The sequence below is a fragment of the Paenibacillus amylolyticus genome (assembly GCF_003719335.1).
Classification (GTDB): domain Bacteria; phylum Bacillota; class Bacilli; order Paenibacillales; family Paenibacillaceae; genus Paenibacillus; species Paenibacillus amylolyticus_D.
Window position 1 is genome coordinate 1 of the sequence record NZ_RIAS01000001.1, and the last position, 115343, is coordinate 115343.

The following is a 115343-nucleotide window of genomic DNA, read 5'->3' on the forward strand; positions in this document are numbered from 1 at the left end:
CCCCAGTTTCACCCGTTGCTCCCGTTACACCGGTGGCTCCTGTTGCGCCCGTAATGCTTACACCGGTGGCTCCCGTCACTCCGGCTGTACCTGTTGCTCCTGTCACCCCAGTTTCGCCAGTCGCTCCTATTGCACCCGTGGCTCCAGTGACTCCAGCTGATCCGGTCGCACCCGTTATTCCTGTTTCCCCAGTTCCCCCTGTCGCACCTGCACTTGCTAATAACGTATAATCCGGCGAGGTGCCCGGCGTGCCCGTTGGGGAAGCCACATTGGTGATATACGTACTACCGTTGAACGTAACAACCTGACCGGTTGGATACGTTGGGGCTACTGCTGGATCAAATGCTACAATACCGCTTAATCCTACACCCGTGGCTCCCGTAATGCTTTCACCGGTTGCTCCTGTTACTCCGGTCACTCCGACTACGCCTGTTGGTCCTGTCACCCCAGTTTCGCCAGTCGCTCCTATCGAACCCGTGGCTCCAGTGACTCCAGCTGATCCGGTCGCACCCGTTATTCCTGTTTCCCCAGTTACCCCTGTCACACCTGCACTTGCTAATAACGTATAATCCGGCGAGGTGCCCGGCGTACCCGTTGGGGAAGCCACATTCGTGATATAGGTACTACCGTTGAACGTCACCACTTGACCAGCTGGATACGTTGGGGCTACTGCTGGGTCAAACGCAACGATACCGCTTAATCCTACACCCGTCGCCCCCGTGGTTCCTGTTGTCCCCGTACTACCAGTTACACCTGCACCAGTTGCACCTGTTCCTCCTGTGACTCCTGCACTTGCTAATAACGTATAATCTGGGGAGGTGCCCGGCGTACCCGTTGGGGAAGCCACATTCGTGACATACGTGCTACCATTGAACGTGACCACTTGACCGGCTGGATACGTTGGAGCTACTGCTGGGTCAAACGCAACGATACCGCTTAGTCCTACACCCGTCGCTCCCGTTGTACCCGTAACTCCTGTAGATCCTGATGGCCCTGCTCCAGCAAGTAATGTATAATCTGGTGAGCTTCCTGGTATACCCGTTGGGGAAGCCACATTGGTGATATACGTACTTCCATTGAACGTGACCACTTGGCCTGGTGAATACGTTGGCGCAACAGCAGGATCAAATGGTACGACTCCTTGTAAACCTATACCTGTTGCTCCGGTTGCTCCAGTTGAGCCTGCTCCAGCAAGCAATGAATAGTCTGGTGAACTTCCTGGTGTACCCGTTGGCGCGGCGACATTCGTAATATATGTGCTGCCATTAGACGTTACAATCTGACCTGCTGGATATGTTGGCGCTTGAGCAGGATCGAATGGTACAATCCCTGTGAGCCCGAAGCCTGTAGCGCCGGTGGCCCCCGTCGGTCCTGCACCAGCGATTAATGTATAATCAGGCGAACTTCCAGGCGTGCCTGTCGGTGAAGCCACATTGGTAATATACGTACTACCATTGAACGTCACCACTTGGCCTGCTAAATATGTTGGCGTTTGAGCTGGGTCAAAGGTGATCGCGCCGTTAAGCCCTACCCCAGTAGCTCCTGTCATCCCTGATGCTGCAATCAATGTATAGTCCGAAGAAGTACCAGGTGTACCTGTCGGACCTGCCACACTCGCAATATACGTACTGCCATTATAAGTAACGACTTGACCTGCAGGATATCCAGGTGCAAGAGCAGCATCAAAGGCAATAGCTCCAGAAAGTCCTACACCCGTAGCCCCAGTTGCACCTGTAGAACCGGCGGCAAGCAAGAGCGTGTAATCAGGTGAACTTCCAGGCACACCCACCGGGCCATTTACGTTAGCCACAAAAAGACTTCCATCATAACTAACTACCTGACCTTGCGCGTAAGTTGATCCAGCTACAGGGTTAAACGTTGTAATATTGTTTAATCCTACGCCGGGAATTCCTGTCGGTCCTTGTGGTCCTTGTGGTCCTTGTGGTCCTTGTGGTCCTTGTGGTCCTTGTGGACCCTGCGGGCCTATAGGGCCGACAGCACCCGCAGAACCAACTGGCCCTGCTGCACCTGTTGGACCAGTAACTCCTCTCAATCCAGGAACTCCAGGGACCCCTGGTACGCCGGGAACACCGGGAGGGCCTGCTGCCCCTGTAATCCCCCCCGTACCAAAAGTCGTTGTGGCTCTGCTCAACGAGATAGATATGGAGCGAATTAATCCGACTAACCGATCTTTTACTTCGGGAGGTACCTCCAAAAGCAATGTTACACTTAACAAGTCATCCAACAGATTTTGCAAATTCCCTGCGAGATTAATTAAAGCAACAGGAATGACTTCAGAAGAAGCAATGGTCAGTTCTAGCACAGCCTGCAGTTCCGCTTTGACCCCTGCGCGAAACTCAGATTCGTTCACAAAGGTAAGTAATTGACGTAATCCGTTCTGCAACGCAAGTAGATTCGCTGCACTCGGCTGGCTGATTGCTGCTGGAATAGTTACAGCTAGAGCACGAAGAATCGACTCATAATTCTCAAGTTCACTAGCTGCTATGGGTATAAACGGCGAACCTGCCCGGAATGATCTCCCTTCCAAGAACGCTTTAATATTTACTCTTTTACGTCCATCGGACATACTTGACTCAATCCTCCTTTGACATCTTATTTTCAATCTTATGAAGGAGAAGTTCAAAAATTATCTTGGACATTTTTTTGCGGACAAAAAAGGATACGGCCTTGTTCCACGTTGAACAAGATTAAACGGAATACTTCAACAAAAAAACACCCTCATCAGAGGGTGTTTCGGCAATTTTTGTTTAAAATTAACCTATTTCGAAGATTCTACGGGAAATTGTAGTATAAACTCCGTGCCTTCACCAAGCACACTATTGACATGAATCGTGCCCTGATGAGCATCTACGATGTTTTTTACGATAGCCAGGCCAAGACCTGTCCCCACGCTTTCTCCCCGAACTCGGGCTTTATCCGCTTTATAAAAACGTTCAAAAATAAAAGGCAGGTCTGATGTGGGAATACCCACGCCCTGATCTTTTACACTCACTCTGGCAAAAGGAGCACGCAAGTTAGTGACAAGCTCAGCAGAAATTTTCACACTTTTACCAACAGGTGTATGTCTGAATGCATTATCCAGTAAATTCGTGAATACTTGCTCCAATCTGTCTTCATCTGCTTGTTGAAGTGAGATCATCTGCTGTTTGCATTCGAATTGTAGTTGAATCCCCTGTTCCTTCGAGCGCACCATAAATTTACGATAAATACGTTCGAGAAGTTCACCGAGTTCAACTTCCTTCATGTTCATGTCGGTATGCCCTGCATCCATACGCGCCAGATCAAGTAAATCCTTTACCAATCTACCCATCCGCAGTGACTCATCGTGAATGACCTGAATCAGTTCTTCACTCTCTTCGGGCGATGTTGCCATCCCGTCAAGCAAAGCCTCGCTGTATCCCTGCATCATTGATAACGGAGTACGAATCTCATGAGATACATTGGCAACGAAGTCCCTGCGCATCTTCTCCATTTTCACTTCTTCGGTAACATCTCTCAATACAGCCACCGCCCCCCGCACCACACTATCCGCATACAAAGGGGCCATTTGCACAGACCATACTCCTTGTTGCACGTGAACATTGGAGTTCTGGTCCCCTCCTTGCTCCATCACCAGTCTGAATAAGGGTACCAGCGGTTCAGGAACATCCCGAGACGGATTCGCAGACGGATACCCATCCAAACCTTCATCCTCCTGAGCCCAGTCGAGAGCATACCAGGCCTGCATAATTTTCTCACCAGGCGGATTCGTCAAGATGACCTTGCCCTCACCATCAAAAGTGATCACGGCATCCGTCATGCTTCGCAGCACACTTGCCAGATGTTCCTTTTCATGATTCAGATTTCGAATGGTATCCTCCAGTTGAACGGCCATATGATTAAACGTATTTGCAAGTTCACCAATTTCGTCATTGGTACGGAGAGAAAGTCTTGTTCCATAGTTCCCTTTACGGATAGCATTAGCTGCTTGAATTAATTGTTGCATAGGCTGCGTAATTTTGGTGAACAGAAATAATGCGAAGAATGTTGTTAAACTGAATCCAACAATACAAATATAAGTAAACAGCCTTTTGATGTCCCTAGATTCAGACTCAGCAAAATTCGTATCAATGTAGGGCAACAGAAAGAGCCCTAGCGCAATAAGTACACAACCCACAAGGCATATAATCGTTATCCATAACTTTCCAACCAATGATCTCCAGAAAGCAAAGTTATTTCGGTACTTCCAGTTTATAACCGACACCCCACACGGTTGTTATCATCGCTGCCGATTCAGGTGATACCTTGTTCAGCTTCTCGCGAAGACGCTTCACATGGGTATCCACGGTACGAAGATCACCAAAAAATTCATAGTTCCATACATCCTTAAGCAATTCTTCTCTGGAGAAAACCTTATCGGGCGATGTTGCAAGGTAATGCAACAACTCATATTCTTTAGGTGTCAAACTGATCTCCTCACCACCCGCAGTCACGCGGTGTGCATCATGCTCAATAACAAGATGTGGAAATACAATATTGTTGCTTGAATTGCTTTCCTTCGAAAGATACGCTGTTGCCGAAGAACGACGCAGAATAGCCTTCACCCGGTAAATCACTTCACGCGGACTGAATGGCTTCACCACGTAATCATCTGCCCCTACTTCAAAGCCCTGAACACGGTTAATCTCTTCCCCTTTTGCGGTAAGCATTAATACTGGGGTAGATTTCACCTGACGAAGTCTTGTACACACTTCAACACCGTCCATGCCCGGAAGCATGACATCAAGCAAAATCAGACCGTAATCTCCGGCCGTTGCTTTACGAAGCGCTGTTTCGCCATCTTCCGCTTCATCAATTTCATAGCCTTCTTTTTCAAGATACATTTTAAGCAATCTGCGGATTCTTTCTTCATCATCCACGACTAATATACGATTCTCATGTTCTGACATGCCCACTCAAGCCCCTTTACAGTAACTCCTTGTCACTTCTATTATGTTCGATCTTGCGAACAATATTTGAATACCTGTTTTATTGGAACGGGTATATCATGAATTTACCGTTTGTTTTGCCACTACTTTTAACAGACTTTACTAGTCTGCTCCAGCATAGGAATGCAATCCTGCAATGATCAGATTTACACCAACCAGTGTAAACATGACAACTAGGAAACCGAGCACAGCAAGCCAAGCGGACTTCTGCCCCTGCCATCCTTTGGATAAACGCAAGTGCAAATACACACTATAATACAGCCAAGTAATCAGTGCCCATACTTCTTTGGGGTCCCAACCCCAGAAGCGACTCCAGGCAATTTGTGCCCAGATCATAGCAAAGATCAGAGCTCCCAGCGTAAAAATAGGGAATCCAATCGCAATAGCGCGATAACTGATCTCATCGAGGTCATCCGCGTCAATTCCATTCATCATCGGCTGCAACGCTTGTCCAAGCGGTCTGCGTACAATTAAACGAATGATTCCGTATAGAATCAGACCCGTTATAATCGACCAGATGACTGTGTTCAGCTTACGTCCTGCATTCACGCCATTCATCCATGAAGGCGTTTCAAGCAACGGTTCCTTCATGCCAAGGAACGGTTTCAGGCTCTCCACTTCACTATTATATGGAGCAAAAATAGGAGGCATGCGATAAATCACTTTCTCTATTGTACTATTTTCCTCTCCCTTTGTGTCAATGGTGACTGTTTTCTGTACGAAAACGGCCTCATAACCAGATGCACGGAAGGCAAACACTGTTCCAATAAATCCAATCACCACAACGATAGTAATGAGTGTAAACTCCACCCATCCTCGTTGACGGCGGGAAGACTTGTCTTTTCCACTAAAATCAACGGTACGAAGCAGATACATAAATCCTGCAGCAAAACCTACAGCGAAAAACGCTTCACCCAAGGCAGCCAGCGTAACATGGATTTTCAACCAAATCGATTGTAATGCGGGAATCAATGGTTGAACTTCCTGTGGAAATACGGCTGCATATGCCATAATGATAATCGTGAGCGGAAGTGCAAACAAGCCTAGTAGAGATTTGCGGTAAATTGCGTACACAACGATAAACGCTACCATGATCATCATGGATAAAAAGGACATGAATTCATACATATTACTTACCGGAATATGGCCTGCACCAATCCATCGGGTGATAAAGAAAACCAAATGTGCTGTCAACGCAACCGTAGATGCAATAAATGCCCGTTTACCCCAACGATTCATATGATCGATCGGATCGCGGTTACTCCATTTCTTGCCCATGACGGCAACAGCATATAACAAAAATGCAGCACAATACAGAAAAAAGGATACGATAAATGCATCGCTGCTGAAATCCAGTATACTCATGCTTGGTTCCCCCCGTTATCCAACGACTTCTCATCCACTTCCAGATTCATCTGTTTCAAAAAGCTAGCAACTTCTCGCCTGAAGCCGAACCAGTTTTTGTTGGTATGCCCGCCAAGCGTAATTCGCTCATCATCGAACCGAATCCAAATGCGTCGATGATGCCAGTAAAAGCCCATGACAAGACCTAACATGACAATGCCAGCCCCTACCCATACAAACGGCATCGCTTTGTCCACGCGTATATTCAGGTAGCTCACCGATTGAATAAGGTCTACCTTGTCCATACTGTCGACCTCCAGTTGTAATGGAAGTTCCCCTCCTACAAGCTGACGGTTGATTGCGTCCTGTTGAAAACGTTGCTTGTCAATTTGTTTGGCAAAATATAAGTATTGAATTCCCTTCTCTGGCAGATCTGGCCCCTCGATATGAAAGAGAAACGCAGGTGCATTCGGGGAAGGAGATTTTGATTTGGGTTCTCCTTTATCATCCAGCGCAAAATCCATAAACTTTTCTTTCACCGTTAATGTATAAGGTCCTGCCTCAAAGGAGCGCTGTGTATCCGTCATATCGATCTTTAAGGAACCGTATACTTCACCCGTTTTCGTATTAACCAGATCCGGTGTCACCGAGCGAATCGTCGGCGTCAAATCATAGTCAAACTGGTATGCCTTCAGACCTTGGTAATTCAGTGGTTCGTTCACCCGCACATCATGTCTTGCTACCTCTGCAAGCTGAGGTTTTTTGGAGAGATCCGAACAATCAGCTGTGCATTCGTACAGAACAACCTTGGTTTCAAACAACTTGGGTACCGTTTTATTCAAATTTTTGAACTGCTCAGGGACTTCGTCGTCACTATAAAACTCCACATTAAACTTCTCATTTTTCAGATACATCGATGTGTTTGGAATTTTTTTAATTTCCCCTTCAGGAAAAGCAACATGTTCGTCCAGATTTAAACCTGGAAGCCCACGAGCGAGTACAGCGAGTAGAAAAATAATAAGTCCGATATGGATCACATAAGGGCCCCAACGACTAAAACGTTGCTTCTCCGCAAGCAATGCATCCCCTTGTGTGTGAACGCGATACCCTTTCTTAAGCAGCGGCGTAACCGCTTTCTTAATCCACTCTTCAGGAGCCTCTCCAACAGAACCTTGATACACAAGTCGCTGCCGCGTCAGGAATTGCAGATGTTTCCTTATCCGTTGCTTGTTCAGCGCTTTGTACAGTGGAAGCACACGATCCAGACTACAGATCACAAGTGATGCTCCGATCATCACCAGCAGCAGAATAAACCACCAGGATTCATATGTATGAGACAGACCGAGAAGATAATAAATATGACCTAACTGACCATAGGTTTCTTTGTAATAAACCGAAGGATCAATATTCAGAAATGTACTTTCTTGCGGGTAGATGGTGCCCAGCATGGAACCAACGAGCGTGAGCACAATCATATAAACTGCAATTTTGACAGATGAAAAGAAATTCCATATGCGATCGATAATATTGGGATTACTTCGCTGTGAACGTCGAGCCATCCCATCATAACGCATCTCTAACACTTCATTCGATTGAGCTGTTTCCTCCAGAATTGGCTTACCACATGCCTCGCACAATACGGTTCCTACCGGATTCTGATGACCACACTCACATTTCGTATTTTGGAACACAAGTAGACCTCCTGTCAGGGCTGTTTCGCCAGCTGTGAGATTTGAGCGTCAAGTGTGTCCAAATCCAGTTGCCCAATATGAATAGTGGAGATTTTACCCGTTTCAGATACGAAAAAGGTTGTTGGCATCGGAGAGATTCCATAATCCCGAACGGAGTTTTTCTCCCGGTCTAACATAATTGGGAACGTAACACCTACCTGCCGTACAAAATTCTCTACCGTCATCTGATCTTCTCCAACGTTGATTCCAACAAATTGGACACCTTTATCCTTCCATTTGTCAGCCTGCGCTTGAAGTGCAGGCATTTCCTTCACACAAGGCTCGCACCATGTGCCCCAGAAATTGATAACCATCGCTTTTCCTTGATACTCTTCTGACGTATGAACTTGACCATCCAGGCCCAGCAGTTCAAAAGAAGGGGCACGATCCCCTTCCTTTGGCTTGCCATTCGAGCCGGATACCGATGTTGTTATCGCGTATCCGCCCAACACCAGGATCAAGCACAAAATAACGATTTGCACCGTTCTTCTTGATTTCCCCATGTGCTGCTCCCCTTTGAAGTGACGATTTCGTTGGCTTGCCTTATTGTTATAGAAACTGTGAACACTCTATGAACAATTATAGCGAATTTCGTCACAAATCTGCGGCGGTTTTATGAAAATTATGTGTCCTCACATTACCTTTTTTTCATTTTTTTGGCGGGTTCCGATTTTGCGAGCGTAATCAGATTGTTGACTTCCTCTTTCGTCAAATTACGAGTCAACCCTCGTTTTAGATTCTGGAGCAAAATGCCTCCAAACGAAATCCGCTTCAAACGCGTTACCGGATGGTTGATTGCCTCAAACATACGTCTTACCTGACGGTTGCGTCCCTCATAAATCGTAATGGAGATCACAGCCTCATTGGTTGCTGTATCCACATCTTTGTACTCGACTTCTGCTGGCGCAGTCATGCCATCCTCAAGCATAATTCCATTTTTGAGCTTTTCCAGTTCCGTACCATGTGGTACCCCTTTAACTGTTGCTAGATACGTTTTGGGTACGTGATGTTTAGGGTGCGTCAGCAGATGCGCAAATTCGCCATCATTGGTCAGAATAAGCAACCCTTCGGTATCATAATCAAGACGTCCTACCGGATAAACACGTTCCTTAACACCTTTCAGATAATCAGACACGATTTTCCGGCCTTCCGGGTCTGATGCGCTTGTAATAACCCCTTTGGGTTTATTCAGCATCAAATACACTTTTTTCTCACTGCGGATCGGTTTTCCATTGACCGTAATGATATCCTCTTCGGGGTTTGCTTTCGTACCCAGTTCGGTTACGACCTCCCCGTTAACTTCCACTTTGCCGGACAGGATCAGTTCCTCACTCTTGCGGCGGGATGCAATACCTGCCTGTGCGATAATTTTTTGTAATCTTTCCATGTTTGTCATGTCACCTCACACTAATGATACCCATCCAACCGGGAAATCACAAGGATTATCCAATGTTTTTGTGAACGTTCGAGCTTTATCGCTAATTTGAGTGTTGAAGACTAGATATTTTATAATCTCGATATACAAAAAAAGCTTACCCTCACCGCGGCTGATTTCGTTCAGACCACGCCAAAGGTAAACCTTCATTAGTTCTATTTTAATTCATATTTCATTTTAGTTCGAAACTTTGCCAGTTACCACAACCGGCTTTTTGGCCGGAGCTGTTGTTGCCTCTTTCACAAATGTCTGCAATGTTTTTGAAGAAATAAAATACGTCCGTCCACCATATACAAACGTCATCATGCCAATGACCTGTTTATTCTGATCGAGAACTGGTCCGCCTGAATTGCCTTGAGCCATCGCTTTTACGATGCTTCCAATGCCTACTTTTCCCGATACATCAGCTGCCAAAGAACTAAACACCCGACTCTTGGCTATCGTGTTGTACGTCGAAGGGAAATCATCATCTAATATGACAAGATCTCCCGATGGGTTTTTAGGAAATCCAATCGTATAAACGACCTGATTGTCCCTTGCATCGGCAAACTTCACCGGTTCAGCGTCAATCGGTTTGTCCAGCTTGAGCAAAGCCATATCCGTTACCGGATCGCTTTTAATAATTTTAGCTTTAACCGCCTGATTGAGAGCTCCCGGGCTCGCAACCGTCAACGTCCCTTTGTCTCCGCCAGACAGCTCAGCAAATTCCTGAACAACATGGTAATTGGTTAACACTTTATCTTTGGATATCAAAATCGAAGTTCCGACATCATAATAAACCATATCTGGTTCATTTGCTTTAATCAAGCGCACATTAACAACCGGAAAAGAATCCGCCGTAATCGCCATTTGAGCACGTAATGCCTTGTCAAAGTTACCCGTAAAATGGATCGTCTGTTCAGCTTGAGCACCTGCAAACCCTGTCGGACCTGCAAGCATCGTTATAGCGAGCATACTTGTCAACCCGTAACGGAGCATTCGTTTCCAACTCTTTTGCATGTCTCACTCTCCTCCGTTATTATTCTAGCATAACTAGTATATCGGAAGGAAAGGAACAATAGTTTAACCAAAAACAATCAAACAGATGGCAAGTGCAGCTATGAATCCAACGACATCTGAAAACAATCCAACCTTAAGCGCGTACCGTCCGTTCCGAATGCCCACAGCTCCAAAATATACGGTTAGCACATATAACGTCGTATCCGTACTGCCTTGAACGGTAGAGGCCATTCGGCCAATCATGGAGTCAGGGCCATACGTTTTGATCAAATCCGTTGTAAATGCAAGTGAGCCTGTCCCGGTTAATGGTCGTAATATGCCTAGCGGAAGTACTTCTCCAGGCACACCCATCCACGAGACGAGAGGAGTGAAGAACTGAATCACAAAATCCAGTGCCCCCGAGGCACGAAAAACACTAATGGCAACCATCATGCCCACCAGATGTGGGATGATGCTGATTGCAGTCGAGAAGCCATCCTTGGCCCCATCAACAAAGGATTCATAGACCGGGACCTTTTTGGTAAACGCATATAATGGAACAAACGCGATAATAACCGGAATGGCCCAGACAGATATCCAGTTAATGAAGGTTAACAAGGTTGCTCATCCTTTCATGCCGGGATTACCGCTCTTGGATATACGCGGCGATCTGCGAAGAGTTCTATTTCGATACCAGCGATCAGCCATAATGGCAGCAAGTGTAGCTATAATGGTAGCCATCAAAGTCGTGCCTACAATCTCCGTGGCGTTCGCAGAATGATAGTTCAACCTGATCGCAATCAGCGTTGTTGGAATAATCGTAATACTCGCGGTATTCAGCGCCAGCAATGTACACATAGCAGGGGATGCCGTCTGCTTGTCAGGATTCAGTTCCTGCAATTGTTGCATCGCCTTGATTCCCATGGGGGTAGCTGCATTCCCTAGTCCAAGCAAGTTTGCGCTCATGTTGGATAAAATGTAACCCATAGCCGGGTGGTTTTTGGGTACATCGGGGAACAGAAATCCGACCACCGGGCCAAGCAGCTTCGAAATCCGTTTAAGCAGGCCGGCATCTTCGGCCATTTTCATCATTCCCATCCAAAATACAAGCACACTGATCAAACCGAAACATACCGTCACACCGGTTGCCGCACCATCAAATGCTGCCTGGGTGACCACTTCGATCTTCCCGTTCACAGCTGCGAAAACAAAGCCGATCAAGATCATCATTAACCAGATCAGATTGATCATTGAAATCATCCCTCCCAGTAACAGCAAGCACAACAACGATCTTTTTATCCATAAATTGAAATCAAGGTGATAACAGTCGACTTAGCACTGCCTTCCATGCGGAAACCCAAGTCGTGACCTCCCCTATACCACCTATAGTAGCATCTGCAATGGGAGGCTCTGGTGGAATATAGCTACCTTTGTAATACACAGGTATAGATCCGATCGGTTCGCCTTTCAACTGCATTTCAATGCGTCCGGCTAGTCCAAACGAAGGATCTGTTGATTGTTCATATTCTGTTACAGCGGCCTGTGAACGTTTATCGAGCAGTACCAATTTCTTGGTGATGTCTTCCTCTTCCCCTTTGGCGAGCGGATATTTAAAACCACGCCCTGTGACGAGTTCCATGTTCTGAACAGGCTGTTCCTGTTTGGCAATCTCCACAAGTGGAAAATGTTCAAAACCGAAATCCAGCATCTTCGCATGATCGTTCCAGTCATCGCCATCATTCAGTGTCACCGCGGCTAGCTGTTGACCGTCCCTTGTCGCTGAGCTAACTAAGCATCTGAATGCTTTTTTGGTATATCCGGTTTTCACCCCATCCGCACCTTCATATAAACGAAGCATTTTGTTTTTGTTATGCCAGGAATACTCCCAGCTTTCATTCGGATTTGGAGCAGATTTATTTTCTGTTGCCACGATACGTTTGAATACCGGGTTGTGGAGCGCATAAGCTGTTAACCTCGCCAAATCATTCGCGGTAGAATAGTGACCTTCAGCATCCAGACCATGTGGATTCATAAAATGGGATTTCGTTAAACCGATCTGTTCTGCCTTTTTATTCATAAGCAAAACAAAACCTTCTTCCGAGCCGCCGATATGCTCGGCGATTGCAGAAGCCGCATCATTACCTGAGCGTAGCATAAGACCGTATAACATATTTTCTAGTGTCATCTCCTCGCCCAGCTTAAGGTATAGCGAAGACCCTTCTTTGGCAAAAGAGGACGGTGTCACCTTGACTTTTGCATCTAACTTGCCTTCTTCAATCGCAACGATGGCAGTCATGATTTTAGTCAAACTTGCGATGCGCAACTCCTTGTCCCCATCTTTGCTATAAAGAATTCGCCCTGATGTTACATCAATGAGTGCTGCACTTTGCGCATGAGTAGACGGTCCAGCAATGGTCGCCCGAACAGACGATGCACCCATTGTTGAAAACAGCAGCACAGGCATGAGCATACCTACAATAACCTTCATTAATTTTCGCATCCACATTCCTCCGGGTCGCTTGGAATCTTGTACTATCCTATGTCTGGACAACCTGGAGTATGTCCCGCACAGGAAAAAACAGCAAAAATCCCTCTTGCACCTTAAAGTGCAGAAGGGATTTGAAATTAAAATATGACTTAGCTGTACGTTGTATGATCCGTTGTCACTCGAACATCATGTTCCGTTGTTCCATGGTTACGGTGGCGGAACATTTCCTGGATGCGATCTAACACATAAGGTGTTGAATCAATCAATTTTTCAAACAAGTGCGTCGAATTATCAAGCGGCACGATGTGTACACCCTGCTTGCCAACGACCAGGAAAGCGATTGGGCGGATGGATACACCGCCACCACTACCACCGCCAAATGGGGAAGCAACTTTTGCGGAGTGAGCATGTTCAGTTGTGCTTGATGCGCTGCTACCTTTTCCATCACTTACATTAAAATCACTTCCACCTGCCGCGAAGCCAAATCCGACTTTACTAATCGGCAGAATGACCGTACCATCCGGTGTTTCTACAGGATCACCAACGATTGTATTGACATCCACCATGCCCTTGATATTTTCCATTGCAGTTTCCATTAAGCCTTGAATTGGATGATCTGACATGTGACTTCCCTCCAGTTTCAATATAAGCTATATCCGTTGAACTTAAGAAGATTAACACAAACACGCTGTGTCAATGATTAGGTCAACTTATATAGGTTTTTGATCTAACCATATCATCCCCAAACTTGCGGGACTTATGTAATCAACGCAGGGAACCGTTATTGCACATTCTCGTAGCAGGGTTTTAACACCAATATTGTGGATTCAATCTCAGGTTAGTTAAGTTCCGCATTACCGAGCTTCCTTTTCCACAATGTGCCTATGCTTCTTCTTTTGCTTCGATTTGCGGCGTTGCTCCCGAAAAAGTTTAAACCACATTCGCCAGCCACCCTCGACCTGCAGCACACGGGTAAGCAGTCTCATGCCTGCAATTACGATGGCCATCATGCGGATCCGCAGTTTGAAATCCAGTTCTGTTCGAAATTCCATCTCCTCGGACCATACAGGAAGAACCTCTAGGTCAGGCACCGTTTTGAAACGCATTTTGTACGTTAAAAAACCAACAATCATGGACTTAATACTCCACAACCAGCCTGAAAGCATTGCTGTATAAGCAGCATCACCTACACCAACCGCAGTAGACCAGAACAGATTCGTTATATATACCCGTCTGAGCGTCTGTCTGACCCATACTTTCAGAGCCTCTGTTGCTCGAAGCATCACCTTGACTTCGTTTGCCCAGTTTTTTACTTTTCGTTTGTTCACCTGCTCACTCCCCAGCACTTCTCCTCGGGAATGGTTCATGGACTGTTCTGTTTTAAGCAAAAAGCCTTCTTTCATATTTCGGAAAACAATGCTCGGAATCTCGTAATTCATCCGCACGAAGCCATACAGCAGTCGAACATTGATATTTGCGTAGTCATCGCTCTTATGTTTGCGAAATATAACATGAACATGAACATTTGAGATGAGGACTGCGGCAATCAGAAGTGCGATGAACAAACCGATTCCTCCAAGCCAGATCCACACAGGCCTTACCTCCAAGCCCTCGATTCTTATCATGTCTAGTATGGCATTCCTTGCTGGAAAAAATTCACGAATGCCATGAAATCCTCCAATTTTTGCCGAAATGCACGATCGAAATGCACGATATTGTATACTCCATTCCATACAACTTCACCGCTGTTTTGGAGAAAACACAAAGAGACAACGTGGATAGATCTCCACATTGTCCCTATATGGCTTTACCTATGAGATAGTATCAGGAGGAGGAACCCGAAGAATTATCGTCTGGATCTACAGCGACATCTTCTTCTGGGAATGCTTCTTCCTCTTCAAAACCAAACACACTTTGCACGTCTGTATCCGAGGCATCCGGCTGTTTCATGTCCAACTTGTTGAATAACAACTGCGTTTCTTCCTCCAAGTTTTCCGAATCTTCAAACAAACCCGGTTCGGGAAGATCTTTAATCGAAGCTAGTCCGAAATAATCAAGGAATGACTTCGTTGTTCCGTACAAAATCGGACGTCCAATCGCTTCCGCTCTCCCCACTTCAACAATGAGATCTTTGTTCACGAGTGTATGGATCGCACGTTCCGATTTTACACCGCGAATCTCCTCAATCTCCACACGTGTGATGGGCTGACGGTATGCTACAATGGCCAATGTTTCCAGAGCTGCTTGGGATAACGATGTACGTGCAGGAGAATAGGCAAGCTTCTCGAAATACGACGCATGTTCTGGCAACGTTCCGAGCTGCACGACACCTGCAATCTTCAGAATCTGCACCCCTCGCCCTTGCCGGGAAAAATCGCCGATCATATCCTCAATGGCATCCGTGACCAGTTCTACCCGCTGGTCCACGATTTCAGCAATCTGTTTGACACTCAGACCTTCTTCTCCGGACAAAAACAAAAGGCCCTCAATAATCGACTTCAATTTCGGAAAATCCATGATTCGTTGTTTCCCCTCTCCACTCCATAACGATATCCTCAAACAAACGCTCCTGGTAACAAACAATCTGCTTCATCTTCATCAGCTCCAGCACCGCTAGAAACGTAACCACGATCTCATGACGATAGATCTGATCATCCATAAGCTTGGAAAATAACAGCCGTCCCCCAGGACCTACACGCTCCAAGGCACCAATAACATCACGTATGCGATCCTTGACCGAAATTTCGTCCCTTTTGATCCGGGTGACCGTTGTACGCTTCTCAGCTTTTCGCAGTGCCTTCTGAAACGCCGCAATGAGATCAGAAGTATGCAGACCCTGCACCGGATTCGTTTGCTCCTCCACAGGCATATAAGGACGCAAATCTTCGGGCTCTTTGGAAAAAATAAGACTACGTTCCCATTCCCGTTCATGCAGATGCCGCGCTATTCCTTTATATTTGCGATATTCGATAAGACGTGCAATCAGTTCGGCACGCGGATCATAATCCTCATCTTCCATATAATCATAATCCTCGAAATCCTCGATTACCGGTGGTTTGGGCAGTAAAAGTTTGCTCTTGATGGACAACAGCGTAGCTGCCATCACCAGAAATTCACTTGTAATATCCAGTTCCAGCTCCTGCATGGAATGCAGATACGCCATGTATTGATCGGTAATATCGCTGATGGGAATATCCTGGATGTCGATCTCAGCCTTATCGATCAAATGCAACAACAGATCCAAAGGCCCTTCAAAAGTCTCCAGTTTGTATGTAACTACCGTCACTAGACGAATCCTCCCGCCAGAAAAATACAAAACCCTGCCAGCCGTCCGAAACCGGTCTCCCGATTTCGTCTGCGCAAAGCAGGGCACTACTATTAAATAAGCACTATTTTAGCTGTTTCGTCAAGTTCGCCATTTCAATTGCAGCTGTAGCTGCATCCCAACCTTTATTGCCTGCCTTCGTTCCAGCACGTTCGATCGCCTGTTCAATGTTCTCCGTAGTAACCAATCCGAAGATAGTCGGCACCCCTGTTTTCAAGTTAATTGCCGCTACCCCTTTGGCCATCTCATTGCACACATAATCATAATGTGTTGTTGATCCACGGATAACCGTTCCGAGTGTGATGACCGCATCGTATTTGCCGCTTTCGGCCATTTTCTGAGCGATAAGCGGGATTTCAAAAGCTCCCGGTACCCAAGCTACATCTACTTCATTATCTTGCACGCCGTGACGTTTGAATGCATCCAGCGCCCCGCTAAGCAACTTGCTCGTAATAAATTCATTAAAGCGTCCAACGACCACGCCATATTTTAAACCTTCCGATATCAAATGTCCTTCAAAATAGTTAGGCATTATCGTCATCTCCCTGTCGATATATGATGTTATAGGTGCTGCAATTGAACATGAGAAATCTCCAATATTTACATATCAGAAAATCATCATGGTTAACTGTAATTACTCTTCGTTTTGCTCAATATCATCAAACTTGAGCATATGGCCCAATTTCGCTTGCTTGGTGTGAAGGTAAACTGTATTATCTTCATTTTCCTGCATCTGAATCGGTACACGCTCTACCACTTCCAGACCATATCCTTCCAAGCCTTTGATTTTGCGCGGATTATTCGTTAATAATCGAATCTGACGAACGCCAAGATCCTTCAAAATCTGTGCACCAATCCCGTAATCACGCAGATCAGCAGCAAAACCAAGCTTCAGATTGGCATCCACTGTATCGAGACCTTCTTCTTGAAGCTTGTAAGCCTTGAGTTTGTTGATTAAACCGATCCCGCGGCCTTCTTGTCTCATATAGAGCAGTACGCCATTCCCCTCATCATGGATCTGCTTCAGCGCCGCATCAAACTGCGGGCCGCAGTCACAGCGGTGAGAGTGGAACACATCGCCAGTCAGACATTCGGAGTGTACACGTACCAGTACAGGTTTGGAACCGTCGATATCCCCTTTGACCAAGGCAACATGTTCTTTATTGTCCACTGCATTCGTATACGCCACCGCCTGGAATTCGCCAAAGTCCGTTGGCATACGCACGGAAACTTCACGTTGCACCAGCTGCTCCTTCTCATTCCGGTAACGAATCATGTCCTGAATACTAATCAGTTTCAGATCATGCTTGCGTGCAATCTCCTGCAGGTCTGGAAGTCTGGCCATCGTACCATCTTCCTTGATCACTTCACAGATGACTCCTGCGGGGTAAGAGCCGCACATGTTCGCCAGATCCACTGCCGCTTCCGTGTGTCCGGCACGACGCAACACACCGCCGTCTTTGGCAATGAGCGGAAACATGTGACCCGGCTTGCGAAAATCATTGCTTTTCGCGTTCGGATCAATCAAGCCTTTAACGGTAATGGAACGCTCATGCGCCGAGATCCCCGTCGTTGTATCTTTGTGATCCACAGAGACCGTAAAAGCAGTCCCGTGAAAATCTGTATTTTGCTGAACCATCGGTTTCAGATTTAATTCGTCCGCCCGCTGCTGCGTAATGGGAACACAGACCAGACCTCGACCTTCGGTAATCATGAAATTGATGACCTCAGGGGTTGCTTTTTCAGCCAAAGCAATAAAATCCCCTTCATTTTCCCGATCTTCATCATCGACCACGATTACAGGTTTACCCCGCATCAGATCATAAATGGCTGCCTCAATTGAATCCAGAATGGATGGCTCGGATTGTTCTGACATTAGCTGCACCTCCTGTTTCCGGTTATTTTATTACTACATTTTCATGCGAATGCACTATTAATCATTTAAATCCAGTTCTATGTTGTATCCTTGTCTCTCATAAGTTATGCAAACCCGTGATTGGAGAGAAACTCTTCACTTATACTGCTTGGCTTGCCTGTTTTCGTTTCCGCATGACCCTTGCCGTATTGCAACAAATGATCTACATATTTCCCCAAAATATCACATTCAATGTTGACGGTATCTCCTGTCTTTTTAACATTTAAAACCGTTTCCCCAATCGTATGTGGGATAATCGAAACCGTGAATGAACTTTGAGTCGTCTGTACCACTGTCAAGCTAATCCCATCCAAAGTGACCGAACCTTTTGGAATTAGAAATTTGAAAAGTTCATGGTCACCCGGTCTGATTTCAAAAACAACTGCATTCTGATCCCGAGTAATGCTACCGATAACCCCAGTCCCATCCACATGTCCTTGCACAATATGACCGCCGAATCGTCCACCGGACAACATGGCCCGCTCCAGATTAACCTTGCTGCCGGATTGAAGCTGACTGAGATTGGTGTGTCGATACGTTTCCGGCATGACATCTGCGGTAAAACCTCCGCTTTCCAGCGTAGTTGCGGTAAGACAAACCCCGTTAACCGCAACACTGTCACCAATTTTGAGATCGTCCATAATGACAGAAGCAGCGATGTTCAGAACCAGAGCCTCGCCTTTACGGCCAATGCGCCTTATCTGACCGACTTCTTCCACCAAGCCCGTAAACATGCTATCGTCCTCCTATTCTGGCCAAACCGGGATACCGCCAATGCTAATATTATCCCCAACTTGCTCAATCTCCAGCTGATGCAATTGGATGGCCTGACTCATGCGCTCTACGCCTTCAAAACGGAAACTCCCCGGGGTATCATATCCACCCACAATCTTAGGAGCGATAAACATCAGCAGACGATCTACGAGCCGCGCTTCCAGCATGGCGCCGTTCAGTGTACCGCCGCCTTCCAGCAGAATCGAGCCAATCTCCCGCTCTCCGAGCTTACTCAGCCCATGTAACAAATCTACGCGTGGTCCAGGCCCGCAGCGAATGACTTCAACACCATACGCTTCAAGACGCTCAGCGGCTTCCTGACTGGCTTCATCCGTTGTAAGTATCCACGTTGGTGCAAGACCGTCCTTGACCATTTTGGAGCCTACAGGCAGCCTCAGCTTGGAATCCACCACGATACGTACCGGACTGATGCCCTCTACCTGCAAACGGGTGGTCAGCTCGGGATTATCGGCGATTACCGTATCCACGCCAACCATAATGCCCTGATGACGATGACGAAGCGCATGTACAATTTCACGTGCCGGCTCGTTGGAGATCCATTTGCTGTCTCCGCTACGCGTAGCAATTTTGCCATCCAGCGTAGAAGCTGTTTTGAGGGTAACGAAAGGAAGGCCCGTTGTAATAAACTTGATAAACTTTTCATTCATACGTCTTCCGCGTTCGCGCAAAACACCCACTTCAACTTCGATGCCTTGTTGACGCAGCATACTAATGCCTGTACCAGAAACCTGCGGATTCGGGTCTTCACAACAGACCACCACCCGTTTAACCTTCTCGTGAATCAAACGTTCGCTGCAGGGTGGAGTTTTGCCGTAGTGACTACAAGGTTCCAGCGTTACGTAAACGGTGCTGCCCTCCGCATCACTTCCAGCCATATTCAAGGCATGCACTTCCGCATGACCTGTCCCCCGCTTCAGATGGCTTCCCAGGCCAACAACCCGTCCGTCTTTAACGACGACACATCCCACGACAGGATTAATTCCAGTCTGTCCTTGTGCCCGTTCTGCCATATCCAGTGCTAACGCCATATAAAATTCATCATTGATCATTTCCATATCCGTTCACCCCACGGTTATAATCTTGAACTAAAAAATCCCCACCGAACAATCTGTTCAGGTAGGGATGATGGAAGACTACTGTCATCTGCAAGAGAGATGAAACACACCAATACCGACACTTCACCAAAACCAGTTAACAGGTAAGTGAAAACAAACACATACCTTATTGCATACGCATTCTAGCAAAAGAATGATATACAACAAAATCAGGTGAAGAGTTTCTATATAACGGTATTATGTACCAGAAAACTCATTATAAACAAGCCTTCCACACATATCATCCAAACGAGCTGAATGTTATGCGACATCACTCATGCGGAGTGCAACCTTATTGGCCTACACCCACTCCTTCTCCCATCCAGACTATACTGTCGGTTCTGGAATTACACCAGATCAGCCATCTGCTATAAGCAGACAGGTCACGGACTTTGCCATGTGGGTGGAAAATAAATCCCCCGCACGCATCACCGCCGGTAGGGAATTACACCCTGCCCTGAAGGATCGCTTTCGTTATTAATTGGATGTTAGCACTTTAATGTCAAAAAATCAATTCATTTTTGTTTCTTTTTGTCACATACTAACTTTTAATAAGCATTTATATTACAAAATCCGCATCTCTACGAGACACGGACTTCATCAACTATTGAAAAAATGAATCTAAAGGTTTGGAAAACACCAGCTTGCCATGTGCCTCAGATCCTTTGCAGCGTGGAACGGAACACTCTCAGGTTTGGGCTGGGACGTAGCAGGAGCCGGCATATCCCGGGCTACTCTTCTAACCCAGCTGGTCGAGTCCATGCCGATGGCCGAGCACTGCCAGCGCTCATCCGGCCTTGGACGAACGGTCAGAATAAGGTCTTCTTTTACCGGCATATCGGGGAACACGCCATCCAGATATTCGACAATCGCACGTTTGTCCCTCACTTCATGACAGTATACAGTAACCCAAGAGCCACTGAGTACCTTCACTGCATATACATCTCCAGGCTGCACTTCACCTGTACCGGCATCGGGGGATTTTTTCGGCACCTTCGCTTTGGTACGCACACCTCGTCTGCTTTCAAATGCACCCATAACGGTTTCACTCGCCATTGGATTCGGTTCTGGCTTGTCCTCAAGCGATACATCACTGCAATTGAGTTCACCGAAGATCAGGTTCAGATTGTGCTCGTTGATTCCTACAGATGAATCCCACCATGCCAAGGGAGCTTGTACCTCAACGCGGGTATTAGGTCTCTTGTCGCGTTCAGCATACGATGTGAAGGCTGTAATCATTCCTGGCTGTTCTGGCGTGTCCAGAATGCCGACCAGTGCCAGCGTTTCAAGCAGGTCACGGTAAACATATACCTTTTTTGTAGGCAGGAGTTGTTCTTTTTTGAGCGCATCCGCAGCCTTGCTGTACCGAGTTTTGGGTGGCAGATTGCGCAGCACCGTTAATACGGCGCGCAGCGTCCAGCGATCATATTCACTCGGAACAGGAAGCTCCTGCGAAGAAGCGGCCATTTCTCTCAGAGCGATTACATGTCCAAATATATCTCCATCGAGCGGTGTGCCGTTGGTCATCCGCCAGTACCACTGTAGCGAAGTATCTACTCCGTCATTTACATCCAAACCACAGATCTGGCACTTATGACTGGAAGGATATGGACTATATTCATGGTCAGGTATGCTGGTTGCGATCAGTTTTCCTGTAAGAAGTGAGCGCCAGATCATTGGCGCTGACCATAGAGAAGCCACAAACGCCTGAGCAGCCTCCTGAAGTGTCCATCGCTCAGCCAATGTTCTCAGTTCCCGGATCGTCTCCTCATGCTGCGGTCTTACAAAGTGATTAGGCTCATGTCCAGCAACCTCTAATGCCTGTAATTGCTCCGTGGATACGTCCTCCGGTACAGTCTGTCTTGAAGCACGCAACTCCTCGTCCCAAATCGTGCTCTCACTATAAATATGTTGAAGTAATTTAAGTTGCTGAACAACATCTAAAGTCAAAGTAACAACATCCTTTCATAGTAGTTCTGAAAACATGTAAGTTCAATATCCAGTGTGCTGTCAAACCTCATGTATTCGGTTTCAACAGTCTATACATAGCTAGAATAACCTACTTCCAACTCATCCCGCCAGTTCCTTTAAGCTTATTTTTGATAACACATCGCAAGGCAATTATGCAAAAAGGTTGTACAATGCACAAAACCCCTGATACTTCCGTAATAGGAATGTACCAGGGGTTAAGTTGATGCGGTTGATCAGGTTCAGTTGAAATTAAACTTCTACCACTTCGACCGTTTCCATTTTGTCGCGACCTTCGAAAGCATCAACAAACTCCATACCTTTGCTTACTTTACCAAATACAGTATGTTGTCCGTCCAAATGTGGTTGTGGTTGATAGCAGATGTAAAACTGGCTTCCGCCTGTGTTGCGGCCAGCATGTGCCATTGCAAGTGTTCCACGCTCGTGTTTGTTCGGGTTGATCTCACAGTTAATTGTATATCCAGGGCCGCCAGTACCGGAACCACTAGGGCATCCGCCTTGAGCTACGAAGCCCGGAATTACACGGTGGAAAACGAGTCCGTTATAGAAACCGGAGTTTGCCAGCTTTTCAAAGTTTGCTACAGTATTTGGAGCTTCTTGATCGAACAGGTCGATCAGAACTTCTCCGCCATTTGCCATTTTAATTTTCGCTTGTTTCGCCATATGTAAATGACTCCTTTCAATTTTGAGCAAAGTAATTGTGACGCAATACCAAACGGATGGTCAAGCATTACAGCACTTTTCTTAGTGTACACCGAAAAGAGCCGAATCGCAAAAGAAAGAGCTATTTTTTTGATTTTTCTACTCTCAAGTACAAGCCTATAAGCATACCAAATAGATGCAATATTCATGACAAAGGACGGAAAGGGCGAGCCCCTTCCGTCCTCTTCTAATGCTATAGGAACTTGTGATATAGAAAAATGGAGTATTTCTTTTCCAGATCCCTGCTTGATGAATTAACGAGTAACTGGCTGTTTGCCAATACGTGCCGGCACGAGGTCATTTTGGATAATGTCCTGATATGACTCACGACGTACAACTACATCGCCTTGACCATCTTTGACAAACACAACCGCTGGACGACGAATCCGGTTATAATTGCTAGCCATAGAGTAGTTGTATGCGCCTGTGCAAGCTACAGCAAGCAAATCACCGCTCTCCACTTTTGGCAAGTCGAGATCCCAGATCAGCATATCACCGCTCTCGCAGCATTTACCCGCTACAGATACCGTTTCTGTTGCTGCTTCGTTGGCACGATTCGCCAGAACCGCCTCATATTTGGACTCATACAACGCAGGACGTGGGTTATCCGTCATACCGCCGTCTACAGCTACATATTTACGCACGCCTGGAATGTCTTTGCTCGTTCCAACGGTGTACAGCGTTGTACCTGCTTCACCTACGATGCTGCGGCCTGGCTCAACCCAAATTTCAGGCACTGCATAGCCGATTTGTGCAAAATGATTTTTTACCGCATCGGTAATGGCCTTCACATACTGAGCTACTTCAAGTGGCGTGTCACCATCAATATAACGAATTCCGAATCCGCCGCCCAGGTTTACAACTTTGAATGCCACATTCAGGCGCTCATATACACTTGCTGCAAATTCAGCAACACGTTGAACCGCCATCTGGAATCCTTCAACCTCAAAGATCTGGGAGCCGATGTGAGAATGTACACCAAGCAATACCAGGTTGGATTGTTTGGATGCAAGTTCAATCGCTTCAAATGCTGTACCGTTGCCGATATCAAAACCGAACTTGGAGTCCGTTTGCCCTGTGGAAATATATTCATGCGTATGCGCCTCAACACCCGGCGTTACACGCAGGAGGATGTTTACTTTACGGTTTTTGTCCGCTGCGACAGCTTGGAGCAGGTGCAACTCGTTAAAATTGTCTACTACGAAGCATCCAATTTCAGCGTCAAGCGCCATCTCGATCTCTTCGATCGTTTTGTTATTCCCGTGAAAATGAATGCGTTCTGCCGGGAAGCCTGCTTGCAATGCTGTGAACAGTTCGCCGTCAGAGACAACATCCAGAGAAAGACCTTCCTCTGCTGCGAGAGCACACATCGCCATAACACAAAATGCTTTACTCGCATATGCAACTTGGAAGCCCAAACCTGAAGCGCGGAATGCTTCCATGTACTCTCTGCAGCGCTCGCGAACCAATTGCTCGTCCACAACATAGAGCGGTGTTCCAAATTGCTCTTTCATATCCGTAACGTCTACTCCACCAATCTCTAGGTGACCTTGCTCATTTATTCTGCTTGTACCGTGTAAATACATCGTTTGCATTCCTCACTTTTTGTATACTGGAACAGTTACTATTCCATTGATTTTAAACCAGTATATCAAATTAAGCCGGGAGATGAATGGATTTTTCGGCACATCATTTGTGTTTTTTACTTTTTCGCAGTTCACCATCTGGATCTTCTGGCATTTTGGTGTTGTCACGCGTTTTGTTGAACGATGGACGTTTCTTGCTGACAAGCAATGGAACCCTGAACAAAAAGTTGCCAATTGCCTTTGCATTAAAAGGTATAAATGGCCAAAGATACGACGAGTTATATGAACGGTGAATGGTCAAAGCCACAATAAGCAAAGTCGTTCCAACGACCAAACCTGGTACTTTAAATATCGCAACTGCAATGAGCAGTAGCAGCCTGACCAGTCGATTCGCAAGTCCTAACTCGTAACTCGGTGTAGCAAACATTCCGATTGCCGCAATCGCCATATAGAGTACCACCTCATTGACAAAATACCCCGTTTTCACCGCGATATCTCCGACCAATATAGCCGCAATCAAGCCCATCGCAGAAGCCAGCGGCGTTGGTGTATGAACTGCAGCCATACGTAATAAGTCCACACCCAGCTCGATGAGCAGAAATTGCAAAATAATCGGTAATTTCACGCTTTCCTGTGGGCCGATGAAATCGAAACCGACCGGTTTCAGCGAAGGTTCGATCACCATCAGCATCCATAGCGGTAGTAGAAACAGAGAGATCAGGATGCCTGCAAAACGCACCCAGCGCAGATAGGTTCCCATAAGAGCCGTCTGCCTGTTCTCCTCCGCATGTTCGCATAGATCAAAAAAGGTCGTCGGCAAGATCATTACGCTGGGGGAAGTATCTACAAAAATAACGACACGTCCTTCCAGCAAGTGAGAAGCTGTAACGTCAGGACGTTCAGAATAACGAACAAGGGGAAATGGATTCCATCCTTTGTTGATGATCGCTTCCTCCAACTGTTTGTCGGCAGCCGGAATACCGTCGATATCAATTCGTTGTATTTTTTCTTTTACCGAATCCACCTGCACCTTATCCACGATATCGTCAATATAAACTACACATACATCGGTTTGGGTTCTCCGTCCTACCTGCATGAGTTCAAACTTTAGTCCAGGGTCCCGTATTCTACGGCGCACCAGCGCTACATTGGTCAGCAGCGTTTCGGTAAAACCATCCCGTGAACCACGAACCACGCGTTCAAGTGAAGGTTCTTCGGGGGATCGAACCGGGTAACTCCGGGTATCCATAATGAGAACTGAGCGGTCTCCCTCGACAAACATGGCACTCATGCCCATGAGCACCTTGCTAATGACAGCACTCATCTTCTCCGCTCGTTCCACCTGTATATGAGGAATATAACATTCGAAATAGGACTTGAGTGCATGTTCCGATACTTGATCCGGCGTCAGATAGGTTAATCTTTTCAATACTTCGAGCAAAATCTCATCTTTGGCAAAACCCGTGAGTAACAGTAATCCCACATGTTTGCCGCCAAGTACCATTTCCCTCATATCCACATCAAATGACTCGCCAAGACCGAGCACTTGTTTTAACGTGTTTTTGTTATCACTCATGCGCGGGGAGATGTTATCGTTATGTTGCCAATACTGAACAGATTCTTCAATGCTGTCGGACATCTCGTTTTGCTTTTTTTTCTGGTACGCCTTCTTTTCTTCTTCCTGCTGGATCTTGTAAGGAGACTTATGCAACACGTCTTCCGTTATACCATCACTTTGTTCATGACCCTTTTGATCCGTGTGTTCGTCCATGTCCATCCTCCTTTAACCTGTCATGCTGCTTTACCGTTGGTATATAAAAAAGTCAAACAATGAACCTGTCATCTTCCCCAGAATCATCGCGAGCAACAGTCCAAACAAATACGACCTCATGCCCAGCCTTTTAGCCAGAACGGGTAGCACGTTTAATACTTCTGTCAGAGCGGCAGCCAGCAGACCAATAAAAACGCCGCAGAACACTCCGACAATCGGGCTAAGCAACATAACTCCATGCATTTTCCAATGCCAGAAATCGGCTACCGTGCCCAGCAGCGAACCTCCAATGAGAGCACCCTCGTACCAATGCGTTTTGTCATAGGACTGTGTCACTTGGGCCAGTCTGGGAATCATGTCAAGTACAAGAATAAGCGCAATAACACCACTCCCCACAGCGATTCCCCCGGCAATGCCAAGCACAATACTGATCGCTCCGTTAAGCACGCTCATCGCCTTTCAGCTCCCTTTGATTCTGCTTATGCATTCGTTCGCTTTCTTCAATGACGACATATTGGTCTACATTTTGCTGGTAAAGGAACATTTCCACTTCGAGCGGTGTTGGCTCTTCATTCCACTTCTTCTTAAATAAATGGTTGAAAAAAACCGCCATGCCGAAACCGATCCCAAGGGAATAAGCAATCTGAAATAAGTACGGATGCTCATCCCGGTGTCCTGTCAGCATCTCTACAATGCGAATCTGCACTTCCTGCATATTCACGTCTGCATGAAAATTCATAATGGTCAGCGCAGAGCCGAAGAACAGCAGCAGCCATACCAGAATAAATAAGGACTTCGAAGCCTGACCCTTGCCTGCCATTACTTCAACTAACGTATGCCCGGATCCCATCAGCTCCACATTTACTTCCGGCAGAAGCTGCCTAATCCGGGGAATAATCTGCAAAATGTCAATAAGGATCAGGTTGCCATCCTCCGGTCCAGGCCACAATAGCTCCAGCTCAAGCAACCTGTCCTCCTGATCCTCGGATGAGGCCAGTACGTGGGCAATGTCCCTCAGTTTGACCGCTCGCCCTCTCTGAATGCGAATTCGGCTGCGCATGCGAACGTAGACCGTTGGAGTGTGTGTCTGGGACATCCAAAGCACTCCTTTACTGCGTAATTTAGGTTAGTATTTGAAGATTGTGCAAATTTATTACATTTAAGTTGGAAAAGAGTGTGGAGGGAGCGCTGGACGCTGCGGGATGGATCGGTGTCGGGCGCTGGTTATCCCCGGATTTCTGATTCTCTCCTTTCCAAGGAGGAAATCCGGTTATAAACGCGCTCGCTTCGCTCCTTTTACCGATTCCATCCCTCCGCTGGCTTGCCTCCCTCTTATTCCAAACGAAATGGAAGAAACTTGCGGGCGGCGGGCAGGAAACAGCCGATTATTCTAGAAAGTTATGTAAAAGGTTTTTTGAAAGTGAGGTCTGAAATGTTGAGTAAACGTCCCGCATGCTCCATGCAAAGTCTTGATCTATAAACAACGACGGTTGTTTGTATGGAGCTGGAGTAGTAACCGTCTTAATATCCAATTCGGTAATTGTTTATAGGATAGGCTTTGCAACCTTGAATTTTATTTTTAAGGAGCAGAGTGACCATGAAATATGTAAACGCCGATGTCATTTTACCAGAAGAACTATTAATAGAAATACAGAAATATATTCAAGGCAGCATGGTTTACATTCCAATACCTGAAGGCCACAGAAAAAAGTGGGGAGAAAATTCGGGAAGTCGCACATATTTAAGCCAAAGAAACGAGACAATACGTCAACAATATTTCGATGGATTAACGATTGCTGCACTCTCTGAAGAGTATTGTCTTTCCAGCGATAGTATCAAAAAAATTATATATTCAAAAAAGTAAGGCCTATAAATATCACATCATATTTGTATGGTGTGATTTTTTTTGTGCAATAAACTTTTCTAATTATCTTTTATATATTTTTTAAGATGCGCCTTTGCTAAGCTTGAAGAAATAACTTTATAGGAGGAGCGGCTTGTGATTCTAATTACAAAAGCTGAACGACAAGATAAACATATTCTCAAAAATGTAATGACTTAATTCCTTCATGATTTGTCCGAATTTAATCAATACATAGAGATGAATCCCCCGAAATGGTCTATTCGAATTTAATGTACTGGATTGGTTCTTTGAAAAGGAAGGATTAAACACCGTACTTTATACGCTTGCACGATCAAAAAATGAAAGGTTTCAATTTGGTTCAAAGCGGCCCATTCTCTAATCAGGGGAATTTGCTGATTATGTTTTGAATTCATTTTTCATCATGAGAAACTATCGCCGGCAGGGTCTAGGCAGGGCTGCATGCAAAGCGTTGTTCAAACATTTTCTTGGGAGATATGCTGTTGGTCAAATTATAACCAACATTCCTGCAATTCAATTTTGGAAAAATGTGTACACATCATTCGATATAGATTTTTATGAAGAAGAGGAGAACGAAGGAGTCATTATATTGAAGATCATTACAGCAGATCAATCACACTACGAATATATTAAAGAGCAGGACCACCATATTTTAGAGAAGCTGATCCTACCGAAAATTATGGCTGATGAGATCTTTATCATACAGGATGAAGAGCAGAACAATATTGGATGGATTCGGTACAGCTTTTTTTGGGACAACACACCTTTTATGAATATGCTCTGGATTGAAGATGTACATCGAAATGAAGGAATAGGTACGAAGGCGGTTCTTTTTTGGGAAAATGAAATGAAGAAGCAAGGTTTTCCTTTGGTCATGACGTCTACATTAGCAAATGAAGGGGCGCAGCATTTTTATAGGAAATTAGGCTATCGAGATTCAGGGTGTTTGATGCTTGAGGACGAACCTTTAGAAATCTTACTCACCAAAAAACTGAAGTAGCTTTCTCCAAACAAATATTAAAACGACAAATAACCTCATCGCTAATTAACGCGAATTGAGGTTGTTAGTTGTCGTATTATGATGATTCCTCACCCAAACCGATGGATGTAATCAGCCCTGAATCAATCCTGAATCACTGCGCGATTTGATCGCGAATAGATTGCAGTATTTTTTTCTCCAGCCGTGAGACCTGCACCTGGGATATTCCCAGCCTGCTTGCCACTTCCGATTGGGTTTGGTCCCGATAATATCGCAGATAGACGATGAGTCTTTCCCGCTCACTGAGACCGCCAATTGCTTCATTTAGCGCCAGCTTGTCAAACCACTTCTCCTGAGATTCGTCCGCGATCTGATCCATCAGTGTAATCGGATCACCGTCATTCTCGAATACTGTCTCATGAATGGAGGTCGGCGGTTTGTTAGCCTCCTGGGCGAATACCACTTCCTCCGGGGTAACCCCCAGTTCAGCGGCCACTTCCTTAATTGTGGGCAGTCGATCCAGATGTTTGGACAATTCATCCCTCTTCTTGCGAACTTTATTGGCCATCTCTTTCAGCGAACGACTGACCTTCAAGGTTCCATCATCCCGTAGGAAACGCTGAATCTCACCAATAATCATCGGCACCGCATACGTCGAGAATTTCACGTCGTAACTGAGATCGAACTTGTCCACTGACTTGAGCAGGCCGATACAACCAATCTGGAACAGATCCTCCGGTTCATATCCCCTGTTCATAAAACGCTGCACGACGGACCAGACGAGTCTGATGTTGCAGTTCACCAGCGTATCCCGTGATTCATGGTCACCCGACTGACTGAGCGCAATCAGCCGTTTGACCTCGGCATCGTCCAAGTAGGTCTGTGAAGATGGTTTCACTTCAGCATCCATAAGAACACCAACCCCTAATTATACAATGCTTTCTTGGATTCAATCCTTTTTTTCATCTTGATGGAGGTGCCTCTGCCGGGCTCACTGCTGACTTCGAATTCATCCATAAAATTTTCCATGATCGTAAAGCCCATGCCCGACCGCTCAAGTTCGGGTTTGGATGTATACAGCGGCTGTTTGGCTAGATCAAGATCTTCGATGCCTTCACCGCGATCCTCTACAATAATCGTAATCATATCGTCACGAATCTCGGCTTGAATGGTCACAACACCTTCCGGATTGTTATTGTATCCGTGGATGATGCTGTTGGTCACCGCTTCGGAGACAACCGTTTTCAGATCACTAAGCTCGTCCATCGTTGGATCAAGCTGAGAGATAAAAGCTGCAACGGTAACCCGTGCAAACGATTCATTCTCCGACTTGGCCGCAAATTGCAGATTCATGAAATTTGTCCCTGTTCCTTCATTCATGAGACGACCTCCAGACCTGAGAGGGCAGTGCCCTCATTTTCGTATATCGGCATGATCTTGAACAATCCCGACATTTCCAGCAAACGGTATACCGGCGGATTCACATCACAGACGACCATTTTGCCGCCTTTATTTTTGATCAACTTGTATCTTCCCAAAATAACACCTAGGCCTGAACTGTCCATAAATTCGAGGTCTTTCAAACTCAGCACCAGATGTTCACATTGTCTGCGCTGTATCGCTTCATCCATCTGCATACGTACCATGTCAGCTGTATGGTGATCCAGCTCCCCGGATAATCGCACAATCAAAATCCCGCGGTGATGCTCCATGTCCACATTCAAATTCACGTTTGCCCACTCTCCTCCCTGTCTTAGAACAAGGTTTTCTACGTTGCCAAAGGCTTTTCCTGCCCCCCGACAAAACTAGAAGAAAACCCCTATTTAACTACAAAAACCGTTCCAGTCCCAGGGAGAATGGCGCTTCCTGCCGCTTAATCAAACAAGTTCGAGGTTGTACGCTTGAACAGCTTCCACCAGCCTGCCTTACCCACGTCTTGCGGAGCCTGAATATCAAACTCTTTAATTACCTCGTTGCCTTGATATACGACGAGTTTACCTACACTCTGACCAGCCTTAATTGGAGCCTTCACTTCTTTGGCTACAATCAGCTCATGCCGGATATCTGTCGACTTCGCTCCTTTACGCATCAGAACACTGTAGTTTTGCGCAGCATTCAGCGGCATCTCCGCGACATCACCTTTTTCAATCTTCAGACTGCCCAGCAGATCACCTGCTTTGTACAGTGCCTTCATCGTGTATTGTGCAAATGCATAATCAAACATGGAGGATACTTCACTGTTCCGGGTTTTTGTATTCGGCTCGCCAAGGACTACCGCAACGACACGCAGCCCATCTTTAGAAGCTGTAGCCGACAGACAGAATTTCGCTTCGGATGTGTACCCCGTTTTCAAGCCGTCTGCGCCTTGATAGAAACGTACCAGTTTGTTTGTATTTACGAGCCAGAACGGCTTCTCGGAATCTTTACGCAAGTAGTCCTGATATGCACCCGTGTACTTCGTAATCCCCTGATGTTTTAGCAGTTCGCGGCTCATCACCGCGATATCGTGCGCAGAGGAATAATGATTATCCACCGGCAGACCGTTCGCGTTGGCAAAACGTGTATCCTTCATGCCCAGCTCCTGCGCACGCTCGTTCATCATCTGTACAAAAGCCTCTTCCGAGCCGGCAAGCTTCTCGGCCATCGCGACAGATGCATCATTGCCGGAGGCCATGGCAATGCCTTTTAACATGTCATCCACGCTCATCTCTTCCCCAGGCTCCAGAAAAATCTGTGAGCCCCCCATAGACGCCGCATATTCACTCGTTCTTACCTTATCCGTTAACTTCAGTTTGCCTGAACTAATCGCTTCCATGGTAAGTAACATGGTCATAATTTTCGTTATGCTCGCCGGAGGCAGCTGATCATGACTGTTTTTCTCATAAATAACAGTTCCCGTATCTGCATCCATCAGAATGGCTGAACGTGCTGATGGAGCCAAATCCGCCCCGCCAGCAGCCTTGGGTGTTTCCTCAGCCAAAGCAGAAGATGCCATTACGGGCAGCAGCATACAAAGGGTCATGAACGATGCCATTATTCTTTTTTTCACTAGGTTCCCTCCTCAAATGAATAGCGCGGTGGTAAGTCCTCGCATGTACTGCTATCCATTGTCGGCGGGTTTGAAGTAAATTATTCCAATCTCAGCAGGTTTTCCCTAACTTTTTATCTGAAGATACACTAAAGTGCAGCGAACACAAGTCCATGAAAGATTAATTATAGGATTTTCCTATGTAAGTTATCATTTATATATATTTCTCCTATGGGCGATGTCGGCTTATGATGTATATGTCACAATTGAAATAACGTAGGAGGATGATTCAGATGTCTTTTTATGATAATAAAGTCCATTTCATAGATGGCAGGTTAGCTGATCTAACCACATACCGAGGAAATGTACTCCTTGTTGTAAACACAGCCAGTAAGTGCAGCTATTCTCGTCAATTTGACACACTTCAACAGCTGTACGAAAAGTACCATCGTTATGGTTTCGAAATTCTTGCATTTCCGTGTAACCAGTTTAACGAGAAGGAACCAGGGGACAATTCGGAAGTGAAAACTCATTGTGAAAATCAAATGAAGCTAACGTTCCCGTTATTTGAAAAAATTGAAGTCAGGGGGCTACACGCTCATCCTATCTTTCGGTTTTTAACCAATCAAGCACCGTTTCTAGGCTTTGACACTGAAACGGCTAGCGGGGAATGGATGGACCATTTTCTAAAAGAAAAATTCCCTTATATCTACAAGGGTGATGGGATCAAGTGGAACTTCACTAAATTTTTGATCGATCAGAACGGTCAGGTGCGAGGAAGATTTGAGACAACGACAGAACCATTTGACATTGAGCCAAGCATTAGATCATTGCTTTCCATGTAAATGCATATAATCATTCTCATATTTCATTTTATAAAAAAAGAAACAACCCATTGAGCAAACATCATTCAATGAATTGTTCCTTATTCAATCCGTCAAACTAAAGATTTGGAACTGTTCAATCTTCAGTTCCTCATTACATCTTAGGAATGACCGCCAGCACGAGCGCCAAGAAAGCTTCTCGTACACGCTCCGTCGTTTCCATTACCTCGTCATGAGACAAAGGCTGATCCAAGATACCCGCTGCCATGTTACTGATGCAAGAAATGCCGAGCACTTCAATGCCCGCATGGCGAGCTACGATCACTTCAGAAACGGTGGACATCCCTACTGCATCGGCACCGAGAGTACGAAGCATTCTGATCTCTGCTGGAGTTTCGTAGTTAGGGCCAAGCAGACCTGCATACACACCTTCTTGCACATTAAAACCTTGAGTTGCTGCCGTATCCTTGGCAAGTGCACGAAGACGACGGCTGTAGGCTTCGGATAAATCGGGGAAGCGTACGCCAAGCGCGGCATCATTCGGACCAATTAACGGGTTTTTGCCTGTCATATTCAAATGATCAGAGATAAGCATCAAGTCGCCCGCTTGATAAGAAGTATTTACGCCGCCCGCTGCATTCGTTACTAGCAGACTGCTTACGCCCAGCGCTTTCATGACACGTACCGGGAATGCCGTCAATTCTGGGCCGTATCCTTCGTACATATGAAAGCGGCCTTTCATCATTACAACCGGACGACCTTGGATCGTGCCAAGCAACAGTTCGCCTTCATGTCCTTCTACAGTGGACACCGGGAAATGTGGAATATCCTGATACGCAATGTTGACGCCATCTTCAATTAGTTCAGCCAGAACGCCGAGACCTGACCCGAGAATCAAACCGACCTCCGGCTTGATGGAGCTTTTGCTTTGAATATAAGATGCTGCCTCTGCAATCATCTGTTGGTTTAGTGTTGTCATGAGATGTTGTTCCTCCTTGAGTAGTAACGAACCGTTTATGATGTAGCAGGGTTGTCATGCCTACACCTGTGTTGGCGTAAAAAATCAGAAATTTAACATGCAACCCGCATATGTAGAAAGAACGGCGTTGGTTGATTTGAAATATAAGTTAACTTAAAACGCTAAAGCATTCTTTTTCATGCTTCAAACCATGCGCTAAGCCTTATTTTGCACGCGGATGATGGGTCTCATAAATTTCTTTCATCGTCTTGCGCCCATGCTGACTGTATTGCTGTCCAGGCTGTTCGACATGACCAAGCATGTCCTGCACCGCACGAGTGTCAGCTCCGCTCGCAATGAGGTGAGCCGCAAATGAATGGCGCAGCGTATGCGGTGTAATTTCACCCGAGATACCCGCGTCCACAGCAGATTTTTTCAGCAACTTCCAGAATCCCTGCCGGGTCAAACGTCTGCCGGATACATTCACAAATAATGCCTGCTCGTCCGTTCCTGCTTTAAGCAATTGTTCACGGAACTCGTCTATATATACGCTCGTCCAGTGAGCAGCCGGTGCACCAATCGGAAGAATGCGCTCTTTCCCCGCTCCGCCGCAACGAATGAATCGCATAGCAGGCTGCACATCCCGTACATCCAGCGCAATCAGTTCCGACACCCGGATGCCCGTAGCATATAACAACTCCAGCATGGCTCGATCTCGAACGCCTTGCGGGGAACTGACGTCAGGAGAGGCAAGAAGCAGTTCGATCTCCGGAATCGTAAGAACTTGTGGAGGTGTCTTGTCGGCTTTGGGTGCTTCCACATCAAACGTAGGGTCCTGTACAATCTCGCCGCGCCGCATCAGAAAATGGAAATAGGATCGCAAGGATACGATACTGCGAGCAATCGTTGCATTCGCACGGCCGTCCTGTTTGAGCTGGCCTGCAAATAACACAACATGTGTTCGTCTAACCTCACTCGCTTCACGAATTCCATATTCCTTTCTTACAAATTCAACGAACTTGTCCACATCTCGAAGATAGGATTCCAGTGTGCTACTAGACATTCCTTTATCTTCTTCCAGGTATAAAGCATAGGCGTGTATGGTCTGATTCATGTACAACACTCCTCATCTGACAGCAATGCCAAACGGCAGGCTGCTTTCCGTATTTGCATCCCTGATGGACCGAACCACTCACGCCTGCAGCTACTCACCGTACCAATAGAAGAGACGAAGCCGCTCCGCCATCGTAGGACGCGCTTCTCCCGTGCCTGGCCAATCCGTTTCCTGAAATACCTTAACCGCATTGCCCGTTGGCATCTGATACTGATCCACAGGTGAAATCCAGCCGTTAAACAGATCGAGTACATGGTAAAACAGATACACCAGCGCAGCAAAAAACACAATAAATCGTATAAAACGGAGCCCTCTCCGCACAGATATAATCATTGGAACTGTCCCCTCCCATATTTCAAGTCCAGTATCGTTCTTGAAACAGGGTATGTCCCAATGTCCGGGAATATGCCTTGACGAGTGAACCATAAGCCAGGTTCGTGACCAAAAAAGCTCCCCCGTCAAAACCGCCGGTGAGAGCTTGAAGATAGGCTATGTTATTCTTCATCTTTGGGCTTTTGTTCATTTTTAGCTTTGCAACGATAACAAATTCCATGAAAGTCCAGTCGGTGATCTACGACCGAAAAGTTAAATTCCCGCTCCAGTCGTTCTTCAAGCGGTCCAAGCCAGTCCTCACGTATTTCATCCATACTTCCGCATTGCACGCAAATTAAGTGATGATGGTGATGCTTGGATGTATCTCCGCGCAGATCATAACGCGCTACACCGTCGCCGAAGTTGATTTTCTCTACAACATGCAGCTCACTCAATAGTTCGAGGGTACGGTACACGGTTGCCAGACCGATTTCGGGAGCCTTTTCTTTAACGAGCATGAATACATCCTCTGCACTCAGATGATCTTCTTCATTCTCTAAAAGTACTCTTACGGTGGCTTCCCGCTGGGGCGTTAATTTATAACCTTGGGACTGTAGTTGCTGCTTAATTTTATCAATCCGTGCTTCCATTTTCTCCCTCCCCCTAGGAAATCACTGCACACTGCAACTTAACCCACTCTTTTCATTATAGGGGGAGTTCAATATCAAAGTCAACATTTTAGGACATGCAGTACAAGCTAGACAGGAAGCAACATCGGCGTGACCCAGCGCATCATTGCGGGGGTAATCCACGTTTCAAAAGAGGCCACCCCCAGCAGCAGTACCGCCATAACTACGGTCAAAATAACATAGGATGCAAACGGTCTTTGACGGCCTGGTGCACGGTGCATCAAAACGCGATTGCGTATGATATATAACGAGAACGTCATTGCAGCCACACTGCAGATCAGCAGGATTGGAATGACGAACAGATTATGCGGCGCTACGGATACAAGTGCAAACAGCAGCCCTTTCCACGAGTACTGTCCGACGAGATAACCTACGGTAAAACCGATCAGTACCCCTTTTAAAAAATCCAGAACCAGTATGCCTGGCAAACCTACAACAGACAAGCCGAGAATAAAGATTAACCCGACCCATTTTAGATGAAGCATGGCAATATCCCAATAACCGGTGTGCTCTGTCCCTTGCGAACTATGTTGCACCGTCATGAAAAAATTGCCCAAATAGGCTTCGAGATCCTGGCGCTGTTCCAAGGAAAGAGCGTTGACCATCAATGCGCCAAAGATGACACCGACCAGAAACAAGACAGCGACGAATACATATAACGAGGTTTGCCCTTTGAAGGTAAAATAAGAAGAACGCATACAGGTACGAGTCCCCTTTCCGGTTATCCTGCTGCAAGGAGATATATCAAACGTTAGACTCAAATCTCCTTATAATTCAGCTTATGAACCTGGGCTCGCCTGTATGACTTCTTGTCCGAATTATAACAACCTGCTCTACTCATCATACTCGTTCTACATTTTCTGAGATATCTGCACTTTGGCTGCGACCTTGCCATATGTGCCCCCACCGCCAGAGGACAATGTCAGTTGACCATTACGAGCCGCTACGATCAATTCAGCGAGCGCCGGACCAACCACCTCCGCTAGTTGTGCTTCATCAGTACGATGCAAGACAGCCATCTCTGTTCCAAAACGATCCAGCAGTTGACGCAGCTTGGCTTTGCCAAGGCCTGGAATGAACTCAAGCGGAACCTGATAATAGTATGGTGGCCTGTCTGCTGGAAGCTTCGGTTGCTCACGGTCAGCAATAGCCAGAATACGATCCAGCACCCCTTGAACAAGCTTTGGGCTACCACAAAGAGCACAACGTTCAGCGGATAGATCCTTCTCATCCATAACGCTGCCACATGCTGCACAATAGGTGCGGTGATACTTACCGAGTCTTGGATTCAAACCATAATTGGCTGCAATCCTTCTTCCCTCTTCCCCGAGCAAGGCCATACGGAATTCGTCAAACGAAGGAGATGCAATCTGCAACTCATTGTATTCCCGACCGATTTTACCTAGCGAATGCGCATCCGAGTTCGTTAAGAACGAAACCTGATCCAGTTCCCGAATGTAACTCGCCATAGAGGAATCCGAGCTTAACCCTAGCTCGACAGCATCCACTAGGCTCGTGTCCAGCACATCCGCCATACGTGGCGCTGTGCTACCATAGATGCCCTTATGCGGTGTAAACACGTGAGCGGGTACAATAAGCCCGCCGCGTGCCTTGATCTCCGCTTGCATCTCAAGAGCAGGTACGTATACCCGCTGGGAGCTGAGATTTACATTTTTCATATAACGTTTCATCCAGGTTGTAAAAGACTTCATTGTATCCAGATCCCGAAAGTAGGCGAGCATGTGGAACTCACGCATCTCAGGTTCGCGCAGTTCGATTTCGGTTCCGAGCAGAATGGTTGTGTCCTGATACGCAATACCGCCGCCCTCAACCTCAGACATCGTACCGTTCTCCAGCAGCTCCTCGATATCCCTCTGTACAACCGGAGAATGGCAATCAATGACCCCAAGCAAATGAATGCCTTTACGAGTGGAAGCCTCCCGGGCTATATTCTCAAAAGTTAAGTCGCGGCTGCCGCTGATTTTAACCGCCTCACCACGGGACGTGCGTCCGATGTGGATATGCAGATCCGCATAACACGGCTCCCACAGCGGCTGCCTTCCCTTTTGATTTTGCATGATTAAAACCGTCCTGTCGTTTTGTAAATATCCCACGCATACACAGCCATCATCGTTTTAGCATCACTGATCCGATTTTCGTCCATCAGCTTGTACGCTTCCTCCAGCGTAATCTCCGATACTTCAAGAAACTCGTCTTCGTCCAGGGCCATCTCTCCAGCTTCCAGCTCTTCGGCGATATACAGGTGAATGATCTCGTCCGCGAAGCCTGGTGAGGTGTAGAAAGACCGCAGATGACGGAGCGACTTGGCTTCATATCCCGTTTCTTCCTTCAATTCACGCGCTGCTGCCACCTCCGGCTCTTCACCCGGATCAAGCTTGCCCGCAGGAATTTCCACTTCGGTACGCCCCATCGCCTGACGGTATTGATCCACGACCAGCATGCGATCTCCCCTTAATGCCAGTACCGCTACCGCTCCTGGGTGTTTGATAATCTCTCGGGTCGCCGTCTGCCCGTTTGGCAGCTTCACTGTGTCTACCTGAAGTGAGATCACTTTGCCCTCAAAAATGGGCTTGGTGGATACCGTCACTTCATCAAGCTTAGGATTCGCAGGCTGCTGTGCATAGATGGATGCAGCTGTTGTTTTTGATTTCATGTGGACTTCAGCTCCGTTTCATTTGTGTTGAGTTCAATTGAACTGAGCTAATTTACACGGACACTTCGATGACAGAAGAACCTTCCAATCGCTGTTATCCCCAGATTTTTTGATTCTCTTGTTGCAAAGGTAGAAAATCCGGTGATAAAGGCGACCGCTTCGCTTTTCCAGTTTTTTTCTGTCCTCTCCGTTGATGTGTAAAAAATTCGTTCAATTGAACTGAGATGTATAAAATGGCGATTTCAGGCATATGGTGAGCCTATACGAATTTTATCGTGTGTACAAGTCTAATACGTACATCGAGAACCAAGGGGGACTCACCAAATGAAAAGTTATCTCACACCGCAATCGGCACATGTGGTCGGACAAGCCAGACAAGTACAGCTTATCCTTAGACAGTGGATGCGTGAATGGGGCTCCGAAACCAAACTAGTCGACATGCTAGCCGGACGCAAAGGCTAGAAGGTTTAACATTGTTCAAAAAGTCCGAACCCGGTCTGCACCGAATCAGAGAACGCTACGGTTCTATCATCCCATAGAGTATCTTTTATTTCGATCGCTTACTTTCCTTTTGCCGTTTCCTGCACAATCGCGATAACGACTTGGGAAAGTTTCACAATGTCTGCAGCGCGAATGCGTTCTTTGGTCGTGTGAATATCTTCATACCCCACAGCCAGATTCACCGTTGGAATGCCGAAGCCGTTAAAAATGTTCGCATCACTGCCGCCACCAGAAGCAAACGTGCTTGTTTCCAAACCCAGGCTTTGAATCGCCCGCTGGGCAAGTTGCACTACCTCATGGTCGTCATGGAATCCGAATGCAGGATATTTAATCTCACTGCGGAACTCTGCGGTTGCACCATATTTGCGACATGTCGTCTCCAAAGCTTCACGCATTTGGGCAATTTGCTGTTCAATTTTCTCCTGCACAATACTGCGGGCCTCCGCATCGATCTGAACAAAATCACATACGACGTTCAATGCAGAGCCGCCTTGGAATTTGCCAATATTCGCTGTCGTTTCGTCGTCAATGCGTCCAAGCTTCATCGCTGCAATCGCTTTGGCTGCAACCTGAATGGCACTGATTCCATCTTCCGGATTCACACCGGCATGTGCCGACTTGCCATAGATTTTCATCTCAATCTCCGCTCTTGCTGGAGCAGCCACGCAGATCGTACCCACCGCTCCGTTAGAATCCAGCGCATAACCAAAGGCAGCATCGATATCTTTCGGATTCATTGCTCGTGCACCGACAAGACCGGACTCTTCCCCGACCGTAATCACAAACTGAATTTTGCCATGCGGAATGTTGTTCTCCTGAATGACACGAATAGCTTCAAACAGAGCCGCAATGCCCGCCTTGTCATCCGCTCCCAGAATTGTTGTGCCATCACTGCGAATCCATCCGTCCTCGCCAAGCTCCGGTTTGATTCCCTGTCCGGGGGTTACGGTGTCCATGTGACATGTGAAGAGCATCGGCTCTACACCTTCCACACCTGCAGCTTCCAGTGTAACAACCAGATTTCCCGCACCATGCCCTGTCTGGTTCATCGTATTGTCCTCATAGACGTTAAGGCCAAGATTTGCGAATTGTTCTTTTAACACCTTGGATATGTTCTGTTCATTTTTTGTTTCGCTATCAATCTGCACTAGATCCATAAATTGCTGAATCACACGCTGTTCATTAATCATTAGACTTTCCTCCCTATCGTAGATACGGTACAATACAGGTACTATGGCTTGTTCAAAAGTTCTGAAAGGAGTTCTCTCTTCATGCAAAATAAGAAATGGTTCAAAATTGTGATCTATCTCATGCTGGCAGCCATGGTTGGCTCCACTCTTTTCATTGCGCTGGAACCGTTGCTGTTTGGATAGTCACTACGATCTGAAGCTCTTCTAACGCGCTGTCTACAGACGCTGGAGGGCTTCTTCTTCTGTACTCCATATCAGGTCATATGGGAATATACGCTGAAAATAAGGCACAATATCCCGGGCTACCTGCTCAATCGTGTATGACTTCCCCGTGATATCCTCCAAAGAAGTCACACCATACTGTTCAATTCCGCATGGAATAATGCCCTGAAACCCGGCATGTTGAATACCTGAGGTAATGTTAAAAGCAAACCCGTGACTCGTCACAAATCCACGTCGATGCTTGCACCGGTTAAACTTGATGCCGATGGCAGCAATCTTCAGGTCACCGATCCATACGCCTGTATATCCCTCTTTACGGCCGGATACAACGTCCTGGTCAGCGAGATAATCGATCATCACCTGCTCCAGCTTACGCAAGTAACCATGCAAATCCAATTCCTCATCCCGACCAAGCACTAACAAAGGGTAACCTACCAATTGACCCGGCCCATGATAAGTAATATCACCGCCGCGATCAATTTGAAACAAGGATATCCCTTGAGCTTTCAACTCTTCCTCACTCCAAAGCAGATGCTCCGGATGATTCTGTGATCCAATCGTATAGGTTGGTGGATGCTGTAAAAGCAACATCTGTTCAGGACCTTCACCTTCGTCCAATTGTTGCACAATTGATTTCTGAAGATTCCATGCCGCTTCATAATCAAGCATAGGTATGTATGCCACATTCAGCGGTTTGCCCATACTTTCCCACATCCTTCTGCCCATGGTTTAATATATGAAAATATGTCTGTCTCTAGACAGCCAGAAAAGTGCACGGCCCGAGGCACATACACTTTCCCGTCATTTTATATCATAAACTTAATACACTTTCGTTTCCATATTGTACCCTTCCAGATTTTCCTTGACACGTTGCAAGAAGCGGCCACAGATGACGCCATCCAGAATCCGATGATCCAGGGAAAGACACAGGTTAGCCATGGACCGCACCGCGATCATATCGTTAATGACAACCGGTTTTTTCACTATGGACTCAAACGTAAGGATAGCCGCCTGTGGGTAATTGATAATCGGCTGGGACAGGATCGAACCGAATGAACCTGTATTGTTCACCGTAAATGTACCACCCTGCATGTGATCCAGCTTCAGCGTGCCTTCACGGGTTTTACGAGCCAGGTCATCAATCTCACGAGCAAGACCTGCGATATTGCGCTGATCTGCCTGTTTGATGACAGGTGTAAGCACCGAATCCTCTGTACCTACAGCCATGGACAGGTTAATATCCCGCTTGACAATAATTTTATCAACTGCCCATACCGAGTTCATGATCGGGTAATCTTTAATCGCATTGACGACTCCCTTCATCATGAATGAAAGATAGGTCAGGTTAATGCCCTCTTTCCGTTTGAACTCATCCTTCAATTTGTTGCGCAACATGACGAGGTTGGTTACATCCACCTCAATCATTGTCCACGCATGAGGAATTTCAGATACACTTTGACGCATATTACGCGCTATGGCATTACGCACTGGGGTAACATCGATAAAATATTCTGATCTTCCTTGTCCGCCGCCTTCCACTTCAATCTGTGGAATTTTCGGACTTTCGGTCAGATGGATTCCCGAATGACGCACAGGAACGCCCGCATCGGATGCAGGAAGTGTCTGTCCTGCTACGCCGTTCGCAGCTATTGATGACGTAGTTGCACCAGCATCTCTGATTCCGCTAAACGGGGAAGACGATGAAGCCTGTGCAGCAATGTTAGATGTTTGAACGGGTGCTTGTACTGTGTTTGCCTGTCCGCCCTGTGCAACATAAGAAAGCACGTCTTTACGTGTAATCCGGCCGCCGGCGCCTGTTCCCTGAACATGTTGCAGATTCAACCCATGCTCTGCTGCCAGGGATTGCACCGCAGGAGAATAACGATGGCGCATCGGCTGATTCGGATCAAACGCAGCTGCGTTTGTGCCCGTAGCAGGAGATTGACCTGCATTACGCTGAACCTGAGCTTGCTGCGATGGTTGTTGCTCGCCCGCAACAGGTGTAACTTGTTCCGCCGTATCTTCATCAGTAGCAACGACTTGCATACGGCAGATGGCCTCACCTACCGCAATGGTCGTTCCTTCTTCCACCAATAGATCACCCATAATGCCATCCACCGTAGACGGTATCTCGGCATTCACTTTATCCGTAATGACTTCACAGATCGGCTCGTACTGTTCCACACGGTCACCCGGTTTTTTCAACCATTTGCCTATGGTAGCCGAGACCAGGGATTCTGCGAGCTGCGGCATAATGACCTCGATCCATTTCATACGTTCAGCCATTGATTTATCACTCCAAACTTTGTTCTATCTTTATTGATCAATACGCTGCAAGTTCGCGCATGGCTGTTTTGGCTTTATCCTTGCTCAGCATATAAAATTTCTCCAACGTAGGACTGATTGGCATAGCTGGTACATCTGGACCACACAAACGCTGAATAGGCGCATCCAGATCAAACAAACATTCCTCACTGATGATTGCCGCAACTTCTGCGCCTACACCACCTGTTTTGTTATCTTCGTGTACGATCAGCACCTTGCCTGTCAACCGGGCGGAAGCGATAATGGCTTCACGGTCGAGCGGTTGCAGTGTACGCAGGTCCAGTACGTGTGCCGTAATGCCCTCTTCCCGTTCCAATTCCTCTGCGGCCTGCATGACAAAATGCAGTGGCTGACTGTATCCGATGACCGTAATATCAGCACCTTCACGAAGGACATTGGCCTTACCGATTGGAACGATGTAATCATCCTCAGGCACATCTTCCTTGATCAACTTGTAACATTTTTTATTTTCGAAAAAGAGTACCGGGTCAGGGTCACGGACTGCCGCTTTAAGCAATCCTTTGGCGTCATACGCCGAGTAAGGAGCGATGATTTTGAGTCCCGGCGTTCCAAAGAAAATGGATTCCGGACATTGAGAGTGGTACAAGCCGCCGAAGATCCCGCCGCCGATTGGCGCTCGAATTACGATTGGACAGCTCCAATCATTGTTAGACCGATAACGGATTTTGGCCGCCTCACTAATAATCTGATTTGTTGCTGGCAGCATAAAGTCCGAATATTGCATTTCCGCAATCGGCTTCATGCCGTACATTGCCGCACCGATCGCCACACCGGCAATCGCAGATTCAGACAATGGCGTATCCATGACACGCATCTCGCCGAATTGATCCTGCAACCCTTTGGTTGTGGTGAACACGCCACCTTTTACACCGACATCCTCGCCAAGAACAAAAACATTCTCGTCCCGTTCCATCTCTTCTTTCATTGCGAGACGGATTGCATCAATATATTCCATCATAGCCATGATTACCGTCCCCCTTCTTCGCTGTCTGCATAGACATGCGTCAGCGTGTCCTCAGGTTTAGGATATGGCGCATTGTCTGCATATTCAGTTGCTTCTTTCATTTCGAGCGCAAGCTGGGAAGCCAGATCCGCATCCCGGGCTTCATCCCAGATGCCGCATTCAATCAAATAATTTTTCATCCGAAGTACGCCGTCTTTCTTCCAGTTCTCCTCAACTTCTTCCTTGGTTCGGTAGGCCAAATCATTATCCGAAGTCGAGTGTGGAGACAAACGATACATCATCGCTTCAATCAGTGTCGGACCTTCACCGGCGATAGCACGCTGGCGCGCTTCCTTCACAGCCGCGTATACTTCGAGTGCATCATTGCCATCTACACGAAGTCCCGGGAAACCATACCCCAGTGCACGATCAGAGATTTTGCCGCTAAGCTGTTTGTGAATTGGAACCGAGATTGCATATTGATTGTTCTCACACATAATGATCACAGGAAGCTTATGCACCCCCGCAAAGTTTGCGCCTTCGTGGAAATCCCCCTGATTGCTTGAACCTTCCCCAAATGTAACAAAAGAAACAAACTCTTTCTTCTGCATTTTGGCAGCAAGAGCAAAGCCAACCGCATGAGGAACCTGCGTAGTCACTGGACTGGACCCAGTAACGATACGCAGTTTCTTGTGACCAAAGTGACCTGGCATTTGCCGGCCGCCACTGTTTGGATCTTCCGCCTTCGCAAAGGCAGACAACATCAATTCACGCGGCGTCATGCCTACGGCAAGAACAAAACCATAATCGCGATAGTAAGGCAAATAGTAATCGTGATTACGATCCAAACCAAAAGCCGCTCCGACTTGCGCTGCCTCTTGGCCTACACCGGATACGTGAAAGTTAATTTTGCCAGCCCGCTGCAAGAGCAAGCAACGTTCATCAAACTTGCGTGCAAGCAGCATGTATTTGTACATATCTAAAACTTCTCCATCGGTAAGTCCCAGTTGTTGATGTCGATGAACCGCATCTGCAGTACCTTGTGAACTCATATGAGGTACCTCCTTTTAATCAAAGCCTTTTGCAAGTCCTACTACCCGCTCTTATAACCTGGTACTAAGACTTGGCTTAACCTTATTATAATCCCTTTTGCCCAAAAAAGGAAAGTACCTTTCTCACTAGGGGGTGTCTGACTTACATTCCAATCGCTTTCCCGTCCACGGCTAACATCGCTTCGCCCATGATTTCTGACAATGAAGGATGCGGATGTATGGTCTGTCCGACTTCCCATGGCGTTGCATCCAGCATCTGTGCCAATGAAGCTTCTGCAATCAGTTCCGTAACATGGGTGCCTATCATATGTACCCCCAGAATATCATTCGTTTGGGCATCTGCAATGACCTTCACGAATCCATCGCGACTTCCGTGAATCAAGGACTTGCCGATCGCCTGGAATGGGAACTTGCCGGTTTTGATCTCGTGTCCGCGTTCTTTAGCTTCCTTCTCAGTGAAGCCAATGCTGGCAGCTTCTGGGCGTGTATACACGCAGCGCGGAATGCGATGTGCTTCAACCGGATGCACGCTCTCACCAGCAAGATGATTGACTGCGAGTATGCCTTCGTGACTTGCGGCATGGGCCAGCTGTAACCCGCCGATGCAGTCACCAATCGCATAGATATGGCCTTCTCCAGTCTGCAAATATGGGTTAACGGCAATAAAACCGCGTTCTACTTTGATATCCGTGTTCTCAAGTCCGATATTTTCAACGTTAGCTTGACGCCCAACAGACACGAGCATTTTCTCAGCCGTCAGCGTTTCTACCTTATCTCCCGCAAGTTGCACATCAATGTTCACGTTCTGATCTTCGGCGCGGTAGCTATCCGTCATCAGTTTAGCACCAGTCAAGAAACGTACGCCCCGTTTGCCTAGTAAACGCTGCATTTCTTTCGCTATATCTTCATCTTCCGCAGGAAGCACATGAGCCGCTGTCTCAATCACCGTCACACTCACGCCAAAATCATTCAGCATAGAGGCCCATTCCAGACCGATGACACCACCGCCTACAATGAGGATTGAAGCTGGCAGCTCGTCCATGCGAAGCGCTTCATCACTGCTCATGATATATCTTCCATCCGGTTCAAGACCCGGCAGTACACGCGGACGCGAGCCCGTAGCAATAATGAGGTTCGTTGGAACGACTGTGTCCATCTCGCCGTCCTCAAACTCCACCGCTACAGCTCCGCTCTGTGGTGAGAAGATCGATGGCCCAATCACACGTCCTTTGGCGTGCACAACTTCAATTTTATTTTTTTTCATCAAATATTGAACGCCCTGATGAAGTTGCTCCACAATCGCATCTTTACGCGCCTGAACCTTCGGGAACACAAGCGTTGCTCCTGTTGTCTCGATGCCGTAGCTCTCGCTATCCTGAATTTCAGCATACATCTCGGCACTTTTCAATAGCGCCTTGCTTGGAATACAGCCACGATGCAGGCAAGTTCCACCGAGCTTGTCCTTTTCAATAATAACGACCTTTTTGCCTAGCTGGGCAGCACGGATCGCCGCAACATATCCACCCGTTCCTCCACCTAGTACAGCAACATCACATGGTATTGGCATCTCTATATTCTCCTCTATATACTCATTTTTTGAATATAAATAATAATAAAATGACCGATGGTACCTAATTTACTTCCTACCCTCTATATGCCATTGTACTCTCCTTGAGCGGTCAACTCAAAGTTTGACCATTCTCGCATGGACAGTCTGTACATTCCAAGCTATGATATAAGCAGGGATTCCCTGTAAGCGTAACCTTTATTTTATGTCTACTTTGGCAGAAAGGGTATAATGCTCATGAATACAAAAATAGTCTTTGCGAGATTCCTCGCGATAATTGTACTCGTTATCCCCGGCTTAATGGCCATGAAGGGTTTTCTTATGATGAAAGATGCCCTGTTTCTATATTACGCCGAACATGGAAACGACATGATCGCCCCCGGCTTTCAGTGGCTCTCCTTCCTGGGCGGACTTGTACTTTTTGCCGCAGGTATGAGTTTTCTGGGGGGCTGGATTCTGTTCCGTGACCGCAAGCGTAATTATGTAGGACCACGTTTTCGCTCCAAAAAACAGTCCGAACAGGTTGAAACACCCGGAAGCAGTTCATAATTCCGGGCTTTTTTGTTTTTTCCACACACTTCATACAGACAGGATGGATTCATATGGTATCCTTTTTACTGACATTAAAGCGTCTGCTTAAAGGCATTTTCCATGCATTCAAGGACCCGAAATTTTTGGCTTTATTCGTTTTGACAGCTGCTACCTTACTCTCGGGTACGCTGTTTTATACACGTGTGGAAGGTCTCCACTGGATTGACGCCCTGTATTTCTGTGCAGTTACTCTAACGACGGTAGGACATCCCCATTTCGAGCCTTCGACCGGATTTGGCAAGGCGTTTACCGTAATTTACATGTTTGCAGGTATTGGCCTTACCTTTGCCATGATTGCCAGAATAACAGCTGGCATTCTATTCCCCCGCAGAATGAAGACAGAAGAAGATGTCGAGTAGTTATCACTTTCAATTGTTAGTTTCATTCATACAAGGCATCTCGAAGTTTAGTCGACATGCGTGACTCTTTCGAAGAGGACTTCAGAATCGTTCTGCGTAGCGCCAGATTACTGGCCTGCAACCGTTCTGCTTCTGTCAGTAGTTCTGTAAATAATGCCTGCGCAGCTTCATCCAGCTTGCCTTGTTTATTCAGCTCCTCATAACGCTGCTTCAGTAAAGTTAATGCTTCGTTCATGGGTAACACCTCTTTTCAGATGAATCCAGTGGCTCCGGCTTTCGGAACCAACATCGTAACCATCCATATAGTAACACAAACCGATTCATATTAGTTCTGGCTCTTTCCAAAGAAGATGTGGTAATCTGTAATGGTCGCTTTTTTTGAATTCCGTATGCGAGAGGGGTAGCAGCACCGTGCAAACTGGACGTATTACCGTAATTACTGGACCCATGTTTAGTGAAAAATCTGGTGAACTTATTCGCCGTTGTCAGAAACTTATTCAATTTGGCCGTAAAAAGGTCGTTGCCTACAAACCAGCCGAAGATGATCGTTTTGCTCAGGACGAGATTGTAAGCCGGATCGGCTACAGACTTCCCGCCCATTCCATTCCCCGGCAATTAACGCCGGAATCTGTAGAGACTATTCTGAATCAAACCATAGATGCTGATGTTGTTGCCTTTGATGAAGTTCAGTTTTTCAGCAGTGCGATCATGGAACTCGTTTCCGAACTGGCCTACTGTGGCAAACATGTGATTGTGGACGGACTGAACATGGATTATCGCGGAAAAGAATTCGGATATATCGGCGGCCTGCTTGCCATGGCTGATGATATTGAGAAACTTTCTGCATTCTGCGCAGTATGTGGCAGCCCGGATGCTGCCTTTACACAGCGCATTGTCAACGGAGAACCCGTCACTTTGGGTCCAGTTGTCATGATTGGCGATTCGGAGGCTTATGAGCCCCGCTGTCGCTGCTGCTTTATTCCTCCTCACAAAGTGGAATGCCCGTCCTAAGACACAATAAACACCGAAGCCCAATTGGGCTTTTTTTTATTACCAGCAAAGGGACAGGCACAAAAAAGCACCGCTGTATGCGATGCTCTCCAAATCACTTCCCGCTAATCACGGGAAACAAAATATTTGTTGGTCATGTAATATGCGTCGCCACGTGACGTTTCTACCATTCCTTTTTTGGCATCCAGGAATACAATCTCTTTACATTTTGTGCAATACCATTTGGTCCGCTTATAAGGAGATTCCGTGACATAGGCCGTACCGCATTTACAATCAATCTTCATTAATAGCTCGGTGGATTTATAAGCACTGGACAGACGTTCCAGGTTATCCTGCTGTTGCGTTGGCATGATCGTCTGCTGATAATCGGATAGATGATTTTGAACCTTAAAGTCTGCGACCAAACCTGCATTTAATCCAAAAAACTCTTTGCCGATCTCCGTCACGAAGCGTCTCTCATTTCTATAACAATCGAGCCATTCAACAATCTGCTTATTAGACAGTGGAACCGTACCCTTGATACCGCTATTTAAGGTGTAGGTCATGATGTATAAAGTATCGTCTTGTCTTCCTGAGTACATTAGAATCCTCCTTCGAATACATTTGCTAATGTACTACAAAAACGCGCATAAATCAAAAAAATATTGTTTCCTGAGCGCATTTCTTCTTATTAAATGGGATACATACCTCTCTCATCTGCTAATGTCTTACAAGAACTGCATACACCTGTAACATTTCCCTGTGGAGCGGCGTAATACACAACCCTTTTCACAGGTTTCCTGCAAATGGAACAGTAGTTCCTCCTTTCCTTTTTTGGAGTGTAGTCCGATAGCTTCACTACGTTTTGCTGCCGCCGAAATCTTCGTAAAAAGCCCAGCCAATTCATATTCGCTCACTCTTTCTTATGCGCTTGCCCTATCGTCGTTTTTCCTTGGCCTGCAAAATCGCGCCACCTGTTATGTATACGATTCCAAGTTGTGCGTGCCGATCTCATATTTTATTCGACGTTTCGAGTGTTTTTCCTGTTTTAATCTCAGTACATATTAAAAAAAACCGCAGACACCTGTCTTCTCTGCACTCGAGAAACAGCTGACTAATCGGTTTTTTCATTCATCATTTCATTTATAATATGTGCCCAGTACGTCCAGATCGGATGAACGTTCAATCCGAAAAGGATAGATGAATCCCTGTTTCAGTTTAGCGAACTTTCGTCCCCACAGATCCAGTCCGGATGTAAACTTATATGCCTGATATATGAATTTGGAACAATAATTTCGCTCGATACTTAGAAGGTTCGTTTGCAAGCGGTAGAACTTCACCTGCTCATAATGCTCTTGAACCCATTCTGCTGCCCGAGTACCCACCTGACGGAGCTTGGAACGGAACACAATGAAGCGATCTCCTTCATAAAAGCGAGTGAGATACCAGTCCAGTGTATCGGCAAAAACCGGCCCGTAAGGGTGCACATGATACACCTTTCCGTCCAGACCAATAATGCCCATATGCCCGGCATAATAGGTTGATTCCGAGCTTGGCGTATAGACGATGTCCCCTGGCTCAAGCTTCAACGATTTTAATTCACTAAGAGGCATGTCCTGCTGTTGCCTTTTTACAGCAGCACGTTTACGGCGGCCCTCGACCAATAAACGATGCAGGGCTCCGGCTGTAGCAAGATAAACCTCGGACCATTTCACTCGTTTCATATTCACCCGATGAAGCAATCGCTGAATGAAAGTAGTATTTTGTTGTCCGGATGATGAACTTTTTTTCATATGTTGCACTCCACCCTTGTCGAATTGTAATCCGGTTTTGAGTTTCTAGGCTAGCATGCGTGATGTGGGAATATGTTATGATTCGCGCAAAGCTGTTGTAGATTTTGATTATAGACGGTTTAGTGCTGATCTTCAATTCGAAACCTGTTCAAATTCTGTTCTATCTTGTGCAATTCTCTCTACTTCATACCACATATGAAGCAAAAAAAAATAACCCCGGGAAATACCCGAAGTTATTTTGAGTTCCGATCTTGTTTAAACGTAATATTAACTACTCCACAACACCAAGTGCTTTGTTTTTTTCTTTGAAGCGACTGTTATGAGAAGAGACATACGCTACTTTCTCGGCTTCCGGATCCATATACAGCTTCGCACTGTTAACGGCCAGAGCTGCATCTGTAAATGTACCCGCGATCAGATACAACTTGCTTCCATAATCGACGAAATCACCCGCGGCAAAAACGCCAGGTATGTTCGTTTGCAATCTCTCGGTTGTACTAACATGCCATTCACCCAAGTCTAATCCCCAATCACGAATGGGGCCAAAATCACTCTTCATGCCATGATTGACAATCACCGCATCCACTTCGAGCATCTCCGTCTCTCCGCTTTCCATATGTGTAACAGTTACCTGTTCGATCATATCACCACTTATGCTGTGTAACTTCTCAATTGAGTAGGGTGTACGCACGTCAACTGAAGATTCTTTCATACGCGACACGTTCCGTTCCAGTCCTCCGAAGTGATCACGTCGATGCACCACCGTTACCTGCTTAGCCAAGCTCTCTAGTTCATTCGCCCAATCCACAGCGGAGTCTCCCCCACCCGAGATTAACACTCGTTTACCGCGGAAAGGCTCGAGCTCTTGCACCGTATAATGTAGATTGGATACTTCATAGCGGTCTGCCCCTTCAAGCTCCAGTTTCGCCATTTTGTATATCCCATATCCTATAGCCAGAATGACAGTACGGGTCCAGTGTTGCTCACCTGTAGCGGAAGTTAGCAGAATGGTACCATCCGGTTTACGTTCAAATCCTTCAATCTGTTGTTCAAACACAAGTGTCGGTTCAAATGTACGCGCCTGCTGCTCCAGCTGTTTAATCAGATCTTCGCACAGGATCGGTGTTACCCCTCCAACATCCCAGATCATCTTTTCCGGATAAAACAGCATTCGTCCTCCCAATCTGTCGCGTGCCTCAATTAATTTCGTTTTCATATCACGCATACCGCTATAAAAAGCAGAGTACATGCCCGCTGGGCCTCCTCCGATAATTGTTACATCATAAAGCTCCAACTCTTGATTCATCTCTACAGGACCTCCATCCACTCGACTATGGTAATTGTTCATATGATATTGATTCTCATTATCGTTTAAGTCTAATGGAAATTGGTTCAAATTACAATGCCTATATCATTTTCGCCTCCTGCGTAACTTTATGTGCACGATTTCTTCTTCATTTAGTGTGCTCTTGGAGCAGACAAAAGTTTATCTACAACAAAATCGAGCTGTTTATTGATGGAATAGATGTCTGAATAATAAAAGAAATCAAAATCAATTTCGATCAACCGACCTTCTTTGACCGCCTTAATGTTACGCCATATCGGATTATCCGTTAGATTATCTGCCCCTTCGTACACAGATCGAAACACATAGTCACCTATGTACTCTGGAAGAACTTCCATCGAGATTGTAGAGCCAGCGGCGTCTGATACGACATCGATTTTGTCTTGCACTACTTTAGGAGCTTTCATGTCCAAATACTCATAAACTGCCTGAGAACCCCGACCAAATTGCTTGCTCTCCACAACGACCATACCTTTCAGTCCGCCTTCAATTATGGAAATGGTTTTATCCAATATACCTGCGTCTGCAAGAGTTTTTTTACTCTCTTCCACTTTGCTGTTAAGGTTATCAATCAAGACTTCAGCTTCCTTCTCTTTGCCAAAAATGCTGGCTATGCTGTGAAGTCGTTCTTCAGTTGTCATTTTCTCGTAGGGAATATACACCGTAGGTGCGATATTTTTCAATGTGTTATATGTTTCTTCCGACGGAACAATAATCAGATCTGGATCAAGGTCAATGACCGCTTCAGGGTTCGGTTCGAACCAGGTACCCAATGAATTAACACCTTCAAGCTCACTCTTGTAAGCAGCTCCGTCGTATACATCTGATGTAGCGATTGGCTTGACTCCAAGTGCAACCACATCACCTTGGAGATACAGCACAACAACTCTTTTCGGATTAGCTGGAACAATAACATCACCTTTTATGGTTGAGACCGTGCGTGTTTCATTATCTTTGTTAACTTGACTCCCCGTCTCTGATGTTACTGATGAACTACTGCTAGTGGAACTGGCACCCGTTCCTTCTCCTGCTGAAAGTGTATTGGCGGTACCTGAAGAACAGGCCGTAAGCAGCATCGTTAAACTTAATATTGCAATCATGATCATACTGGAACTTGAATTTTTTCTTTTCATTGTGGACCCTCCGTTTATATATCGATAATGATTATCATAATCAATATATCTTGACTTCAATGCCCAGCCAATGGACGATTCGGATACTTGCAATGGACGATCTTCTGTTTGGCCCAATCCTTTCTTCTTCTTTTGATACAATCTTGGAGACATGCCCACATGTTTCTTGAAAATTCGGCTAAAATAATACACATCTGAATAACCAACCTCTGCCGCAATATCACCGAGCTTTGCATCAGAGTGAGCAAGTAAATCCTGAGCCTTGCCAATTCGCGTCTGAATTAAGTAATCGATGGGACTGTACCCCGTCTTTCGTTTAAATCGCATCGATAGATGACGGGAGCTAAAATTGAATTGTTCAGCTAAAAAATCAAGTGTAACCTGTTCTCTATAATGCTGATGAATGTATTCAAGCGTTTGTTTCACCGGATCAACAAGTTCGGTTTGGCCCTCTTGTGCAGCCAGCTGAACCATCAGTTCATGAATGAATTGATAAAACAGACTCTTCGTATGAAGCAGGTTCAAATTTGATTGTTGCGCCCATACTTTCTCCATCTCATCAAGATATCGTAACAATTTCAGTGGACTACTCGGTGTAAATCCATATTGTAAGGATAACGGAGCACCTAGAGCCTGTCCCTGCGACCACCTTTTACGATAATTTGGAAATGCTCGAAATGCTCTGTAATACAACATAATATATTCGAAATCTTCATGGTTCTGTATATTCAATAATGATCCTTTGGCTCCATGAAGTATAAAAAATGGTTCTGATCTATACTTATGTCCGTTCAATTGAAGTTCGGCCGACCCTCGAATCGAATATACAAAACAAGCAGCAGGCAATGTATATGATCCCTGTTGTATTTCCTTCTTTAAGACGATACGGCGTATATCCAGCACCTTCACGGCCGCATAATTCCAATATTGCATCTGTTCGTTTAATTTCATCATTTCTCTCCAATCCCCGTTTCTCCTGAAACAATAACTGTAAAAATTCTCTCTCTCACACTCATTGATAACCATTATCAATTATACGGATGAAGTTCGCAATACTTTACGTAAAGTATATTTTTATTGAGCAGAAAGAACCTTTATTTCTCTCCCTTATCAACCGATATATGTATAAAAGACCATGACCATACTAAAGAGGGAGAAGGTAAAATGAATTCAATTTCACCTGCAACCAAAAATAGCTTCACACCACCAGCCAGCCCCACCTCAAATCGAGATAAAGAAATTCAAGGGTTGATGCAGCAGAAAGTAAAATTCAATGAACAAATCCAGGTTGTTAAATCCAATGATGAGCTCGATACCAAAACAAAGGCAGAACGCATAAAATCCTTAACGAGTTCCATTGCACAGATTGATAGCCGCATTGCCCAGATCAAAGCAGAAGAGATGGAAGAGAAAAACAAGTTACAACAGATGGATCAGACGAAGCAACAACAATCCAAGCCGGAAAAGCAACAACAGACGCCGTCAATGAGTCATCTTATCAAGCATAGTCAGACGTATGATCAGATGGGAAAGCTGATTGGTTTGCGGGACAAAATGCAAAGTTCTATTCATACTATTGAGGGGGAAACCCGGTTTGACCGGATTGTGCTGGAGAACGACACGCACAGCGATCTTGGCAAAACGCAGATGCTGGAAAACGCAGAACACACCGTTTTTCAGAAAAAAAGAGAAGTGGTGCAGGATCTAGAGTCCCACATAGGTAAAGCGAATCATAAGCTCGGTGAGTTGGCAGACGAAATTCATAAACCTGGACGTTACGATTCGGGACAGCTTCCCCGATCTGTAGGTTCGACCAAAGAAGAATCTCAAGAGATTGACCGAGGAAAATCGGCTGTTTCTAAGCCGAAAGGCAGTACAACCGATGAGGAAATATTAGAACAGGGACGCGTAAGCAGCTCTGTACCAAACAAAGCAAGTGAATCTGCTGCTTCGGCTTATTCTTCTGTGGACATTCGTATCTAAGGAAGGTGAATTATGGTTAGACCTAAACGGATGTAGACCTGTAAAGAAAATATACATATTGTGAGACGGTTTTAATATTACCTTTTATATCACCTAACGATCCTTCATTGCTTCACATCTTGTGATTCTTTTGATCGATCCATCTAATTAGACAACCGCTGTTTTTTGGGACGTATTCTCCAAATCTCGGCGTTTTTTTGTCATTCACCATTGACAGTGATTCAGGCTCATTTGATTTGCATGGATTTAAGCTTCAATTTCAATATGATTAATTCTCCTCTAAACCGTTAACATTAACTTATGTAGTATCTAAGTTTAGGCACAACTAGGCCCGCACAGCCTCCCCCTCCATGTCATTCGAACAAATGATGCTGCCATTGATGGATTTGCAGCTTTTTTTCACACGTGTAGCTTCATCAATAATTTGATTAATATTTTCATATCGTTGATATAGATTGGTTACAACAGCAATGGATACGGACACTAATGGAATAGGTCGATTCAAGCCCGAGCGGCCTTCACCCATCACATACTGATTGTTCCAGTCCTGTTCGTTGTAGAAATTTTTCTTCAACTCTTCAAACTGGGAAATGACTTCTTCACAGATCCGCTTATACTGATGGTGGTTCAGGATTGCGATAAAATCATCCCCGCCGATATGTCCAAGAAAAGCCTCTGCTACCCCAAAATGCTCACGGAGTAAAGTAGCCGTTGCTTGGATAAGCTCGTCCCCCAATTTGAAACCATAACTATCGTTATACGATTTGAACTGATCCAGATCAATGTATAGAACACTGAACTGATCCTGTTTAAGCACCTGAACTAATCGATCATCTATGATTCGATTGCCGGGAAGCCCTGTTAACGGATTCATAAATATAGCCATTTCCGCTCGAACATCCGCAACCGCCAGCAATAATCGCCGAATACTCACTGCCCCATGGAATCGATCTCCAGATGTTACCAAAACTAGATCATACAGATCCGCTTCTTCACGCTTCATCGCCGCCACGCTGACATCTGTAATCTGTTCCGAATAATCTACGACCAGTGCGTTTACGTTCATAAGCAGCTTCACAGGACGCCCCATGTAGAGATTGTAACCATATTGTGAGCCGATCTGTTGAAAAAAACGTGTTCGCATCATCAATGAAATTCCTTTTTTCCCTTCAACCGCTACACCCTCCAGATTTGGATTCGATTTAAACAGTTGATATAAGGCATCACACTTGGTTTCTGGCAGTACGACTGGAATCGGTTCAGCAATTTCACCTATTTGAGTAAACACATAAATCAACCCCTCGCCATATCATCAACCATGTCACTTTTGATCTATCCGTGGTCACATCGTACCACTTTTTACCTAAAAAAGCGTTAACTTCAGGTAAATTTTTTCGAAAAACACCAATGCTTTGCTTAAATCTGTAAACTTTTTAGGTAATAAGTCACATTTACACTTTTTCGTGTTGTTCAAAATGTTAGTTTGTAATGTCTATTAAATCAAATATAGAAATACACTAAAAATTCGGATATTTATTGGGCTTTAGCAAAACATCCAGGTGGCTAATGCTGTCACTGATGCCCTCGAGTCCATGCCAGTTCAATGGCGTGACGGATCGCAAGTTCGATGTGAACTGCATCATTTTGAATTTTTTCGGCAATAGCTGGGTAGCAGTTTATACACTTCTATATAATTTAACGTTAGTCAATATATTATGTGGAAAAATCATTTTAATGAAACTTAATAGGTTGACTCTTTTTACTTCCAAAAGATTAATTATATTTACAAATATATGTTGAATATACCATTCCAATTGGATATTATTAGTACATAATATTAAAAGGGGGACTAAAAAATTGAAGAAGAAATTATCTCTGGTCCTCGCTTCTTCAGTCTTGGCTATATCTGCTACTTTTTACAGTCTAGCCAGTGCTTCCGAAAAAGAGTTGATCCCCGTAAATTCTGGTGAAATCTATGGCTATGTTTACCTAAATGGGGAACCAATTAAAGAAAACACCACTGTTTACGCTACAGAAAATAATCAGGAAGAACTTATTGAGAAATACGGACTTGAAAAGCCTTCCGAAAGCGCAAAGTTGGTTTCGATTCAAATAGTAAACAATGAATCTGATAACCCTCGAGATCTTGTAAAAGAGCAAGATGACTCTATTAGTCCACAGAACATTTGGGGTTTCAAACTTGTAAAAAGTCCAACCCAAAGTGTTGATGGTTGGACTGAAATTGCAAGAGGTAAACACTTTTGCAATAAACCGAAAACTCAGTCATGCAATGGTGTAGAAATTTCGATAGCTGCAAACGAAAGTGTATCAGTAGAGGTACAAACTTCTCTCAGCCTCGGAGTTAAAGAGTTTGTTGCGGCTGAGTTTGGTCGTAGCCTTAATGAACAAATTGGCGTATCCACATCCGTAATGGTTCCTATGAATGTCCCCGGAGGTAAAACAGGTATAGGAGTTGGCTATCCAATTTATAAATCAACGTATGGTCAAGTTTATCAAAAAGGGCTCTTCGGTGATACGCTTTTGGGTGGAGCAACATATCTTGAACCAAAGCCATCATCCATTGCTGTTACATCATGGATACAAGGATAAAAAGAAAAGAACATCTCATTGAATTCTGATTTTAATATCTCAATTCAAAACATTGTAAAACATTTATGTCTCGAACTGACGTCGTTAATCTTACGGTGTCAGTTTTATTTAATTTACGTTGAGAATTTTCTCTTTTTTTGAAATAAATATAAACTTGATTTGGCTTGACCTTCGCCAGATTTTGTAAATCATACGCCAAACAAAGGAAGCCGATGTCTTGCGGAAAAGATTTTTCGAACTGATACAAAGCATAAATTTGTCGATAAGAAATACCACTTGTTTATGTGAATGTAGAAATCCCATAAACAAGTGGTTTTTGTTGTATTATTTATCCGATATTATCGGCTTATTTTTTATAGCCGCAACTAAACGTAATAGTCCTTAATATCCTAAAAATCTTACAGCTTATCCTTTCAGCTAACCTTATGCTCAATTCTCAGCTTGTCAGCGACCATCGCGATGAATTCCGAGTTCGTCGGTTTCGACTTGCTGATGTTGATGGTGTAACCAAACAGGTGGCTGATGCTGTCGATGTTGCCGCGTGTCCATGCCACTTCAATCGCGTGACGGATGGCACGTTCGACGCGGGACGGCGTCGTTTTGAATTTTTCGGCAATCGCTGGGTACAATGTTTTGGTGATGGCACCCAAGATTTCGATATTGTTGTATACCATCGTGATGGCTTCACGCAAATACTGATATCCTTTAATATGCGCAGGAACTCCGATTTCATGTATGATTGACGTAATACTGGCATCTAGATTTTTGTGTTTGCCCATCGGTACAACATTAGATTTATTGATATACATGGAGGAAGAAGAAGAACCGCTGCTTGTAGACATTGTCGTTTGCGTCCCGACAAGCTGACGTACACGATTCGCCAGTACCTCCATGTCAAATGGCTTGAGAATGTAATAGGAAGCTCCGAGTTGCACAGCACGCTGTGTAATGTTTTCCTGGCCGAATGCAGTGAGCATAATTACTTTAGGCTGCGGAGACAGGTTCAAGCCGCGCAGACGCTCCAACACTCCGAGTCCATCCAGATGAGGCATGATAATATCCAGAATTAATACATCCGGTACATCCCGAGTTTGTTCCAGCAGTTGCAGTACTTCTTCACCGTTGTATGCAATACCGGTTACTTCCATATCTTCCTGTTCGGATATATATTCGGCGAGCAAATTTGTAAATTCACGGTTATCATCGGCCAGCAATACCTCAATTTTTTGCAAAACGGTATCCTCCTTTTATTTAAAACCTCGTATTTTACAATTTCGTACATTTCCTTACACGTTAAATTTTCGACACGCCAAGTGAAATTCCTTCTGTCGAAAATTATTTTTCTTTATTTTTTTTTCTTGATCCTTTATAATAAATATTTTATTTCAGCATACGATATAATATGTTTACTTTCGACAAAAAAACCTTAAAGCTGTTTAACCAGCCTTAAGGTTTTTCGCTTGATCTTTTTTCATCATCACACCAGCATCTTGGAGCATCCATTCAATGAAGCATCCATAACCTGATTTTGGATCATTCACAAAGACATGAGTCACTGCACCAATAAGCTTGCCATCTTGAACGATCGGGCTTCCACTCATTCCTTGTACGATGCCACCCGTTTTATCGATCAGTTTAGGGTCTGTAATACGCAAAACCAATCCTTTTGTCGCTGGCTCCGATTGATCGGCCACATGCACAATATCGATGCTGAATCGTTCAACCTGTTGCCCATCCACCACAGTCAAAATTTCAGCCGGCCCCTCCTTCACTTCATGTGAAAAAGCGACAGGAATTCCTTGTGAATACAAACTATGTTCCGGATTCTGAGACATTTTACCGAAGATACCAAAAGCCGTATTACGCTCAATGTTCCCTAAAATTTTGCTTTCTTTAAGAAAATGGGCTCGTTTTTCACCCGGATCGCCTGTTTCACTTTTGGAGATGGACGTTACATTAGACTGTACAATTTGTCCACTGCCTACAACGATAGAGGTTTGAGTATTCATGTCCGTAATGACATGACCCAATGCCCCATAAACACCTTGATCAGGTGCGTAGAAGGTAAGCGTACCTACACCAGCTGCCGAGTCTCGAATGTACAATCCAAGTCTCCAGGCTTTATCTTCTGCATCATACGCCGGGGTTAACTTGGTTTTAATGGTTTCATTGCCCCGTTTTAGCACAACATCAATACCTTGATTACGTTTACCAGCAAGTTCTACGGCCTCGGACACACCCGCTACACCATCCAGACGTTTGCCATCCATATGTGTAATCAGGTCACCTAATTTGATCCCTGCCGCTTCACCTGGTGATTTTTGTTCATCCGGATTAGAACGAACGAGATGATGCCCTACAACCAGGATACCTGCAGATTTAACTTTGACGCCAATCGTTTGACCCCCTGGAACAACACGCAGATCAGGAATTACGTTTACATTAACCGTTTTAACGGGAATTTTTCCCCATAACTTCAAGGTTAGTTTAGCACGTCCCGTCTGCTGAGGATGAAGATGTAAAGGTTCCTGACGAGTAACCTTGAGCGCAGACTGATGATCCAATCCCACGATATCAGGTCGATCTACGACAGCGCTTGAAGCGGCTGGTACTGCCAGCCTGACGTCTGCCTGCCTGCCTGCGAAGACCTGCACTTCATCAGGCAGAGAAGCATAACTCTGCATCGGCTGTACAACCTGGCTAAGTACACATAGAAAGAAGGCAAATAAAAGACCTAGCAATTTTTTCCTGAGGGGGGAATTCAATGGCTGTCACACTCCCTTTGCTTCTTTCGCTTGACGAAAGGTGGTCGCCAATTGCGTACCTATAAGATAACCCTGCCCCCAGGCTTTTATTACTGTCAATCATTACGCCAGCCGTCCGTTTCACCCTTTTTTGGCTTCCGCCAGATTCAGCATTTCTTGCGCATGATGCAATGTTTTTTCTGTAATTTCCACACCACCGAGCATACGCGCCAATTCCTTCACTCGGCCTTCCTCAGACAGCGATTCGACTTGAGTCATCGTACGCCCGTCGTAGACATGTTTCTCAATCAAATACTGATGATCCGCCATACAAGCTACTTGCGGCAAGTGTGTAATGGAGAATACCTGACACGTCGAAGACAGACGATGAAGCTTCTCTGCAATGGATTGTGCTGCCCGGCCGCTAACCCCTGTATCCACCTCGTCAAAAATCAATACCGGAATGCGGTCATGACGAGCAAATATGCTCTTCATCGCCAGCATGATTCTGGATAATTCTCCGCCCGAAGCAATTTTGCCTAGCGGCCGAAGAGGCTCACCTGGATTAGGAGAGATCAGAAATTCCGCATTGTCCGCACCTTGGCGACTGAACCTGATACGACGTCCATTCCATTCAATTCCCTTTGGATCTTCCGCAGGCACGATCTGAACACGCAGTGATGTTCGTTCCATCTGCAGATCCTTGAGCTCACTTTCTACCTGAGCAGCCAGTTCCTCCGCACATTGTTTGCGCACTTTGCTTAACTCTTCAGCCGATTCCATCACAAGCACAAGCAATTTGTCACGCTCCGTGCGAAGCTTTTCCAAGCGCTCATCTTTGTTCTCAAGCTGGTCGGTCTCATGACTGATCTGTTCATAATAATTCAAAATGAGTTCTACACTGTCTCCATATTTACGTCTTAGTCCAGAAATCAGATTTAATCGCTGTTCTACCTCTTCCAGTCTGCCAGGGTTAAATTCGATTCGTTCCCGATAATCACGCAGTTGAAAGGTGACGTCTTCCAATTGATAAAAAGCAGACTGCAGTTGCTCTACAATCGGCTGTAATCTTTTACTGTCATATCCAGAGATATCTTCAATTTGGGATAACGCGATGCTTATTGCTTCTAATCCGCGTTGTCCACTTAGTAATTCGTATGCACCAGAAACACTGTCCATCATTTTCTCGCTATGGGATAGTTTGACCCGTTCTTCGCCAAGTAATTCATCTTCTCCTCGGGTAAGACTGGCTGCAGCGATCTCTTCCAGTTGAAAACGGTACATATCAAGCAGTTGGTAAGCCCGCTGGCTTGACTCTTGTAGCGCTCGTAATTCCTTCTCCGCTGCAATAAATTTGCTGTATCGCTCCTGATATTTAGCTTTGACGGGGCCGATAATACCGGAGCCATACGTATCAAGCAGTCCGAGATGACTTTCTGCACGAAGCAGACTCTGATGCTCATGTTGACCGTGAATATTGATCAGCTTCTCGCCCACTTCGCGCAGCATTGTCAAATTCACAAGCTGTCCGTTAATCCGTGATGTACTTTTACCCTGCGTGTTCAATTCACGCCGAATCACCAGATGTTCCTCCGGCTCACAATGAATGCCCAGCTGCTCCAGCGTACTCCACACCGGGTGGCTTGGCTCCATCTCAAACAGCGCTTCCATCTCTGCTTTGTCACATCCGTACCGGATCAGATCTGCTGAACTTCGCCCCCCCGCGATCAAGCCCAGAGCATCGATGATAATGGATTTACCTGCACCGGTTTCCCCAGACAACACATGAAATCCCGGATGAAAGACCACATCGACTTCTTCCACCACGGCGAGATTGCGAATTGATAATGTAACTAACATCTGCAAAAACACCTCCGGCTGATTTAAGCAATATATCCCATGATGCGCTCAATGACAGTGACGCTATTGTCTTCTGTACGGCAAATAATAAGGATCGTATCATCTCCACAGATCGTGCCCATCACTTCAGTCCACTCAATGTTGTCAAGCAATGCTGCAATGGAGTTCGCTGTTCCCGGCAAACATTTCATCACCACAAGATTGTTGGTGTGATCAATGTGCAGGAAATTATCAACGAGAGCACGCTTGAGCTTTTGAATCGGATTATAGCGCTGATCGGTTGGGAGGGAATATTTATATCGTCCATCATCCATTGGAATTTTGATTAAAAGAAGCTCTTTAATATCCCGCGATACCGTTGCTTGTGTCACTTGAAAACCCGCTTGACGCAATGCTTCAACCAGATCATCCTGGGTCTCTATTTCATTTTGACTAATAATTTCACGAATCTTGATATGTCGTTGTCCTTTCATATATGCCTCCAATTAAAAATATATTGCAAAGATGCGGCCTTGACTTGACCTTTACCGCAATGCTGTATCATGCCATATTTAATGCTTATTATATATTAATCCATATCCTCTCCATCATACACGTCTTCTTGATAATCCATAAGCCTGATTACCATTATATCGGAATCCTCCAGATCTACATAAAGCAATCCTTCACATCCAGGGTACAATAATAAATAGGGAAGAAAGCGATCTCTTATGGCAGGTCCGCTTCGTTCAAGCGGCTGTCTGCGACGCGAAGTTTTGACCAAATACCTTGCATCCTCCCGTTCAGCAACATAATCAATAAACAACCTGCTGTATAATACGGAATTATCGGCTTCAAAGGCTAAAGGTACTTTCATTTTTCCACCGATCACGTCATATCCATGTGCCTCAAGTAAAGTCAGAGCAGGAGAATCTTGTATGTTTTCATTAAGTCTCAATCCGGCCAAGCTTACCGGAATCGGTCGATTCAGCCAGCTACGCAGTCCGAGAAACAACCATACGATTAAACAGACAGCAAACACACCAATAACGATTGTGTCATATTGACCATCCATTACCGCTCACCTCAAGTGATATATTCGAGATCGAACACCCGTTTTCCTTTGTCTCCGAATATCTTTCCAGCGAAAAGAAACTCATCCTATGATGAGTTTCCCGTAAAAGTATGAGCGGCTTCTTTGGCCACCTGCTCTGCAAGTGCATCAAGTGAAGCCTCGTCGTTCTCTGGTTGTGCGGCCTCTGGTGCTTCCAGACGCCAGTGTGCGAGAAATTCGATATTTCCCTCCCCGCCCGTAATTGGCGAGAAGGTCAGACCTCTCAGGTTTAATCCAAGTTGACTCGCAAATTGAAGCATGGTCTGCAATACATCCCTGTGTACCTTCGTGTCCCGGACAACACCAGATTTACCCACTTTATCTCGCCCGGCCTCAAACTGTGGTTTAATTAGAGCCACAATATCCGCAGGCCGCTGCAACAGAGCCAGCAGTGGTGGAAGTATAATTCGCAAAGAAATAAAGGATACGTCAATGCTTGCAAAGTTTGGCACAGGACCACTCAGATCCTCAGGTGTGACATAACGGAAATTGGTACGTTCCATTACAGTGACCCGTTCATCATTACGCAGTGACCAGTCCAGTTGATTATACCCCACATCAATGGCGTATACGTGGGATGCACCATGTTGAAGAGCACAATCCGTAAAACCACCCGTGGATGAACCAATATCCAACATAACAAGATCATTCATATTCAGGTTGAAATGACGAATCGCTTTTTCAAGCTTTAGTCCACCTCTGCCTACATAAGGATGCACTGAACCTTTTACCTTCAGCTGAGCATCCCTTGGAATTTTCATGCCTGCTTTTTCAATCGGTTCATTATTAGCATACACAAGTCCAGCCATAATCGCAGCCTTTGCCTTCTCACGGCTTTCGTAGTAGCCCTGTTCCACCAGCAGCACATCGATTCGTTCTTTCGGGAGTGACATGTCTTTCTCCTATCCGCTAATCATTCTAATGTTAGGAAGGGAAACGTGTTTTGGACATTCCGTATGAAGATTGCACGGCCATTTTGCGTAATTCGGCACTTACATTCTCCACCGTCAGACCAACTTCTTCACGTTGTTCCTTGATGCTGCCATGTTCGATAAATCGATCAGGGATGCCCATCAGATGTACATGAACATCATGTATACCTTGCTCAGCATAAAATTCCAATACCGCACTTCCCATGCTACCTGCCTGAGAGGTTTCTTCAAGCACTATTAGCTTTGTCCCCCGGACAGCCAAATCACGCAGCATCTGTTCGTCCAATGGTTTGAGGAAACGAGCATTGATAACTCCAGTATTTATCCCTTCCCTTTTCACCGTATCTGCAACTTCCTCAGCCAGCTGAACCATGGAACCCGAGGCGATTATCGCGTACCCTTCAGCTGGACGCAGCTGTTCCCAGGATCCGATTGGAATCGGAACTAACACGTCATCCAATGGTACGCCGACCACATTGTTACGCGGGTAACGATACGCAATCGGACCTTCATTATAATCCAGCGCCGTTTTCATCATATGGCGCAGTTCATTCTCATCTTTTGGCATCATAAGTACGATATTGGGAATGTGACGCATAAACGCAACATCGTATACTCCCTGATGGGTCTCACCGTCAGGTCCAACAAATCCAGCGCGGTCAATTGCAAATATAACATTTGCATTATGACGACAGATATCGTGAACAATCTGATCATATGCACGTTGCATGAACGTAGAGTACACCGCATAGACAGGTTTTAGCCCTTCCATCGCCAGTGCCGCACACATCGTAGCTGCATGCTGTTCCGCGATCCCCACATCAATCATGCGATCCGGAAACTCTTTGCTGAAAGGAATTAGACCTGAACCTGTTGGCATCGCAGGCGTAACCGCAACGATCCGTTTATCCTCTTTTGCAAGTTCAACCAGCGTTTGACCGAATACTTCGGTATACATCGGTTTTCCAACTGCTTTGAGCACTTGACCTGATTCAATTTTATATGGCGATATTCCGTGCCACTTATGCGAATCCGCCTCAGCAGGCTGATAACCCTTACCTTTGGTTGTAAGCACATGAACCATTACAGGACCATCCACATTGTCAGCCTGTTTGAAAGCCTCTATCAGTTGCGGAATGTCATGCCCGTCAATCGGGCCTAAATACGTGAAACCCAGTTCTTCAAAAAGAACACCAGGAACCATCATATATTTGACACTATCCTTAATCCAGCTCGCCGATTTTGCCAGACGATCACCAATGGCCGGAATTTTTTTGAGAATACCTTCCACATCATCTTTAGCTTTCAAGTAATGACGATCTGAACGAATTTTACTTAAGTATTTATGCATGGCTCCCACATTGGGTGCGATAGACATTTCATTATCATTTAGAATAACCATCAGCTTACGCTGTTCATGTCCGATATGGTTCAGAGCTTCAAACGCCATACCGCCTGTAAGCGCTCCGTCTCCAATGATGGCAATGACCTGATTATCCTCACCTTTCAGATCACGAGCCATAGCCATACCCATAGCAGCAGACAATGAAGTACTACTGTGGCCAGCTTCCCATACGTCATGTTCACTTTCGTTCCGTTTGACAAATCCGCATAATCCGTTCTGTTGGCGCAGCGTATCAAAGCGATCCATCCGGCCCGTCAAAACTTTATGCACATAAGCCTGGTGTCCTACGTCAAAAATCATTTTATCCGTCGGACTGTTGTAGCAGTAGTGCAGGGCCACGGTGAGCTCAACCACTCCTAAGTTCGGTGCAAGATGCCCACCTGTAGCAGACAGCTTCTCAATCAGAAACTGGCGGATCTCTGCCGACAACAGGACAAGATCATCCTGGGACATCACCTTTAGATCACTGGGTTGTTTAATTTGTGGAAGCAGCACGAGAATCTCCCCGCTTTCCTAGAATGTTGTTTGTTTATTAGATGTATATCATTTATTGAGTGTAATGGATTGAATAACATTGAATCATTATACCATAAACGAACAAGAATCATAATTTACAGCCACTTCAGCCGATCACGAATCGTTCGCTTACGATTCATATCCGAAGCTCTATAATTATGTACTCCCCAATGATGAAAGGACTTTTTCGTTTATTGGCATGAATAGGCCATTACTATCATTACACCGTTCATTTCACATTGAATCAGCCTGCTTCGTTAAATGTTAATGGTCACGACTCATCAGATAATCGGCAATCTCCATTAACCGCGAAGCATCCGGCAATTGCGCTCGTTCAAGTGCATCTTTAGCCGATTGCGTGAGGGAATTCACTTCGGCAACGGAAGCTTCCATTCCAATGAAGTACGGATAAGTTACCTTCTGCTGATTCACGTCACTTTGCGTTTTTTTCCCCATCTTCTGCTCGTCGCCCGTCAAGTCCAAAATGTCATCCTGAATCTGGAACGCAAGCCCTAAATCCCGGCCAAATACGCGTAGAGCCTCGAGCTGTCCTGGTGTAGCTCCGCCGATGCGAGCACCTGCAAGGAGGGAAAAGACAATCAGATCACCTGTTTTATGCAGATGAATATACTGAAGCTGAGACAAATCAGTCATTCCTTGCTCGCCTTCCATATCAGCAACTTGCCCCCCGACCATGCCTCTGGCTCCTGCAAGTTCAGCCAAATCCTGGACAATAGCTAACAAAGCATAAGCATCTACTCCGCTTTGACGTCCAGCCTGAACAATGCTGTAGAAAGCATGGGTTAGCAGTGCATCTCCTGCTAGAATGGCTGTTGCTTCGCCATATACTTTGTGATTCGTTAATTTTCCCCTACGGTAATCATCATTATCCATCGCAGGCAAGTCGTCGTGGATCAACGAATATGTATGAACCATCTCCACGGCGCAGGCTACCGGCATCGCAGCTGTACGCTCCGCACCGAAGGCTTCCGCCGCAGCAACGACCAGAAGTGGACGAAGGCGTTTACCTCCAGCCATTAATGAATACTGCATCGATTCCGTGAGCGAACGAGGCACATCCCAATGCCCGGGAAGGGTATGTTTCAGCGCTTCTGTAACATCTCCAGTAACTTCCTGAAGATAAGCTTCGAATGAAAGGCGGTTACTCATTGATCTCACCGCTCTCCTCGTCAGCCGTACCAAAAGGCTTCTTGCGAAGCTCCCCATCTTCTTCTACGATCATCTCGATCTTGCGTTCCACTTGTTCAAGCTTCAAACCGCATAACTGGGAAAGTTTCATTCCGCGCTGAAACAAATCAATCGCTTGTTCCAGAGGAACATCCCCATGCTCCAGCTGACCTACGATGTCTTCTAATGCCGCCATTGCCTCTTCAAAATTCAGTTCCGGTTCATTCGCCATGGATGTTGTTGTCCTCCTTCATTCCCCAGACCTGACAGTCCAGCTGTCCGTCCGCTAATTTGATCTTCACCGAGTCGCCCGGCTGTACATCATTTATGGATTTAATCAGTTGCTGTTCCTTCTCATCGTAGACTAGACTATAACCACGTGACATTACCTTCAGCGGACTGAGTGCGTCGAGATGCCGTACAAGCGACTTCCATTGTTGTTGCTTGCTACGTGCAATTGATCTCATCGCAAGTTCAAGTTGCTTACGAGCCGCAGCATTATCCCGACGTGCTGTATTCACTTGTTCCCGAGGATTAAAACGCTGTAAAGCCGTTCGCAACCGTTCTTGTTTTTCTCCTGTCCATTTCATGCGTGTATTCACACTTCGTTGCAAGCGTTGATGCAGCATATCCAGACGTTCCGTATGTTGCATCAACGTTCTGCGCGGATGCACCAGCACTGGAGAACGCTGAAGACGAGTTAGGCGTTCTCGATGGTACACAGCACGTTGTTTCAGACTGTTTTGTAATTGGCGCTGTCTTCGTGCAATCTGTTCCATCAGCTCTGCACGATTCGGCACAGCAAGTTCCGCTGCCGCCGTTGGTGTCGCAGCACGTAAATCCGCAGCAAAATCCGCAATCGTAAAGTCCGTTTCATGACCAACCGCAGAGATCACTGGAATGGTCGAAGCTGCAATGGCACGAGCTACAATTTCTTCGTTAAAAGCCCACAGTTCTTCGAGTGATCCACCGCCCCGTCCCACAATAAGCACATCTGCTTCAGCCATATGGTTAAAGTTGTTTATCGCTCTGACGATGGATGGCGCGGCCCCCTTGCCTTGAACAAGCACCGGGTACAAAACAACTTTAGCCGATGGATATCTTCGGTGCAGTGTGATCATAATGTCACGAACAGCCGCTCCTGTAGGAGATGTTACAACACCAATGGTATTTGGATAACGTGGAATGGCTCTTTTGCGAGCAGGAGAGAACAATCCTTCGTCCTCCAGTTTCTTTTTCAACTGCTCATAGGCCAGATACAGACTGCCTATACCATCTGGTTGCATATGTGTCGCATAAAATTGATACTGCCCGTCACGTTCGTATACCGAAACGTTACCACGCGCAATAACCCTTGCACCCTCCTTCGGTACAAAGGGTAAACGCTGATTATGTGAGGCAAACATGATGGATTTGATTCGACTGTCCTTATCCTTTAACGTAAAATACATGTGGCCGCTGGAGTGATGCGTGAAATTGGATATCTCTCCGCGCAGCCAGACGTCCGACAGAACCTGATCCGATTCCAGTTTCATCCGGATATATCGGTTCAGGTCTTTAATAGAGTAAATTTTCTGCTCTGCCACAGACAGTTACCTAGGCCAATCCGTGAGCGCGTTTTGCCGCGATCAGAGTGTTCTGCATCAACATGGTGATTGTCATTGGACCAACGCCCCCAGGAACAGGTGTAATTGGGCCAGAGACTTCTTTTACACTTTCAAAATCTACATCCCCTGCGAGTTTTCCGTTATCTAAACGATTCATGCCGACATCGATGACAACAGCACCTGGTTTAACATAATCGGCATCCACAAAATTAGCACGACCGATCGCTACGACCAGAATATCCGCTTGACGTGTAATTTCCTTCATATTAGCTGTACGGGAATGACACATCGTTACGGTTGCATTTTCACGCTGCAACAGTAAGGATACCGGTTTACCTACAATGTTACTGCGACCGATAACGACAGCGTGTTTACCGGACATTTCCAGACCCGTGCGTTTAATTAATTCAATGACACCTGCAGGTGTACATGGGAGCAAGCTGTCATCACCGATAACCAAATTCCCCACATTCACTGGGTGGAATCCATCTACGTCTTTCTCTACAGCAATCGCATCGATTACCGCTTTCTCTTCAATGTGGCTAGGCAATGGAAGTTGCACAAGGATACCATTGATGGATTTCTGATTGTTCAGCTTGTCCACGAGTGCTAGCAAATCCGCTTGCGATGTACTTGCATCCAACCGATGTACTTCAGAGTAAAAGCCGAGGTCATGACATGCTTTTTCCTTATTACGCACATAAACTTGAGAAGCCGGATCTTCCCCTACGAGCACAACAGCCAGACCAGGTACTACTCCCTGTTCGCTAAGTTGTTTTACTTCTGCAGTCATGCTCGCGCGGATCTCTTGGGATACTTCCTTACCGTTAATAATAGATGCTGTCATTGTACTCTCTCCCTTATATGAACATATATTAGATAAAACGATCTAGATACATCCTTACAGAAAAGCTGGCTTGTTTACTCTACTCCATTCAGGATGTTGCCTCAGGAAAATTTTTGCTTGATGCTATCCACTTCCTGAATCATGCGGCCAAGAACACCATTAACGAACTTGCCTGATTCATCTGTACCAAAATACTTCGACAGTTCAATCGCTTCGTTGACCGAAACTTTGGCTGGAACATCATCACGGAACACCATCTCATACGTGGACAAACGCAAAATTTGGCGGTCTACACGCGACAACCGGCTCAGTTGCCAGCCTTTCAAATAGTCCACAAGCAAACCATCAATCGCTTCCTTATGACTCCATGCACCTTGAACCATTTCGGTAACGTAGCTGCGCATTTTTTCTTCATCACGGATTTCAACTTCCGTTTCATTCTCTCCAGCTGCTTCGTTAATCAGCATATTCACCGCTTCAGTTGCGCTCACTTCATTCATTTCCATCTGATACAGACTTTGTACTGCAATTTCCCTTGCCAAACGTCTTTTCATGTCCTGCCTCCTGCAGCGCTCAATCACGAGCGTCATCATGCTTATTTTAAAATTCAAGGAAACCATTCCATTACCCTATACAGGATACCCATGGCTCCTCTCTGATATTGCGATCTCTTTTCACAAAAAAACCTGCAAAACGTTTCCTCCGAAAATCGGGCAACTCAAACTACAGTTCTATTTTCGGAAGAAACATATTGCAGGGTTCTGATAGGTTTATTTGAACGGACGCCAGCGATCTCCAAGCCATTGTCGTAACTCACCCCAAGGGATGAACGAGCCTAGCCTCGCATCGCTTCGTCTGCCAAATGTATACCCGATGAACACCAAAAGTGCAAAGAACAACATATCCCAAAAACCGATCCATACATAAAGAAATCCTAATAGAATACCGAAGGCTACGCCAAGAATCCGTCCCTTGTAACTATCCCAAATCTCTTTCCACAACATCTGTGAAACTCACCTCATTCCACGCGACTCTTGTAGTTAGGCGACTGGGTCACATTAGCGATATACACGGTTACAAAAGAAACAGGAATGCCTGTAATCTCTTGCACATGATCATGTATCGCCTTTTGCAGATCCGTAGTCAGAGCCGGGATAGGTGTCTCCCCATCCACAACAGCCCGAATCTTAATCTCCAGTCCGGACTCCACCACGCGAATGCGCGCCTTGACGTCACGTACTCCGCGAAAACGGGAAGTGGCCTTCAGACAGAGATTTTCAATCGTCTCCATCGAAATCTGCACGTCCCCGAACTCGGTACGTTGATCCACTGAAGGTAACGAGCCACGCTCGCGGCGAATCGAGATGTAGAAAAAACGCAAACTCAGGACAAACAAAATTGCTGCCGCGACAATCGACGCAACAATAACATTTTGTTCCTGCTGGTAATTCAATTCGTATGGCAGCACACCGCTAATCAGTAAGATGACCGCTGCCGATATTGCTCCTACGCTTATGCTGTATATAAACAACAGAAGCCGATCCAGTATTTTAGCCACGAACTGCACAGCCTCCCTTGCTCACTCACATTGCTTAACTGCTGAAAAGCTTAACGTTGATCCCCTTGTCCATCCCAAGTGCATAACGAAAGACCCGTCCAAGACGGGATAACCCCCGACAGAAGTGCCGGGGGAAATCTGTCTTTTTATTTTACACGTTGCGTGTTCAGGTCGATCTCTTCCACTTTTTCAGCACTCTTGAACTGAACGTCATGAATGTGAACATTCACTTCATTCACGTTCAATCCTGTCATGTTTTCAATGGAGCGCTTCACGTTTTGTTGGATTTCAGTAGCAACCTGTGGCAAACGGTATCCATATTCAATAATAACGGAAACGTCCACAGCTGCTTCGCGTTGACCTACTTCAACCTTAACCCCTTTTGAAAGGTTTTTACGGCCGAGCAATTCCGCGAATCCACCTGCGAATCCACCGCTCATTCCTGCTACTCCTTTGACTTCCACAGTTGCAAGTCCAGCAATCACTTCAATAACTTCAGGTGCGATCTGGATTTCACCGATATCCGTACGTTCAAATTCTGTCGGTAGTGTACTCATAAATGTTCAACACACCTTTCGCGAGATAAGTTTGCGGCCGTCCGTCAGGGCGCCGGTTCATTTTCACAACACTCAGAACCCTTACGGTCCGGCTTTGCCGGAGCTCCTGCAACCATCCGCTAATAGGCGGGCTTATCCGATGCAGGAGACATGCGCTCTTATTATTACATACTATATCATTTGGGCTACATTATGACAAACAAGCCCAATATGACTGTTAAATCTCGTTTTCCTCGAGAAATTTAATATCGAAATCTCCGCGAATAAACGTTGGATGCTCCAACAGTTTCTGATGGAAAGGAATCGTTGTTGAGATACCTTCAATCGCAAATTCTGCCAAAGCACGCTTCATTTTAGCGATCGCTTCATCACGAGTTGCACCCCAAACGATCAATTTCGCAATCATGGAGTCATAGAACGGCGAGATGGTGTAACCAGGATATGCTGCGCTGTCCACTCGAACTCCAGGTCCACCCGGTGCAAGGTAAAAACCAATCTTGCCTGGTGCAGGCATAAAGTTACGGTCAGGATCTTCAGCGTTGATCCGGCATTCAATCGACCATCCGTTAATGACCACATCTTCCTGACGGAAAGAGAGCGGATTACCTTCGGCAACGGAGATCATTTCACGGATCAGATCTACACCTGTTACCATCTCAGTAACGGGATGCTCCACCTGAATACGTGTATTCATCTCCATAAAGTAGAACTCACCATTTGGACTAAGCAGGAATTCCAGAGTACCGGCTCCCGAGTAATTTACCGCAAGTGCAGCACGCACAGCAGCTTCTCCCATGAGTGTACGAACTTCCTCGTTGATCACAGGACACGGTGCTTCCTCAACAAGCTTCTGACGTCGGCGCTGAACCGAACAGTCACGCTCGCCAAGATGCACGGCATTGCCATGCTTGTCAGCCATGATCTGAATTTCAACGTGCTTCATGCCTGTAAGGAATTTCTCCAGATAGACACCAGCGTTCCCGAATGCTTTCTGAGCTTCCTGTTGTGCAGCCGTGATCTGTTTCACCAGTTGCTCTTCGTCTTCAGCGATCCGAATTCCTTTACCCCCACCACCAGCGGTAGCTTTGATAATGACAGGATACCCGATATCACGTCCGATCATAATCGCTTCTTCGGTTGTTTCTACAAGGCCGTCTGATCCAGGAATGACAGGCACGCCTGCATCCTTCATCGTCTGCTTCGCTACAGCCTTGTCACCCATCTTGGTGATGGCTTCCGGTGAAGGGCCAATGAATGTAATGTTGCAGGAATCACAGATTTCCGCAAAATCAGCATTCTCGGCTAAAAATCCGTATCCAGGGTGGATGGCGTCACATTCCGTCAAAGTAGCCACACTCATCAGGTTCGTAAAGTTAAGGTAACTGTCCTTAGACAGTGTTGGTCCGATACAGTAAGCCTCGTCTGCAAGACGGACATGCAAAGAATCCTTGTCCGCTTCCGAGTAAACAGCCACTGTCGATATGCCAAGTTCACGGCAGGCGCGAATAATGCGCACAGCAATCTCACCACGATTGGCAATCAATATTTTATGAAATTTCATTTCGTCATTGTCCTCCTTCGAAGCTCATGCGGCTGCTGTAGAACAGTTAACCTTTATTCCGGTTTTACCAAGAACAGAGGCTGTCCATATTCGACAAGCTGTCCATTTTCAACCAGCACTTCAACGATTTCTCCCTTGATGTCCGCATCAAGCTCGTTCATCAGTTTCATGGCTTCGATGATGCATACCGTTGTTTTCTCCACAACTTTATCACCCACGCTCACAAAAGGACCCGCTTCCGGTGAGGAAGCTCTGTAAAATGTACCTACCATCGGAGATACGATTTTATGTAAATGACTTGTTGTATCGGCTTGCGGAGCAGCTTCACTCACTACTGCAGCAGGCTGTACCTGCGGAGCAGCAATCATCTGTGGTTGTACGGCAGCAGCCTGTACGAACTCCGTTTTACCCGGTTTGCGAATCGACAAACGTGATCCTTCATTTTCAATTTCCAATTCCTGAACAGAACTTTCATCTACCAATTTGATCAGTTCTTTAATTTCGCTCAATTTAAACATTTCCATTATTCACTCCTTCGGCATCATGCCAGTCTCACGAGGACGGTCATATGGCTTTTAGTATTATATCATAATCATTAAAAATGGAAAGAGCCCGAGAGTCGAACAAGCTCCCGGGGCTTCCTTATCACATTTCCGATTACTGCTCTGTGACATATTGCACGCTGATTTTGTTTTGTGATACAGACAATTCTTTCATAACCAGATCAACAATAGAAACCGCCTGTTTAACGTCAAGTTTGTCACTCAGAACCACCACTTTATACTTGTCAGCCTCTTCTTGAACGACTGCATTTGCAAATTGTTGGGAAAGTGTCTCTTCAATGCCTGTAATTTTGGCTTCTTTATCTTCAAGTACTCGGAGTTGTTCTGTCGCTTTTGCATTTTCTTCCGGTGTTTTACTGAGATCTCCTGCAATGGTCATCAATTCCTCGTACTTACGGTTGTTACTCTCTTCACGCTGCCACTGGTAATTCTGGAACTGACTGCTTGCGGACACAGCAGTATTTTGCTGTTCCATCTCTTTCAGCACTTCTTCATCCGTTTTAGCAGCAGTCCCCTCTGTTTTCCCTTCAGTTTCCGGGGTAGTCGCCGCTCCTTTTTCCGCACTACTTTCTGACTTTTGATCCGTTTCTCCTTCTTTGCTGCCTGGTTCAGTGGCGGGTGTTTTTTCTGCACTTCCCGCTTCCTTACCTTCTGCGCCAGTTGTGTTTTCAGCCGGGTTCGCCGTACCGGAATCACCAGTAACCTCTCCGCTGTTCACAACCTCGTTGATGACCAGACCTTCTGTTGGATCAAGAATACCGGCGGTTTCCTTTGCCTCACCTTGTTTCATCGCATCCACCTGCTGACTGTCAGCTACAGGGGGATTTACTGGCCCAGAATCTTCAGTGAACAGATAATATGCGGACAAAATAACCATCAGACTCAGCATGGAAACGAGCCATATTGTTTGACGTTTGTTATTCATTTAAAATATCCTCCTCAAAAATAGGGTTGATTCTGACAACACATCTCTTCTTATCATCATTCGAAGCTTAATCCTGCTTACGCGGAACAACCGAGATCCGGTAAGCCGCTACGTTCAAACCTTTTTCAACAGCATCTGTAATCAGGTCTTTAACAACCTTGTTCTCTGCACCTTTTGCCACAACCAGCACTCCGCGGATTTGCGGTTTCAACTTTTTCGTGACGATGGGTGTCTGATCCCCTGATAATTCATACGTAATGATCTCACCGTCCCGGGTATATTGCGTCATATGCCGTTTGCCACCATTGGCATCCGTCTCCTCTGTAAGCTGCTGTGAATCTTTGACGTTCCGCTGCACCACCAGTTCTTCCGTAGAATCCACGGTAACCATCACATCCACAGTGCCTACACCAACGATATTTTCCAGCACGCCTTTGATTTTGTCTTCAAATGCCATTTCTATCGCCTGAAAAGGATTTTCTTCCAACAGACCATTTTGCATCGCCGACATGGAAGTAGCTTGTTCTGGTGGTTCCCGACCGATGTTTTCGGAATCAATTTTTTTGACGTTGACAAAGGAATTAAACAGCATGATGCCCACACCGATCAGTCCCAGAATGATCAGCCACCGTAAGGTTTGACTGCGCTTCGCACCACCTTCACCGCCACCCATCCAGCTTTCCAGCTTTTTGAACCAGTGTTTCATCGGATCGCCTCCTTTTCAGAGCACTTCTGCATTTTTTGTCTCCGTCACTCGCACCTGGCTCGCATCAACTTCCCACTTCTCTTTGAGCAATGTGATAATTTGTACTGCGTGTTCAGACCGTGAACCACTTGTTTGCTGTACGTTGGAATCCTTACTATCGCTCCAGGTAACAGGAGTTTCGGTATTTTGATTAGAAGCGACTTGCTCTCTCTTTGATTGCTCGGATCGCTCGACACTTGACTCAATCTGTATATTTTTAATTTCAATTGGATCAATCTGAATAGATTGAGTACTTGGGTTATTTTCATCCTGTCCTACCGCATCTTTGGTTTCTGTCATCGGGCTGCTACTCACAGGTTCGGCCACATCCGCATCCGTTTTCGAATCAACTTTTCCAGTTGCAAGTTGCACCTCTACATGCTGAATGACAGGCAGTTCAACAGAAGTGGCTGCTTGGGTATCCGAATTTGTTTTCTTCATCGCCAGTTGCACCTCAACCGACTGAACCTTTGCGCCCGTTGTCTCCTCAATCTGACCTTTCATAACGTTAGCCAGTTCCTTCGCCGTCCACTTCAAAGTTTGCAGTTGTTCGCTCGCCTGCATTCGTTTCCCTTGAGCCAGAATATGCTCCAGTGTGGCTTGCCCATCTGCGGGAGCATCCATTGCAGTCATGGCTCGTTTCAGTTCGCCTACGGGATCACTTTTCAATAACTTGGTGATGGGTGATAACAGGGTCAGCAGGATGAGAAGGCTCAGCACAAGCTTGACGTAACGCTCCATGGAACGATTCGGAAGCAGCATATCTACAAACGTTGCGAGTAAAACGATCATGATCAGATCCTGCAGCCAGTTGCTCAGCCACCCCATCCTCTCCAGCCCCTTTCCCTGCAGACAGGTATTTAACGCATCATGACCGTAAGATTGCCTGCGGTCAGCAGAATCGTAATCGCCAGAAAAAACATGAGTCCAACCGCGGCCAGTGCTGCGAATACATAAATCATGCTTTTACCGATCGCTTGCAGGCAGTCTACGATCGGTGTCTCTCCCAGCGGCTGCATTATCGCTCCGGTCACGTTGTAGATCAAGGCCAGCGCCAGAATCTTAATAGCCGGAAACGCACACAGGAACAAGATAATAATGACTCCTGTCAGTCCGATCGCATTTTTGACTAGCAGTGATGCCGTGATCACCGTATCTGTTGCATCTGCAAATGTCCTCCCTACAACGGGTACAAAGTTTCCTGCAATGTATTTGGCTGCCTTTAAGCTGACGCCATCCGCAACCGATCCCGAAGCTCCCTGTACCGAAATAACCCCTAGAAACATCGTGAGCAGAATTCCCAGCAAGGCTACACTGATGTTTCGCAACAGATCAGCCATTTGTGTCAATTTGTATTTATCCGAAAGCGAGCTCACCAGATGCAACACCGCCGAGAAGAAGAGAAGAGGGAATACCAGCAGATGAATTAGCGTACTTACGAGATGAATCATAAAAATAATTAGCGGGTGCGTCACCGAAACTGTAACGACATTGCCCATTGAAGCGAGCAGTGTGAACAAAAGTGGAACCATCGCCATCATAAAGTTGATCATGCTGGATATGGCCTCTTTTGCGTAACCAATCGCCACGCTAAAGCTGTTGATCGCGATGATAATGATGACCAGATAACAGATCGAATACGCAATTTTGCTAATATTGTTTTTCTCGAATGCGGTCTGAAGTGTCTCCAGAATCATGCTCAGCACCGTTAACATTACGATCGTGACTAAAAGTTTGCCGTTATATAAAATTTCATGGAGCATAAACGTGCCAATGGCAGAAAATACCGATTTCAGACTAAATCCTTCATTTCCGGGAATTAACATATCCATGAAAGATGGTGTTTTGCCTTCTGGAAAAAAACCACCGTATTGTTTCATTAGCTGATTCCAATATTTCTCCACCTGATCCTTCGGAAGCTGATCGGCCTGCTGCTCTATCCACTCGTTTGAAGGTGTAGTAGCCACAACCTGTCCAATTACACCGAACATGAAACATATCATCAGCACAATGATGAGGCGCCAGCGCGGCTTGTTATGCATCAATTTCATTAATTATCCGCACGCCCTTTCTACACCGGCATCAGTTTCATCACGGTCTCGATAATGATGCTAATGATCGGAATTGCGAGTACAAGAATCAGCACTTTGCCAGCCAGTTCAATCTTGGATGCGATGCTCTCTTGCCCGGCATCTCTGACAATCTGTGCACCGAATTCGGCAATGTAAGCAATGCCGATAATCTTCAATACTGTTTTCAGATAGATGCTCTCCATACCGGAATTTTCAGCAAGTCGCTTCAGCACTTCGATCACTGCGCCAATTTTGCCAATCAACAGCATAAAGATCACTACACCAGTGGCTGCCGCAATCAGAAAGGCAAACATTGGCTTTTGTTCCTTAATGACTAAAATCAGTACGGTTGCAATGAGTGCCAAACCAACAACTTGAATAATCTCCACGGGTCACCACCATCCGGCTTCATGACCGTTTTCATTGAAAAAGAAATATGGATTTAATCTCTTGCAGCAGGCTGTCCAGCATTCGAACAACCATGAACAGTACAACGACAAATCCGATTACGGTCACCCAGTGAGCCATATCTTCCTTTCCCATTTGTTTCAGCACGGTATGAATCATTGCTATAATGATTCCAATGCCCGCAATTTGAAAGATTGCGTTCACTTCTAAATTCATGACCTTGGCACCTCGCTATCCCGGCTATTTCAGAAGATCAGTATGACGATTAACGCTCCGACAAGCATCCCCAGGCTGCGGCTCATTCGTTCGTACTTCACTTGATCGGCCTGTGCGCGGGATTCCTCATGCATAAGTTGCTGAATGGCTAACGAAATATGTTTGGTCTGATCTTGACGATCACTGGTGCCAAGGCTGAAACTCAACTGGAGCATGACTTCCCGTTCGTCTGACTTCATCGCTGATTTCCCCCATGCCTCCTCGACACCGGCTTGCAGACTCTCCCTGGCTGTAAGGCCATGTGGGGGTTCCATCCGTGTGGATGCGTGTAAAAAAAGAGTTTTCACCGGCTCTTTGGTCTGAGCCCCCATCTTGCTCATCGCATCAGGCAGCGGCGTTAAGCCGTAATTAATCTCTGTCAACAGCCGTTGTAGCGCTGCAATCAACTCACGCAGCTGCCTTGGCCGCAATGCATATTGCCTCGCCTTGTAAAATCCGGCGAGAGTACTTGCTAGCAGAATCAGCACCGCGCCAAGCATATTAAGCAAAGGCTTCACCTCCTGCCCCGGTCTGTTGCAACCCTCTCATCTTGCCATCGGACAGTCGAAAGCTCATGCCTCTGCTCGTTCGCTGTAGCTGTACATACCGCTGAAACATCTGCTCGGCAATCAGTGTTTTCAAGGCGGGTCTTGCAGATAGTTCAGACAGATCCCGTGCGTGGGCTGTGGCAATGACAGAAACTCCTGCATGCAGAGCCTCCATAACTGCCTCCGCATCCTCTGGCCGCCCAATCTCGTCCACAATTAGAACATCCGGTGACATGGAACGAAGCATCATCATCATGCCTTCAGCCTTAGGGCATCCATCCATAACGTCTGTGCGCGGCCCTACATCGAAGCTAGGCACACCTTTGTAACTTCCCGCTATTTCAGAACGTTCATCTACAATGCCCACTTTTAGTCTTGGGCGTATCCCCTGCCTCAGTTCATCACCATTTGTCAGTTTCGAGCCGTTGCTGATCTGCCTTGCCAAATCTCGCAGTAACGTTGTTTTGCCTTGCTGAGGTGGAGATAGAATCAGGGTATGCATCACCTGCCCGTTCCTCATATCTAGCAAGTATGGAAGAACCGAGTCAGCCACGCCTTGTACTTCCCGGGCAACACGGACGTTAAATCCGTTGATATCCCGTAAATATTCTACACGCCCTCCACTGAGCACCGTCCGGCCAGCTAGTCCGATTCGATGCCCTCCCGGGATGGTGATGAATCCTTTTCGCAATTCTTCTTCCAAGGTATAGAGCGAATGATTGCTTATGAGATCAAGCAGTCTGTGCGTTACTTCTTTCAGAGGAACATATGCTTCCTCTGGTTTTCCCGTTGGTATACCTTCTGGGGTGAGAAAGTGATAATTGCTGCCTGCATTAATCTCCAGTGGCCTGCCTTCTCGAATACGGATTTCCTCTACTTGTTCCAATAAGGCGGGCGGCATTCTGCCCAGAATGGTTCGGATGGGTTCCGGAAAAAGATCCCTCCATTTCACTTTCATGAGTAGGCTCCTCCAACTTGATTAATTTCATCTCTGATGCTTGTTCATATCTCAAGTTTATGCCTGTACATTCATTTTATGACGCTGAAATCTATCAATTCTTTAAGGATGATGAATGAGAGCCAAAACTCATAGACATCTCTTGTTCTAGGCACCTGTCTAGACATTCATGCATATAGTGCTTGCAGACAGATGGACTGTTCCACTGAGAAACCAATGCTCGATCCCGAGGAACAAAAAGGAGTTGTGGGGTGTGCGTGTCGACGTTGTAGGTAATGTAAATGAAGTGCGAACGATAGATATTGAAGGGCGAAGTGTCGTTGTCATTGATGTTTTGCGAACAACAAGCACAATTGTGACCGCGCTTGCCCATCATGCTGCGGGGGTTATTGCTACGGAGACTGTTCCGCAAGCCAAACAGATGTGGGTTGGAAACAGTATTCGGGGTGGAGAACGTTTTGACAAAAAAATAACCGGATTCGATGCGGGTAATTCTCCCTATGAATATATGAGTGGTGACATCGCGGAAAAAGTCATTATCCTTACCACAACAGATGGTACGAGAGCTCTGATCAAGGCATCCAGAGCCAGACATATACTTGCGGGAGCATTGTTAAACGTTAGAGCGGTTGCTTCCGCTCTACTGGAATTACAACGGGATATTTTGTTGTTATGTGCTGGAGAGCAGGATGAGTTTGCTTTGGAAGACGGCCTATGTGCCGGATGTATTATTGAAGAGTTGTATCGTCAGACCCGTTCTCCATTGCAACTAAACGATCTTGGAATCATTTTGCATCAGGCTGTGTCTCAATCTCATGATCGCATCATGGACCTGATTCGCACATCATCCAGTGCACGCAGACTGGATAAACTGGGAATGACGCATGATGTCACCTACTGTTCACAATTGAATCTACTGGATTGTGTACCCGAGATGAGGGAGGGCAATGAGTTAAAACCTTACCGTAAATTACGAGGTGGGAACATGTGCAAACGGCTGTAGTTATAGATAAAAAAAGGTGTAACGGCTGCCCATGGGCAGCCGTTACACCTTTTTGTTTATCCGTTTATTTGTAGAATCATTTACTTGATTTATCTGCGAATTTGCGGTCCACCGATTACGGCTTGCTCAGCCGTATCCAGATCATACGCTGTGTGCAGCGCTTTAATCACATCATGAAGCTTCTCTCCATCGATAACGCATGACACCTTGATCTCAGATGTGCTGACCATCTTGATGCTAACGCCTTCACCAGAGATCACTTTGAACATCTTAGCAGCTACACCTGGATGACTCACCATCCCCGCACCAACAATCGAGATTTTAACCAAGTTCTCTTCGGAAGTCACTTCACGGTAAGGCAGACGGCTGTGCAAACCTTCGATGACACGAAGTGCCTTCTCGCGATCCGACAAGGCAACCGAGAAGGAGAAGTCCGCTTTGCCATCCTGAACTCCGCTCTGCACGATAATATCGACGTCCAGTTGCTCACTAGCCAGTTCGCCAAATACTTCGGCAAGGACACCCGGGACATCGGGTACACCCAAAATACTGATGCGAGCTACGTTTTTGTCATATGCGATTCCACTTACCACTACCCCTTGTTCCATTGCTGCTTCCTCCTTCACAACCGTTCCTTCATTATGGTTAAAGCTTGATCTTACAATCAGAGGTACACCGGAATGCTTCGCGTACTCAACCGCACGCGGATGCAATACCGCCGCTCCCAGATTCGCAAGCTCCAGCATTTCGTCGTAGGATATTTCCTTCAATTTGCGTGCCACCTTGACGATCCTCGGATCAGTGGAATAGATTCCGTCCACATCCGTATAGATTTCACAAGCGTCCGCTTGAATTGCCGCTGCGAGCGCAACAGCTGTTGTATCCGAACCACCGCGGCCCAGTGTAGTGATCTCGCCGTCTTCCGTCATGCCTTGGAAACCAGCAACAATAACGATATTGCCCTCAGCGAGCGCCGATTTGACACGCTCAGGACGGATATCCTGAATCCGAGCTTTACCGTGAACCGGTTCTGTTCGGAAACCGGCTTGCCATCCTGTAAAGGATACGGCCTTGCGTCCAAGTGCCTGAATGGCCATGGATAATAAGGAGATCGAAATTTGTTCCCCTGTCGTCAGCAACATATCCATTTCACGAGCAGGCAAATCACTGTTTAGCAGCTTCGCCTGATCAATCAAATCATCTGTAGTATCCCCCATGGCCGAAACCACGACGACACATTGATGTCCTTCATCCGCTTTTTCTACAACACGTCCGGCTACACGCTTCATGCGTTCTGTATCTCCGACCGAGCTGCCCCCAAATTTCATGACGTACAATGACAACGCAAATCCACTCCCTACCTTGTGCAGTATGCATCAATTGATATCTTTCGTCATTATTCTCTACGAGAAATGACTTTAACCCAGTATATTACGAAAGCGCCTGATAGGCTAATCTTTTTTCAAAAAAACCCTTTGCCATATGCATGGCAAAGGGTCTTCACTTCTGGCTATAGAGCTTACAGCAAGTGAAAGTTACGCACGGGAAGAGTATTTACCTTCACGTGTATCAATCAGAAGCACGTCGCCTTCATTGATGAACAAAGGAACTTGTACATTCAGACCTGTTTCCACTTTTGCGTTCTTCGTAGCGCCTTGAGCTGTGTTACCTTTAACGCCTGGCTCTGTTTCAATAACTTTCAGCTCAACGCTTGTAGGCAGATCGATACCCAGGATTTCACCTTGGTAACTAACGATCTTCACGTTCATGTTTTCTTTCAGGAAGTTCAGTTCCCACTCCAGTTGATCGCTAGTCAGTGTGAATTGATCGTATGTTTCATTGTCCATAAATGTATGCTCAGAACCACTTGCATACAGGTAAGATACACCACGGTTTTCGATAATTGCACGACCAATCGTTTCACCTGCACGGAATGTACGCTCAACGGTGTTACCGTTACGCAGGTTTTTCAATTTGGAACGTACGAACGCAGCACCTTTACCTGGTTTTACGTGTTGGAAATCAAGTACGGTATAGATATCATTGTCTACTTGTACGGTCAAGCCTGTTTTAAAATCGTTAACTGAAATCACAAAAAATCCCTCCTGATATAAGTAAAAAGTATGTTCGTATGTTAGCCAATAACGGTGAACTTTTTGTCCGATTTCGTAAGAATATGAATACCTGACTCGGTAATCACAACGTCATCCTCAATTCGTACGCCGCCAAGTCCATCAATATAAATCCCCGGCTCAACTGTAACCACCATACCCGGTTTCAACACATCATCGCTAAGCTTGGACAGACGCGGAGCTTCATGAACCTCCATACCCAGACCATGGCCCGTGCTGTGTCCAAACTGTTCTCCATATCCATAGCCTGCAATGATATCCCGAGCAAGTGCATCCGCTTCCCGTCCGGTCATACCTGGTTTCAGGTTCTCCAGCGTATGTAATTGTGCTTCCAGTACGATGTCGTAAATCTTGCGCAGTTCAGGTACAGGATTACCTGTTGCGATCGTGCGCGTAAGATCTGAACAGTAACCGTCCAGTAACGCACCAAAGTCAAACGTAATCAGTTCGTCCTGTCCAATCACCTTGTTGCTGGCTACGCCGTGAGGCATGGCAGAACGTTCACCTGAAGCGACAATGGTGTCAAAGGAAGAGCTTGTTGCTCCATGCTTGCGCATGAAGAACTCCATTTCCAGATCCACTTCACGTTCAGTCATTCCCGGTTTAGCAAATTGCAAAACGTGACTGAATGTAGCATCTGCCAAATCTGCAGCACGCTGCATCACCGCGATCTCTTCTGCATCCTTGAACATACGAAGTTGCTCCACAATACCGGACACCGCTCTCAGTTTAACCGATTGCAATGTTTCCGCATAAGAAGCATGCGTACCAAATGTAACCGAATCCTGCTCGAAGCCCACTTCGGTGATATTCGCTGCTGCCAGCAAATCACGTACAGAATCCATCGGTTTTACACCGTGTTCCACCACGTTGAAGCCTTTGGCTTGAGAGGATGCTTGTGCCATATAACGGAAATCAGTAAGCAAACAGGCTTCCTGTTCAGTAATAAGCACATATCCTGCCGAACCAGTAAATCCCGTCATATAACGGCGGTTAATTGGATTCGTGATCAGCATTGCTTTGAGTTCACGCTCAGCCATGGCCTCACGTAACTTGTGTACTCGTTTGTTTTCCATCGGTAACCCTTCTTTCTCTCACATTCCCGGGTTCCCGGCTCAGGTTTGTTTGTCCAGATGACGCACGAGAGCCAGCAATCCCAGTTCATAGCTTACTTCGCCAAATCCGGCAATCTGCCCGATCGTTTCTGCTGCAAGCACTGAATGATGTCTGAACGCTTCGCGTGCATGAATGTTGGATAGATGAACCTCCACGGTAGGAACTTTCACGGCATTGATTGCATCACGAATCGCATAGCTGTAATGAGTAAAAGCCCCGGCATTCAGCATGATCCCGTCTGCCTCACCCATTGCGGCATGAATGCGGTCAATAATGTCCCCTTCATGGTTGGATTGATAAAAAGCGATGGAGACGCCCAATTGTTCAGCTTGTCTGCGAATTTTGTCTTCAATATCCTTCAGACTAAGCGTTCCATAGATACCTGGTTCACGAACACCAAGCATGTTTAGGTTCGGGCCATTGATTACAATAATTCGTTTCATCGCTGCTCCACCCTCTCTGCAAATAACCATCTGCTATTTTAACACAGCCGTTACCAGATTGAGAAGCTTTTTTGCGTCTAGGCTCCTGCATGCTCTGGCTCCCGTTTCCTTTCGTCGGTGTACTCCATCGCTACGGTGTAACCTATGAACAGCCCCCAGAGGAGAAAGAAACAAATTTCTGTGAAAATTGAATCCCATGTCAATTGATTTAACGGTTTCATCATTCCGAGTTTAGGTCCAAGGAGGATAAAGAGGATCACCCACCAGACGATTCCATACACCATGCCGGGAAACGGCCCTTTTAATTTTCGAATGGTAAAGGTATATAACAGCGAAGCAAAGATGGAAAACACGATAAAACACAGCAAGCCTGTCAAGTGACCTGCCGGCGTATATATATATTTATGCTTGAAAAAAGGTTCCGCCAAAAAACCCACGGGTACAACCGTAAAATGTAGCAGATGGAATAACCAGTGGATGCCGCCCCATATTAGCCCAGCAAAGAACCCCAGCTCCAGCGCAAAAGAAAACGGATTTGTGAAATAGTGCGCATCCCCCTGCCTTGGCACGGAGCGCCGTTTCATCAAGTTTTCGTCACGCTCTCGCGGATGTTGCCGATTTGTGCGTTGGTCCGCTTTACCTTCGTGATTATGATTCGTTGATACGTCCTCATGAATATGATCTGTCATCATAAACGTCCCCTTCTTCGCAAGATGATCTCGCAGCCATGCTAGATATTTTCTCACAGTTCTAGGGCGTAGTATGTTCAAAACAGGACAATCTTAACAGCATCACTTGCCTTTTCTCTCGTAAACTAGAAATTGCTCTCAAAATTCGATACAATAAGGATATTAAACTGCCTTTGATTGTAAAGGCTTAGAACAGAATAGGAAGGTGAATAATTTGCCTCAACAATCCAAGCCTGTCAGCTACGGGGGGCAAGCTGTCATCGAGGGTGTAATGTTTGGCGGTAAACACGTCAATGTTACAGCCGTGCGTAGAAAAGACGGCGAAATTACGTATCTGGAAGTTCCCAAGCAAGACAAGACCTGGGTCATGAAATTGCGGCGGATTCCTTTATTACGCGGAATTGTCAGCATTATAGATTCAAGTGTCAAAGGTAGCAAACATCTTAATTACTCTGCTGACGCTTATGCTGATGATGAACTCGAACCTGAAGAAAAAGCCAAACAACAAGAGAAACAAGGAACTGGCTGGAGTCTGAGCATGATTATCGGTGTGACTGCAGTAGCCATTCTTTCCTTCCTTTTCGGCAAAATTGTGTTGACGTTGCTTCCTGTCGTGATCGAGGACTTCTTATTTAAAAATGTATTCGACAATCAATTTTTGCATAATGTATTGGAAGGTGTCATCAAGCTGATCCTGTTACTCGCTTATCTGTGGCTAATCTCGCAGACACCGATGATTAAACGCCTGTTTCAATACCACGGCGCAGAGCATAAAGTCATAAGTGCATACGAAGCTGGCGAAGAACTTACACCGGAAAACGTTCAGAAGTACAGCAGACTGCATTACCGCTGTGGTAGTAGCTTTATCATGTTGACTGTCATCATCGGTATTTTCTTGTACTCCGTATTCACATACGATAATTTATGGGAACGGATGGGACAGCGTTTGCTTTTGTTGCCAGTTGTACTTGGTGTTTCGTTCGAGCTACTCAAGATTACGAATTCGCTTCGTGATATTCCTGTGCTCCGTTATCTGGGATACCCTGGCCTGTGGTTGCAATTGCTTACTACCAAAGAACCTACGAACGCTCAAGTGGAAGTATCCATTGCATCGTTTAACCGCATGCTTGAACTGGACGCCAAGCTTGCTAACGTTTCGACCGCAACGGAAGTTCCTGTAGCAACACTTGATCCTGTGAAAGGGTGAATGATATGAATAAGCAGGCAATTGTATTTTGGGCATTCATCGTGCTGGCTGCTCTTGGGGTTATCGGTTTATTGGGTAGAGCCTCGTTCTCCAGTATTCTGATCCCTCTGATCGTGTTCGGAGTTGTGTTCCTGCTGTACAAATATCCGCCTGCCCGTTGGTCACGAAAAGCCAAAACACCAAAGATCAAACCTTCGGCAAAAACGATGGCTAAAGTGAACGCACAGAATAATGTCAGTGCAAGAAAGAGCAGTTCGTCCAAGAAACGCAAGGACTATCCTTTTCAGGTCATTCAGGGCCAAAAAGGAAAAAGCAACGAAGAGGACATCCCTAAATATCACTGATTTGTCATTTCGGTGATGTCTCTGTTTTCTTTTTACGGTAAAATAAAACCCAAAAAGCAATTCTCCATCATCCGGAGAATTGCTTTTTTATGTTTTATACGGGAACCAACGGCGGTGGATCCGCCTGTTTCTTCCGAATTTCTTTTCGCTGCTTTTCCAATTGCTCGTTGTACATCTTTGTATTCCATGTGTTGAAAAATTCCAGGCCGGAGGCAACGCCTGAGCGATATAAGTTCGTGCTGTCCTGAACAGAAAGATTAAATTGTGTCGGTTTAATGCCAAGCGTAGGAATTTTAACCGTACGGAATCGGTTAATCTGCTCAATGTAACGCTCATCGTGAGCCGTTAACATCGTCTCGACAAGCGCTTGCAACATGGTCAAAGGCCCTTTAATTCGTGCAGGTTCTACTTCAGTCTTACCTACCATTTTAAAACCGACTACTGGAATGATCTCTCCTCCTGATTCAGAGCGTTCTCCATCAAACAACCATAGTGGGAAGTTACTTAACAGCCCTCCGTCCACAACATAAACAAACTGATCTTGGAAAGGTAGCCCCTTGGACATTATCGGTGATTTCCGAATAATGACAGGATCAAAAAAATACGGAATGCTACAACTCATACGCACCGCTTTGGCAACCTCAAGTTTCGTCGGCTCAATACCAAAGCGCCGGATATCGTCGGGTAAGACAAGAATGTTTCCGTTGGAAATATCCGATGCGGTAATGAGCAGCTTTCCAGGCGGCAAATCAGCGAAGGTTCGTATTCCTTTTTGTGCCAGCATCTTGCGTATCCATGATTCCAGAGCTTCACCTGAATATAAACCTTTTTTCAAAAACATCCTTGTTGCCGGACCAATCCAGCGTGTATTAAATATAGGTGACCTTTGCAGAAGCGAAGCAAACGGCGTACTCTCAATAATTTCTTTCATCTCCTCGGCCCGGTAACCTGCAGACAGTAGCGAAGCAACAATCGAACCGGATGACGTGCCAGCAACCCGGTTGAATTGCACCCCGCAGTCCTGTGCTCCCTGTACAGCACCTGCAAGCGAAATCCCCTTTACGCCTCCACCTTCAAACACTCCATTAATTAACACCACAAAAACCCCCGTTCTCCAGGCAGCCATGATTCTACTGCCACTGTATGAGAACAGGGGTTGGTCATATAACTATGAGTTGATGAATTCGTGATTATTAATAAAAAAGAATACTGTGCGTTAGACCTTACAATCCATAATAAGATTTCAGTCGTTCAATCAAACCCAGCGGGTTTTTCGTAAGATACTGGGAACTGAAATAAATGTCTCCGCCAATAGATGGATACTTCTGATTATATGTCAATTGATCAATGATTTCTTGTGATGTCTGCCATCCAATCTCTGGCGTTCCGAGTTTATAAGGAGAATGGCCGATGTACAATTTTACATTGGTATTAGCTACCTCATTAACCCACCAATCTACGACCTTATCGTATCTTGCTGCACTTAGCGTCATGCTCCAGTATACTTGTGGTGCAACGTAGTCGATCCAGCCCTGTTTGATCCATGTCCGGACATCTGCATTCATACTGTCATACGCAGTTACACCCGCTTTGGTGTCTGAGCCAGTCAGATCGTTTGCTTTGTTACGCCATACACCAAATGGACTGATCCCATATTCTACATTAGCTTTCGCTTGATGAATACGTTGTCCAAGCTGCTCTACAAACTGATTAATGTTGTCACGGCGCCATGCTGCGCGGTCTGTTGCATTTGACGCGTTATACGTTTTGTAAGCAGCATCATCGTTAAAGGTCACATTAGAAGGATAGAAGTAATCGTCCAAATGCACTCCATCCACGTTGTAGTTATTCACCACTTCCATAATGGTATCCATAATATGCTGTCTTGCTTCTGGAACACCTGGGTTAATATAAAGTTTACCCGATGCATTTACAATCCAGTCCGGATGTAGCTTGGATACATGGTTTGCAGCCAAGTTGGTTGTTGTTGCCGAGTTCGTTGCCCGAAACGGATTGAACCAGGCATGAAATTCAAGCCCGCGCTTGTGCGCTTCCTCAATCATAAAAGCCAATGGGTCGTAGCCTGGATCTTTACCCTGTGTTCCTGTCAGAACACTATTCCAAGGCACCAGACTGGAAGGATAAATGGCGTCTGCATTGGCTCTAACTTGTACAAATACAGCATTGATCCCCATGTCTTTCAATTGATCCAGTTGACTTGTGTACTCCTGTTTCTGTTTCTCTACATTGCCTTTCGCGCCAGAAGATGGCCAGTCACCATTGACTGTAGATATCCAGGCTCCGCGCATCTCATTCGTTGCTGGGGTTACACTTCCTCCTGGTTCTGCAGGTGTTGCTGGAGTTGGTTCTGGCGTTGGCGTAGGTTCTGCTCCGGTGTACAGATCAATGGTTTGAGCCGCCTGATTCCAGCTCACTTGAATTCCCAAATTTTCACTTACAAAACGAATAGGAACCATTACACGACCTTGCTTTAGTTGCACGGAAGCATCCAGATCAACCACGGCATTGTCCACTGTCGCTTGCTGACGTCCACTCGTCATCGTAATCGTTGAATCCGATTTCTGAATCGTCACCGTCCGGGTTGCCTGGGACCATAACACAGAAGCACCCAATCCTTCACTGATGACCCGTAACGGCACCATCGTTACGTTCACCTTGGGAATGATATATGGTGACACATCTGATTCCAGACGCTGACCATCCAGAAAAATAGAAATCTGTTTTGAACTTGCTGCCTGAGCGGTCAACCCTACTGACTGTAATCCAAGAACAAAAATGAGCAGTAGCAACAATCCTTTACGCAATTTCATCAATTCAATCCTCCAACATCATTAAATTTGCGGTAAATTCTACTAGTTTAATAGACGCTTGGCAGACGGGTTTAGTTGCGCAATTGACCAAATGTTGGTTGGAATTAAAATATTGAAATTAAAAATGCTCCTCGCCATTCACCTGGCAAGAAGCATTCTCTATTTATCAACTTATGAATTCAAGGCTCAAGAGTCCGTGTTACTCATGATTTCCTGAATGTTTTTTAGATCTTGCAGACGGCTCTCATCCTGACGGAAATATTCCACGAGAGACTCAATACATGTAATGGAATCCCAGCTTAAGTGATGTTCAATACCTTCTACGTCGTTATAAATGTTCTCTTCCTGAACACCGATCGTAGTTAGAAACTGCTCGAGCAAATGATGGCGCTCCATCAACCGTTTGCCCATTTTCTTCCCTTTTGGCGTCAGTACCAGCCCGCGGTACTTCTCATAGATCAGGTACTCGTCCTTGTCCAGCTTTTGGATCATCTTCGTCACGGATGAAGGATGTACTTCCAGTCCTTCAGCTATATCAGACACACGAGCATAGCCCTTTTCATCAATCAATTTGTATATACGCTCCAAATAATCTTCCATACTGGGCGTTGGCATCTGCTTCCCTCTCTTCTCTCTGACCGGTTCTACGCACCTGGTCCCTATCTTCTAATGATACATGTTATCAATGCGCATTGGCAAGTCCTACCCGATTCCGACCCGCCTTACACAAGGATTGGCAGGCGTGACTTCTGTTCATTTGGGGCAAACTAAGTCCAGTTTCGTACTGAAAGGAGTGATTCTGTGAGCACTAGCGTGGCCCAGCCCCCTGTTCGAAAAGCAAAGGGTACTAAACCCTTTATTCCCGATTTGGTGTATTTTGAACCGGGTGCACTTGAATATGAAAAAGGCAAACGGATTATGGAATGGGTAACCTCCCAAAACATTCCTTATCAGATGACCACTTCGCACAATCGAATCACCAACCTCCCTGGTGAGACAGAGCAAGAGAAATACCGGATGGCTAAGCGAACTCTGGTTGTAGGCGTACGCAAAACCCTGAAATTTGACCAGTCCAAACCCTCCGCTGAATATGCCATACCCATCTCAACCGGCTGTATGGGGCACTGCCATTATTGTTATCTTCAAACTACATTAGGTGCAAAGCCATACGTTCGCGTGTATGTAAACACGGAAGAAATCATTGAAGCTGCCAAAGGATACATTGAGGAACGCAAACCTGAAATTACCCGTTTCGAAGCAGCCTGTACCTCCGACCCCGTCGGGCTGGAACATATCACGGAAAACCTGAGCGACCTTATTCGTTTTATGGCTGATGAAGAATTCGGACGTTTACGCTTTGTGACGAAATATCATCACGTTGATCCGTTGCTTAACATCAAACATAATGGCCACACGCGTATCCGCTTCAGCGTGAACTCAGACTATGTTATCAAAAATTTTGAACCCGCAACTTCCCGCTTTGAAGAGCGAATTGAAGCTGCTGGGAAAATAGCCCATGCCGGGTATCCACTCGGTTTCATTATCGCTCCGATTATTTGGTACGATGGCTGGCAAGAAGGTTATGCTGAATTACTGCAAAAGCTGGCAGATACCTTGCCTGAAGAGGCTACCAAAGACCTGACGTTTGAAATGATTCAGCATCGTTTCACCAAAACGGCTAAAGCGACCATTGAGAAACGATATCCAAAAACCAAGCTGGAGATGGATATTGAGAAACGGAAAATGAAATGGGGCCGCTGGGGTCAGTACAAATATGTGTATAAAGATGACCAGCAAGATGCCCTGCGCGAATTCATTACAGAACGCATTTTCGAACACTTTCCTTTAGCCAACATTGACTATTTTACCTAATTCAACTCGTATATCATCAGATCAAAAAGCAGGTTGCATGTTCCAGAAAAGTTCTGGTTCCTGCAGCCTGCTTTCAATTATTTATTCTGCTGAAGAAGAAAAATGCTTCACGTTAAGTTGATCATCCAATCAGGTGTAATTTGCTGCAGCCAGATTGTTATTTGAGTCATCTGATCCGTGAATAGCAGGATGCCCATTAAGAGCATTAAGGCTCCGCCAATCTTCATCATGAGGTTTGAATAACGCAAAATCCAGCGTGTTGAGCCAATAAAGAACGCCAGAACGAAAAAAGGTAAAGCAAAGCCTACGGTATAACCTGTAATCAGTGTCAGCCAAGTTGAAGGTTCGCTCGCTGCCATGGCGATAATCGCCGTCAGAATCGGTCCGATACAAGGCGACCAGCCTGCTGAAAAACCAATCCCAAAAACGAAGGAACCTAAATACCCCGCCGGCTTCCATTTCATATCCAGTTTGCGTTCTTTCATCAAAAATTGCGGCTTGAATATGCCCAACAGAAACAGTCCCATTAACATAATTAAAATTGCGGACAGCTGACGAATCAAATCCCGGTTATCATTGAAAAATTGTCCAAATAATCCTGCACCCAGACCCAGCGAATAAAATACTGCAGAGAATCCGAGAATAAACGCCAGTGTATGCGTTAACGTCTTCAAGCGCACCTCTCGCTGATTCCGATCCTCTTTCAACTGTTGCACAGTCATTCCCGTGATGTATGAGAGATACGAAGGATATAGCGGAAGACAACACGGTGATATAAAAGAAGCGAGGCCAGCAACAAAAGCCAGCCATACATTAACATCAGGCATGAAGCAATGTCTCCCTTCCTGGTGCTCACTTGCTCTTAAGTACTTGTTTTCAAACGATGAGTGTAGTAGTCAGAAATCAGGCTCGGAACCCTTTTTTAGCAATCATCGTTAGGATCAGCATACCAATGAGCAGCAGTACAATCGTTGCTCCAGGTGCCAGGTTCCAGATCCCCGCTGTAACTAGTCCAATCACAACCGCAATCTCTCCGATGACCACCGACAGAATAATGGCTGATTTGAAGCTTCGAGCCATGAGCAGGCTGACGGCGACAGGAATGGTCAACAAGGCGGATACAAGCAGAGCACCCACGATCTTAATCGCCGTACTGATCACCAATGCTGTCATCACTGTAATTAACATATTCAGCATTTTGACTGGCAATCCGGTCACTGCAGCTGCGTCCTCCTCAAAGCTGAGCAGGAAAAACTCTTTATGTAGGAAGCCCACTACAATAACAACGATTAGCGTCACGATACCCACCAGCTTCAGATCCGTTGCGTCCAATGTGTAGATGCTACCAAACAAATAGCTCATCACATCCGCATTGTACCCTTTCCCCAGTGTAAAAAACAGCGAAGCCAGCGCTACGCCTCCAGACATAATAATCGCAATGGACAACTCAGCATAGCTCTTATATGCTTTACGCAACTTTTCAATAGCAAACGATGCGAGTACCGCAAAAATCAGACCAACGCCGATCGGGTATACCTCAATCAGAAAACCAAGCGCAACACCTGCGATCGTTACGTGTGACAACGTGTCTCCGATCATCGAGAGTCTTCGCAGTACAAGAAAAAGTCCAATCAGCGGAGCAGTGATCCCAATAAGCAAACCACCTGCAAGTGCACGCTGAAAAAAATCACTCCATAATATTTCCAAAACTAACACGACTCCTTCGGCCTATCATCTAATGGCCCACATACATAGCTAGCGTACCTGCGCGGTAGTATGCTGCAGGTTGGTTTCTGCACAATCCTCGATCTCATGCGAATGACGCACATGGAAATGGATCTTGCCATTCGTGAGCGCCGCTTCCGCGCCAAGATAACTCTCCATGCGATCCATATCATGTGACACCATGAGAAACGTCATTCGATGATGTTCATGCATATGGGTAATCAGTTCGAAAAAACTGGCTTGTGACTCTGCATCAATCCCCACGGTAGGTTCATCGAGAATCAATAGATCCGGGTGATTAATTAACGCACGGGCCAAAAAAACACGTTGTTGCTGACCGCCGGACAGTTGTCCAATACGTTTGTTTGCGATATCCTCGATTCTCATAACCTTCATTGCATCGATGCATTGTTGCTGACCTTGTCGAGAGATGCGGCGGAACATGTTTTTGTTGTTATACAAACCGGACATGACAACTTCACGAACAGTAGCCGGGAACAATGGATTAAATGCATTTTTTTGTGGCACATACCCGATCCTGTTCCAATCCTTGAATTTACGAATCGACTCCCCAAACAACTTGATATCCCCTTGTGCAGGAGGAAGCAGTCCTACCAACATACGAAGCAACGTTGTTTTCCCCGCTCCGTTCGAACCGATAATACCTACAAAGTCCCGTTGCTGAACCATAAAATTGAGATCTTGAATCACGCGCTGATCCCCGTAGGAAAAAGACAGATTTTCGATCTCGATAATCGGATCATGACATAATGGCATGATTTGCTGCATGGCAAAGCCGCCCTTCATAATAAATAAAAATACGTAAATTTGCTATTTAACATTCCAAAAGTCTTCGCCGATGGAACAGCAAAGACTTCTGGATGTTTACCTTCATTCTTCTTATTTTAATGCGATCAGCAGATTTTGCAAATTTTTCTGCATCAGGGTGAAATAATCATCTTTGTTGTTCACCTGTTCCTGAGTCAGACCCTCTACCGGATTTAACACCATCGTTTCTACCCCTGCTTCACTTGCCAACGTTTTAGCTAATTTGTCGGACACAAGCTCTTCAAAGAAAATGTACTTGATGCCTTCATCTTTAACCAGCTTAGCCAGTTTTACAATATCCTGTCCAGTTGGTTCTGCATCCGGGGACAGTCCCATGATGGCATGTTGCTTCAAACCATAATCACGAGCAAGATAACCAAACGCTTGGTGCGAAACCACAATTTCCTTGTTTGGTACGGACGCTAATTCATTCGTGAAACGCCGATCCAGTGCTTCAAGTTTGGTATGAAGCTCCTCATAACGTTGCTCATAACCTGCCTTATGTTCAGGATCAACTTCTACTAAACTGTTCTTGATATTTTCCGCCATGATCATTGCTGATTTGGGGCTAACCCATGTATGAGGATCGATATGATGGTCGGCTATCTGTTCCTCATTGCCACTCTCGTCTGCATGATCATCGGCATGTTCATCCTCATGCTCTTCACCATGTCCGTGACCATCGTCTCCTTCTGCTGATAACAACTTGATACCTTCGCTGACTGCAACGGATTTTACTTTTGTATCACTGTTCAGTGATTTCAAAAAGTTGGGCACCCATCCTTCCAAACCTGCACCATTGTAAAGGAAAAGCTGTGCCTTGGACGTGTTCACAATATCCTGGCTCTTCGGTGTCCAGTCGTGTGGCTCTACTCCTGTAGGCAGCAGGTTAATGACATTGGCATCCTCTCCGCCAATCGCTGCAGTAAACGCATATACCGGGTAAAACGTGGTCACCACATTAACTTTACCTTCCACAATCTTGGCTGTTTTCTCGCTGTTCTGCCCACATGCGGACAGTACAAACAAACTAAGTATAAGCAGACCGCTCCAAAGTAGCTTCCTTGTACTCCGTTTGCCAAGTTTGCTGGAACGATCTAATCGAGCTTGTCTCTTCTTTTGAATAAATGTCATATATGATTCACTCCGCATCTCTTAATCGTAAACATTACTGAAAGAATTATAGGTAACATACCCCCAATTGTCAAGGCTCGTGTCCTATTCATTCTTTCCCGAAGTGCAGAGTTCATAACAATATATGCTTGTTCTTCTGTTATCAGCTCTTTTTTCAGCATAAAAAAGCGGTCCGAATCACTTCGGACCACCCTTGGTTCAAACTTGTGACAATCTCTGTACGATGGATCAACCTAGTTGAGTTGTCTTGTTTTAGAAACTATTTATTTCACTTGCGCGCCGTTTGGCATGCTGTCCGGTACGGTAGCCAGGGTCAGCTGATCCCCATGAGAAGCTGCCAGGATCATACCTTGAGACAGCTCTCCGCGCAGTTTTACTGGTTTAAGATTGGTCACACAGATGACTTTACGTCCAACCATCTCTTCTGGCGAATAAAACTTGGCGATACCAGATACAACCTGACGTTGCTCATAACCAAGATCCAGTTGCAGCTTAAGCAATTTATCTGCCTTTTTAACAGGCTCACAAGCGATAACTTGTGCCACACGCAGCTCAACTTTGGAAAAATCATCAATGGCGATCTCTTCCTTGCCTTCAGGTGCAGTTACCGGTTCTGCTGAAGCTGGAGTAGTTGCTTCTGCTTCTGCCTGACTTGCATCGGACTGCGTTGCTTTTTGTCCACCTGTCATCGCTTCGGAGATGTATGCAATTTCCTGTTCTGCATCCAGACGCGGGAAGATAGGTTCGCCTTTGTGCAGCGAATTGCCTTCAGGTATAATGCCCCATTGTTTCGCTGAATCCCAAGCCGTCAGCTCACCTTCCTGAACACCCAGCTGTTCCCAGATTTTGCGCGGCGCACGAGTCAGGAACGGTTGCAACAGAATGGAAGCAATCCGTAAACTTTCAATTAGATGAGACATCACGGATGCCAGCTCATCCCGTTTCGCTTCATCACGTGCCAGAGCCCATGGCTGTGTTTCGTCAATATATTTGTTGCTGCGGCTAACAAATTGACTGATCGCTGTAAGCGCCACAGAAAACTGCAAGTTCTCCATCGCTTGCTCCACTTTTTCCACCGTTGCATGTCCTGCTTCTTCCAGCGAAGCATCAAACTCCGTTACATTGGAAGCAAATGCAGGAGCTTTGCCCTCAAAGTATTTGTCCACCATCGCGACAGTCCGGTTCAGCAGGTTACCCAGGTCGTTTGCAAGATCAGAGTTCACACGCTCTACGAAGCTTTCCGGTGTAAATGTACCATCGGAACCGAACGGTACTTCACGCAGCAAATAGTAACGAAGCGAATCCAGACCGTAACGATCAATCAGGGTTACCGGGTCCACTACGTTCCCTTTGGATTTGGACATTTTGCCATCTTTCATCAGCAGCCAGCCGTGTGCAAATACCTTTTTCGGTAATGGCAGATCCAGCGCCATGAGCATGATTGGCCAATAAATCGTATGGAAACGAACAATTTCTTTGCCCACCAGGTGAACATCCGCTGGCCAGAACTTGTCGTACAATGTAGCATCCGAAGAGCCGTAGCCCAGTGCTGTAATGTAGTTGGACAACGCGTCAATCCATACGTAAACAACGTGTTTCGGATCACCCTTGACTTTGACACCCCACTCAAATGTCGTACGGGATACGGCCAAATCTTCAAGCCCTGGCTTGATGAAGTTGTTGATCATCTCGTTTTTACGGGATTCCGGTTGAATAAAACCAGGATTCTCTTCATAATATTTCAGCAAGCGATCAGCGTATTTACTCATGCGGAGGAAGTATGATTCTTCTTTGACGAGTTCCACCGGATGACCGCTGTCCGGACTTTTAGCCGCGATAATCTCGCCTTGTTCATTCTTTTCTACATCCACCAGTTGTGTTTCAGTGTAATAGGTTTCATCCGGTATGCTGTACCAGCCTTCGTACTCACCTTTATAAATATCTCCCTGCTTCAGCAAACGATCAAAGATATCTTGTACAACGGTTTTGTGACGCTCGTCGGTTGTGCGAATGAAGTCATCATTGGAGATATCCAGCTTGTTCCACAGTTCTTTAATGCCTGCGACAATCTCATCAACAAAGGCCTGTGGAGACAAACCCTTCTCCTGAGCCTTGCGCTCAATCTTCTGGCCATGTTCATCGGTACCTGTCAGATAACGCACCTCGTATCCGCGCAAACGTTTGTAACGAGACATCGCATCACCTGCTACCGTTGTGTACGCATGCCCGATATGTAGCTTGTCGCTTGGATAATAAATCGGTGTTGTCAAATAAAATGTTTTTTGATCCGTCATGAATGACTTCTCCTCCTTCAATTGTCTAACGAATACGTGCAATTGTTCGAATGGAAACATGTTCCTGATCCGAAAATGAACACAAAAAAACTCCCGCCCTGTATGGGACGAGAGTATCTCTCACGTGTTACCACCCAATTTCCCCGCATTTTTCGCAAAACGCAGGCTCTTCCGGTCCTTCGACCGCCCATTAACGCTGGATCACGCCTCAGGCTTACGACAATAGCGACAAGTCGCCGATTGTACGCTCGAAAGAGGTTCCTCCGGGACCATCTTCCATCCTCCTCCCAGACCGGTTCTCAGCTTCTCCGGCTCTCTGCACTGGGGGTGTGTCTGTACTTATCCCTTCACTGGAAAATCATATACAAAAAATATACTGAAATGCGGACCATGTTGTCAAGTATACCGCTGAATAGAGCCAAGTTTATGGGTTCCAGTTACCTGCTCAATACCACTTTAATCAGCAAAAATGAACATCAGGCTCTTCTGCACATTACGGTTCGGATATCACTACATTTTTCTCCACCTTTGGCGGAACCAAATCTACACCGCCCGGATGAAACGGATGACATTTGGCAATCCGTTTCGCCGCTAGCAACGAACCTTTGAGTGCACCGTGCACTTCAATAGCTTCCATCGCATATGCCGAACACGTAGGATAGAATCGGCATGTTGGCGGTTTTAAGGGAGAGATATAATTGCGGTACACCCGGATCGGAGCTTGCACGATTCTACGCGAAAGTTTCATCTTCAATTCTTCCCGTGGCTATGTGCATGCTGATGGGCAGATGACTTCTTCGCTGGAGCATGTTCAGCACAGTCCTTGCAGTATCCGAACACTTCAAACTTGTGATCCACGACCTGAAATTGCTCGGGAGCATCAGCAAGTTGCATTGGACAAAAAACGATCGGGTAGGTCTTCTGACACTTCAGGCAGATCATATGATGATGATGGTGGCCTTCACTACAATGCGCTCTGAATTTCACTCCATCTTCAAAGATCACTTGCTCCAGCACACCCAGTTCCTGCATCACACGCAAGTTCCGATACACCGTGTCAAAGCTTAATCCGCTGTAAGTCTTACCCATATATTCGTAGACGTCCTTGGGTGTAAGATACCCTGGAGATTCGGCAAATAACCGTGCAAGTGTCTTACGTTGATCGGTTATACGAAGTCCCTGTGAGGACATGGTCGTTATAATTTCTTCCGTCGACAGCATGATTTAAAGCACCTCCTGTCATACAAACCTTTTGCATTCTTCATCATGCGACAAAAACTTTTGGACAAAAGCCGTTGGTTCTGCTCTTTTGGTATACCTCTAATAATGCATGAAATGGAGATCAGAGTCAACGAAGCTCTGCAACGCATAGCCGTTTTTACTCAAATTGAAAACTTAAACTAAAAACAAAGGACCCCAAATATGGAGTCCTTCGATTGACGGTTCAGAATATAGGTCATACAGGTGACTTTTGGGGTGAACGGGTATATAAAATATAAGCTTTCACTCCAAACCGTACGGTTTGATTCGCAAAATATTACTTCTCAGCTGGAAGCGGTGTAAACAGAATATTTACCGGCAAGTTGCTTCCTGGTGCAGCAGAGAAAATAATGGTTACACTTTCACCGTAAGAACCTGTGCGATACAGCACATTCTGTTCATTCGGCGCACTTAGAGATTGGCTGTTATTCGATAACTGTACCAACTGTCCGTTTACAAGTGCTGAACCATAATACTTGCCTCCGCGAGGATTAAACGAAATCAGTGTACGCGGAGCAACATTGTTCAAGGTAATTTTGTACAGTACACCGAAATTACCAGCGTTAGAAGCGCTTGTGAAAGCCATCGGGTCTGTGCCGTCGAGATTCGGATCACTTGCATTATCTCCTAATGGCAGACGGGAAGGCTTCGTGCCAACTTCCTGATCGTACGTAATAATTCGTGTTGCGTTTGGATAAGTCCCACGGTTATGAACGCCGTCACGGTCCAGAACCGGCAAGGAAGACAATACGGCCATCGGATCTTTATTTTCTTCGATCATTACAATGTTGTAGTCAAGAGTATAATCACTGAAAGCGTCGGAATAAAGGGAGATGACCTGCCCCTCTTTCATCGAAATATTGTTCAATTCAGTCAGAATCAATTTGCTTTCTCCTGGCTGGATGTATACTTTCTTCGAATCTGCTCCCGTTTGCATGGATTTGAACCATTTATCGATGGACAATTTACCCGCAACGGTTGCAAATGGCGTCGGTCCTGCAAAGCCCATATTTTGCTGGTCGAATACAGCTGTGTATGGATTGTTATTGGTAGCAATCACATACATTTTCACTCTTTTGCCCGTATTATTGACATGGTGAATCATGAAACGCGTCTGTCCAAAGGAAGATTCCTTGTAGACGATGCCTTCCTGGTTAACGGTTTCCGGACTGTTACTACGAATAAGCAAGCTTGGTTCATCCGTGTACGTAAATGGTACTTTTTCCATAGCAGGAACTTCCCCGCCGTTGAATGTAAATTTGTCCCCTACAGGTACGAACAATTTGTTGAAATCAGACTGATTATACAGCGTTTCGCTTGTGATCATAATCTCTTTCGTATAGGTGTTGCTCAGACCATGCTGATCTGTAACAGTAAGTGATACCGTCTTAGGTCCCGGAAGGAAAAATGCGAGTGCATTGTTGCTCCAGTCTCTTTTGATGATCGCATCCTCATCATCTGTACTTTGGTCGGTGTAGGAGATTTTTTCACCCATTTTGTATTCTTCCTTGTCTGTAGTAAACATCGCTACTGGGGGAAGATTCGGACGCTCCACCTTGATCGTAAGCGTATACGGGTTACTCCATTGACCACTCGAATCTTGAACCGTGTAAGTCACAGTGTAAACTCCCGGCTGATCAAAGGAATCTTGACGTCCAGTCCACTGCTCATCCACAATAGGAAGGCCGTTCGGTGAACTATTTTTAGTCGTGTAGATCACTTGATCCCCTGCAAAAATTTCCTTTTGTACCGTAAAGCTGGCTACAGGTTTAGTGTTAAGCTTCAACACAACCGTCTTCGCAGACTGATTAACGGTATATGTGATGTTCAGCGCTTGTGTGATAGATGTCAATGGAATCATGAACGTGTTTTTTTCTTGATAAGCTGGGCCTTTCATCGTTCTGGATTCTCCGTTAACGGTATACACTTTGCTGTTTGTTTTGAAACGAAGTTCGTCCGTACCGCTGAGAATGATGGTCTCTTTGGTTTTATTATCGTACTTCACGTCGTAACCTACCCGATCAACCAATGCACGAATGGCCACGTAAGAAACACCATTTTTTACGGCCATCGGCTGTCCAGCCAGATACGTTTTTCCATCCTGAATCATCTTGTTGCTGTTCATATAAAGTGTCAGGTCTCCGGCCGATCGCACAGTCGCATCTGTTCCACCAGTCGTAGGTTGCTCTACTTCAGCAGGTGTTGGTGTGTTTGTTTCTTCACCTGTTCCTTGTTGTTCCCCGTTTGCTTCTGTTGCCGGATTTACCGGTGTAGCTTCTGTTCCAGAAGGACCTGTTGTTCCCTGATCCGTTTCTATGGCACTTTCATTGTTGGCAGGTTGTGTGTTGTTTGATGGATTGTTAGCAGGATCAGTCGTTGCTCCTGATTTCACTTCGGACTCAGCAATTGGCTGTTCTCTCTTCACAACCTCAACGGATTTCACTTTTGCGGTATTCACTGGCGTAGCTTCGCTTGATTCTGCTGCTTGTGCATTCGCAGGAATGACTGCAAACGCCTGAAAAACAGCAAAAGCGGTTAGTATGGACAACTTCTTCTTCAAATTCATTCTTTGTCTTTGGCTCCTTCTGCTCCCATTTTATTAATATCCCCTCTAAAAGTCATATGATTAGACGCTCAGAAACGGGAAAAGTTGCTAAAAATAATGAATAAGAATTGTAAACTTTTAATAGAAGTGAAAAACTATGAAAATAGTTATCTGTTAATATAAACAAGCTATATGAGTTGAACTAAAGATTTGCACAGCCCCAATGCAGAAGTATTGGTTATACCCGTTCAGAGTGAAAATATAAAAAAACAACCTCTACGAAATAATATTCGTAAAGGTTGCTTGTCTATAGATCTCCGCTTACCGCTTACTTCCCTGAACAAGTGACACCAGCCGTTTCTGCACGACCTTGCTCAATCAGGCGATATGCCCGTTCAACTTCTTCTTCGGTTGGTGAAGGTACGCCATCCAGCGGATAAACTTTACCCAGCGCTTCCCATTTGTAAATCCCCATTTGATGATAAGGAAGAATTTCGAACTTCTCCACCCCATTCAGCGTGCCAATGAAACGCCCGAGATTCAATAAATCCTCTTCCTGATCATGAATACCAGGCACGTATACATGTCTGATCCACATTTTTCGACCATGATCGGATAACCATCTTGCGGTCTTTAACGTACGTTCATTGGATTTCCCCGTCAGCTTGATGTGTTTCTCGTCATCAATATGCTTTAGATCGAGTAATACTAGGTCTGTATGATCAAGTAAGTCATGAATGCGATCCGGTTCATTGAACCCGTTGCTATCCAGTGTCGTATGAAGCCCCCAGCGACGTTTGACTTCCTTGAATATTTCTGCGACAAAGTGAGCTTGCAGGGTAGGTTCTCCGCCAGATATGGTAAGTCCACCGCCAGAGCTACGGTAGTAGGACAGGTACGGCTGGATTTCAGCCAGTACCTCCTCCAGTGTCATCTCTTTCCCGCCATCCAATGCCCAAGTGTCAGGGTTGTGGCAGTACTGACATTTGAGCAGGCATCCTTGCATAAAAAGCACGAAGCGGATGCCTGGGCCGTCAACCGTCCCGAAAGTTTCGAGTGAATGAATATGTCCGTTCATCATGTTGCCTCTTCCTTTCTTTTCGCATCCGCTATGCGCCTGCTTTTATGTTGAATAAGAATACTTGACTGGAATACTGGAAAAGTGACTTACATCGAACCGTGGAACGTACGGTTGATAACATCCAGCTGTTGCTCACGCGTCAGTTTAATGAAGTTAACTGCGTAACCCGACACCCGCACAGTCAATTGCGGATATTGTTCCGGGTGATCCATTGCATCAATCAGTTGCTGACGATCAAATACGTTTACGTTCAAGTGATGCGCATTTTGACCGAAGTATCCATCCATCATTGCGGTCAGATTGGATTTGCGTGTCGCATCTTCTTTCCCCAGTGCTTTTGGCACAATGGAGAAGGTGTTGGAAATACCGTCAAGGCTGTGTTCATAAGGCAGTTTCGCTACCGAGCCGAGCGATGCCAGTGCACCTTTTTTATCCCGACCATGCATTGGGTTTGCCCCTGGTGCAAATGGTTCGCCTGCTTTACGTCCATCAGGTGTTGTTCCTGTTTTCTTGCCGTACACCACATTGGAAGTGATGGTCAGTACAGATTGCGTTGGCATTGCGTTACGATAGGCTTTGTGCTTGCGAATCATACTCATGAAGCTTTCCACCAGTTCTACAGCAATGTTATCTACACTGTCATCGTTGTTGCCGTAGCAAGGGAATTCACCTTCAATTTCAAAGTCAACAGCAATGCCTTGCTCGTTGCGGATCGGTTTAACTTTGGCATATTTGATCGCACTGAGCGAGTCCGCTGCTACCGACAGTCCGGCGATGCCACAAGCCATCGTACGCAGAATGTCTCGGTCATGGAGTGCCATTTCGATACGTTCGTAGCTGTACTTATCATGCATATAGTGGATCACGTTAAGAGTGTTCATGTACAGTTTAGCGAGCCACTCCATCATCGGTTTGAAGCGTTTCATGACTTCATTGTAGTCCAGTACCTCACTTGTAATGGCAGGATATTCTGGACCAACCTGTGCTCCCGATTTTTCGTCACGTCCACCGTTGATTGCATACAGCAATGCTTTCGCCAAGTTGGCACGTGCGCCGAAGAATTGCATTTGTTTACCGATCTTCATTGCGGATACACAGCAGGCAATACCGTAATCATCGCCATAGATTGGGCGCATCAGATCATCATTTTCATACTGGATGGAACTGGTTTCAATAGATACTTTACTGCAATAATCTTTGAAAGCTTCAGGCAGCTTCGTGGACCATAGGACGGTCAAGTTCGGCTCTGGAGCAGGTCCCAGGTTGTGCAGTGTGTGCAGGAAACGGAAGCTGTTTTTAGTTACGCGTGTTTCGCCGTTAACGGACATTCCGCCGATGGACTCCGTTACCCACGTTGGGTCACCACTGAACAATTCGTTGTAATCCGGCGTGCGCAGGAATTTGACAATCCGCAGTTTCATGACAAAGTGGTCAACTAATTCTTGTGCTTGTTCTTCTGTCAAGATACCTTCTTGCAGATCACGTTCAATGTAGATATCCAGGAAGGAAGATACACGTCCAAGGGACATTGCAGCACCATTCTGTTCTTTAATCGCTGCGAGGTAACCGAAATACAGCCACTGGAATGCTTCTTTAGCCGTAGTTGCTGGTAATGAAATATCGAAGCCATGCATCTCACCCAGTTGTTTCAGTTCTTGCAGTGCACGAATCTGTTCGGACAACTCTTCGCGCAAACGAATGACATCTTCATCAATCACGTCGACTTCCAGTGCATTGAGTTCACCTTTTTTGTTACGAATCAGGAAGTCTACCCCGTACAAAGCAACCCGGCGATAGTCACCGATGATCCGGCCACGGCCGTAAGCATCTGGCAAACCTGTGATAATACCGGCTTTACGTGCTGCACGCATCTCTGCTGTGTAAGCATCAAATACACCTTGGTTATGCGTTTTACGAATGTTTGTAAATATATCAATGACACCTTGAGGCATTTCAAAACCATATGCTTCACAAGCATCAATCATCATACGAATTCCGCCGAATGGCTGAATGGAACGTCTGAATGGAGCGTCTGTCTGAACTCCGACAATCTGCTCTTTCGACTGATCCAGATAACCCGGTTGGTGTGATGTAATGGTAGAAGGTGTGTTTACATCCACATCAAGCACGCCGCCATTATCGCGTTCTTTTTTAGTCAGGTCCGATACGATATCCCACAATTCTTTGGTATTCTGGGTAGCGCCTGCGAGGAAAGCTTCATCCCCGTAATATGGAGACAGATTGTGTACCAGAAAATTATTCACATCTACGGTCTTGGTCCAAGTTCCTTTAGTAAAGTTTCTCCAGCCTGTTTGTTGTTTGACATCTTTTTCGATCACCGACATCTTAATCCCTCCGCTTTTTTGGATTTCTGGACACATCACATTGTTGCAGTACACGTATCATCAGATGTCCAGATCCGCGATTGATGTGAATTGTTTCACATGAGCCGGAACACTTTTTCTCTAGTTGGGAACCGGAACCGCGGAATGATTGTTTTCTTTACATTTTCAGTATACGTCGAGCTGGTTTCATCATCTGTGATTTTTGTCACAAACTTTGGACGTTGTCTTATTGCACGATACGAGGGTTGTTCACCCTTGACCACTTCGCGGGCAGAACCACTTCAGATCGCTGTTATCCCCGGATTTTTTAGATCCACTTTTCCAAAGTGAAAATCCGGGGATAAGCGTATGCTTCCGATGTAGCTTTCTTTCAGAAAGCTTTCAAGCGAACGCTTCGCCTCTCCGTTTTTCTGCCCTCTCTGCTTCACCTACCTCTTTTCCACCTCCTTTCCTGTTTCTCTGCTTCCTTTTCCTTAACGATACGGCAATCGGGGCTCCCCAATATGGGGAACCCCTGAATCACTTGCCACAACCTGAAATGGTTATTTATTATTTATGCTGTTTTTTATTCAAACTTCCCATAGAAAGCGTTGCGGTACACATCGGCCAGTTCAGTTACAAGCGGCAGTTTTGGATTCGCTGTTGTACATTGGTCTTCGAAGGCGCGATCTGCCAAGTAATCTACACGCGATTCGAAGTCTTTCGCGTCAAATCCGATTTCCTGGAACGATTCTTCGATGCCCAGTTTTTTGTTCAGATCACGGATCGCTTTGATCAAGCTGTTCACGCCTTCTTCGGTTGTCCGTGCTGGCAATCCAAGAATGCGTGCGATTTCGGCGTACCGCTCATCTGCCACAAAGTGCGAATATTTCGGGAACGATGCAAATTTCGTCGGTTTTTTCGCATTGTAGCGAATGACGTGTGGCATCAGGATCGCATTGGTGCGTCCGTGTGCGGTGTGATATTGACCGCCCCATTTATGCGCCAAACTGTGGTTAATGCCCAGGAACGCGTTGGCAAACGCCATACCGGCAATCGTCGAAGCATTGTGCATTTTCTCGCGTGCCAGTTTGTCGCCCTGTAATGCGGATTGCTCCAGATATTGGAACACCAGTTGGATCGCTTTGATTGCCAGACCGTCTGTGTAGTCATTGGCCATTACGGATACATATGCTTCAATGGCGTGAGTCAGTACGTCCATACCGGTATCGGCAACTGCGGTTCTTGGCAAACTGTATACAAACTCAGGGTCAACAATCGCTACGTCTGGTGTCAATTCATAGTCAGCCAGCGGATATTTGGTGTTGCCATGCTCTTTATCCGTAATTACCGCAAACGATGTGACTTCCGAACCTGTACCCGATGTTGTCGGGATGGCTACGAATTTTGCTTTTGAACCGAGTCTTGGATATTTGTAAATCCGTTTACGAATATCCATGAATTTTTGTTTCAGGTTGTTAAAATCTGTATCTGGATATTCATAGAACAGCCACATCGCTTTGGCAGCATCCATTGGCGATCCACCGCCGAGTGCAATAATGCAGTCTGGCTGGAAGCGTTCCATCATCGCTGTACCACGGTCTACTGTTGTTGTTGATGGATCTGGCTCAACTTCAGAGAAGACTTCAATGGCTACCGGTGTCTGACGTTGACGCAGGTAATGCTCTACTTTTTCTACATATCCGAGTTTGACCATCACGGCATCCGTAATGATTGCTACGCGAGTAATGTCCGGCATTTTGGCGAGATACTGTGTTGCCCCTTTTTCGAAGTAGACTTTGTTCGGCACTTTGAACCATTGCATATTCACGGTACGGCGAGCCACCCTTTTCACATTGATTAGGTTCACAGCAGTTACGTTAGAAGATGTTGAGTTACGTCCGTACGATCCACAACCCAGTGTCAGTGATGGCATATTCGTATTGTAGATATCCCCGATCGCACCATGTGTGGAAGGTGAGTTTACGATAATCCGTCCCGTTTGCAGGCGATCCGCAAATTGGTTGATCACTTCTTCATTGTTCGAGTGGATAACGGAGGAGTGACCCATTCCGCCAAAAGCAACCACTTCTGCCGCACGCTCAATACCATCTTTTGCGGATTTAACTTTGTAACATGCCAGCACCGGACTCAGTTTCTCGGCGGACAATGGGAATTTGGTGCCTACGCCTTCAATCTCGGCTACCAAAATCTTAGTGCCTGCAGGTACTTCGATGCCGCACATTTTAGCAATGTTCACAGCGGACTGACCTACAATGGTTGGGTTAACTGCACATTTTTCTGCGTTGATTGCACCTGCTGTCAATTTGGCGGCTTCCTCTTTGTTCACAAAGTAACAGCCGTTCGTGATCATTTTCTTTTTCACTTGGTCGAAGATGGGTTCTTCAATGATGACCGCTTGTTCGGACGCACAGATCATCCCGTTATCGAAAGACTTCGACAGAATCAAATCCGTTACCGCCTGGTTGATATCTGCACTTTTCTCAATAAAGCAAGGCACGTTACCTGGTCCTACGCCCAGTGCCGGTTTACCACAGCTGTACGCTGCCCGCACCATCGCTGATCCGCCTGTCGCCAGGATGAGAGCAACATCATTGTGGTTCATTAATGCGTTGGTACGATCCATGGATGGATCATCAATCCATTGGATACAGTCAGCTGGAGCACCGTTTTTCACAGCGGCTTCAAGCAGAATTTTTGCGGCCTCGCGGCTACAGTTCTGTGCGGAAGGGTGGAAACCAAAGATGATCGGGTTACGTGTTTTGATGGCAATCAGTGCTTTAAACATCGTTGTTGATGTCGGGTTGGTTACTGGAGTAATCCCCATGATGATACCAACGGGCTCCGCAATTTTCTGGAAGCTGTCGTACTCATTGTCTTCAATAACGCCTACTGTTTTTTCGTATTTAATGCTGTTATAAACATACTCCGTTGCGAATATATTTTTAATAATTTTATCTTCATATACACCGCGTCCCGTTTCTTCCACGGCCATTTTGGCGAGCATCATATGTTTATCCAGTCCCGCAAGAGCCATAGCCTGCACAATCCGGTCAATTTGCTGCTGATCCATGGACATGAATGCTGCATGTGCTTTGTTTGCTTTGTCGATTAACGTTTGAATATACTGACCTGCTGTCGGTTCTTTTGTTGGGGCGACTTCATTCTTTACAGCCATCTCCCTCATCCTCCTAAAGGTTCGTATTGGTTTGTCTCTCTTGTTTACATCCACATCGTATCATGGGGAAAAGATATATTATGTGATTTTTTTCACAAAGTATGATGAATTTTAATTAAGTTTTTAACATCCCCTTTTAGATGAGAATTCCCTATCTATTTAAAATAGTAGATCAACAGCCTCATCCTTCCCCTGTAAAAGTGAATTTAATCACAATGTTTGAAATTTCGCCATTTTTAAAGGCTTTCCATGCCCCTCAAACGGTAAGTTTAGGTATATACTGAACTTAAAAATTGAACCACCGCAATTTGTACCGTACCTCCACACGGCCGAGATGACCAGATCAGGATGGCACAGTTTGCGGCGAACCTCGGGGGCAACATGCAGCTAGACTTGCCTGACCGGGGAGACAAAGGGGAGATCAACGTATGGGAGAACTAACAAACGTACTGGAAAAACGAGGGAACACCAACTGTTTCTCGGAAGTGAATTTTAATCATCTGCTCGTAACGATGAAAGACCGCACCTACCCGGAAGGTACACATCTATACTGGGAAGGTGACGTCTCTGACAAACTTTATTATATGAAACGGGGACGTGCACAGATCACAAAATCCACCGACGAGGGTAAGGAACTGATCATGTACATGTACCAGACGGGCGATATGATTGGTCAGGCTGATCCATTCTTTGGCTCCAGACACAGCTTCTCGGCGGAAGTTCTGGAGGATAGCGAGATTGGTGTGCTGGAACACAAAGACCTGGAGATGCTGATCTGTCAGCACTGTGATTTTGCGATTGATTTCATGAAGTGGATGGGCATTCACCATCGTTTGACACAAACGAAATTCCGGGATTTGATGTTGTACGGTAAACCAGGGGCACTCTGTTCTACATTGATCAGGCTATCCAATTCGTATGGAGAAGCGCACGGAGATCATGTGATGATTCATAAAAAAATTACCCATACGGACCTATCCAATATGATTGGAGCTACCCGTGAAAGTGTAAACCGCATGCTCAGTGATCTTCGCAAAAAAGATGCCATCGAGTATGACAACGGTATGATTGTTATCAAAGACCTTAAAATGTTGCAGGGTATTTGCCACTGCGAATTGTGCCCAAGTGAAATCTGCCGCATTTGACTTTGCCTGAACCGTCTTTTTAAAATATCATTCCACGTAAAAAAGCCCAATGTCGCTACATCCCATTGGGCTTTCTTTGCTTCCTTGTATCTTCTCAGGATGCGTTAACAAGTTCAAGCTTTACCGCATCCCGTGGATTTAATTTCATATCCAAACCGTTCTCCATTAACTCTTTGTCATTAACCTTGATGACCCAGCGCTGATTCATCCGAGGCATAACATTCTCAACGGAAACCACAAATTTGTTATTCTCTGACAGCCGCACAACTCCACTGGATTTTAATACGTCACGAACGGTACATTCCTGGACATAAATACCGGCATACTGCCGATTCAAATTTGGTTCAACACTGCCACCGCTCACCTTAAGCAGGGTTGTCTGATATGTGACACCTTCTCCCCCGCTGTCAGCTGCTTTGACGTATATTATGACTTCATCTTTAGCATGAAGCTCGGTATCCCACTTTTCTGGAGCAATATCCTTACCGTTCAACTTCACTGCCCAACTCAGAGATGAATCAAGAGAAACCTCTCCCACGGATTGTATTCGTTTGCCATCTGCCGTAAAATCAACCAACCCGCTGTTAAGCAACGCTTTTTTGAGCGTCAATCCCTCACTGAAATCTCGTTTGATGGACTTCGTTGCATCGGGTAAAAAGGTACTGCCATCAATAGCAACAGTAATCGTATTGGCTGAATCTTTCTCTGAGACAACCGGCTGTTCGGAAGGCTGTGTCTCTCTGGTACACCCCGTCAAAATGACGAGAATAAGCATGCATAGACCTATGTAACCGGGAATTTTCTTCATCATGTAGGTAACACCACCCTGCCTAAAATCATTCACCCTGTTGTCCATACCCTTTATTATGGCACATTCTTTGATAAAAAACAGTGTCAAAGCCGTTACTTTTGTCCTTCCCCTGTTAAGCACCTGCCGTCAAAAAAGGGAGAGTCTGCAAGCAGACCCTCCTAAACTGCATTGGCCATCCGTTTGACCAGACCACTTATTGAACAAAAGCCTGCATGTAGGTACGACCTCCGTCGCCGTCCTTCACATAGGGATTAAGGCCAAACGTCTGGCTATCTGATACAAAAACACCAGTAAGTAAACGACCTTCAAGTAATGCACCGTCTACCTGCACACAGCAGGATGGGGCATCTACGTATTCCTGATACAAAGGAATATGACCATAGGGCTGATGTATTTTGAACACCTTGCCCTGCTCATGCAACGGGCGATCGGAGAAATACGTTGGCACAATGTATTGTCCGATGACTTCCAGTTCATCTGCTGTATAGAAAGGCTCATCACCAAGCCAGGGTGCGAACATGCGGATTTTTTCATATTGTGACCAGACAACGGCCTGAATAAGCATTTCAATCTGAACCAATTTCCCGTTTCCGGCCTTAAGACAAAGCCGGTCGTTGTAGGGTTTTTGTTTTGCATGAGATACACGATCGGGTAACCGCAGTTCACAACCGATACATTTCCAGCCACTAGGCGCTTGAATCCATTTTTGCAGCACCGCCGGAGGCGATTCTGAGCCAGCGCTGTTCATTAAATACGCATCTGCGAGGACAGGGTTTTCCCTACCCGAACGTGAATCAACCGAGCGTTTGAACAGTTCTGCCGTTTTCTGATAAATCAGATGAACCTGAATGGATGCGCTCTCAAGTTCTGCAATATCTTGTTTGCCGTAGCGTATTTCACGGGATAAGCTTTCTTCTCTCATGACAAGTGGCCTCCTTCGCTCCGGCCGTCTGCGGCCATTTTCTATAGATTATACTACATCTGATGACAACATGTGCACCGGATAAGTGAAAAAGTCCCAGGTAAACTGTCACAGAAGACAAAAAACTCTTGATTTCACTGGAAATCAAGAGTTTCTGTACTTTCTGCACACAGCATCTGCTGGTTTATTCCACCCAATGCTCGGCCCAGTCTTGAATTTGGTTCATAACAGGCTGTAACGCCTTGCCCTTCTCGGTCAACTCATATTCAATCCGCACTGGCGTTTCCGGGTACACATGACGCACCAGAATACCTTCACTCTCCAGATCTTTCATCCGTTCAGACAACATCTTGTCACTCATGGATGGTATCAGATTGGAGATGTCTTTGAATCGCTTTGAACCACTCATCAACGTTTGAATAATCAAACCGTTCCAGCGCTTGCCCAAAAAAGAAAACGCCGTCTCAAAGCGCGGACACATCCGCATATCTTGATCTTCCACTTTCATCACCTCTTTAGAGATCACTCAACTTACGTTTTGTTAGTATATTTCATAATAACACATTTAAGCTTTAAAGAAAACGTCTGCTACGAAAAACTTTACATTTAAGAAGCAATACTTGCTGCAATGTTTACCGCATACCTTCAGTATACAACACGTTATGGCAGGTAACCATGGGAAATATCGTTTAACACCTGATATCCTTATATTACCCAAAAAGAACCCTTCTACCACAGTCAGATGACCTGGAGAAGGGCTAGGTTTTACCTTATCGACTTATTATGAATTGTCCATGAACTAACTAAGCTGCTGCGGCTTAGACCAGCACGCCACCAATTGGTCTTACAGGTTCGCTCTTGCCGTATTGCGGCTTCGAGCTACGGGCAGGGTAGGCCCATTTTACAGCGTTGCTGATCACTTTCAAAATTTCCGGATTGTAATAGGTAGGATATGTCTCGTGCCCAGGCCGGAAATAAAAAATCTTACCTTCACCACGTCGGAATGTGCATCCACTACGGAATACCTCGCCGCCCTGGAAGTTACTCACAAACACCAGCTCATCCGGTACTGGAATATCGAAGAATTCACCATACATCTCTTCTTTTTCCAATACAATCTTGCCGTCAATGCCTTCCGCAATCGGATGGGACGGGTTGACACACCACACGATCTCCTGCTCATCTGCTACACGCCACTTGAGATCACAGCTCGTTCCCATCAGCGCTTTGAAAGGCTTGGAGAAATGACCGGAATGCAGCACAATCATACCCATACCGTTCAATACGCGCTGCACTACCTTCTGTACAATCTCGTCGCTGACGCGATCATGTGCCATATGTCCCCACCATATAAGCACATCTGTGGAATTCAGTACCTCATCACTCAAACCGTGTTCAGGCTGATCCAGTGTAGCTGTTCGAATCGCAAATCCTTCGCCGCCAAGTCCGTCAGCAAGCGCACGGTGAAGACCGTCCGGATAAACTTCCTTGACTTCATCATGTATTTTCTCATGGACAAACTCATTCCAAATGGTGACGTTAATCATATTCAATTTCCCCCTAGTATAGCTCTAAACCCACCACATATCGCCCAGCGGTTCCTCGATCAATACTTGCTGGAGATTTTGTACGGCTTTAGAGAATCCTTCTTCAACCGACATCAGACCGTCTTCATGTTCAATACTTACCACATAATCATATCCAACCAGACGCAGGGCACTCATAATGTCCGCCCACGTTTTGTTATCATGTCCGTAACCCACGGAGCGGAACTGCCAAGCACGATCCAACATGTTCGTGTAATCCTGCATATCTGTTACCCCGTGTTTATTCACGTTCACCGGATCGATCGTTGTATCTTTGGCATGGAAGTGATGGATTGCATTTTCACGACCCAAAATGTGAATCGCTTGGACCGGATCAATGCCTTGCCACCACATATGGCTTGGGTCAAGATTGGCACCAATGACTTCACCTGCAGCTTCACGCAGTCTTAGCAAGGTAGCTGGTGTATGCACTGAAAATCCACCGTGCAGCTCCAAACCTACTTTTACGTTACGGTCTGCAGCAAATTTGCCCCATTCCGTCCAGTAAGGGATGACTTTGTTTTCCCATTGCCATTTCAAAATTTCCTGAAAATCGTTCGGCCACGGCGCCACAGGCCAGTTTGGATACTTGGCATCCTCATGATCTCCCGGACAGCCGGAGAACGTATTAACAACAGGCACTTCCAGCTTTTGAGCCAGCTCTACCGATTTTACGAAATCATCATGGAACCCCTTCGCAATATCTTTTTGCGGATGCAACGGGTTACCGTGGCAACTCAATGCGCTGATTGTCAGACCACGTGATTCTACCGCATTTTTGAAGTTCTTAAGTGCTGTAGGATTGCTTAACAACTCATCTGGTTTACAATGAGCGTTCCCTGGGTGTCCACCTGTTCCGATTTCAACTGCTTTAAGTCCCTTGGAAGCTACAAAATCAAGAGCATCCTCTAATTTACGTCCACCGAATAGTACCAAAAATACGCCGAGTTTCAAATGCAATTCCTCCCTGATTTAGATAGTGTATGATTGCTGTGTTTTGCTATTCCGTTCTCATGCTTGTTTAGTTATTGTGGAAAAACAAGCATGATTCTATCCCGAAAATTCAACGTTATCACTCATGGATCTTCAAACTCGAAACTCCATTATCCATTAATGAGATTCAACTGTTTCATTTTCGGATGGACTGGCATTGGTTGTTACAACGCTGTCATAGGTGCTCTCCAGATGAATGTGCTTGCCTTCAAGAGAAGAACGCTGAAATGCGTGCATGGCTTCAAGCACATGATATGCCAGCTTACCACTTGCTTTGTGCTCGCGTCCGGCACGAATGGACTCCACCATCTCGGTCAGTCCAATGCCCCTCTCGTTGTGGCCGCTTTCGAAGGCCGGCTTAACCGTCTCCCATGTGTCTTGACCATAACGGCGAAGCTTGACTTCTCCATTAAAGAAGTTAGGGTCAGGTACACTAAGCGTGCCAGCCGTACCATAGATTTCGATACGTGGCAGATCAGAAGCGCCGCGGATATCAAAGCTTGTAATCATCGTTACGATGGCTCCATCCGCAAAATCGATCGTTCCAGCCAAGTGGGTTGGTGTTTCGACACGAAGCGTAGTGCCCTCTTTGGGACCTGAACCAACCTTGCGATCAGCAATCTGAATGCCTGCGGACGCGCTGATCCGGCGAATCGGGCCAAGCAGCGTAACGAGAGCCGTCAAATAATATGGCCCCATGTCAAACATTGGCCCGCCCCCTGCCATGTAAAAAAACTCAGGATCAGGATGCCATGCCTCCGGCCCCCCGCCCATAAAGAAGGAAGTAGCCGCAATTGGCTTGCCAATCAAACCTTCTTCAATGGCTTTGCGAGCGGTCTGGATGCCTGAGCCAAGGAATGTGTCCGGCGCAGAACCGACGTACAACTTCTTTTCCTCGGCAAGTTCGATCACTTTGCGTCCATCTTCCAGCGAAATGGCCAGTGGTTTCTCGGCATACACATGCTTGCCTGCTTCCAGAGCAGCCAGATCAGTCATCGCATGACTGCCCGGAATCGTCAGGTTCAGCACAAGCTCAATCTCGTCATTTTGTAACAACTCATCTACATTGTAAACGTTTGCGATATTAAATTCATCTGCCCGTTCCTGAGCACGCTCACGGATCAGGTCAGCGACCGCCACAACCTCGATATAAGGATTCGTTTTAAGATTTTCTAAGTAAATCGCACTGATGTTACCGCAGCCGATGATGCCTGCTTTCATTTTTTTCACGATGATGTTCATCTCCTTACGCGCTTGTAAGAGCTATGTTCAGCTGTTCAAAATGCTTGTTGAAATCTTAATTCATTATGTTGCTCAACTCTAAGTCTATGGTATTCTGTTTGCGCTTCAATTAAAATGAATAATATGACTGAAACATGAACTATCTGGTCATAATTTTGAAATTTAAACAAGGAGTATCCATATGCCAACAGACCTTTCCTGCCAAGTTCTTACAGCTGGCTTTTCATTTCATCGTAAACCCTATAGCATGGTACAGCTGGACGGGGTGAAAAATTACTTGATGCGACTTCAAACGGATGGACGCTGCCGTGCTCGCATTGATGGTTCCATGTCCAAGGTTGACGCAGGAGACTTGCTTCTTTTTGACCCGGATGAGCCTTATGAACTGAGAATAGACAATGAGTACAATCCCATGGGAGAGCGGCTTGTGGAGAGTGGGGATTATCATATTTTCTTCAACGGTTCCTGGGTGGATGAGTGGTGGAAACACCATAAACGGCCGACTCGAATCAAGGTTGAATTGTCCGAGAGCCTGTTATCTCTGTTCAGACAGCTGATTCTGGAGCAACGTCGCCTTTCCAATCCTTACCCCGAGATTTCGAGTTATTACATGCGTATATTGTGTCTGGAAGTGGATCGATTGTTATCGGAGCATCCCACCCATACGAAAACCAATTATGTTGCTTATGAAATTAAAAATTATATCGAGGAAAATGCTTCTTCCCTATTTAAACTGGAGGATGTGGCAACGCATCTGGGCATCAGCGTCTCACGAGGTGTGCACCTTTTTAAAGAAACGTTTGGCAAAAGCATTATGCAATATACGCTCGATGTACGGCTTAATATGGCCAGAGAACGGATTATTTTTAGTCCGATGACCCTGGAACAAGTCTCTGAATCGTCCGGTTTTAACAATTATACATATTTTCATCGTGTGTTCCGTTCCCGGTTCGGCATGTCACCAAAGGAATTTCGCCTGATTCACCGGGAACAGATGTAACGATGTCCTGGATTTTGAGGATATACTACTAACTCATTATGAATCCGTTA

At 45.8% G+C, this 115343-nt stretch carries 114 protein-coding genes, 2 pseudogenes and 1 riboswitch; of the genes and pseudogenes, 17 read left to right on the forward strand and 99 right to left on the reverse strand.

The window, feature by feature from the left end:
* The 25 genes from EC604_RS30755 to EC604_RS00125 all read right to left on the reverse strand — a co-directional run.
* The coding region (locus EC604_RS30755; RefSeq protein WP_123062198.1) for a collagen-like repeat preface domain-containing protein at positions 1-2587 on the reverse strand (2587 nt) is incomplete at its 3' end.
* 192 nt (positions 2588-2779) lie between these two features.
* Entirely contained in the window at positions 2780-4177 is a 1398-nt protein-coding gene (locus tag EC604_RS00010) for an ATP-binding protein (RefSeq protein WP_240036633.1), read from the reverse strand.
* Positions 4178-4232: 55 nt separating this feature from the next.
* A complete protein-coding gene (locus EC604_RS00015) occupies positions 4233-4949 on the reverse strand; it encodes a response regulator transcription factor (RefSeq protein WP_110894386.1) in 717 nt (238 codons plus the stop codon).
* Between the two features lie 141 nt (positions 4950-5090).
* Positions 5091-6353 (reverse strand): cytochrome c biogenesis protein CcsA, encoded by a 1263-nt coding sequence (gene ccsA, locus EC604_RS00020; RefSeq protein ID WP_123062199.1) that lies wholly within the window; start codon positions 6351-6353, stop codon positions 5091-5093.
* Positions 6350-8023: a cytochrome c biogenesis protein ResB gene (gene resB / locus EC604_RS00025; RefSeq protein ID WP_123062200.1), complete on the reverse strand. Its 1674-nt coding sequence runs from the start codon at positions 8021-8023 to the stop codon at positions 6350-6352. The genes ccsA and resB overlap by 4 nt, the downstream gene beginning before the upstream one ends.
* 14 nt (positions 8024-8037) lie before the next feature.
* Positions 8038-8565 carry a redoxin family protein gene (locus tag EC604_RS00030; protein WP_123062201.1) on the reverse strand — a complete coding sequence of 176 codons (528 nt, stop codon included), beginning with the start codon at positions 8563-8565 and terminating at the stop codon, positions 8038-8040.
* Positions 8566-8699: 134 nt separating this feature from the next.
* Positions 8700-9449 carry a pseudouridine synthase gene (locus EC604_RS00035; RefSeq protein WP_123062202.1) on the reverse strand — a complete coding sequence of 250 codons (750 nt, stop codon included), beginning with the start codon at positions 9447-9449 and terminating at the stop codon, positions 8700-8702.
* Between the two features lie 225 nt (positions 9450-9674).
* Positions 9675-10496 (reverse strand): S1 family peptidase, encoded by an 822-nt coding sequence (locus EC604_RS00040; protein ID WP_123062203.1) that lies wholly within the window; start codon positions 10494-10496, stop codon positions 9675-9677.
* A gap of 63 nt (positions 10497-10559) precedes the next feature.
* Entirely contained in the window at positions 10560-11093 is a 534-nt protein-coding gene (locus EC604_RS00045) for a spore maturation protein (protein WP_123062204.1), read from the reverse strand.
* Positions 11094-11099: 6 nt separating this feature from the next.
* Positions 11100-11726: a nucleoside recognition domain-containing protein gene (locus EC604_RS00050; protein ID WP_123062205.1), complete on the reverse strand. Its 627-nt coding sequence runs from the start codon at positions 11724-11726 to the stop codon at positions 11100-11102.
* 61 nt (positions 11727-11787) lie between these two features.
* Entirely contained in the window at positions 11788-12975 is a 1188-nt protein-coding gene (locus EC604_RS00055; protein WP_123062206.1) for a D-alanyl-D-alanine carboxypeptidase family protein, read from the reverse strand.
* Positions 12976-13112: 137 nt separating this feature from the next.
* On the reverse strand, positions 13113-13586 hold the full coding sequence (gene ytfJ / locus EC604_RS00060; RefSeq protein WP_123062207.1) for a GerW family sporulation protein: 474 nt from the start codon (positions 13584-13586) through the stop codon (positions 13113-13115).
* A gap of 231 nt (positions 13587-13817) precedes the next feature.
* Positions 13818-14555, reverse strand: a complete 738-nt coding sequence (locus EC604_RS00065; RefSeq protein WP_161556821.1) for a DUF2953 domain-containing protein — start codon at positions 14553-14555, stop codon at positions 13818-13820.
* A 232-nt stretch (positions 14556-14787) separates the two neighbouring features.
* Entirely contained in the window at positions 14788-15480 is a 693-nt protein-coding gene (gene scpB / locus EC604_RS00070) for an SMC-Scp complex subunit ScpB (RefSeq protein WP_123062209.1), read from the reverse strand.
* The gene (locus tag EC604_RS00075; protein WP_123062210.1) at positions 15449-16249 is read right to left on the reverse strand and encodes a segregation and condensation protein A; all 801 of its coding nucleotides are present in this window, start codon (positions 16247-16249) and stop codon (positions 15449-15451) included. The genes scpB and EC604_RS00075 overlap by 32 nt, the downstream gene beginning before the upstream one ends.
* A gap of 103 nt (positions 16250-16352) precedes the next feature.
* The gene (gene ribH, locus EC604_RS00080; protein WP_123062211.1) at positions 16353-16820 is read right to left on the reverse strand and encodes a 6,7-dimethyl-8-ribityllumazine synthase; all 468 of its coding nucleotides are present in this window, start codon (positions 16818-16820) and stop codon (positions 16353-16355) included.
* 102 nt (positions 16821-16922) lie between these two features.
* Positions 16923-18164: a bifunctional 3,4-dihydroxy-2-butanone-4-phosphate synthase/GTP cyclohydrolase II gene (locus tag EC604_RS00085; protein WP_123062212.1), complete on the reverse strand. Its 1242-nt coding sequence runs from the start codon at positions 18162-18164 to the stop codon at positions 16923-16925.
* A 104-nt stretch (positions 18165-18268) separates the two neighbouring features.
* Positions 18269-18937, reverse strand: coding sequence for a riboflavin synthase (gene ribE, locus EC604_RS00090; RefSeq protein ID WP_123062213.1), 669 nt, complete (start codon positions 18935-18937; stop codon positions 18269-18271).
* A gap of 12 nt (positions 18938-18949) precedes the next feature.
* Positions 18950-20053, reverse strand: coding sequence for a bifunctional diaminohydroxyphosphoribosylaminopyrimidine deaminase/5-amino-6-(5-phosphoribosylamino)uracil reductase RibD (gene ribD / locus EC604_RS00095; RefSeq protein ID WP_123062214.1), 1104 nt, complete (start codon positions 20051-20053; stop codon positions 18950-18952).
* A gap of 345 nt (positions 20054-20398) precedes the next feature.
* Positions 20399-20561: riboswitch (FMN riboswitch) on the reverse strand.
* A 152-nt stretch (positions 20562-20713) separates the two neighbouring features.
* Entirely contained in the window at positions 20714-22042 is a 1329-nt protein-coding gene (locus EC604_RS00100; protein WP_123062215.1) for a hypothetical protein, read from the reverse strand.
* A 270-nt stretch (positions 22043-22312) separates the two neighbouring features.
* Positions 22313-22744 (reverse strand): peptidylprolyl isomerase, encoded by a 432-nt coding sequence (locus EC604_RS00105; RefSeq protein WP_123062216.1) that lies wholly within the window; start codon positions 22742-22744, stop codon positions 22313-22315.
* A 293-nt stretch (positions 22745-23037) separates the two neighbouring features.
* The gene (lysA, locus tag EC604_RS00110; protein WP_090922415.1) at positions 23038-24369 is read right to left on the reverse strand and encodes a diaminopimelate decarboxylase; all 1332 of its coding nucleotides are present in this window, start codon (positions 24367-24369) and stop codon (positions 23038-23040) included.
* A gap of 103 nt (positions 24370-24472) precedes the next feature.
* A complete protein-coding gene (locus tag EC604_RS00115; RefSeq protein WP_429352204.1) occupies positions 24473-26146 on the reverse strand; it encodes a spore germination protein in 1674 nt (557 codons plus the stop codon).
* Positions 26147-26170: 24 nt separating this feature from the next.
* Complete coding sequence (locus EC604_RS00120) at positions 26171-26593, reverse strand: stage V sporulation protein AB (protein ID WP_123062218.1); 423 nt, start codon at positions 26591-26593, stop codon at positions 26171-26173.
* Positions 26580-27236: a stage V sporulation protein AA gene (locus tag EC604_RS00125; protein ID WP_123062219.1), complete on the reverse strand. Its 657-nt coding sequence runs from the start codon at positions 27234-27236 to the stop codon at positions 26580-26582. The genes EC604_RS00120 and EC604_RS00125 overlap by 14 nt, the downstream gene beginning before the upstream one ends.
* A 501-nt stretch (positions 27237-27737) precedes the next feature.
* Here EC604_RS00125 and EC604_RS00130 point away from each other — a divergent pair.
* The 3 genes and pseudogenes from EC604_RS00130 to EC604_RS00135 all read left to right on the forward strand — a co-directional run bounded on the left by EC604_RS00130 (position 27738) and on the right by EC604_RS00135 (position 29022).
* Positions 27738-28004 carry a CD3324 family protein gene (locus tag EC604_RS00130; RefSeq protein ID WP_123062220.1) on the forward strand — a complete coding sequence of 89 codons (267 nt, stop codon included), beginning with the start codon at positions 27738-27740 and terminating at the stop codon, positions 28002-28004.
* Positions 28005-28407: 403 nt separating this feature from the next.
* Positions 28408-28536, forward strand: a pseudogene (locus EC604_RS30760) (GNAT family N-acetyltransferase); the annotation flags it as partial.
* A gap of 75 nt (positions 28537-28611) precedes the next feature.
* Positions 28612-29022: a GNAT family N-acetyltransferase gene (locus EC604_RS00135; protein ID WP_240036635.1), complete on the forward strand. Its 411-nt coding sequence runs from the start codon at positions 28612-28614 to the stop codon at positions 29020-29022.
* 133 nt (positions 29023-29155) lie between these two features.
* On the opposite strand, the gene sigF is transcribed toward EC604_RS00135, so the two are convergent.
* The 4 genes from sigF to EC604_RS00155 form a co-directional block, all read right to left on the reverse strand.
* A complete protein-coding gene (gene sigF, locus EC604_RS00140) occupies positions 29156-29911 on the reverse strand; it encodes an RNA polymerase sporulation sigma factor SigF (RefSeq protein ID WP_090922432.1) in 756 nt (251 codons plus the stop codon).
* Positions 29912-29925: 14 nt separating this feature from the next.
* Positions 29926-30381: an anti-sigma F factor gene (gene spoIIAB, locus EC604_RS00145; protein WP_123062222.1), complete on the reverse strand. Its 456-nt coding sequence runs from the start codon at positions 30379-30381 to the stop codon at positions 29926-29928.
* Positions 30378-30731: an anti-sigma F factor antagonist gene (spoIIAA, locus tag EC604_RS00150; protein ID WP_090922436.1), complete on the reverse strand. Its 354-nt coding sequence runs from the start codon at positions 30729-30731 to the stop codon at positions 30378-30380. The genes spoIIAB and spoIIAA overlap by 4 nt, the downstream gene beginning before the upstream one ends.
* A 143-nt stretch (positions 30732-30874) precedes the next feature.
* Positions 30875-31996: a D-alanyl-D-alanine carboxypeptidase family protein gene (locus EC604_RS00155; RefSeq protein WP_418792761.1), complete on the reverse strand. Its 1122-nt coding sequence runs from the start codon at positions 31994-31996 to the stop codon at positions 30875-30877.
* Between the two features lie 326 nt (positions 31997-32322).
* Between EC604_RS00155 and EC604_RS00160 the strand changes: the two genes are divergently transcribed.
* Positions 32323-32874 carry a glutathione peroxidase gene (locus EC604_RS00160; RefSeq protein WP_123062224.1) on the forward strand — a complete coding sequence of 184 codons (552 nt, stop codon included), beginning with the start codon at positions 32323-32325 and terminating at the stop codon, positions 32872-32874.
* A 133-nt stretch (positions 32875-33007) separates the two neighbouring features.
* Here the strand turns inward: EC604_RS00160 and EC604_RS00165 are convergent, their stop codons facing one another.
* The 7 genes from EC604_RS00165 to EC604_RS00195 all read right to left on the reverse strand — a co-directional run bounded on the left by EC604_RS00165 (position 33008) and on the right by EC604_RS00195 (position 38600).
* Positions 33008-33832: a purine-nucleoside phosphorylase gene (locus EC604_RS00165; protein ID WP_123062225.1), complete on the reverse strand. Its 825-nt coding sequence runs from the start codon at positions 33830-33832 to the stop codon at positions 33008-33010.
* Positions 33833-34034: 202 nt separating this feature from the next.
* Positions 34035-34925: a tyrosine recombinase gene (locus EC604_RS00170; protein ID WP_123062226.1), complete on the reverse strand. Its 891-nt coding sequence runs from the start codon at positions 34923-34925 to the stop codon at positions 34035-34037.
* Between the two features lie 90 nt (positions 34926-35015).
* Entirely contained in the window at positions 35016-35258 is a 243-nt protein-coding gene (locus EC604_RS00175; protein WP_090922446.1) for a DUF4227 family protein, read from the reverse strand.
* Between the two features lie 161 nt (positions 35259-35419).
* Positions 35420-35887, reverse strand: a complete 468-nt coding sequence (locus EC604_RS00180) for a Fur family transcriptional regulator (protein ID WP_090922447.1) — start codon at positions 35885-35887, stop codon at positions 35420-35422.
* A 107-nt stretch (positions 35888-35994) separates the two neighbouring features.
* A complete protein-coding gene (gene spoIIM, locus EC604_RS00185; protein WP_123062227.1) occupies positions 35995-36624 on the reverse strand; it encodes a stage II sporulation protein M in 630 nt (209 codons plus the stop codon).
* 153 nt (positions 36625-36777) lie between these two features.
* Complete coding sequence (locus EC604_RS00190; RefSeq protein WP_123062228.1) at positions 36778-38004, reverse strand: endonuclease Q family protein; 1227 nt, start codon at positions 38002-38004, stop codon at positions 36778-36780.
* A gap of 2 nt (positions 38005-38006) precedes the next feature.
* On the reverse strand, positions 38007-38600 hold the full coding sequence (locus EC604_RS00195; protein ID WP_123062229.1) for an NUDIX domain-containing protein: 594 nt from the start codon (positions 38598-38600) through the stop codon (positions 38007-38009).
* 324 nt (positions 38601-38924) lie between these two features.
* Between EC604_RS00195 and EC604_RS00200 the strand changes: the two genes are divergently transcribed.
* On the forward strand, positions 38925-39062 hold the full coding sequence (locus EC604_RS00200; RefSeq protein WP_123062230.1) for a Z-ring formation inhibitor MciZ: 138 nt from the start codon (positions 38925-38927) through the stop codon (positions 39060-39062).
* A 98-nt stretch (positions 39063-39160) separates the two neighbouring features.
* On the opposite strand, the gene EC604_RS00205 is transcribed toward EC604_RS00200, so the two are convergent.
* Positions 39161-40291, reverse strand: a complete 1131-nt coding sequence (locus EC604_RS00205) for a M20/M25/M40 family metallo-hydrolase (protein WP_123062231.1) — start codon at positions 40289-40291, stop codon at positions 39161-39163.
* A gap of 81 nt (positions 40292-40372) precedes the next feature.
* Here EC604_RS00205 and prli42 point away from each other — a divergent pair, with 81 nt between their 5' ends.
* Positions 40373-40474: a stressosome-associated protein Prli42 gene (prli42, locus tag EC604_RS00210; protein WP_090922458.1), complete on the forward strand. Its 102-nt coding sequence runs from the start codon at positions 40373-40375 to the stop codon at positions 40472-40474.
* 33 nt (positions 40475-40507) lie between these two features.
* Here the strand turns inward: prli42 and lipB are convergent, their stop codons facing one another.
* The 5 genes from lipB to lpdA form a co-directional block, all read right to left on the reverse strand.
* Positions 40508-41215, reverse strand: a complete 708-nt coding sequence (lipB, locus tag EC604_RS00215; protein ID WP_123062232.1) for a lipoyl(octanoyl) transferase LipB — start codon at positions 41213-41215, stop codon at positions 40508-40510.
* Positions 41216-41332: 117 nt separating this feature from the next.
* Positions 41333-42799, reverse strand: a complete 1467-nt coding sequence (locus EC604_RS00220; RefSeq protein ID WP_123062233.1) for a dihydrolipoamide acetyltransferase family protein — start codon at positions 42797-42799, stop codon at positions 41333-41335.
* Between the two features lie 37 nt (positions 42800-42836).
* Complete coding sequence (locus EC604_RS00225) at positions 42837-43823, reverse strand: alpha-ketoacid dehydrogenase subunit beta (protein WP_123062234.1); 987 nt, start codon at positions 43821-43823, stop codon at positions 42837-42839.
* A gap of 2 nt (positions 43824-43825) precedes the next feature.
* The gene (locus EC604_RS00230) at positions 43826-44854 is read right to left on the reverse strand and encodes a thiamine pyrophosphate-dependent dehydrogenase E1 component subunit alpha (RefSeq protein ID WP_123062235.1); all 1029 of its coding nucleotides are present in this window, start codon (positions 44852-44854) and stop codon (positions 43826-43828) included.
* A 142-nt stretch (positions 44855-44996) separates the two neighbouring features.
* Positions 44997-46421, reverse strand: coding sequence for a dihydrolipoyl dehydrogenase (lpdA, locus tag EC604_RS00235; RefSeq protein ID WP_123062236.1), 1425 nt, complete (start codon positions 46419-46421; stop codon positions 44997-44999).
* A gap of 231 nt (positions 46422-46652) precedes the next feature.
* Between lpdA and EC604_RS00240 the strand changes: the two genes are divergently transcribed.
* Together EC604_RS00240 and EC604_RS00245 are read left to right on the forward strand one after the other, a co-directional pair.
* A complete protein-coding gene (locus EC604_RS00240; protein WP_123062237.1) occupies positions 46653-46970 on the forward strand; it encodes a DUF2627 domain-containing protein in 318 nt (105 codons plus the stop codon).
* 53 nt (positions 46971-47023) lie between these two features.
* The gene (locus EC604_RS00245) at positions 47024-47371 is read left to right on the forward strand and encodes a potassium channel family protein (RefSeq protein ID WP_123062238.1); all 348 of its coding nucleotides are present in this window, start codon (positions 47024-47026) and stop codon (positions 47369-47371) included.
* Between the two features lie 22 nt (positions 47372-47393).
* On the opposite strand, the gene EC604_RS00250 is transcribed toward EC604_RS00245, so the two are convergent.
* A complete protein-coding gene (locus EC604_RS00250; RefSeq protein WP_123062239.1) occupies positions 47394-47606 on the reverse strand; it encodes a hypothetical protein in 213 nt (70 codons plus the stop codon).
* Positions 47607-47782: 176 nt separating this feature from the next.
* On the opposite strand from EC604_RS00250, the gene EC604_RS00255 reads away from it, so the two are divergent.
* Positions 47783-48382 carry a thymidine kinase gene (locus tag EC604_RS00255; RefSeq protein ID WP_090922476.1) on the forward strand — a complete coding sequence of 200 codons (600 nt, stop codon included), beginning with the start codon at positions 47783-47785 and terminating at the stop codon, positions 48380-48382.
* 104 nt (positions 48383-48486) lie between these two features.
* Here EC604_RS00255 and EC604_RS00260 read toward each other — a convergent pair whose 3' ends face one another.
* The 4 genes from EC604_RS00260 to EC604_RS00275 all read right to left on the reverse strand — a co-directional run bounded on the left by EC604_RS00260 (position 48487) and on the right by EC604_RS00275 (position 53583).
* A complete protein-coding gene (locus EC604_RS00260; RefSeq protein ID WP_090922478.1) occupies positions 48487-48963 on the reverse strand; it encodes a hypothetical protein in 477 nt (158 codons plus the stop codon).
* A gap of 537 nt (positions 48964-49500) precedes the next feature.
* On the reverse strand, positions 49501-50154 hold the full coding sequence (locus EC604_RS00265) for a hypothetical protein (protein ID WP_123062240.1): 654 nt from the start codon (positions 50152-50154) through the stop codon (positions 49501-49503).
* A 271-nt stretch (positions 50155-50425) separates the two neighbouring features.
* Positions 50426-51460 carry an NAD(P)/FAD-dependent oxidoreductase gene (locus EC604_RS00270; RefSeq protein ID WP_123062241.1) on the reverse strand — a complete coding sequence of 345 codons (1035 nt, stop codon included), beginning with the start codon at positions 51458-51460 and terminating at the stop codon, positions 50426-50428.
* Positions 51461-51612: 152 nt separating this feature from the next.
* Positions 51613-53583 (reverse strand): AraC family transcriptional regulator, encoded by a 1971-nt coding sequence (locus tag EC604_RS00275; RefSeq protein WP_123062242.1) that lies wholly within the window; start codon positions 53581-53583, stop codon positions 51613-51615.
* Between the two features lie 213 nt (positions 53584-53796).
* On the opposite strand from EC604_RS00275, the gene EC604_RS00280 reads away from it, so the two are divergent.
* Positions 53797-54615 carry a hypothetical protein gene (locus EC604_RS00280; protein ID WP_123062243.1) on the forward strand — a complete coding sequence of 273 codons (819 nt, stop codon included), beginning with the start codon at positions 53797-53799 and terminating at the stop codon, positions 54613-54615.
* A 325-nt stretch (positions 54616-54940) separates the two neighbouring features.
* Here EC604_RS00280 and EC604_RS00285 read toward each other — a convergent pair whose 3' ends face one another.
* Both EC604_RS00285 and EC604_RS30935 read right to left on the reverse strand, forming a co-directional pair.
* Complete coding sequence (locus tag EC604_RS00285; protein WP_123062244.1) at positions 54941-55903, reverse strand: GGDEF domain-containing protein; 963 nt, start codon at positions 55901-55903, stop codon at positions 54941-54943.
* 268 nt (positions 55904-56171) lie between these two features.
* Positions 56172-56286, reverse strand: a pseudogene (locus EC604_RS30935) (sporulation initiation factor Spo0A C-terminal domain-containing protein); the annotation flags it as partial.
* Between the two features lie 186 nt (positions 56287-56472).
* Between EC604_RS30935 and EC604_RS00295 the strand changes: the two are divergent.
* The gene (locus EC604_RS00295) at positions 56473-57225 is read left to right on the forward strand and encodes a hypothetical protein (RefSeq protein WP_123062245.1); all 753 of its coding nucleotides are present in this window, start codon (positions 56473-56475) and stop codon (positions 57223-57225) included.
* A 413-nt stretch (positions 57226-57638) separates the two neighbouring features.
* Here EC604_RS00295 and spo0A read toward each other — a convergent pair whose 3' ends face one another.
* The 25 genes from spo0A to spoIIIAA form a co-directional block, all read right to left on the reverse strand.
* A complete protein-coding gene (gene spo0A, locus EC604_RS00300; RefSeq protein ID WP_123062246.1) occupies positions 57639-58457 on the reverse strand; it encodes a sporulation transcription factor Spo0A in 819 nt (272 codons plus the stop codon).
* Between the two features lie 204 nt (positions 58458-58661).
* On the reverse strand, positions 58662-59990 hold the full coding sequence (spoIVB, locus tag EC604_RS00305; protein WP_123062247.1) for a SpoIVB peptidase: 1329 nt from the start codon (positions 59988-59990) through the stop codon (positions 58662-58664).
* Positions 59991-60110: 120 nt separating this feature from the next.
* Positions 60111-61829 carry a DNA repair protein RecN gene (gene recN, locus EC604_RS00310; RefSeq protein WP_123062248.1) on the reverse strand — a complete coding sequence of 573 codons (1719 nt, stop codon included), beginning with the start codon at positions 61827-61829 and terminating at the stop codon, positions 60111-60113.
* Between the two features lie 23 nt (positions 61830-61852).
* Positions 61853-62302 (reverse strand): transcriptional regulator AhrC/ArgR, encoded by a 450-nt coding sequence (gene ahrC, locus EC604_RS00315; protein WP_090922497.1) that lies wholly within the window; start codon positions 62300-62302, stop codon positions 61853-61855.
* A 95-nt stretch (positions 62303-62397) separates the two neighbouring features.
* Positions 62398-62883 carry a hypothetical protein gene (locus tag EC604_RS00320; protein WP_123062249.1) on the reverse strand — a complete coding sequence of 162 codons (486 nt, stop codon included), beginning with the start codon at positions 62881-62883 and terminating at the stop codon, positions 62398-62400.
* A gap of 86 nt (positions 62884-62969) precedes the next feature.
* The gene (locus tag EC604_RS00325; RefSeq protein WP_123062250.1) at positions 62970-63815 is read right to left on the reverse strand and encodes a TlyA family RNA methyltransferase; all 846 of its coding nucleotides are present in this window, start codon (positions 63813-63815) and stop codon (positions 62970-62972) included.
* Between the two features lie 31 nt (positions 63816-63846).
* Positions 63847-65754 (reverse strand): 1-deoxy-D-xylulose-5-phosphate synthase, encoded by a 1908-nt coding sequence (dxs, locus tag EC604_RS00330; protein ID WP_123062251.1) that lies wholly within the window; start codon positions 65752-65754, stop codon positions 63847-63849.
* A 285-nt stretch (positions 65755-66039) separates the two neighbouring features.
* Positions 66040-66945, reverse strand: a complete 906-nt coding sequence (locus EC604_RS00335) for a polyprenyl synthetase family protein (protein WP_123062252.1) — start codon at positions 66943-66945, stop codon at positions 66040-66042.
* Entirely contained in the window at positions 66938-67195 is a 258-nt protein-coding gene (gene xseB, locus EC604_RS00340; RefSeq protein ID WP_090922507.1) for an exodeoxyribonuclease VII small subunit, read from the reverse strand. Before xseB ends, EC604_RS00335 begins: the two co-directional genes overlap by 8 nt.
* On the reverse strand, positions 67185-68549 hold the full coding sequence (gene xseA / locus EC604_RS00345; RefSeq protein WP_123062253.1) for an exodeoxyribonuclease VII large subunit: 1365 nt from the start codon (positions 68547-68549) through the stop codon (positions 67185-67187). The genes xseB and xseA overlap by 11 nt, the downstream gene beginning before the upstream one ends.
* 10 nt (positions 68550-68559) lie before the next feature.
* Positions 68560-69417 (reverse strand): bifunctional methylenetetrahydrofolate dehydrogenase/methenyltetrahydrofolate cyclohydrolase FolD, encoded by an 858-nt coding sequence (folD, locus tag EC604_RS00350; RefSeq protein WP_123062254.1) that lies wholly within the window; start codon positions 69415-69417, stop codon positions 68560-68562.
* A 101-nt stretch (positions 69418-69518) separates the two neighbouring features.
* The gene (gene nusB, locus EC604_RS00355; RefSeq protein ID WP_123062255.1) at positions 69519-69971 is read right to left on the reverse strand and encodes a transcription antitermination factor NusB; all 453 of its coding nucleotides are present in this window, start codon (positions 69969-69971) and stop codon (positions 69519-69521) included.
* A 216-nt stretch (positions 69972-70187) separates the two neighbouring features.
* Entirely contained in the window at positions 70188-70421 is a 234-nt protein-coding gene (locus tag EC604_RS00360; RefSeq protein ID WP_123062256.1) for a DUF2273 domain-containing protein, read from the reverse strand.
* A 14-nt stretch (positions 70422-70435) separates the two neighbouring features.
* Positions 70436-70975 (reverse strand): alkaline shock response membrane anchor protein AmaP, encoded by a 540-nt coding sequence (gene amaP / locus EC604_RS00365; protein WP_090922517.1) that lies wholly within the window; start codon positions 70973-70975, stop codon positions 70436-70438.
* Between the two features lie 146 nt (positions 70976-71121).
* Entirely contained in the window at positions 71122-71532 is a 411-nt protein-coding gene (locus EC604_RS00370) for an Asp23/Gls24 family envelope stress response protein (RefSeq protein ID WP_090922519.1), read from the reverse strand.
* 217 nt (positions 71533-71749) lie between these two features.
* Entirely contained in the window at positions 71750-73093 is a 1344-nt protein-coding gene (accC, locus tag EC604_RS00375) for an acetyl-CoA carboxylase biotin carboxylase subunit (protein WP_123062257.1), read from the reverse strand.
* Positions 73094-73146: 53 nt separating this feature from the next.
* Positions 73147-73611, reverse strand: a complete 465-nt coding sequence (gene accB, locus EC604_RS00380) for an acetyl-CoA carboxylase biotin carboxyl carrier protein (protein ID WP_123062817.1) — start codon at positions 73609-73611, stop codon at positions 73147-73149.
* 139 nt (positions 73612-73750) lie between these two features.
* Positions 73751-74581 carry a SpoIIIAH-like family protein gene (locus tag EC604_RS00385; RefSeq protein ID WP_123062258.1) on the reverse strand — a complete coding sequence of 277 codons (831 nt, stop codon included), beginning with the start codon at positions 74579-74581 and terminating at the stop codon, positions 73751-73753.
* A 67-nt stretch (positions 74582-74648) separates the two neighbouring features.
* On the reverse strand, positions 74649-75287 hold the full coding sequence (gene spoIIIAG, locus EC604_RS00390; RefSeq protein WP_123062259.1) for a stage III sporulation protein AG: 639 nt from the start codon (positions 75285-75287) through the stop codon (positions 74649-74651).
* 15 nt (positions 75288-75302) lie between these two features.
* Positions 75303-76154 carry a stage III sporulation protein AF gene (gene spoIIIAF, locus EC604_RS00395; protein ID WP_123062260.1) on the reverse strand — a complete coding sequence of 284 codons (852 nt, stop codon included), beginning with the start codon at positions 76152-76154 and terminating at the stop codon, positions 75303-75305.
* A gap of 32 nt (positions 76155-76186) precedes the next feature.
* Entirely contained in the window at positions 76187-77377 is a 1191-nt protein-coding gene (gene spoIIIAE / locus EC604_RS00400) for a stage III sporulation protein AE (protein WP_123062261.1), read from the reverse strand.
* Positions 77378-77397: 20 nt separating this feature from the next.
* Positions 77398-77787, reverse strand: coding sequence for a stage III sporulation protein AD (gene spoIIIAD / locus EC604_RS00405; protein ID WP_123062262.1), 390 nt, complete (start codon positions 77785-77787; stop codon positions 77398-77400).
* A 31-nt stretch (positions 77788-77818) separates the two neighbouring features.
* Positions 77819-78022, reverse strand: coding sequence for a stage III sporulation protein AC (gene spoIIIAC, locus EC604_RS00410; protein WP_017687585.1), 204 nt, complete (start codon positions 78020-78022; stop codon positions 77819-77821).
* A gap of 29 nt (positions 78023-78051) precedes the next feature.
* On the reverse strand, positions 78052-78570 hold the full coding sequence (spoIIIAB, locus tag EC604_RS00415; RefSeq protein WP_123062263.1) for a stage III sporulation protein SpoIIIAB: 519 nt from the start codon (positions 78568-78570) through the stop codon (positions 78052-78054).
* Complete coding sequence (spoIIIAA, locus tag EC604_RS00420; protein ID WP_240036587.1) at positions 78563-79567, reverse strand: stage III sporulation protein AA; 1005 nt, start codon at positions 79565-79567, stop codon at positions 78563-78565. The genes spoIIIAB and spoIIIAA overlap by 8 nt, the downstream gene beginning before the upstream one ends.
* A gap of 253 nt (positions 79568-79820) precedes the next feature.
* Between spoIIIAA and EC604_RS00425 the strand changes: the two genes are divergently transcribed.
* Entirely contained in the window at positions 79821-80570 is a 750-nt protein-coding gene (locus tag EC604_RS00425; RefSeq protein WP_123062264.1) for a 2-phosphosulfolactate phosphatase, read from the forward strand.
* A gap of 89 nt (positions 80571-80659) precedes the next feature.
* Here the strand turns inward: EC604_RS00425 and EC604_RS00430 are convergent, their stop codons facing one another.
* The 5 genes from EC604_RS00430 to EC604_RS00450 form a co-directional block, all read right to left on the reverse strand.
* Positions 80660-81913 (reverse strand): aspartate kinase, encoded by a 1254-nt coding sequence (locus tag EC604_RS00430; RefSeq protein WP_123062265.1) that lies wholly within the window; start codon positions 81911-81913, stop codon positions 80660-80662.
* Between the two features lie 192 nt (positions 81914-82105).
* Positions 82106-82663 (reverse strand): elongation factor P, encoded by a 558-nt coding sequence (efp, locus tag EC604_RS00435; RefSeq protein WP_123062266.1) that lies wholly within the window; start codon positions 82661-82663, stop codon positions 82106-82108.
* 41 nt (positions 82664-82704) lie between these two features.
* Complete coding sequence (locus EC604_RS00440) at positions 82705-83778, reverse strand: M24 family metallopeptidase (protein WP_123062267.1); 1074 nt, start codon at positions 83776-83778, stop codon at positions 82705-82707.
* A gap of 39 nt (positions 83779-83817) precedes the next feature.
* A complete protein-coding gene (gene aroQ, locus EC604_RS00445) occupies positions 83818-84261 on the reverse strand; it encodes a type II 3-dehydroquinate dehydratase (RefSeq protein WP_123062268.1) in 444 nt (147 codons plus the stop codon).
* Between the two features lie 77 nt (positions 84262-84338).
* On the reverse strand, positions 84339-84845 hold the full coding sequence (locus EC604_RS00450; protein WP_429349986.1) for a YqhR family membrane protein: 507 nt from the start codon (positions 84843-84845) through the stop codon (positions 84339-84341).
* Positions 84846-85164: 319 nt separating this feature from the next.
* Between EC604_RS00450 and EC604_RS00455 the strand changes: the two genes are divergently transcribed.
* Together EC604_RS00455 and EC604_RS00460 are read left to right on the forward strand one after the other, a co-directional pair.
* The gene (locus tag EC604_RS00455) at positions 85165-86157 is read left to right on the forward strand and encodes a DUF1385 domain-containing protein (RefSeq protein ID WP_123062269.1); all 993 of its coding nucleotides are present in this window, start codon (positions 85165-85167) and stop codon (positions 86155-86157) included.
* A 5-nt stretch (positions 86158-86162) separates the two neighbouring features.
* Positions 86163-86501, forward strand: a complete 339-nt coding sequence (locus tag EC604_RS00460) for a hypothetical protein (RefSeq protein WP_123062270.1) — start codon at positions 86163-86165, stop codon at positions 86499-86501.
* 94 nt (positions 86502-86595) lie between these two features.
* On the opposite strand, the gene EC604_RS00465 is transcribed toward EC604_RS00460, so the two are convergent.
* From EC604_RS00465 to mntR, 3 genes are all read right to left on the reverse strand, one after another.
* Complete coding sequence (locus EC604_RS00465) at positions 86596-87597, reverse strand: patatin-like phospholipase family protein (RefSeq protein ID WP_123062820.1); 1002 nt, start codon at positions 87595-87597, stop codon at positions 86596-86598.
* 127 nt (positions 87598-87724) lie between these two features.
* Positions 87725-89332, reverse strand: coding sequence for a family 10 glycosylhydrolase (locus EC604_RS00470; RefSeq protein ID WP_123062271.1), 1608 nt, complete (start codon positions 89330-89332; stop codon positions 87725-87727).
* Between the two features lie 186 nt (positions 89333-89518).
* Positions 89519-89947 carry a transcriptional regulator MntR gene (gene mntR / locus EC604_RS00475; RefSeq protein WP_090922556.1) on the reverse strand — a complete coding sequence of 143 codons (429 nt, stop codon included), beginning with the start codon at positions 89945-89947 and terminating at the stop codon, positions 89519-89521.
* A gap of 186 nt (positions 89948-90133) precedes the next feature.
* Here mntR and splB point away from each other — a divergent pair, with 186 nt between their 5' ends.
* Positions 90134-91204 (forward strand): spore photoproduct lyase, encoded by a 1071-nt coding sequence (splB, locus tag EC604_RS00480; RefSeq protein ID WP_123062272.1) that lies wholly within the window; start codon positions 90134-90136, stop codon positions 91202-91204.
* A 107-nt stretch (positions 91205-91311) separates the two neighbouring features.
* On the opposite strand, the gene EC604_RS00485 is transcribed toward splB, so the two are convergent.
* The 11 genes from EC604_RS00485 to adhE all read right to left on the reverse strand — a co-directional run bounded on the left by EC604_RS00485 (position 91312) and on the right by adhE (position 107594).
* Positions 91312-92031 (reverse strand): cytochrome c biogenesis CcdA family protein, encoded by a 720-nt coding sequence (locus EC604_RS00485; protein WP_090922559.1) that lies wholly within the window; start codon positions 92029-92031, stop codon positions 91312-91314.
* 76 nt (positions 92032-92107) lie between these two features.
* Complete coding sequence (locus EC604_RS00490; protein WP_123062273.1) at positions 92108-92911, reverse strand: metal ABC transporter permease; 804 nt, start codon at positions 92909-92911, stop codon at positions 92108-92110.
* A 48-nt stretch (positions 92912-92959) separates the two neighbouring features.
* Complete coding sequence (locus tag EC604_RS00495) at positions 92960-93718, reverse strand: metal ABC transporter ATP-binding protein (protein ID WP_123062274.1); 759 nt, start codon at positions 93716-93718, stop codon at positions 92960-92962.
* 111 nt (positions 93719-93829) lie between these two features.
* Positions 93830-94891 (reverse strand): metal ABC transporter substrate-binding protein, encoded by a 1062-nt coding sequence (locus EC604_RS00500; RefSeq protein ID WP_123062275.1) that lies wholly within the window; start codon positions 94889-94891, stop codon positions 93830-93832.
* Positions 94892-95154: 263 nt separating this feature from the next.
* Complete coding sequence (gene metG / locus EC604_RS00505; protein WP_123062276.1) at positions 95155-97185, reverse strand: methionine--tRNA ligase; 2031 nt, start codon at positions 97183-97185, stop codon at positions 95155-95157.
* 493 nt (positions 97186-97678) lie between these two features.
* Positions 97679-97933 (reverse strand): membrane protein insertion efficiency factor YidD, encoded by a 255-nt coding sequence (yidD, locus tag EC604_RS00510; RefSeq protein ID WP_090922569.1) that lies wholly within the window; start codon positions 97931-97933, stop codon positions 97679-97681.
* A 2-nt stretch (positions 97934-97935) separates the two neighbouring features.
* Positions 97936-98406 (reverse strand): Fur family transcriptional regulator, encoded by a 471-nt coding sequence (locus tag EC604_RS00515; RefSeq protein ID WP_123062277.1) that lies wholly within the window; start codon positions 98404-98406, stop codon positions 97936-97938.
* A gap of 316 nt (positions 98407-98722) precedes the next feature.
* Positions 98723-101011 carry a stalk domain-containing protein gene (locus tag EC604_RS00520; RefSeq protein ID WP_123062278.1) on the reverse strand — a complete coding sequence of 763 codons (2289 nt, stop codon included), beginning with the start codon at positions 101009-101011 and terminating at the stop codon, positions 98723-98725.
* Positions 101012-101318: 307 nt separating this feature from the next.
* Positions 101319-102071 carry a pyruvate formate-lyase-activating protein gene (gene pflA, locus EC604_RS00525; protein ID WP_123062279.1) on the reverse strand — a complete coding sequence of 251 codons (753 nt, stop codon included), beginning with the start codon at positions 102069-102071 and terminating at the stop codon, positions 101319-101321.
* Between the two features lie 86 nt (positions 102072-102157).
* Positions 102158-104416 (reverse strand): formate C-acetyltransferase, encoded by a 2259-nt coding sequence (gene pflB / locus EC604_RS00530; RefSeq protein ID WP_123062280.1) that lies wholly within the window; start codon positions 104414-104416, stop codon positions 102158-102160.
* Positions 104417-104981: 565 nt separating this feature from the next.
* Entirely contained in the window at positions 104982-107594 is a 2613-nt protein-coding gene (gene adhE / locus EC604_RS00535; RefSeq protein WP_123062281.1) for a bifunctional acetaldehyde-CoA/alcohol dehydrogenase, read from the reverse strand.
* Between the two features lie 428 nt (positions 107595-108022).
* Between adhE and EC604_RS00540 the strand changes: the two genes are divergently transcribed.
* The gene (locus EC604_RS00540) at positions 108023-108739 is read left to right on the forward strand and encodes a Crp/Fnr family transcriptional regulator (protein ID WP_123062282.1); all 717 of its coding nucleotides are present in this window, start codon (positions 108023-108025) and stop codon (positions 108737-108739) included.
* Between the two features lie 94 nt (positions 108740-108833).
* Here EC604_RS00540 and EC604_RS00545 read toward each other — a convergent pair whose 3' ends face one another.
* The 6 genes from EC604_RS00545 to EC604_RS00570 form a co-directional block, all read right to left on the reverse strand.
* Entirely contained in the window at positions 108834-109550 is a 717-nt protein-coding gene (locus EC604_RS00545; RefSeq protein WP_151458026.1) for a hypothetical protein, read from the reverse strand.
* Positions 109551-109743: 193 nt separating this feature from the next.
* On the reverse strand, positions 109744-110472 hold the full coding sequence (locus EC604_RS00550; RefSeq protein WP_123062284.1) for a hypothetical protein: 729 nt from the start codon (positions 110470-110472) through the stop codon (positions 109744-109746).
* A gap of 184 nt (positions 110473-110656) precedes the next feature.
* Complete coding sequence (locus EC604_RS00555) at positions 110657-110959, reverse strand: winged helix-turn-helix transcriptional regulator (RefSeq protein WP_192895048.1); 303 nt, start codon at positions 110957-110959, stop codon at positions 110657-110659.
* Positions 110960-111290: 331 nt separating this feature from the next.
* Positions 111291-112019: a ThuA domain-containing protein gene (locus EC604_RS00560; RefSeq protein ID WP_123062286.1), complete on the reverse strand. Its 729-nt coding sequence runs from the start codon at positions 112017-112019 to the stop codon at positions 111291-111293.
* 24 nt (positions 112020-112043) lie between these two features.
* Positions 112044-113012, reverse strand: coding sequence for a sugar phosphate isomerase/epimerase family protein (locus EC604_RS00565; RefSeq protein ID WP_123062287.1), 969 nt, complete (start codon positions 113010-113012; stop codon positions 112044-112046).
* Positions 113013-113168: 156 nt separating this feature from the next.
* Complete coding sequence (locus EC604_RS00570) at positions 113169-114281, reverse strand: Gfo/Idh/MocA family protein (protein WP_123062288.1); 1113 nt, start codon at positions 114279-114281, stop codon at positions 113169-113171.
* A 193-nt stretch (positions 114282-114474) separates the two neighbouring features.
* Here EC604_RS00570 and EC604_RS00575 point away from each other — a divergent pair, with 193 nt between their 5' ends.
* On the forward strand, positions 114475-115293 hold the full coding sequence (locus tag EC604_RS00575) for an AraC family transcriptional regulator (protein ID WP_123062289.1): 819 nt from the start codon (positions 114475-114477) through the stop codon (positions 115291-115293).
* The last annotated feature ends 50 nt before the right edge of the window (positions 115294-115343 follow it).

Excerpts from the sequence above, each read along its gene's own strand:
- spoIIIAE (WP_123062261.1), bottom strand. The coding sequence starts at position 77,377 with ATGAAATTGATGCATAACAAGCCGCGCTGGCGCCTCATCATTGTGCTG.
- accC (WP_123062257.1), bottom strand. The coding sequence starts at position 73,093 with ATGAAATTTCATAAAATATTGATTGCCAATCGTGGTGAGATTGCTGTG.
- EC604_RS00120 (WP_123062218.1), bottom strand. The coding sequence starts at position 26,593 with ATGAGCGTGCTTAACGGAGCGATCAGTATTGTGCTTGGCATTGCCGGG.
- EC604_RS00450 (WP_429349986.1), bottom strand. The coding sequence starts at position 84,845 with ATGAAACGGCGCTCCGTGCCAAGGCAGGGGGATGCGCACTATTTCACA.
- EC604_RS00220 (WP_123062233.1), bottom strand. The coding sequence starts at position 42,799 with ATGGCTGAACGTATGAAATGGATCGAGGTCATTATGCCGCAGCTCGCA.
- EC604_RS00165 (WP_123062225.1), bottom strand. The coding sequence starts at position 33,832 with ATGACAACACTAAACCAACAGATGATTGCAGAGGCAGCATCTTATATT.
- aroQ (WP_123062268.1), bottom strand. The coding sequence starts at position 84,261 with ATGAAACGAATTATTGTAATCAATGGCCCGAACCTAAACATGCTTGGT.
- EC604_RS00050 (WP_123062205.1), bottom strand. The coding sequence starts at position 11,726 with ATGATCAATCTGATCTGGTTAATGATGATCTTGATCGGCTTTGTTTTC.
- EC604_RS00105 (WP_123062216.1), bottom strand. The coding sequence starts at position 22,744 with ATGGCGAAACAAGCGAAAATTAAAATGGCAAATGGCGGAGAAGTTCTG.
- EC604_RS00540 (WP_123062282.1), top strand. The coding sequence starts at position 108,023 with ATGGGAGAACTAACAAACGTACTGGAAAAACGAGGGAACACCAACTGT.
- nusB (WP_123062255.1), bottom strand. The coding sequence starts at position 69,971 with ATGAAAAGACGTTTGGCAAGGGAAATTGCAGTACAAAGTCTGTATCAG.
- spoIIIAC (WP_017687585.1), bottom strand. The coding sequence starts at position 78,022 with ATGAATTTAGAAGTGAACGCAATCTTTCAAATTGCGGGCATTGGAATC.
- EC604_RS00470 (WP_123062271.1), bottom strand. The coding sequence starts at position 89,332 with ATGAAATTGCGTAAAGGATTGTTGCTACTGCTCATTTTTGTTCTTGGA.
- EC604_RS00270 (WP_123062241.1), bottom strand. The coding sequence starts at position 51,460 with ATGAATCAAGAGTTGGAGCTTTATGATGTAACAATTATCGGAGGAGGC.
- metG (WP_123062276.1), bottom strand. The coding sequence starts at position 97,185 with ATGACGGATCAAAAAACATTTTATTTGACAACACCGATTTATTATCCA.
- EC604_RS00360 (WP_123062256.1), bottom strand. The coding sequence starts at position 70,421 with ATGTTGTGGAAAGAGATTTGGGATAGTTACAAGGGACGGATTCTTGGC.
- EC604_RS00160 (WP_123062224.1), top strand. The coding sequence starts at position 32,323 with ATGTCTTTTTATGATAATAAAGTCCATTTCATAGATGGCAGGTTAGCT.
- EC604_RS00555 (WP_192895048.1), bottom strand. The coding sequence starts at position 110,959 with ATGCGGATGTGTCCGCGCTTTGAGACGGCGTTTTCTTTTTTGGGCAAG.
- EC604_RS00280 (WP_123062243.1), top strand. The coding sequence starts at position 53,797 with ATGAATTCAATTTCACCTGCAACCAAAAATAGCTTCACACCACCAGCC.
- EC604_RS00130 (WP_123062220.1), top strand. The coding sequence starts at position 27,738 with ATGAAATATGTAAACGCCGATGTCATTTTACCAGAAGAACTATTAATA.
- EC604_RS00225 (WP_123062234.1), bottom strand. The coding sequence starts at position 43,823 with ATGGCTATGATGGAATATATTGATGCAATCCGTCTCGCAATGAAAGAA.
- EC604_RS00370 (WP_090922519.1), bottom strand. The coding sequence starts at position 71,532 with ATGAGTACACTACCGACAGAATTTGAACGTACGGATATCGGTGAAATC.
- EC604_RS00500 (WP_123062275.1), bottom strand. The coding sequence starts at position 94,891 with ATGACATTTATTCAAAAGAAGAGACAAGCTCGATTAGATCGTTCCAGC.
- EC604_RS00545 (WP_151458026.1), bottom strand. The coding sequence starts at position 109,550 with ATGATGAAGAAAATTCCCGGTTACATAGGTCTATGCATGCTTATTCTC.
- ribH (WP_123062211.1), bottom strand. The coding sequence starts at position 16,820 with ATGCCTAACTATTTTGAAGGACATTTGATATCGGAAGGTTTAAAATAT.
- EC604_RS00035 (WP_123062202.1), bottom strand. The coding sequence starts at position 9,449 with ATGGAAAGATTACAAAAAATTATCGCACAGGCAGGTATTGCATCCCGC.
- adhE (WP_123062281.1), bottom strand. The coding sequence starts at position 107,594 with ATGGCTGTAAAGAATGAAGTCGCCCCAACAAAAGAACCGACAGCAGGT.
- folD (WP_123062254.1), bottom strand. The coding sequence starts at position 69,417 with ATGACAGCATCTATTATTAACGGTAAGGAAGTATCCCAAGAGATCCGC.
- xseB (WP_090922507.1), bottom strand. The coding sequence starts at position 67,195 with ATGGCGAATGAACCGGAACTGAATTTTGAAGAGGCAATGGCGGCATTA.
- ccsA (WP_123062199.1), bottom strand. The coding sequence starts at position 6,353 with ATGAGTATACTGGATTTCAGCAGCGATGCATTTATCGTATCCTTTTTT.
- EC604_RS00115 (WP_429352204.1), bottom strand. The coding sequence starts at position 26,146 with ATGGACATGGACGAACACACGGATCAAAAGGGTCATGAACAAAGTGAT.
- EC604_RS00385 (WP_123062258.1), bottom strand. The coding sequence starts at position 74,581 with ATGAATAACAAACGTCAAACAATATGGCTCGTTTCCATGCTGAGTCTG.
- EC604_RS00245 (WP_123062238.1), top strand. The coding sequence starts at position 47,024 with ATGGTATCCTTTTTACTGACATTAAAGCGTCTGCTTAAAGGCATTTTC.
- mntR (WP_090922556.1), bottom strand. The coding sequence starts at position 89,947 with ATGCCAACGCCCAGTATGGAAGATTATTTGGAGCGTATATACAAATTG.
- EC604_RS00195 (WP_123062229.1), bottom strand. The coding sequence starts at position 38,600 with ATGAAATCAAAAACAACAGCTGCATCCATCTATGCACAGCAGCCTGCG.
- ytfJ (WP_123062207.1), bottom strand. The coding sequence starts at position 13,586 with ATGTCAGATCATCCAATTCAAGGCTTAATGGAAACTGCAATGGAAAAT.
- EC604_RS00495 (WP_123062274.1), bottom strand. The coding sequence starts at position 93,718 with ATGCAGCAAATCATGCCATTATGTCATGATCCGATTATCGAGATCGAA.
- lpdA (WP_123062236.1), bottom strand. The coding sequence starts at position 46,421 with ATGCCAATACCATGTGATGTTGCTGTACTAGGTGGAGGAACGGGTGGA.
- EC604_RS00015 (WP_110894386.1), bottom strand. The coding sequence starts at position 4,949 with ATGTCAGAACATGAGAATCGTATATTAGTCGTGGATGATGAAGAAAGA.
- EC604_RS00320 (WP_123062249.1), bottom strand. The coding sequence starts at position 62,883 with ATGGATGGTCAATATGACACAATCGTTATTGGTGTGTTTGCTGTCTGT.
- EC604_RS00325 (WP_123062250.1), bottom strand. The coding sequence starts at position 63,815 with ATGTCACTCCCGAAAGAACGAATCGATGTGCTGCTGGTGGAACAGGGC.
- spoIIIAF (WP_123062260.1), bottom strand. The coding sequence starts at position 76,154 with ATGGGGTGGCTGAGCAACTGGCTGCAGGATCTGATCATGATCGTTTTA.
- ribD (WP_123062214.1), bottom strand. The coding sequence starts at position 20,053 with ATGGAAATGATCAATGATGAATTTTATATGGCGTTAGCACTGGATATG.
- EC604_RS00550 (WP_123062284.1), bottom strand. The coding sequence starts at position 110,472 with ATGAGAGAAGAAAGCTTATCCCGTGAAATACGCTACGGCAAACAAGAT.
- EC604_RS00240 (WP_123062237.1), top strand. The coding sequence starts at position 46,653 with ATGCTCATGAATACAAAAATAGTCTTTGCGAGATTCCTCGCGATAATT.
- EC604_RS00260 (WP_090922478.1), bottom strand. The coding sequence starts at position 48,963 with ATGTACTCAGGAAGACAAGACGATACTTTATACATCATGACCTACACC.
- EC604_RS00155 (WP_418792761.1), bottom strand. The coding sequence starts at position 31,996 with ATGGCATCTTCTGCTTTGGCTGAGGAAACACCCAAGGCTGCTGGCGGG.
- EC604_RS00515 (WP_123062277.1), bottom strand. The coding sequence starts at position 98,406 with ATGCTGTCGACGGAAGAAATTATAACGACCATGTCCTCACAGGGACTT.
- EC604_RS00275 (WP_123062242.1), bottom strand. The coding sequence starts at position 53,583 with ATGAAATTAAACGAACAGATGCAATATTGGAATTATGCGGCCGTGAAG.
- EC604_RS00190 (WP_123062228.1), bottom strand. The coding sequence starts at position 38,004 with ATGCAAAATCAAAAGGGAAGGCAGCCGCTGTGGGAGCCGTGTTATGCG.
- EC604_RS00560 (WP_123062286.1), bottom strand. The coding sequence starts at position 112,019 with ATGATTAACGTCACCATTTGGAATGAGTTTGTCCATGAGAAAATACAT.
- EC604_RS00485 (WP_090922559.1), bottom strand. The coding sequence starts at position 92,031 with ATGCCTGATGTTAATGTATGGCTGGCTTTTGTTGCTGGCCTCGCTTCT.
- ribE (WP_123062213.1), bottom strand. The coding sequence starts at position 18,937 with ATGTTTACGGGCTTGGTGGAAGAAGTCGGTCAGATAAGGCGCATTGGC.
- EC604_RS00205 (WP_123062231.1), bottom strand. The coding sequence starts at position 40,291 with ATGATTAATGAACAGCGTGTGATTCAGCAATTTATGGATCTAGTGCAG.
- EC604_RS00460 (WP_123062270.1), top strand. The coding sequence starts at position 86,163 with ATGAATAAGCAGGCAATTGTATTTTGGGCATTCATCGTGCTGGCTGCT.
- spoIIM (WP_123062227.1), bottom strand. The coding sequence starts at position 36,624 with ATGCGTTCTTCTTATTTTACCTTCAAAGGGCAAACCTCGTTATATGTA.
- EC604_RS00180 (WP_090922447.1), bottom strand. The coding sequence starts at position 35,887 with ATGGAAGCACGGATTGATAAAATTAAGCAGCAACTACAGTCCCAAGGT.
- EC604_RS00265 (WP_123062240.1), bottom strand. The coding sequence starts at position 50,154 with ATGAAAAAAAGTTCATCATCCGGACAACAAAATACTACTTTCATTCAG.
- EC604_RS00170 (WP_123062226.1), bottom strand. The coding sequence starts at position 34,925 with ATGAATCAGACCATACACGCCTATGCTTTATACCTGGAAGAAGATAAA.
- sigF (WP_090922432.1), bottom strand. The coding sequence starts at position 29,911 with ATGGATGCTGAAGTGAAACCATCTTCACAGACCTACTTGGACGATGCC.
- spoIIAB (WP_123062222.1), bottom strand. The coding sequence starts at position 30,381 with ATGAATGAAGGAACAGGGACAAATTTCATGAATCTGCAATTTGCGGCC.
- EC604_RS00055 (WP_123062206.1), bottom strand. The coding sequence starts at position 12,975 with ATGCGAAAATTAATGAAGGTTATTGTAGGTATGCTCATGCCTGTGCTG.
- EC604_RS00335 (WP_123062252.1), bottom strand. The coding sequence starts at position 66,945 with ATGAGTAACCGCCTTTCATTCGAAGCTTATCTTCAGGAAGTTACTGGA.
- EC604_RS00125 (WP_123062219.1), bottom strand. The coding sequence starts at position 27,236 with ATGTCCCAGACACACACTCCAACGGTCTACGTTCGCATGCGCAGCCGA.
- EC604_RS00200 (WP_123062230.1), top strand. The coding sequence starts at position 38,925 with ATGAAAAGTTATCTCACACCGCAATCGGCACATGTGGTCGGACAAGCC.
- accB (WP_123062817.1), bottom strand. The coding sequence starts at position 73,611 with ATGTTTAAATTGAGCGAAATTAAAGAACTGATCAAATTGGTAGATGAA.
- EC604_RS00175 (WP_090922446.1), bottom strand. The coding sequence starts at position 35,258 with ATGATTATATCTGTGCGGAGAGGGCTCCGTTTTATACGATTTATTGTG.
- spoIIIAG (WP_123062259.1), bottom strand. The coding sequence starts at position 75,287 with ATGAAACACTGGTTCAAAAAGCTGGAAAGCTGGATGGGTGGCGGTGAA.
- EC604_RS00250 (WP_123062239.1), bottom strand. The coding sequence starts at position 47,606 with ATGAACGAAGCATTAACTTTACTGAAGCAGCGTTATGAGGAGCTGAAT.
- lysA (WP_090922415.1), bottom strand. The coding sequence starts at position 24,369 with ATGTATTTACACGGTACAAGCAGAATAAATGAGCAAGGTCACCTAGAG.
- ahrC (WP_090922497.1), bottom strand. The coding sequence starts at position 62,302 with ATGAAAGGACAACGACATATCAAGATTCGTGAAATTATTAGTCAAAAT.
- prli42 (WP_090922458.1), top strand. The coding sequence starts at position 40,373 with ATGCAAAATAAGAAATGGTTCAAAATTGTGATCTATCTCATGCTGGCA.
- pflB (WP_123062280.1), bottom strand. The coding sequence starts at position 104,416 with ATGTCGGTGATCGAAAAAGATGTCAAACAACAAACAGGCTGGAGAAAC.
- EC604_RS00230 (WP_123062235.1), bottom strand. The coding sequence starts at position 44,854 with ATGAGTTCACAAGGTACTGCAGATGCGGTTCATCGACATCAACAACTG.
- EC604_RS00040 (WP_123062203.1), bottom strand. The coding sequence starts at position 10,496 with ATGCAAAAGAGTTGGAAACGAATGCTCCGTTACGGGTTGACAAGTATG.
- scpB (WP_123062209.1), bottom strand. The coding sequence starts at position 15,480 with ATGGATTTTCCGAAATTGAAGTCGATTATTGAGGGCCTTTTGTTTTTG.
- EC604_RS00440 (WP_123062267.1), bottom strand. The coding sequence starts at position 83,778 with ATGGAAAACAAACGAGTACACAAGTTACGTGAGGCCATGGCTGAGCGT.
- pflA (WP_123062279.1), bottom strand. The coding sequence starts at position 102,071 with ATGATGAACGGACATATTCATTCACTCGAAACTTTCGGGACGGTTGAC.
- spoIIIAA (WP_240036587.1), bottom strand. The coding sequence starts at position 79,567 with ATGAAAGTGAAATGGAGGGATCTTTTTCCGGAACCCATCCGAACCATT.
- EC604_RS00520 (WP_123062278.1), bottom strand. The coding sequence starts at position 101,011 with ATGAATTTGAAGAAGAAGTTGTCCATACTAACCGCTTTTGCTGTTTTT.
- EC604_RS00030 (WP_123062201.1), bottom strand. The coding sequence starts at position 8,565 with ATGGGGAAATCAAGAAGAACGGTGCAAATCGTTATTTTGTGCTTGATC.
- EC604_RS00085 (WP_123062212.1), bottom strand. The coding sequence starts at position 18,164 with ATGTCAGAACAATCCGAGCCATCCATTCTGGATTCAATTGAGGCAGCC.
- lipB (WP_123062232.1), bottom strand. The coding sequence starts at position 41,215 with ATGGGCAAACCGCTGAATGTGGCATACATACCTATGCTTGATTATGAA.
- EC604_RS00575 (WP_123062289.1), top strand. The coding sequence starts at position 114,475 with ATGCCAACAGACCTTTCCTGCCAAGTTCTTACAGCTGGCTTTTCATTT.
- recN (WP_123062248.1), bottom strand. The coding sequence starts at position 61,829 with ATGTTAGTTACATTATCAATTCGCAATCTCGCCGTGGTGGAAGAAGTC.
- yidD (WP_090922569.1), bottom strand. The coding sequence starts at position 97,933 with ATGAAACTTTCGCGTAGAATCGTGCAAGCTCCGATCCGGGTGTACCGC.